A 115343-nucleotide genomic window follows, 5' to 3' on the forward strand; every position below is an offset into this window, starting at 1 on the left:
CACCCACCCACCCGGATCCGGTCATGCCTGAGCTGCCTGAGGTCGAGGTGGTACGGCGAGGGCTGGAACGCTTCGTCGTCGGCCGCCGGATCGCTTCGGTGGAGGTTCGCCATCCCCGGCCGGTGCGCCGGCATCTGGCGGGGCCGCGCGACTTCGGTGACCGGCTGGTGGGACGGCGTGTCGTCGCGGCCCGTCGTCGGGGGAAGTACCTCTGGCTCCCACTCGATTCCGGTGACGCCGTTCTGGCCCACCTGGGAATGAGTGGGCAATTCGTCCTCCAAACCCTTGATGCCGGTGATGAACCGCATCTTCGGATACGGTTTCGCTTCGACGATGTTGCCGGCCAAGAACCCATTGAACTTCGTTTTGTCGATCAGCGGATGTTCGGCGGTATGTCGCTCAGTGTCGGGGGCGCGGAACTGCCCGAAGAGATCATTCACATCGCCCGTGATCCGATCGATCCGGAATTCGACGACAAGTCATTCTCGACGGCGGTCAGAAAGCGTCGTACCGGTGTCAAGCGTGCCTTGCTCGACCAGAAATTGATCTCGGGCGTGGGCAACATCTACGCCGATGAGGCGTTGTGGCGGGCTCGTCTTCACTACGCGCGGGCGTCCGAACATCTGCGGCAGGCCGAGATCTCGCGCCTGCTCACGGCGGTCCGCGAGGTGATGTGTTCCGCACTGGAGGCCGGCGGAACCTCCTTTGACCGCTTGTATGTCAACGTCAACGGAGAAAGCGGTTATTTTGAACGCTCGCTCGCGGTCTATGGTCGTGAGGGTGAGCCGTGTGGACGGTGTGGCACACCGGTTCGACGCGAGGCGTTCATGAACCGTTCGTCCTTTACCTGCCGGCGGTGCCAGCCGCGGCCACGGCGCGGACGGTGGTGAGTGGGCAGGTGGGTGTGGACTCCCGGACGTTTCGCGCGAAGGCAGGCAAGCCGTGCTTGACGACGTGCGGTACGTCGCTGTGGTGAACCGTGACGATGACGGGCAGTGTTGATGGTGTGGCGCGATGAGGATGACGTCACGATTCATCAGAGGAATGCCGATGCGGACCTGCTAGTAAGCGATTGGGTGGGTAGCGCGACCATGGAGCTACTTTGCGTGGCCACCCCGTCACCTTGACGGCATGGCCGTCTGATGAGACGCTAGAGAAGCCGCCAGCACTCCCTGCCAAACTTGAGTGCTGTGCCGATTTCTGGCCCATCCTTTCGGTCTCTCAGCGTGGAGGACCCCATATGGCGAAAGCGCTCCTCGGCCACGTCGGTGGCCCTGACCCCCGTCTGGTCTCCGAGGTGCGACGTCTGCAGCAACGAGTTTCGGAGTTGGAGGCGCACGTGATGCGTCTCCAGGCCGAGAACGACTCCCTGAACGCGGCTGTCCACGAAGGACAGCTGCTCACCATCGAAGCGCAGCACGAGCCTGCGCTGACCTGAGGGAGCCGGAGTTCGATCCGCAGACCTGCCTCGACTACCAACGACTGACGGGACGCCTCCAGGAGGCGTCCCGTTTGGTATGTCCGGACCGCTGCACTTGTCGCGGCCGTCACGAAGGTGTGACCTGTCCGACGCCGTTGCGTGCGCGGGTGCGCGTCGGTTTCGGCCAGCGGGCTCGGCGCGAGTATCGTCGGGACGGCCGCCCTCGGCTTCGTGGTCCGCGCGCAACCAAGGAGAGTCGCCCCGTTGTACCTCAAGAGCCTGACGCTCCGCGGGTTCAAGTCGTTCGCGTCCTCGACGACCCTGCACTTCGAGCCAGGCATCACCTGCGTGGTCGGACCCAACGGGTCCGGCAAGAGCAACGTCGTCGACGCCATCGCCTGGGTGATGGGCGAGCAGGGCGCGAAGAGCCTGCGTGGCGGCAAGATGGAAGATGTCATCTTCGCCGGCACGTCGGGGCGGGCTCCGCTCGGGCGTGCCGAGGTCGTCCTCACGATCGACAACACCGATGGCGCTCTGCCGATCGACTACTCCGAGGTCACGATCAGCCGGATCATGTTCCGCAACGGCGGGTCGGAGTACTCCATCAACGGTCAGACCTGCCGGCTGCTCGACATCCAGGAGCTGCTGTCGGACTCCGGCATCGGCCGGGAGATGCACGTCATCGTCGGACAGGGCCAGCTCGACACGATCCTGCACGCGACTCCTGAAGACAGGCGCGGCTTCATCGAGGAGGCCGCCGGCGTCCTCAAGCACCGCAAGCGCAAGGAGAAGGCCCTCCGCAAGCTCGATGCGACCGAGGGCAACCTCACCCGGCTGCAGGACCTGCTCACCGAGATCCGCCGGGCGCTACGCCCGCTCGGCAAGCAGGCCGAGGCGGCGCGCAAGGCGGCGGTCATCCAGGCCGACGCCCGTGATGCTCGCGCCCGGCTCCTTGCCGACGATCTCGTCCAGCTCTCTACCACGCTCGCCCAGGAAGTGGCGGACGAGAACGCGCTCCGCGAGCGCAGGGCGGCCGTCGAGGCCGAGCTGACCGGGTTGCAGCGCGAGGAGGCCGAGCTCGAGGAGGCTCTGCGCGAGGACGCGCCACGGGTGGCACGGGCGCAGGAGACGTGGTACCGCCTGTCCAGCCTGAAGGAGCGGCTCGGCGGCAGCGCCAGCCTGGCGAACGAACGCAGCCGGCACCTGGCCGAGGCCCGCGAGGAGGAGCGCAGCGGCCGCGATCCCGACCAGCTCGAGGCCGACGCCGCTCGTGTCCGTGTGGAGGAGCAGCAGATCGCGGCCGAGGTCGAGGGCCACCAGGTCGCGCTCGACGAGGCGATCGGCTACCGCCAGGCGCAGGAGCGGGCCCACGCCGAGGAGGAACGCCGGATCGCGGCCCTGCTGCGGGCCGCCGCCGACCGCCGGGAGGGACTCGCCAGGCTCGCCGGCCAGGTCGACACCGTACGTAGCCGGCTGGAGACCCGCGAGAACGAGATCGCCCGCCTGACTGCCGCCAGGGTCGAGGCCGAGGCACGTGCCGAGACCGCCGGGGGAGAGTTCACTGCCCTGGAGTCGCAGGTGATGAGCCTCGACGCGGGCGAGAGTGGTCTGGACGCCCAGCATGAGGAGGCCCGTGGCGTCCTCGACGCGCTCAAGGAGCGCCTCGACGCGCTCCGGCAGGCCGAGCAGGAGGCCGAGCGGGAGCGGGCCGCACAGGCGGCGCGCAAGGAGGCTCTCGAGCTCGGCCTGTCCCGCAAGGACGGAGCCGCGGAGCTGCTGGCGGCGACAGACCGGGTTTCAGGACTGCTCGGCTCGGTCGCGGCCCTGCTCTCGGTCGAGCCGGGCTACGAGGCGGCGGTGGCCGGAGCGCTCGGTCGGGCCGCCGACGCCGTCGCGGTCGAGTCGGTCGACGCTGCGGTGGGTGCCCTGCTGCATCTGCGTTCGGAGGATCTCGGCCGGTCCGGGCTTGTCCTCGGTGGCACCAACCCCGTCGCCCAGGACGACCCCCATGCTTGGCCGGCGCTGCCGGTCGGCGCCCGGTACGCCGTGGACGTCGTCTCTGCCCCTGCGGAGATCCTGCCCGCTCTGGTCCGCCTGCTGGCGAAGGTCGCGGTCGTCGACGACCTGGCGGCTGCACGCTCGCTCGTGGCGGACCGGCCCGAGGTCGTCGCGGTGACGCGCGAGGGTGACCTGCTCGGCGTCCACGTAGGTCATGGCGGGTCCGCGGCCCAGCCCAGCCTGCTCGAGGTCCAGGCCGCGGTCGACGATGCCGAGGAGCGGTTGCGGCAGGCTCGTGACCGGGCCGAGCGACTGGGGGCGGAACGCACGGAAGTCGAGCAGGAGCGCGCGGTCGCCAGCAAGCGGGTCGAGGAGACGCTGGCCCGACTTCACGAGTCCGACGCCGAGCTGGCCGCGGTCAGCGAGCGGCTGGGTGAGCTCGGCTCGACCGCCCGGTCCGCCCGGGCGGAGGCCGACCGCCTGGGCACCACGATCGACGAGGCGCGTGCGGCGATGGCGCGCGACCAGGCCGGCCTGGGTGAGCTCGAGGAACGTCTCACCAACGCCGAGGACGCGAGCGACGAAGAGCCCTCCACCGACGAGCGCGACCGGCTCGCCGAGGTCTGCCGCGAGTGCCGGCAGCGCGAGATGGAGGCCCGCCTCGCCCTTCGTACGGCAGAAGAACGCGGCCGGGCACTCTCCGGGCGGGCCGACTCGCTCGAACGCGCCGCCCGCGAGGAGCGGGCCGCGCGTGAGCGCGCCAGGGCGCGCCGCGAGCGCCGGGCCCGCGAGGCCCAGGTGGCGGCCGCGGTCCTGGCTGCTGTGGAGCAGGTACTCGCCCGCCTCGACGTGTCTCTCGCTGCCGCCGGGCGTGAACGCCAGGAGGCCGAGCAGGCGCGCGCCGCCCGAGAGGCGGAGGTCCAGGCGGCCCGGCAGCGAGTGCGCGCCCTCAACGCCGAGCTCGACACGCTCACCGACTCCGTCCACAAGGACGAGATGGCCCGCGCGGAGCAGCGGCTGCGGATCGAGCAGCTGGAGCAGCGCGCCGTCGAGGAGCTGGGCATCGAGCCTGCGACGCTGATGGCGGAGTACGGCCCCGAGGTCCCTGTGCCCCCCTCGATTCCCGTGCCGGGGGAGGAGCAGGAGCAACTGGAGGAGGAGCCGAAGCCGTACGACCGGGCCGAACAGGAGAAGCGGCTCAAGCGGGCCGAACGCGAACTGCGCATCCTGGGCAAGGTCAACCCGCTCGCGCTCGAGGAGTTCGCCGCGATGGAGGAACGCCACAAGTTCCTCACCGAGCAGCTCGAGGATCTCAAGGCGACCCGGAAGGACCTGCTCGAGATCGTCCGCGAGGTCGACGATCGGGTGGAGCAGGTCTTCACGTCGGCCTACCACGACACCGAAAAGCAGTTCGCGGAGATCTTCGGCCGGCTGTTCCCGGGGGGCGAGGGTCGCCTCGTGCTCACCGACCCGGACAACATGCTCACGACCGGCGTCGAGGTCGAGGCCCGCCCGCCGGGCAAGAAGGTCAAGCGCCTGTCCCTGCTCTCCGGCGGGGAGCGGTCGCTCGTGGCGGTGACGTTCCTGGTCGCGCTGTTCAAGGCCCGGCCGAGCCCGTTCTACCTCCTCGACGAGGTCGAGGCCGCGCTCGACGACACCAACCTCGGGCGGTTGCTCGAGCTGTACGAAGAGCTCCGCGAGACCAGTCAGCTCCTGGTCGTCACCCACCAGAAGCGGACGATGGAGGTCGCCGACGCGCTCTACGGCATGTCGATGCGCGGCGACGGTGTCTCGGTCGTGATCAGTCAGCGAATCCGCGAGGCCGAGTCCGCCTGACGTCTGGGTTGTCCGGCGTACGACGGATGGCGGCCGGTCGCGGCCCCCAGTTTGCCTACCTTGGTTAGGCTTCCCTAAGCTGTGCCGGTGTCGAGCGGCGGGTATGCACTCATCGACGCGGGATCCCAGCCCACGCTCATGGCCATCACCGGGAGGCGAGTGACGTGAGCGGACAGCCGGTGCTCACGCCGCCGCGAGTGACCTCCCTGAGGGCAAGCGAGCTGGTCGATCCTGGCCGTCAGGAGCTCGCCGGGCACCTGCGGGAGATCCAGTACGCCTGGTCCTGCACTCCCGCTGTGGCCGCCGCGCTCTTCTGGAAGCAGTACAGCTGGTTTGTCGTGCAGGTCGCGCTGGGGGACCCGCGAGCCGATCTGAGCCTGGCTGCGGTCCAGCTGCAGCTGGCCATGGATCCTCCGTACATCGCCGTGGAGACGACGCCGACCGAGGCGGCGCCCGATGATGATCTCGCCGCCCGTCTGGCCACCCACCTCATCGCCGGCCACCTCAGACCGTTCGTCGAACGGCTGAACGCCATGACCCGTGCGGGGCAGCGGTTGCTGTGGGGTTCGGTCGCGCACGCCCTCGCCTATCCCTTGGCCGAACGCACGACAGACCCGGCGCGGGAGGTCCCGGCGTTCCTCGCAGCGGTCGGTCCCGAGGTTGCCGGCCTGGTCGATGTCGACGCCAGCGGTGAGATCGGACGTCGGACCTGCTGCCTGGCCTTCCGGTGCGGGACGCCGAGCGTGTGCGACTACTGCCCGATCCAGCGGCTCGATCGGCCCGGCCGGCGTGCTGTGGGGTTTGGCGCCGACACCTAGCCGGGGATCGTCCATGTGTGACTGCAGTGGTAGGTGGCTTGTTACTGATCGTGGCTGTTGCCCTGGTCGTCCTGGCGTTGGTCGCGACCATCATCGGCGGCGTTGACCTGCGCAAGGAGCTGGTCCGGCTGGCCAAGCAGGTACGACCAAAGCAGAAGCAGCAACAGGACGACGAGGGTCTGGACAAGGCCGCCTAGCGACGTTCGGCGGTCGAGGAGTTCCGGATGCCGGGACGCAGCGTTCAGTCGAGCAGGGCCGCGACCCGGAGTAGCCATGGCACGGCGACGGTCACGGTCGGTACGGCGACGACGGCCGCGGCTGCGAGATAGCAGAACATCGCGAGCACCCGGTGATCCGCGTGGGGCTCGGCCATTCGGCGTACCCGTTGGAGCGTCCCGGTGCCGCTGGCGGCGAGGCCACCGGCCGGTGCGGCGGTGGCGGAGAGGGCGACGAGTGCCCGCGCCACCGGCTGGGCGCCCACCCGGTCCCGAGCCGCGTCGTCGGCGAGCATCTCGACGAGGAGCTGGTTCTGCCGCAGTGTCGTACGGCCGCGGAAGAAGCGGGGGAACGCCTCGCGGAGAGCGGTGAACGCCTCCAGGACCAGGTCGTGGCGGGCTCGCAGGTGGGCGCGTTCGTGGGCAAGGACGGCGGCGACCTCGGCGCGGCTGAGGCGTTCGAGGGCGCCCGAGGACATGACGACCCTGGGGCGGCGGACGCCGGGCACGCAGTAGGCGAACGGCGTCTCCTCGGCGAGAATCCGCATGCCGGGTACGCCAAGCCCACGAGGGCCGTCAGGTTCCGCCGGGGCGGCGGCTACGAGGTCGAGCAGGTCGCGGTGGCGCCGGCGTCGGGCACGGGTACGAATGGCGACCCGCGCGGTCGTCCAGGCCAGGCGGGCGGCGACGACGCAGGTGAGGGTCGTCACCAGGGTATGGGCCGCGATCTCGGCGGGCCCGGGGAACGGCTGGAACACGATGTCGAGGCCGAGGCTGAGACCCGCGCCGAGCGCGGCGAGGACCGCCGCGAGTGCGAGTGCCTGCCACAGGACGATCGCCGCGCGCGGCACCCGGGAGGGCCAGCTGGCGCGGGCCAGGAGCAACGGCGCCGGTCCGGCGAGCAGGAGGGCGAGGATGCCGAGGATCACCGGTGTCGTCGGCGCGGCGACAGTCATGGCGCGTCGTCGCGCCGCTCGAGGCCGGCGAGGGCGTCGCGCAGGGCGGCGGCCTCCTCCGGAGATGCCTGGTCGACGAAGCGCACGAGGGCGGCGGCCCGGTTGGCGCGGTTGCCGGCGTCGTCGAGCGCTTCGCGCATGAGGCCGGCGATCAGCTGGTCCTTGCCCGCGGCGGCCTCGTAGCGGTAGGCCCGCCCGTCGCGGACCCTGCGTACGACGGACTTCTTGGCGAGCCGGTCGAGCACCGTCATGACCGTGGTGTAGGCGATGTCGCGGTCACGGGCGAGGGTCTCGTGCACTTCGCGGACGGTCACGGGGTCGGGGGCGGACCAGACGAGTTCCATGACGTCGCGTTCGAGGTTGCCCAGCCGTGCCATGGCGCCCATCCTACGACGCCGTGTCGTAGGAGTTCGGCCATGGGAATGTGGGGTCGGCCACGCGGACAAGGAAGGTGATCTGACAACACGAAGATGACCCAGCCGCGCCGGGTGTGACCAAGCTTACGACATAACGTCGTACTACATGCCGTAGTATTTGTGGCATGGACGTCGTGGACCTCGCGCGGTGGCAGTTCGGCCTCACGACGATCTACCACTTCTGGTTCGTCCCGCTCTCGATCGGGCTGTCCGCGATCGTGGCCGGGCTGCAGACCGCCTGGGTGATCACCAAGGCCGAACGGTACCTCGCCCTCACGAGGTTCTTCGGCAAGCTGTTCGTCATCAACTTCGCGGTGGGCATCGTCACCGGGCTCGTTCAGGAGTTCCAGTTCGGCATGAACTGGAGTGCCTACTCCCTTTTCGTGGGTGAGGTCTTCGGCGTGCCGCTCGCGATTGAGGGCCTGCTGGCGTTCTTTCTCGAATCGACGTTCCTGGGGCTGTGGGTCTTCGGGTGGGAACGTCTGCCGAAGCTCGTCCACCTCGGGTGCATCTGGCTGGTCGCGATCGGTACGCAGATCTCGGCGTACGTCATCCTCATGGTCAACGCCTGGATGCAGCACCCGGTCGGCTACCGGCTCGACCCCGCGACCGGACGCGTCCAGCTCACCGACTTCGGTGCGCTGCTCACCAACCCGATGGCGGTGGAGGCGGGTCTGCACACGGCTGCCGCCTGCTTCCTGACCGGCGGCGCCTTCGTGGCGGGATTGGGCTTTTGGCACCTTGCGCGGCGCTGGCGACCGGCGGGGGAGCTCGTGGCGTTCCGGACGGCGGCGAAGCTCGGCGCGGTCGTGACGCTCGTCGCGGGCGCGGCGCTCGCGGTGACGGGCGACTCGATGATGAAGCTCCTGACCCGGCTGCAGCCGATGAAGGTGGCCGCGGCCGAAGGGCTCTTCGCGACCGAACAACCCGCTGGCTTCTCGCTTCTGACGATCGGCACCGCAGACGGTCGACGGGAGCTGTGGAGTATTCGCCTGCCCGAACTGCTGTCTTTCCTCGCGACGGGTGACGTCGGCGGCCGGGTGCACGGGGTCAATGACCTGCAGGAGCGGTACGCGGCGGCCTTCGGCCCCGGCAACTACGTTCCGAACGTCCCGGTGACCTACTGGAGCTTCCGGCTGATGATCGGGCTGGGGGTGCTCGCTGTCGTCCTCGCGCTGGTGGGTCTGCTGCTCTTGCGCCGGCCGAGTCTGCTTGCCCACAAGGTGGTCGGCCCTGCCGCACTCGTCGTCCCGGTCCTGCCGCTGCTGGCGAGCAGCGCCGGTTGGCTCTTCACCGAGGGTGGACGTCAACCATGGCTTGCGTTCGGGTTGTTCCAGACGGCCGACGGGGTGTCGCCGGGCCGGACGGCCGGTGAGGTCGCGTTCTCACTCGCCGTCTTCACGGTGATGTACGGCGCGTTGACCGTGGTCGAGGTCGGGCTGCTCCGCCGAGCGGCGAGCCGGCTTCCTTCCGCACATCCGGCAGAGGAGTCGTATGCAGGGGATGGCACGCAGGAGGACGACGAGGTGCCGGCATGGAGCTGACGACCCTGTGGTTCGGGTTGACCGCGTTCTTCTGGACGAGCTACTTCGTTCTGGAGGGCTTCGACTTCGGCGTCGGCATGCTCGCACGGGTGCTGGGTCGCGACGAGGCGGAGCGCGGTGTCCTGCTCTCGACGATCGGGCCGTTCTGGGACGGCAACGAGGTGTGGCTCGTCGTCGCGGGCGGCACGATGTTCGCGGCATTTCCCGCGTGGTACGCGGGCTTCACCAGCATCTACTACGTGCCGCTGGTCGCGATCCTGGCGGCGCTCATCGTGCGTGGAGTCGCGCTGGAGTATCGCGGCAAGCACGACAACCCGGTGTGGCGGCGCCGCTGCGACCTCGGCGTCGCGCTCGGCTCCCTCGTACCACCACTGGCCTGGGGGGTCGCGCTGGCAGGGGCGGCGCGCGGGCTGCCGCTCGACGCGTCCGGGGAGTACGCCGGTGGCGTGCGGGAGCTCCTTTCTCCATACGCACTGCTGGGTGGCATCGCCTTGCTGGGCTTGTGTCTGGCACATGGCGCGACGTTCCTGCGACTTCGTACGACCGGGGACCTACGTCGCCGGGCCGAGATCGCGCGCCGGCGGATGGGCCCACCCGTGGTCGCGGTGTGCGGCGGATTCCTGGCGTGGACGGCGATCTCGGGCGGCCCGGGTGCCTGGCTCGCAGTCGTGGCGGGCGGCTGCTTGATGATCGGTCTGCTGGTGCGTCACGACCCCCTTGCGTTCGCGGGGACGACCGTCGCAGTGGGCTGCACGATCACGGCGGTGCTGGTGTCGGCGTACCCGGCACTGATTCCGTCGACGCTTGACTCCGGTACCGGCGTGACCGTCACGAGTGCGGCGTCGTCCGGTTACGCGCTGTCGGTCCTTGGTTGGGTGGCGCTCTTCTTCGTTCCGCTCGTGCTGGGTTACCAGGGGTGGAGCTACTGGGTGTTCCGGCGACGGGTCGCAGGATGAGGCCGTTGGACCCGCGCCTGTTGCGGCAGGCGAGAGCGACGGGGCTGTACGTAGGGTTCTGCGTGGCGCTCGGAGCGGCAGCTGCCGGTCTCGTCATCACGCAGGCGAGCTTGTTGGCCGACGGGATCGCGGACGGGTCGCCTGTCCTGGTCCCTCTCGGCGCGGTCGTCGTCGCCCGGGCAGTGCTGATGTGGCTCCAGGAGGTGGCCGCGGGACGTGCCTCGGCCGCTGTCAAGTCGACCTTGCGTCAACGCCTGCTGGCCCATGCTCTTGCCCTTGGCCCGTCCTGGCTCGCGGGCGAACGCAAGGCAGCGTTGACCACACTGGCCACCACCGGCCTGGATGCGCTCGACGGCTACTTCGCCCGGTACCTTCCCCAACTCGTGCTGGCCGTGATCGTGCCGGTTTCGTTGGTGGCGTACATGTTCGGCGTCGATGCGATCGCCGCCGTGACCGTCGGCGCGACGTTGCCGCTGATCCCGGTGTTCATGGCGCTCGTGGGGCTCGCGACGCAGAGCCGGACCAGGCGCCGGTGGCGCGCCCTCGCCGTCCTCGCGCACCACTTCGCCGACACGGTGGCGGGGCTCGCGACCCTCAAGGCGTTCGGTCGGGCGCGGCAACAGGCCCAGCTCCTCCGCCGTAGCTCCGAGCGGCATCGCACGGAATCCCTTGCCACGTTGCGGATCGCCTTCCTGTCCTCGCTGGTGCTCGAACTCCTGTCCACGTTGTCGCTTGCTCTGGTAGCGGTCGGAGTCGGCCTCCGGTTGGTCGACGGGCACCTCGACCTGCACACGGCGGTCCTCGTCCTCGTGCTCGCACCCGAGGCGTACCTCCCACTCCGTCAGGTCGGGACGCACTTCCACGCGAGTGCGGACGGGCTCGCCGCGGCAGACGAGGTGTTCCGGGTGCTGGAGACGCGGGAAGGATCCGACGGGCGGGGGCGCAGCCGCCGACAGAAGACCGTGAGGGACCTGGGCAAGGCGAGCTTGACGGTCGCCGACCTCGAGGTCAGGTATCCCGATCGGGCCGAACCCGCCGTCTCCGGTCTGTCGTTCACGCTGCGTCCGGGTGAACTGCTCGCACTACGCGGGCCGAGCGGTGCGGGGAAGTCCACGGTTCTTGGCGTGCTGCTGGGCTTCGTCGCTCCGACCGCAGGACACGTACGCCTCGGACCGGTCGACGTGGCCGAACTCGACGTCGACGACTGGCGGGCCGGGCTCGCCTGGGTGCCGCAACGTCCTTGCCTGCAAGCCGGAACGGTGGGCTCCAACGTCCGGTTGGGCGCTCCGGATGCGACCGACGCGCAGGTCGGGGCGGCCTTGTCCATTGCGGGCGCCGCCGCGCTCGATCCCGAGCGGCCGGTGGGGGAGCGCGGTTCCGGGCTCTCGGCAGGGCAGGTACGCCGAGTCGCGCTGGCCCGAGCTTTCCTGCGGGCGCAGACGCGTCGGGCAGCGGGCCGCGAGTGCCTACTGCTGCTCGACGAACCCACCGCAGGCATCGATCTCGTCACCGAGCAACGCATCGCCCGCACTCTGCGCGACTCAGGGCACACGACCCTGCTCGTCACCCACCGCCCCGCCCTGCTCACCCTGGCTGACCGGGTCGTGGAGGTCCCTCTGCACAAGGCCCCGACCTCCCGACCCGGCCTGGTGGCGCCCGATCCCATGTGCACGGTGTCGTGATCGCCCTCCGGCTCGCCCTCGCGACCGTCGCCGGTGTCGCCGCGGCGGCGTGTGCGATCGCGTTGCTGGCCACGTCCGCGTGGCTGATCGCGAAAGCGGCCGAACAGCCACCTGTCCTTGCGCTGATGGTGGCCATTGTCCTCGTACGTGCGTTCGCCCTCGGACGTGGCGTCCTTCGTTATGCCGAACGACTGCTCGCCCACGACGCCGCGTACCGGCTCCTGGGTGAGGTGCGGCATCGGACGTACACCCGGTTGGAACGCCTGGCCCCCCACGGGCCCCCGGCCTTCCGCTCCGGCGACCTGATGGCGCGTCTGGTCAACGATGTCGATGCGGTCCTGGATCTCGTCCTGCGGGTCGCTCTCCCTGTCATCGTCGCGGCACTCGCCGGTACCGCCACCGTGACGCTGCTCGCTCTCATCCTTCCGTCCGCAGGCGGAGTGGCGGCGGTCGCTTTGGGGCTCTGCCTGATCGGCGTTCCATGGCTCGTGTCACGGACCGGCCGCCGCGCCGAGCGCGCACGCGCACCTGGGCGGGGCACGCTTGCGGCCAAGACGACCGAGCTGCTCGACGCCGCTCCGGATCTGCTCGCCTACGGCGCGACGGGACCGGCACTGGCGGAACTTCGGGCGACGGACCATGCGCTGCGCCGCGCGGAAGCACGGTCGGCGTGGAGCTCCGGTCTCGGGGGTGCGCTCGTTCTGCTGCTCGTGGGCGCGATCACGTGGTCTGGTCTCGCCCTCGGCGCCCGGGCTGTCGACTCGGGTGAGCTGACCCCGGTCCTCCTGGCCGTCCTCGTCCTGACCCCGCTCGCGCTGGCCGACGTGTGGACAGGACTGCCGCTCGCGGCCGCGGCCGCCGGACGCTCCGCCCCCGCGCTCGCCCGCGTCCGCGCGATCGGACAGGCGGCACCGGTGGTGCGCGAGCCAGCGGTGCCCCGCGCGCTGCCGGAGCCTCCGTACCACCTCCGCGTCACCGACCTCGCCGTGCGCTGGACGCCAACCGCGCCGTGGGTTTTCACCGGTGTCAACCTCGACCTGCCACCGGGACGCAGGGTCGCGCTCGTGGGTCCGACCGGGTGCGGCAAGAGCACGCTCGCGCAGGCGCTGGTGCGGTTCGTCGAACCTGGCCGCGGCAGCATCACGGTCAACGGCGTCGACCTGCGTGAGCTGTCGGGGGACGACGTTCGCCGGATCGTCTGCCTGAGTTCGCAGGAGGCGTACGTCTTCGACACCACGGTCGCGGAGAACCTCCGCCTCGCCCGCCCGGACGCCAGCGAGGACGAGCTTCGCGACGCCCTGCGCAGGGCGAGGTTGCTCACCTTCGTGGAATCGCTTCCAGCCGGCCTCGCCACCCGCCTCGGCGAGCATGGCGTACGTATGTCCGGCGGACAACGCCAGCGCCTCGCCCTCGCCCGCGCCCTGCTCAGCCGGGCACCGGTCCTGATCCTGGACGAGCCGACCGAGCACCTCGACGCCGCGATGGCCGGTGAGCTGACCGTCGACCTGTTGAGCGCCCAACCTCCCGGCCGCACAGTCGTCCTCGTCACGCACCGCCCGGTCCCGCCGGAGTGGGTCGACGAGGTGAAGCGTCTCGAAACCTTTCGACCGATACCGGCCTCTCCTGCCGATGGCAACGTGCGCGAAACCCTGACGTTTGCCGGCTATCGGTAGGGTCCAACGGCAGTGACACTCCTACCCCCCGATGGCTTCGCCATCGGAACCCGCCCCCACCTCAGCATCCGGTGGGCGGGTGCGACGAAGGGACAACAGAACGCATGACTGCGCGGTTTGGTGTATTCGTACCCCAGGGTTGGCGGATGGATCTCACCGAGATCGCCGATCCGGTCGAGCAGTACGAAGCGATGACCGCGGTCGCCAAGGCCGCGGACGCAGGTCCTTGGGACTCGATCTGGGTCTTCGACCATTTCCACACGGTGCCCGAGCCAACTCAGAACACCACGTTCGAATGCTGGACGATCACGTCGACGCTCGTGCGTGACACCCAGCGGATCAACGTCGGTCAGATGGTCGGCTGCAACGGCTACCGCCACCCGGCGCTCTACGCGAAGATCGCTTCCACCGTTGACGTCGCGGCGGGCGGCCGGCTGTACGCGGGCTTCGGCGCGGGTTGGTACGAGCACGAGTGGAAGGCCTACGGCTACGAGTGGACCTCGCTGAAGGACCGGATGGGCGCCTTCCGTGAGGCGACCGAGATCATCTACAAGATGTGGACCGAGGACGCGCCGGTCTTCAACGGCAAGTACTACTCGATCGACAAGCCCTACAACGAGCCCAAGGGCGCCCGCAAGCCCCACCCGTCGTTCTGGATCGGCGGCGGTGGCGAGAAGGTCACGCTGCGGCTCGTCGCGAAGTTCGGCGACGCGGCCAACATCGGTGGCGGGAACCCGGAGACCTTCAAGCACAAGGCGGACATCCTTCGCCAGCACTGCGACAGGGAAGGCCGCAACTACGACGACATCATCAAGTCGACGAGCATCACCGTCTTCCCGGTCGAGAAGGGCGCCGACCTCGAGAAGGTGACGGCGAAGGCGCGCGGGCGGACCAGCCTCGAGGAGTTCAACAAGAACAACGTGATCGGCACGGCGGACGAGATCTCCGCCCAGATCGAGGAGCTCCTGGAAGCCGGCGCTGACTATCTGATCACGTACATCCCTGGTGTGGCCTACGACCACGAACCCCTGCACCGGTTCGCATCCGACGTCATTCCTCGCTTCAGCTAACTGGCATTTCGCGTGGTGCGGGGGTGGGTGCGGCCGTGGTCCGGCGGCCGCGCCCGCCCTCCCACGTGCGCGTTTCGGCGCGGCGGGGGGAACCGGCTAGCGGCCGACCCTTAGCCTGGTGGCTTCCGTAGGCGGCGTAGCCCGCCTGATCCGCCCCCACCGCCTCTCGAGAGTTCCGCGAAATGCCGGCTTCTGCCTCAAAGAAATCATCCGTACCGTTTGTCGCCCTCGTTGCCGTTGTCGCGCTCTGCTTCGCCGCTCTGGCGGCGTGCGCGGGTCAGGACGACGACGCCGGGGGCGCAGCCCCTCGCAAGCCGACGGCCATGAAGACGCCCAGCCGGTCACCGTCGGCGACTCCCAGCCCGACCCCGACCCGCACGGCAGCGACATCCCCGTTGACCGGTCTGTCCGGCAAGTGGCGTAGGCCGGTCCTCGCGGTGAAGATCGACAACGTCGGCCAGGCCCGCCCGCAGACCGGGCTCGCCAGTGCGGACCTCATCTATGTCGAGCAGGTCGAGGCGGGGCTCGCCCGGCTCATGGCGGTCTTCTCGTCCCGGCTGCCCTCCACCGTCGGCCCGGTCCGGAGCGCGCGGGAGTCCGATCTCGAAGTACTCCGCCAGTTCGGCCAGCCCGCGTTCGCGTATTCGGGCGCCAACAGCCGGCTGCTGCCGGTGATCGCGCGGGCGCCCCTCCACGACGTGTCGCCGGCCCATGCGGGTTCGCCGTATTTCCGCGGTGACTCGCGCCCGGCGCCCCACAACCTCTACGCCTCGCCGAAGGGCCTGCTCGCGGACGCGCCCAAGGCGAGCACCGCCCGCGACATCGGATTCCGGTTCGGCGACGCGCCTGAGGGCGGTCGGAAGGTGAGCAGCGAGACCGTGCGGTACCCCGCGTTCCGCGTCGGGTTCCGCTGGTCGGCGAGCGAACGCCGGTGGCTGGTCTCGATGGACGGTGATCCGGTCCGCATGACCGGAGGTGCACCGCCGAAGCCGGCGACCGTCGTGGTGCAGAACGTCGCCCGCAAGCCGTCCAAGCTCGGCGACAAGTGGGGCAACATCACGCCCAACTTCGCGTCGGTGGGCAAGGGCAAGGCGCTCGTCCTCCGGGACGGCCGGGCGTACGACGCCCGCTGGTCGCGGCCACGTGCCACGGGCGGCACGACATTCACGACACCGGCGGGGAAGCCGATGACCTTCGCACCGGGCCAGGTCTGGGTGGTCTTCAAGCTGCCGTCGTAGCCACCACGGGCCCTACGTAGTTGCGCGCACTACTACTCCTCGCCTAGGGTCTGCGTATGTGATCGAACGACTGATGCAGGTCGGGTTCTCCTCCCAGGAGGCGCGCGTCTATGTCGCCCTCCTACGCCAGCCCTCGGCGACCGGTTACGAGATCGCCAAGGTGGCCGGCCTGCAGCGGGCGAACGTCTACCAGGTCCTCGCCGGGCTCAGCGACCGCGGCGTCGTCGAGCAGGTCAGCGACTCGCCGGCCCGCTTCGTCGCCCTGCCACCCGCGGAGGTCCTCGGCCGCGTCAAGCGCGAGACCGCCTCGCGCTGCGAGGCGTTGATCGTCGACCTGGCCGCCATGGCCACGCCCTCCGAGCCGGCCGCCTTCTGGACCCTGCGGGGTCGCGACGCCGTCCTTGAACGCGCCGGAGCGCTCGTTGCCGACGCCCGCGAACGGGTGGCCGTCTGTGTCATGGCCGACGACCTGGCCTGGCTCGGGCCGGCCCTGCGTTCGGCCGCGCAGACCGGTTGTCAGGTCGTCGTCAACGTCTTCGGCGACGTACCCGTCGACTTCGGCGACGTCTACCGGCACGAGCCGCAGGACATGACGGTCAGCGGGCACGTCCTGACCCTCGCCGTCGACTCGACCACGGCGCTGATCGCCTCGCTCGACGAACCCGCGGGTGCGGTCTACACCGCGCATCCCGCCCTTTTGCGGGTCGTCGAGAAACTCATCCGCGACGAGGCGTACCTCGCCGCCATCTACGAACGCCTACGCCCGGAACTGGAAGGCGCCTTCGGCCGGCACCTGGTCGAGCTGCGGGCACGCCTGCTCCCACCCGACCAGGCCAGCCGGCTGATGTCCGTCGTCGGCTTCGGCGCTGACCCCGCCACCGTCAACGAGCTCCTACCCGACTGACCTGGCGCTTTTGCCGTACCTGCCGACGAATTCCTCCGTACGAACGAAGGGACTGCCATGGGTGCCGTCATCATCGTGGATGCCATGTGGGGCGACTCCGGCAAGGGCAAGGTGTGCGCACACCTTGCCAGGCGCGACAACGTGCCGTTGACGGTACGTGCGGGGGTGGGAACGAACGCGGGCGCGAGCGTGACCCTCGACGACGGGACCCTGGTCAAGGCCAGGCAGCTGCCGACCGGATGGCTCAACCCGTCGACCACGGTGGCCGTGGGGTCGGGCGTCCTCGTCGACCCGGAGGTCTTCCTCGCCGAGGTTTCGCGGTTCGACCTGGCCGGGCGGGCGCTGGTCGACGGGCGCTGTGCCCTCATCACCCCCGACCACATCGCCGCCGAGCGCAAGGACGCCCATCTCGCCGGCGTGGTCGGCTCCACGTGTACGGGCAACGGTGCTGCACGAGCAGACTTCATCCTGCGCCGAGCGAGGCAGGCGCGGGAGCTCCCGGACCTGGCGCCCTATGTGACCGATGTCGCCAAGGCCGTCAACGCGGCGGCGCGGGACGGTGACGTGCTCGTCGAGGGTTCTCAGGGAACCCTGCTGTCATTGGCGTTCAGCTCGGAGTATCCGTACACGACCTCCGACAACTGCACCGCCGCGGCTGCGATGGATGACGTCGGACTCAACTGGCAGCTCGTCTCGGACGTGGTGATGGTGGTCAAGGCACTGCCGACACGAGCGGGTGAAGGCCCGTTGCCGTTCGAGCTGTGCGAGCAGGAGATTCTGCGTCGCGGTGTGGCGGAGTACGGCGTCGTGACGGGGCGTCCGCGACGCAAGGCTGCGCGCCTCGACTGGGGTCTGTTGGAGTACGCCACGATGCTGAACGGGCCGACCAAGATCGCCCTGACGTTCTGCGACCACGCTGATCCGCACATGCGCGGCGCCCGCTCGGCAGCCGACGTCACGGCACCCGTGCGGGCGTTGATCGATCGGGTGGAGGACGTGACCGGTGCTCCGGTGACGCTCCTCGACACGGGACCGCGACTGTCCGACATGATCGATCTCGCGAGTGGTGTGACCTGACCTGATCAGGCGTGGCGCACGACGGGTCTGCGCCCCATCGGGAACATCGCGCGGGGGCGGGGCGGCGCCGTCGAAGCTTGCCGGTCGACGCTGGGTTGCCTGCCGGCTCAGTGTTCGTCGGCGCTGGGTGGTCGTTCGGGGTCGACGGTGTAGGTGTGGCCGAGGGGGCTTTGGGTGGTGAGGTGGCCTGGCTGGTTTTGCGTCCACCACCAGCCGGCTTCGTGTTTGGCGCGGTGGTGTCGTCGGCACAGTGGGGCCAAGTTGCACAGGCAGCTGGGTCCGTCGAGGCGGTGTTCGATGGTGTGGTCGAGGTCGCAGGCGGTTGCGGGTCTGGAGCAGCCGGGTTGGGCGCAGGTGCGGTGGGTGGCCTGGATGAGGCGGCGTTGGGCCGGGGTGGGTTTGTAGCGGCGGCTGGAAGCCTGGTGGTAGACGACCTTGTCGTTGATGGTGACGGTGCGGCAGTATTCGAACCCGCCTGCTGCGGCGTTCTTGATGTCGTCGATCACGGCGGGGGTGATGGCGCCGAGGCCGGCGAGTTCGCCTGCCTTTTCGCCGAGGCGGAGCCAGGTTTCGAGGTCGGCGATGAGTTCGACCTTGGCCACCAGGTGCTCGTCGCCTGTCTCGACACACTTTCCGCCATCACCGGGGTCATCCAGGTCAATCCCGGTGTCGAGACCTGACCATGCCTTGCCGGCGGTGACGTCTGCGCGGCCGTCGAGGTCGATGTCCGCACCCGCGGCAGGTCTCTGCGAGGCTGCGTCATCGGAGGGTCCTGCGTGATCAGGGGGTTCTGCGTGATCAGAGGGTTCTGCGGTTCCGTTGGGGGCAGTCGTCTCGGCACCGGAAGCAGATCCGTCGGTGGATCCGGGCGTAGCGGGGTTGGGGTGGCGGCCGCGGAGGAGGTCGAGGAACACGTCGGCCTCGATCTGGGCCAACGTCCTGCCATCACCATCGCTCTTGATGCGTTTGGCGAGGGTCTTGACGAACACCCTGGCCGCCGCGGTGCCAGCCATCGGCAGGTCCTGTCCCGTGATGCTGCCGGTGCCGTCCACTCCCGCACCGAACCGGATCCGTCTGCCCTGCTGCGCCTCCCGCCGACGCTGCTCGGCACCGTCCGGGTCGAGCTCCAGCACTTTCCGCCGCAGCCGCCGCACCAACTGCGCCCGAGTCAAACCCATCCCGACCGCAGCGTCAGCAGCAAGGATGAACTCCTCCGCCACCCGCGCCAGTTCCGGTGACAGACAGCACGTCTCCTCGGCGATCGCCCGCGCCTTGCCCAGATTGATGGTCCCCTCCGCGAGTGCGGCCCGAGTGCCTGGGAGTCGTTCGGTCAACTCGAACGCGAACGACAAATCCCGATCAGCCGACCACGGCGACATGCACAACGCCGCCCCCACCTCCGCAGACGCGAACTCACCAAACGTCTCCAACAACTCAGGTGGCGAATCCGGCTCACACGCAGGCGACCGCGCCACAAACGCCATCGCCCCATACAGCTGCGCGTTCGACCACGACACCTGCCGCTCCCAGGCGGCCATCACCACCACACGCGCATGACCATTGATCGCCGCCATGTCGATCCCCGCCAACACAGCGGCAAGCTCAGGACCCGGCGCGGCCGACGCCAGCACCGAGAAGTCCACACCCCCGTGGTCGAACATATCAGCGATTCTACCGAATCGTGACCACAAGATCAACTGTCTGCCGAGACGCGATCACTGCCGGAACTCCTCGATGCACAAGGGGATCTGCCCGCTCGCGCGGCGGGGCGATCGTGGTAGCGGGCCCCATGTGTCCGCTCGAGGTGGGTGGATCGGCAAAGGTGCTGAGCGCCCGGCCGCTCGAGGTGGGCGGATCCGCAAGGTGCTGGACGCCCAGCCCACTCGCGGATCCGCCTCCCCCCTTGCCGGGTGGCCACGATCGACCTGCGGCAGGACCCACCCCCTGGCCCCGACCCGGGATCGCACCACCCACGAGGCAGGTCGGTGCCGGCGTCATCCGGTTACACCGCCGCCCTTGTTCAGAGGCCGCCGTGGTACGCCTCCAGCCGCCCGACAGAACCTCGCGTAACCAAAAGGGGTTACTGCGCGACAATGTTGGTATCGACGCCGACGCTGCCGCCCGCCTCGTCCAGAAGCTTCGCGAATTCACGCGTACGCAGCTGGATGGGGAGGAGCGTGCCCTGCTGGCGATCCTTCTCGCGCCAGGTGTCGCACAGGCGTACGCAGAAGAAGATCTCGGTGAGGACATTCCGGCAACCCACTGGGATCCGCAGCGGCTGCCCGAGAGCCTCACTCAGGCATTGCGACGCTCGGACCTGCGAGTCACCGGTCTCTGCGGCGATCCTGGTATCAGCGAGAATGCGGGCGAACCACGAGATCGCCACGAACCTCGCCATCAACCGTAGATCGCCCGGCGCGCCGTTTCCTCGCACAACGGACAGCGTTCGGCATGTCGCGCGCCCGCGGTGGTGCCACCTTCGTTGACGATCGGCCCGAGTTCAGGGCACCGGATGCCGGCGCCCGCGGCCAGCAGGCGTAGGACCAACGCGGCCCGCAACCGGCGCCGGGCGCGATGCAGGACCACCTTGGCCGCGCCGTGTTTGACCCGCAGGGCAGCGGCGACGTCGGCAACCTCGAATCCGAGGGTCACCAGGCTCAGGGCGAGGGCGTCCCGTTGGGAGAGTCCGATGACGAGCCCGTTGACCAACGCCGCCATGTCCCGTAGGGCTGCGAGCTCGGCCGGGTCAGTTGTGTCGGACGTGACGACATCATCGTCGTTGAGTTCCTCGAGCCCGACGCGGTTCTGGTGTCTGCGGATGTCGACCGCGGTGTGTCGGGCAATTGCCAACAGCCACGGCCGGAATCGTTCGGGGTCGCGGAGTTTGTCCAACGAGGCAAGGGCGCGCGCGAATGTCTCCTGCACGGCGTCCGCGATCCGCTCCGGATCGCGGAGCTGGTCGCGGACGGCGAGGTGCACGGCACGGACGTTCTCGCGGTACAGGGGGGTGAACGCCTCCCGGTCGCCTGACCGAACCGCCTCGACAAGCGAGGCGACATCGGTGTCGGTCACGGCGCCTCCCCCCTGGCCCGATCGCGTCGCACCCTTATGGAACCCCAAGCCGGCGGCGAGCCGTGTGGACATGGGACAAAGTTCTGCGACTGATATCAGCTCGGGCCGTGAGACTGTGGGCCCCCGACTGTGGGCGGTGCCTGCGGGCAGGCGTGCGGTCTGGGAGTATGAACGACCGTGGAGTACGTCGTCGTCGCCATCGTCGTTGTCATCGTTCTCGCTGGTGTGATCGTCGGCCTGTTGGCCCGCGGTCGCCGCCGCAAGGGCGCCGCCACCCGGCCACCGGAGCAGCAGGGCCCCCCGCCGCGGGGTGGGCACGGTGTCGGCCTCGCGGACGAACGCGAGGACTCCCACCCACCCGCCGCCACGGACCGGCCGCACCCCCCGCAGGGCGGTGCCGTCAGCGCAGATGAGCTCGCGCTCGAGGAGCCCGTCGCGCCGGTCGTCGAACGCCCCGCCCCGGTGCAGGGCCGGCTGGTCCGGCTCCGGTCGCGACTCGCCCAGTCGCAGTCGACGCTCGGCCAGGGACTGCTCGCCCTGCTCTCGCGGGACCGCATCGACGACGCCACCTGGGAGGAGATCGAGGACACCCTGCTCGCCGCCGACGTCGGCGTCGGTCCCACCCAGGAGCTGGTCGAGCACCTCCGCACCCGCGTCCGGGTCGAGGGCGTTGCGAGCCCGCAGGAGGCCAAGGCGATCCTGCGCGCGGAGCTGGTCGCGCTGGTGGGCGCTGACCTCGACCGTTCCCTTCATGTCGTACGCACCGAAGCGATGCCGGCGGTCGTTCTCGTCGTCGGCGTCAACGGAACCGGCAAGACGACCACTGTGGGCAAGTTGGCGCGGGTGTTCGTCGCCGAGGACAAGGACGTCATCCTCGGTGCGGCCGACACGTTCCGCGCGGCGGCGGTCGACCAGCTGGCCACGTGGGGCGACCGGGTGGGCGTACCCACCGTGCGGGGATCCGAGGGCGGTGACCCCGCCAGCGTGGCGTTCGAGGCGGTGAAGGCCGGAATCGAGCAGGAGGTCGACGTGGTGATCGTCGACACCGCCGGCCGCCTGCACACCAAAACCGGATTGATGGACGAACTCGGCAAGATCAAGCGGGTGGTCGAGAAGCAGACTCCGGTCTCGGAGGTGTTGCTCGTCATCGACGCGACGACCGGCCAGAACGGTCTGACACAGGCGCGGGTCTTCGCCGAGGTCGTGGATGTCACCGGGATCGTCCTCACCAAGCTCGACACCACGGCCAAGGGCGGAATCATCGTTGCTGTGCAACGCGAGCTCGGCGTACCCGTCAAGCTGGTGACGTTGGGCGAAGGTGCCGACGACCTGGCCCCGTTCGAACCGGAAGCCTTCGTCGACGCGCTGCTCGGCGACTGAAGCCAGACCGAGCCCGAGACCGAGACTGAACGCGAGACTGGGAGCGAGGAGAAGACCCGACATGGGCGACGAGAAGGACCTGCTCACCCGCCACCGCGAGGTTATGCCCGCGTGGATGGCGCTCTACTACGACGAGCCGTTGGAGATCGTCGGCGGTGAGGGACGCCGGCTGACCGGCGGCGACGGCAAGGTCTACCTCGACTTCTTCGCCGGCATCCTGACCAACTCCCTCGGCTACGGCGTACCCGAGATCAACGCCGCGGTCCAACGCCAGCTCGCGAGCGGTGTGTTGCACACGTCGACCGCCTATCTCGGCAGGGCCCAGGTGGAATACGCCGAGCGGATCGCCCAACTGTCCGGCATCCCCGACGCGAAGGTTTTCTTCACCAACTCGGGCACCGAGGCCAACGAAGCGGCCCTGCTCCTTGCCACCCATCACCGGCGCAGCAACCAGGTCATTGCCCTGCGAAACTCCTACCACGGCAGGGCGTTCGCGACGGTCGCCATCACCGGCAACCGGAGCTGGGGCACCTCGTCGCTCTCCCCGGTGCACGTCAGCTGGGTCCACGGCGGCTACCGCTACCGCAGCCCGTTCCGGGACCTGAACGACACCGACTACATCCAGGCGTGTGTCGAGGACCTGCGTGACGTGCTCCTGACCACGACCGCGGGCGATGTCGCCTGCATGATCGTCGAGCCGATCCAGGGTGTGGGTGGGTTCACGGTCCCGCCCGACGGGATGTACGCGGCCATGAAGGAGGTCCTCGACGACTACGGCATCCTTCTGGTCGCCGACGAGGTCCAGACCGGCTGGGGGCGTACCGGCGACTCCTTCTGGGGTTACCAGGCGCACGATGTCGTGCCCGACCTCATGACGTTCGCGAAGGGCGCCGCGGGCGGGCTCGCGATCGGTGGCGTGGTGGCGCGCGGCGACATCATGGACGGGCTGGCCGCCAACTCGCTGTCGACGTTCGGCGGCAACCCGCTCGCGATGGCCGTCGGCAACGCCGTGCTCGACTACATCCTCGACCACGATCTGCAGTCCCACGCCGCCAAGGTGGGCGGCAAGCTGCTGAGCGGCCTGCGTACCTGCGCCGACGAGCTTCGGGTGGTCGGCGATGTGCGCGGCAAGGGGCTGATGATCGGGATCGAGCTCGTCGAGCCGGGTGGTACGACGCCGAGCCCTCGGGTGGCCGGTCTCGTCATGGAGGAGTGCCGCCGCGGCGGTCTGCTGGTGGGCAAGGGCGGCTTGCACGGCAACGTGATCCGGCTCGGCCCACCGCTGACGCTCACCGAGGACGAGGCCGACGAAGGGCTAGGAATCCTGGCCGATGCGCTCGCCACTGTGAACAGCGCGGCTATCCCCGCCTAGCGCCTCGCTCACCCTTTGCCCGCCGCCGCGACGGGTGGGACGACCGGGCGGCGGGTGGGACGACCGGGCGGCGGGTGGGACGACCGGGCGGCGGGGACGCGCTGCCCCCTCGTGGTCGATTGAGCTCTGTGATCATGATCGTGATCATGAAGGTTGTGTGGACACCTGGCCCCTTTTGCCTTCACAGTCCGGTCTGGCTTCATGATCATGGGAGGTCTGGCGTCGGCCACACCGCGTCGCCTTGGCGGCCGGCGCTGGCGTCGCGTTCCGGCGAAGCTCGCTTCCAGTGGCAGCGGAATAGCCGCGGCTTGCGTGATCATGAAGGCGTTCGGGCACATGAAGGCGTTCGGGCACATGGCCCCGTTGCGCTTCATGGTCTCTGTCATGATCACCGTCGCGTCGTGGTCGGCGTAGTCAGCGCCATGGCTCAGCGGCACTGGTCACCGTCTGGTTCAGCGGCGTTGATCAGCGTCATGATCACTGGATGGAGTCACTTGCGGGTTAACCCCGGCACACGCTGGAAAAGCCTTGTGCACAAAGGGAAGCCGGCGCTGTCCGATGCTGGCCTAACCTGCTCGTAAGCTTTCGATATCGGGCGTGGAGCGACACAATCGGGCGCCATGACCTCATCACAACCGCGGTCTGAGACCCGCATCTCCCGGCGGCACGCCCTTCAACTCGCCGGAGCCGGCGGGACGGCCTGGCTTCTCATGTCCTGCCAACGAGGTGGCGGTGGCGGTTCCGGCGCCGGTGCGCAGGTCGCCGAGTTCCACGGCGGCACGGCGTTCCAGGTGCCGCCGAAGGGTCACTTCAACCTCATGGACGGCGTCACCGACTCGATTCTCGGCGACCATTTCTACATCGACCTCATCCTCGCTCCCGGCGCGATGTTCCGGTGGAAGGAACAGACCTGGGAGCCGATGCTCGCCGAGAAGTGGAACACCGACGAGGCGGCGAGCACGTTCACCATGACGCTCCGCAAGGGACTCACGTGGAGCGACGGCAAGCCGATCACGAGCCGGGACGCGCTCACGACGTACTGGTGCCTGCGGATCATGCGCAACTCCCTCTGGGAGTACATCGACAAGGTGGAGGCACCCGACGACCACACGGTCGTGCTCACCATGCGCAAGCCCTCGACCGTCGTCGAACGTTACGTCCTGCGTCAGCGTCTCCACTCCGACGCGACCTACGGCGAGTGGGCGCGCAAGGCCGAGCAGCTCTTCGCCGACGGCAAGGACCTCGACACGCCCGAGGGCAAGAAGCTCAACGAGGAGTTCCAGGCGTACCGGCCGAAGGAGGCGATCGCCTCCGGCCCGTTCACCTACGACTACGACAGCATCACCAACGCGCAGCTGAGTCTGGTCAAGAACCCCAAGGGGTACGCGGCGGACAAGGTGGCCTTCGACAAGGTGGTCGTCTTCAACGGCGAGACACCGACGATCACGCCGATCGTGCTGGCCCGCAATCTCGACTACGCCACCCACGGCTTCCCGGTCGCCACCGAGAAGCAGATGATCAAGACGGGGTTCCGGATCATCCGCCCGCCGGTGTACTCCGGCCCGGCGCTGCTCATGAACCTCGACAAGCTGAAGGAGTTCGGCGACGTCCGGGCACGGCAGGCGCTCGCCCACGCGGTCGACCGGAACCAGAACGGCCAGGTCTCCCTCGCCGACTCCGGCGTAGGTGTCGAGTACATGGCCGGATTCTCCGACAACCTCGTCCCCGAGTGGCTCTCGACGCAGGACCAGGACCGGTTGGAGAAGTACTCCTACGACCAGGACAAGGCCGCCGACCTGCTGGCCCAGGCGGGCTGGACGAAGGACGGCAAGCAGTGGTTGACACCGGACGGTGAGCCGGCGCGCTACGAGCTCAGCTTCCCGGCGGAGTACGCCGACTGGTCCGCCGCCGGGCAGAACGCCGCCAAGCAGCTCTCGGCGTTCGGCATCGCCGTCACCGCGCGCGGCGTCACCGAGGCGCAGCAGCCGATCGACGTCGACAAGGGCGCCTTCGACCTCGCGATCCAGGCGTGGGGGACGTCGGCCCACCCGCACCCCCACTTCGCGTTCGTCCAGGACCTGTTCACGCACAACATCCCGGTCGCGGCCAACCAGGGCGGTCGGGGCATGGGGTTCGAGCTGGAGCAGACCACGAAGGCGCTCGGCGAGGTCGACCTCGAAAGGCTTGTGATCGAGGCGGGCGAAGGCTTGGACGAGGCCGCGCAGAAGAAGAGCGTGACCAACATCGCTCTTGCCTTCAACGAGTTGCTGCCGATGATCCCGCTGTTCGAGAGGTACGGAAACAATCCGTGCCTGGAGGGTGAGCGCGCCGGGAAGTGGCCGCCGGACAGCGATCCGATCCTGCAGAACTCACCGTACGCCGACAACTTCACGATCATGCTGATGTACGCAGGACGGCTGACCCCGGCGAAAGGCGCCAAGTGATCGGGTTTCCACGGACCGACGGACAACCCTTCGACTGGCCCCGCCGCCGGATCGCACCTGCCTTCGCGCGCCACGGCATGGTCGCCTCGTCGCATCCACTGGTGACGAGCACGGGGTTGCGCACGCTCGCGGCAGGGGGCAACGCCGTTGACGCCGCGGTCGCCTCCGGACTGGTGGCGGCGGTCGTCATGCCGGAGATGTGCGGGCTCGGCGGCGACCTCTTCGCCCTGGTCCACGACCCCGCGGCGAACGGTGGGGCGGGCCGGGTGAGCTCGGTCCAGGGGAGCGGCATAGCCCCGCGTGGCGCCTCCCTCGAGGCGATGCGGCAGGCGCACGACGGTGTACGCATGCCATCCAACGGCCCGCTCTCGGTGACGGTGCCGGGCATGGTCCATGCGTACTTCACGCTGCTCGAGCAGTGGGGGAGCCGGCCGTTCGCCGAACTCGTCGAGCCGGCGATCGACTACGCGCGAGGGCACGCGATCTCCCCGGTGCTCGTGTCGTTCATCGCGAAGTTCGCCGACCTGCTCGGGCGACTGCCGGCGTCGGCGAGGGTGTTCCTGCCCGGCGGCCATCCGCCCGAGCCTGGCAGCGTCTTCCGGCAGGAGGACCTCGCGCGGACGCTGGAGACTGTCGCGGCGGGAGGTGCGGACGTCTTCTACCAGGGAGAGATCGCCGAACGCATCTCGGCGTACCTCGCCGAGGTCGGCGGTGCTCTGCGTACGACCGATTTCGCCGACCATCGCACGACCGTGTCGGCGCCGCTCTCGACGACCTATCGCGACCACACCGTGTTCCAGACGGCCCTGCCCAGCCAGGGAATCATCCTGCTGGAGGCGCTCAACATCGCCGAGTGCTTCGACCTGCCGGCGCTCGGCGTGGGGACGGCAGCCGCCACGCACCTGCTGGTCGAAGCGATCCGGCTGGCGTTCGCCGACCGGCATGCGTACCTGAAGGATCCGGCGGCAGGCGAGTCGCCCGTCGACCAGCTGCTGTCGAAGGACTGGGCCGCGCGGCGGGCGGCGCGGATCGGCGACCGGGCCCAGACGGACATCTCGGCGGGCAGGTTCGACGAGGGGCACACGACCTATCTGAACGTCGTCGACGGCGACGGGATGATGGTGTCGCTGATCCAGTCCGTCGCCGCCAACTTCGGCAGTGGCGTGGTAGCCGGCGACACCGGGGTCGTGCTCAACAACCGCGCGTCGGCCTTCTCCCTCGACGACCGTCATCCCAACGTCTACGCGCCCGGCAAGAAGCCCATGCACACGCTCAACTGCTACCTCATCGCCGATCCGGCCGGCCAGCTGGTCGTCACGGGCGGTACGCCGGGCGGCGACCGGCAGCCGCAGTGGAACCTCCAGACCGTGGTCGGTCTCGTCGACGGTGGCTGGGACGCCCAGCAGACCGTCGAGCAGCCGCTGTGGTTCAGCTCGACGGGCTTCGGCTCTGGGCCGGCGACCGGATTCGAGCTGACCCTCGAGGGACGGGTGGGTGAGGAGTACGCACAGTCGCTTCGCGACCGCGGTCACACGATCGTCGTCGACGGGGACTGGAGCTGTCTGAGCGGCGCGCAGATCATCGCCCGTGATCCGGACACTGGCGTGCTCGCCGGTGGATCCGACCCCCGCCAGGAGGGCCTCGTCCTGGGGTTCTGAGGGCCCCGCCATTCGCGCGGGAATACCGCTCGCCACGACTGGCCTTGACGTCGGCGTCAAGGTCTACGGTCGCTGGTGAGGAGGTCAGATGCGGATCGGAGAGCTTGCCGAGCGGACCGGCACGACCACCCGTGCGCTGCGTTACTACGAGGCTCAGGGCCTGCTCGCGGCGCGCCGGAGCTCGAACGGCTACCGCGACTACGGCAGCGCGGACGAACGGATCGTCACCGAGATCAGATCGCTCCTCGCCATCGGGTTCTCGCTGGAGGACACCCGACCCTTCGTGGAGTGCCTGCGCGCCGGCAACGACGCGGGGGACGTGTGCCCCAACTCCGTCGCGGTCTACCGCCGCAAGCTCGCCGAGCTCGACGGGTGCATCGACCGGCTTCGGGCCACCCGGGCCCGGGTCGAGGCGCAGCTCGCCAGCGCCCTTCGTCGTACGACAGGAGACCAGCCATGCCGCACCGTCCCGTCGCCAGCGCCGACACCGTCACCGACACCGTCACCGTCACCGACGCCGACTTCGCCGAACGGGTTCTCGCCAGTGATCGGCCCGTGCTCGTCGAGTTCTGGGCAGCCTGGTGCCCTCCCTGCCGGATGATCGCGCCCGTACTGGAGGAGATCGCGACCGAGCATGCCGACCGGATCACGGTGGCGAAGGTCAACACGGACGAGAACCCGCAGACGGTCGCCGCCTGCCAGGTCAGGGCCAACCCGACGCTGCAGGTCTACCGGCACGGCGAGCTCGTGCACATGATCGTCGGTGCCAGGTCGAAGGCGCGGCTGATCGCTGAGTTCAGGGAGCCGCTGGGCCTTTGAGCCGCCGCGGAACGCGAGGCTCCCGAGGACGCGGTGGTGACCGGCGGGACTAGGCTGTGTCTCGGCGCCGTCCTGCGCCAGACCTCCTGACCGCGCGCCCACGCCGCCCGGCTTTCGCGGAGGCGAAGGGGACACGTGTCCTCGGGACGGCGGTCTGGTCACCGGTGTTCGATGTCACCGTCCATGGTGGAACCCTGTCCGGCGGCCCGGGTGAGGCGTGGGGTGCGCGCGGGTTGTCAGGAGAGGTCGAACCATGACCGTACGCCGGTCCTTCAAGCGACTGGTCCGGGCTCGGATGGCCCGCACCAACGAGTCCTACACCACCGCGCGGCGACACGTTCTCGCCCAAGCGTCCCTCAACACCGTCACGTCGGCGACCTACCCGGGTCTGCTTCCCGGTTACCGCGGGTTCGGTGGCGGCCAGCATCACGCGTCGGCGGCGCTGGCTCATGCCCTCGACGCCGTGGGCGTCCGGGCCCCACACACGAATGAGCCGTACACCGAGGCCATGCTCGCCGGGCTCACCGGTGGTATCGGCTTCATGTACGCCGTCTTCTCCTACGCCGGCGAGCTGCCGACGATGACGATCGTCGCCAGACACCACCCCGAGCCGTTCGTCCCGGCGGCGCTCCGCCGGATCGGCACGCCGGCGGAAAGCCTCCGGACGTCCAGCGCACGGACCGCCGAGCAGAACCTCCGCGCCGCTTTGGCCGCCGGAAAGCCGGCGCTCTGCACCGTCGACCGTGCCGGCCTGCCCTGGCACGGACTCGCCTGTGGCGAGGGCTACGCGGACCCGTACGACGTTCTCGTCTGTGGTCTCGACGACGAGGGTGGGGAAAAGCGGGTGCTGCTCGACGACGAGAGCGTGCGGCCCTGGTCGCTGCCGCTGCCGGAGTTCCTCGCCGCGTGGGCTGCCCACCGCAGGGGGCGGCACGCGATGCTGGCCGTGGTCGCGCCGGAGCGGCCGGTCGACCTCGCGGCGGCCGTGCGGGATGCGGTCGCCACCACCTGCGCGCACCTCACGGGGCCGGTCCTGGGTAACACCTTCGACGTCAACTTCGGCTTTTCCGGGATGCGGAGGCTGGCAGAACAGCTCGCCGATCCCCGCGGAAAGACCGGGTGGGCGGTGAGGTTCGCCGACCCCCGGGCCTTGTTCGCCGGTGTCCGCCGGCTGCACGACTGCCTGGAGGTGGAGTACACCGGGCCGGGCGCGACGCGGCCGTTGTACGCCGACTTCCTGGCCGAGGCCGCCGGGGTCGTCGACGATCCGGCCTACCTCGAGGCTGCGGATCTCTTCCGGCGTTCGGGCGACGTGTGGTCGGCGCTCGCGGCGGCGGCGCTGCCCGCGGAGCTGCCGGCACTCGCCGCGTACGACGCGATGGTCGAGGAACGGCTCGGACTGCTGCTCGACGGTGGGGCGGCCGAGGAGATCCGGGCGGTGACCTCGCGGGTCGACGAGCTCACCGACGCCTACGCCGCGGCGCCGCCGGGCGAGGCGGTCCTGCGCGAGCTGCTCGACCGGCTGGCGGGACTTGTCGAGCAGGCGACCGACCTCGAACGCCGGGCGGTCGACGTCCTTACCGGTTGAGTCAGCGGCGTCGACGTGGTGCACGCCGAGGTGCGCACCGGGGCCGCCCGCGGGACTCCGTAGCCTGGTGCGGTGACGAGCTGGGTCCTCCACTGCCGGGAGCTGGCCGGCGAGGTGGACGCCGAGCAGGCGTTCGAGGCCCTGTTCGGGGCCAGCCGGTGGGCCTTCTGGCTGGACAGCAGCCTCGTGGCCGGCCCCGCCCGTTACTCCCTGCTCGGAGACGCGGGCGGTCCGCACGGCGACGTCCTGCACGCCAGGGTCACCGACCGGGGCGCCGACACGGTGTTCGACGCCCTCGAACGCCGGCTCGCCGCCCGGACCGTCCGTGTGCCCGACGGTCTGCCGCCCGCTCTCGCCTGCGGTTACGTGGGTTACCTCGGCTATGAGCTGAAGGCGTACGAGGGCGTCGCCAGTTCCCACCGGGCCCCGCTGCCCGATGCGACCTGGATGTCGGCGACGAGGTTCGTCGTCGTCGACCATCGCGACGCGCGGACCTGGGTGTGCGAGCTGGCGACCACGGGCGAGCCGCCGCTGTGGATCGACGGCGCTCTCGCCCGGTTGCGGGACCTGTCCCGCGCGGCGACACCACAGGGGGACTGGTCGGAACCCGCCGCCGGGGTGGACCCCGAACCATGGCTCGTCCGTCCGCGGGACCGTTACGTCGCCGACATCGAAACCTGTCTTGACCGGTTGCGGGCCGGTGAGAGTTACGAAATCTGTCTCACCAATTCCGTGGAGCTGCCCTGCGACGCGGATCCATGGTTGCTCTACCGGCGGTTACGGCGGATCAACCCCGCGCCCTACGCCACCTACCTACGGCTCGGAGACGCCCACGTCCTCTCGGCCTCGCCCGAACGGTTCCTCACCGTCGACGCGGAGCGTCACGCCGAGTCGCGACCGATCAAGGGGACGGCGCCCCGCGCCGCCGACCCCGGTATCGACGCACTGCTGTGCAAGGAACTCGCGACGAGCTCGAAGACGCAGGCCGAGAACCTCATGATCGTCGACCTCCTGCGTAACGACCTCGGCCGCGTGTGCGAGCCCGGCACGATCAGCGTTCCGGCATTCCTCTCCGTCGAGTCCTACGCCACCGTGCACCAGCTGGTTTCCACGGTCCGCGGCCGCCTGCGCGCCGACGTGAGCGCGGTCCAGGCGGTCCGCGCGTGCTTTCCCCCGGGGTCGATGACCGGTGCTCCGAAGCTACGGACGATGCGGATCCTCGACGAGCTGGAGGACCGCCCGCGGGGCGTCTACTCCGGCGCGGTCGGACACTTCGGACTCGCCGGCACCGCCGACCTCAGCGTGGTCATCCGTACCGCCGTCGTCCATGCCGGTCTGCTCACGGTGGGTGCAGGTGGGGCGATCGTGCTCGACTCCGACCCGGGGGAGGAGTACGACGAAATGTTGCTCAAGGCGGCGGTCCCGCTGCGGGCGCTCGCGGGCCGGGTCTGACACTCCGCGATCGTCCCTTTCGGGCCCTCGCACCCGGTTGGTGGCGGAGCGTAGTTCACACGGAATTCACATCGGACCGGCCTTCCGTCATCGGTCCGCAACATACGGCGGCAGCCTGCGAAACACGGCCAGACCACGCTTGCCAGATCCATCCGCGGGTGGCCCCGGTACCTGGAGGAACAGGGCCGGCGCCCCGTGGCCGCGGTGGGCCCACCGTCGGGTTCCACCACGAGAGCATCACCCGAAGGTTCGGACGAACTCGCGAGGAGAAGCGATGCCCGAGCTCAGCGCAGGCGACACCGCCTGGGTGTTGGCCAGTTCCGCCCTCGTCCTACTGATGACACCTGGACTCGCCTTGTTCTACGGCGGCATGGTCCGGGCCAAGGGCGTACTCAACATGCTCATGATGAACTTCGCCGCGATTGCCGTCGTCAGCATCCTGTGGGTGTTGTACGGCTACTCGCTGGCGTTCGGGACCGATATCGGAGGTGGCCTCCTCGGCAACCTCGAAGCTGTCGGCCTGAGGGGTCTGCTGGGCGAGGACTCACTGTCCGGCACATTGCCCTCAACGGTGTTCGTCGCCTTCCAGGCGATGTTCGCCATCATCACCGTTGCGTTGATCTCGGGCGCGATCGCCGACCGGGCGAAGTTCAGCGCCTGGATCGTCTTCGTCGTGGCCTGGGCGACGATCGTCTACTTCCCGGTCGCGCACTGGGTCTTCTTCTTCAACGACGGCGACGGCGGCTGGATCGCCGACCGGCTCCAGGCCCTCGACTTCGCGGGTGGTACCGCCGTCCACATCAACGCCGGCGCGGCGGGTCTCGCGGCCGCCCTGGTCCTGGGCAAGCGCATCGGTTGGCGCAAGGAGCCGATGCGTCCACACAACCTGCCGCTGGTTCTGCTCGGCGCCGGCCTGCTGTGGTTCGGCTGGTTCGGGTTCAACGCCGGTTCGGCAGTGGCCGCGAACGGTGCCGCAGGGGTCGCGTTCATCAACACGCAGGTGGCAACGGCCGCCGCGGTCCTCGGCTGGTTGCTCGTGGAGAAGATCCGGGACGGCAAACCGACGACACTCGGTGCCGCGTCCGGTGCGGTGGCGGGACTCGTGGCGATCACACCGGCCTGCGCCGCGGTCACACCGATCGGCGCGATCCTTGTCGGTGTCGCGGCCGGCGTGCTGTGTGCACTAGCGGTCTCGCTCAAGTCGAAGTTCGGCTACGACGACTCGCTCGACGTGGTGGGCGTCCACCTCGTCGGCGGCCTGGTCGGAACCCTGCTCATCGGGTTCCTCGCCGCGGCGGTGGCGCCGGCGGGCGTCGACGGTCTGCTCTACGGTGGCGGCTTCACCCAGCTGTGGAAGCAGGTCATCGCGGCGGGCGCGGTTCTGGTCTACTCGTTCGTCCTGACCTATGTCATCTGCAAGGTCATCGACAAGACGATGGGCTTCCGGGTCAGCACCGACGACGAGGTCAGCGGCATCGACCTCGCCGAGCACGCGGAGACGGCGTACGACTTCTCGACGATCAGCGGCGGCTCCCGCGCTCACGTCCTCACCAAAGAAGGCTCCGACGGCGCCGTACCGGCTACCGCCGACGCGGCTGGGAACAAGGAAGGGAGCGTGGCCCGATGAAGCTGGTGACAGCGGTCATCAAGCCACACCGGCTCGACGAGGTACGCGCGGCTCTCGAGGCCTTCGGCGTCTCGGGTATGACCATCACGGAGGCCAGCGGCTACGGCCGGCAGAAGGGCCACACCGAGGTCTACCGTGGCGCGGAGTACGAAGTGGACCTGGTGCCCAAGGTGCGGGTCGAGATCGTCGTCGACGACTCCGACGTCGAGGACATCGTCGATGTGGTCACCAAGAGCGCCCACACCGGCAAGATCGGCGACGGCAAGGTCTGGGTCGTCCCGGTCGAGACCGTCATCCGGGTACGTACCGGCGAGAGCGGGCAGGAGGCGCTGTAGGGCCTTGACGTCGACGGCGGCATCGGCTGACGCACCACCGCAGCGCGAGCGACTGACCTCGGTCAGCCGCTCGCGGGCGGAGCGCACCGATGCCGCCGACGCGCGTCTGCGGGACCTGCTCGCCGCTGCACTGCCCGACGAGACCGCCGGCGGCGGTGTCGCGGTGGTCGCCCTGGGCGGCTACGGCCGGGGCGAGCTCTCGGCCGCGAGCGACCTCGACGTCCTTCTGCTCTACGACGACGAACGCTGCACCGACGTCTCCACCGTGGCCGAGGGCCTGTGGTATCCGCTCTGGGACGCCAGAGTGCCCCTCGACCACAGTGTCCGGACGCTCGAGGAGGCAACGGAAGCCGCCGACTCCGACCTACGCTCGGCCCTGTCGTTGCTGGACGCGCGGCACGTCGCCGGTGATGCCGCGCTGACGATCAAGCTGCGGACGACCCTGCTCACCGGATGGCGGCGGAGCGCGCGGCAGCGGCTGCCCGAGCTCGAGGAGAGCTGCCGGCGGCGGGCCGATCGGTTCGGCGAGCTGGCGTTCCTGCTCGAACCTGACCTGAAGGAGGCCCGCGGCGGACTTCGCGATGGCGTTGTCCTCCGGGCGCTGGCAGCGACGTGGCTGGTGGAGATCCCGCACGCGGCGCTGGCGCGGATGCGCGCCGACCTGCTGGACGTCCGCGACGTGCTCCACCAGGTTGCCGGCCGCAAGCCCACCGACCGCTTGCTGGCCGACCTGCAGGCCGACGTCGCCCAGGGCTGCGGCCTTGCCGACCGGGACGCGCTCCTGCGCCACGTCTACCAGCTCGGGCGCACCATGAGCCACACCGCCGACATCGCCTGGCGGCGGGCCGGGCGCGGGCTGGCGGCACGGTCGGGTCGCCGGGTCGGCAGGACGCGGCCTCGGCCTGGTCCGCAGCTCACGCCGCTCGCCCCCGGCGTCGCGGCCGTCGACGGCGAGGTCGTCCTCGCTCCCGACTCCGCCACCCGGTGGGGTTCGGATCCCTTGCTGCCCCTGCGGGCCGCGTACGCTGCCGCCGACCGGGGGCTGTTGCTCGCGCCGCACACGGCCGAGCGACTCGCGGCCAGCCGGGCGAGGCTCCCGGTCCCCTGGCCGGCCGAGGCGCGCCGGCTGTTCACCGCGCTGCTCGGCGCGGGACATGACCTGCTGCCGGTCTGGGAGACGCTCGACCAGGCGGGCCTGATCGGACGCGTCCTGCCGGAGTGGGAGCGGGTGCGCTGTGCACCGCAATACTCCCCGGTGCATCGCCACACCGTCGACCGGCACCTGCTGGAGACCTGCGTACACGCGGCGACCTTGGTCCGCCGGGTGAACCGGCCCGACCTCCTTCTCGTGGCCGCGCTGCTGCACGACATCGGCAAGGGGGAGGGTGAGGGTCACAGCGAGCGGGGTGCCGTGCTCGCCGGCAAGATCGCCGCCGAGTGGGGCTTCACACCGGCCGACGTCGACACGCTCGTCGGGCTCGTCCGCCAGCACCTCCTGCTGATCGAGACCGCCACCCGGCGCGACCTCGACGATCCCGCCACGATCGCGCGGGTCGCCGCCGCCGTGGGAGACGCCGACTTCCTCGACCTGCTGGCCGCGCTCACCGAGGCCGACGCGAAGGCGACCGGCCCCGCCGCCTGGACGCCGTGGCGGGCCGGACTGCTGGCGAGGCTCGTCGTCCGCGTCCGCAGCCAGCTCGAACGCGGCCACCTGCCCGTTCCCGAGCCGCTCCAGCACTGGCAGCGCGCCCTCGCCGAGCGGGGCCGGCTCGACGTGGTTGTCGAGCCCAGCTCTCCCGTACGGTCGGACACGACCTGCCTGACCGCCGTGGCGCCCGACCGGGTGGGCCTGCTCGCCACAGTGGCCGGCGTACTCGCTCTCGCCCGCTTGTCCGTGCAGTCCGCCTCGGTCGAGACCGTGGACGGCGTGGGCGTGTCCATCTGGGCCGTCGTCGGCGACCCGCCCGACGCGGCGATCCTGCGCGAACGCCTGGCCGCCGCGCTGTCCAGCTCGGCGGGAGCCAGCGACCTTGCCGAGCGGCTGTCCAGGCTGGACGCGAACCACCGCAGCCCTCTGGCGCCCGCGGATGTCCGCGTGGTGCCGGACGCGTCGGCTACCGCCACGGTGGTGGAGATCCGCGCCCACGACCGACCCGGACTCTTCCACCAGATCTGTACGGCGGTGGCGGCTGCGGACGCCTCGGTGCGCTCGGCGCACGTCAGCACCTGGGCCGGTGAGGCCGTCGACGTGATCTATCTGACGGGACCCGACGGTGGACCGCTCGGCCACACCGCCCTCGCCCAACTCCTCGACTCGTTCGCGACGACACTCACCTGAGAGAGGTTTCGTCGGGTCGCTGGTGGTGGTCGCTCCATCGAACCCGGACAAGACGGCTACCCTGGCCAGGACCCCACCCGCCGAGCAAGGACCGGGACTGTCACCGTGTTCGCCACACTTTCTGATCGCCTCGAGGCAACTTTCAAGCGGCTTCGCGGCAAGGGCCGGCTCTCCGATGCCGACATCGACACGACATGTCGTGAGATACGCATCGCACTGCTGGAGGCCGACGTCGCGCTGCCGGCCGTCCGTGACTTCATCGGACGGGTCAGGGAGCGCGCCCGGGGCGCCGAGGTGCACCAGGCCCTCAACCCGGCCGAGCAGGTCATCAAGATCGTCAACGAGGAGCTCATCGAGATCCTCGGCGGCGACACGCGACGGCTGCGGTTTGCCAAGACGCCGCCGACGGTGATCCTGCTCTGCGGTCTGCAGGGTGCCGGTAAGACCACGCTGGCGGGCAAGCTGGGCCGATGGCTGAAGGGCCAGGGTCACCAGCCCGTGCTGGTTGCCGCCGACCTGCAACGCCCGAACGCCGTCCAGCAGCTGCAGGTCGTCGGCGAGCAGGCGGGCGTCGCGGTGTTCGCGCCGGAGCCGGGCAGCGGCGTCGGCGACCCGGTGGAGGTGGCCCGGCAGAGCGTCGACCACGCCCGGAGCAAGCTCTATGACGTCGTGATCATCGACACCGCGGGTCGGACCGGCGTCGACGCGGAGATGATGGCGCAGGCCGCCGACATCCGCGATGCCGTCAAGCCCGACGAGATCCTGTTCGTCGTCGACGCGATGATCGGCCAGGACGCCGTGACGACCGCCGAGGCGTTCCGCGACGGCGTCGGCTTCGACGGTGTGGTGCTGGCCAAGCTCGACGGTGACGCTCGCGGTGGTGCTGCCCTGTCCGTACGCCACGTCACCGGCCGGCCGGTGATGTTCGCGTCCAACGGCGAGAAGCTCGACGACTTCGACGTCTTCCACCCCGACCGGATGGCCTCGCGCATCCTCGGCATGGGCGACGTCCTCACCCTCATCGAGCAGGCCGAGCAGGCGTTCGACGAGGACCAGGCCAACCGGGTCGCCGAGAAGCTCAAGACCGAGCGTGGCTTCACCCTCGAGGACTTCCTCGCCCAGATGCAGGCCGTTCGCAAGATGGGCTCGCTGTCGAAGATCCTCGGCATGCTCCCCGGCCTCGGCGAGATCCGCAACCAGGTCGACCAGCTCGACGACCGCGAGCTCGACCGGGTGGAGGCGATCATCCGGTCGATGACACCGGCCGAGCGGGAGGATCCGAAGCTCATCAACGGCTCCCGCCGGCTGCGCATCGCCAACGGCTCGGGCACCAAGGTCAACGACGTCAACCTGCTGGTCGAGCGGTTCCTCGAGGCGCGCAAGATGATGAGCCAGCTCAGCCAGGGCAAGGGGATCCCCGGAATGCCCGGGATCCCCGGCATGGGCGGTGGCGGTGGCGGAAACCGCAAGGCCAAGAAGGCCAAGGCCGGCAAGAAGCAGCGCTCCGGGCGTTCCGGTAACCCCGCCAAGCGGGCCCGGCAGGGTGCGATCGCTGCCCAGGAGGCGGTCGAGCCCGAGCCCACCATGCCCGCGCTCGGCGGCGACATCGCCGACCTGATGCGGGCACAGGGTCAGGGCCGGGCGGAGGTGCCGGACGGCTTCGAGCTCCCCGAGGAGCTTCGCGACATGCTGGGGAAAGACGGCAAGTGAGCGCGGCACGGATGAGTACCCAACCGTTCCGGGTACGCGGGGTCGTGCTCCCCGAAGGCGACTACCGCGATCTCTACGTCGTCGGAGGCAGGATCACCTCCACCCGGGTGGCGGGTGCCGAGACGGTGGCCGAGGGTTTCGTCGTACCCGGTCTCGTCGACGCCCACTGCCACGTCGGCCTCGATGCCCACGGCGCCGTCCCCGCCGACGAGCAGGAGCGGCAGGCCCTGGCCGACCGCGACGCTGGAACCCTGCTGCTGCGCGACGCCGGCAGTGCCGCGGACACCAGGTGGATCGACAAGCGCGACGACCTGCCGCACATCATTCGGGCCGGCCGCCACATCGCGCGTACGAAGCGCTACATCCGCAACTACGGCGTGGAGATCGAGCCGCACGAGCTGGTCGACACCGTGGCCGAGCAGGCGCGCCGGAGCGACGGCTGGGTCAAGCTGGTCGGCGACTGGATCGACCGCGACGCCGGCGACCTCGCACCCTGCTGGCCGGGTGACGCGCTCTCGGCCGCGATCGCCAAGGCGCACGAGATGGGCGCCCGGGTGACCGCGCACGTCTTCGGCGAGGACGCCCTGCCCGACCTGCTCGCGGCCGGCATCGACTGCCTCGAACACGGCACCGGACTCTCAGCCGACCTGATCAGCACCATGGCCGAGCGCGGAGTCGCGCTGGTACCCACCCGGCGCCAGCTCGACAACTTCGGTGAGTACGCGAACCAGGGCGAGGCGAAGTTCCCGGCCTACGCGTCCCACATGCGTGCCCTCTACGACCGGGTCGACGACACGCTCCGGGCGGCTGCCGAGGCCGGCGTCGCGATCTACGCGGGGACCGACGCGGGCGGGGTGCTGCCGCACGGGCTCATCGCCACCGAGATCCGCCTGCTGCACGAGCGGGTGGGGCTCACGCGGCGCGACGCCCTCGCCGCCGGCTCCTGGCGGGCCCGGGAATGGCTCGGTGCCAATCCCGGTCTGACCGAGGGCGCGCCGGCCGATTTCGTGGTCTACGACGCCGATCCGCTCGACGATCTCCGGGCGCTCGCCGCGCCCACCCGGATCGTCCTGCGTGGCGCCGTCGTCGCCTGAGCGGATCTGTCCTGCGCCGTCCCTATCATGAGGGTCGATTCATGACGGTCGGTACACGAGGGTCGAACATGAGGGATCGGTCAGACGGCGACGGACGGTGGGGCGCGGTGTCCTTCGACGAAATCGAGACGCTTCGCCGACACAGCTCGGCGTGGAAGCTGCTGCGTGCCGATCACGCCCCGCTCATCCTCAGCTTCCTGGCCAAGGTGTTCGTGGAGGACAACATCCGATCCATCTCGAGTTCGGCCCTTGCCAGCCGGCTCGACGACGAGCTCTACGCCCTCAACGAACGCCTGGGCCCTGCGACCTTCCCCCGCCGCGCGACGGCCTATCTCGACGACTGGGCGGCGCCGGAGGCCGGGTGGCTCCGCAAGTACTACCCGGCCGGGTCCGACGAACCACACTTCGACGCCACCCCCGCGGTCGAGAAGGCGCTGTCATGGGTGGCGACGCTGCGGTCCAGGGCGTTCGTCGGCACCGAGTCGCGCCTCAACACGCTGTTCGACCTGCTCCGGCAGATGGTCTATGGCGCCGAGGACGATCCCGAGGTCCGCCTCGCCGAGCTGCGCCGGCGCCGGCACGCCATCGACGTCGAGATCGCCGAGGTGGAGAAGGGCAACGTGGACGTGCTCGAACCGGCCGCCCAGCGCGACCGCTACCAGCAGTTCGCGACCACCGCGCGCGAGTTGCTCGCCGACTTCCGCGAGGTCGAGGCCAACTTCCGTTCGCTCGACCGGGCGCTGCGGGAGCGGGTCGCGGGCTGGAGCGGAGCCAAGGGGGAACTGCTCGACGAGGTGCTCGGCAACCGTCACGCGATCGCCGAGTCCGATCAGGGCAAGAGCTTCCAGGCGTTCTACGACTTCCTCCTCTCCCCGCGGCGGCAGGCCGAGCTCACCGACCTCCTCGAACGCGTCCAGCAGCTCGAGGCGATCGACGACCGCGACCCCCGGATGCGCCACATCCACTACGACTGGCTCGACGCCTGCGAACGCACCCAGGCGACAGTCCGCCTGCTGTCCGACCAGCTCCGCCGATTCCTCGACGATCAGGCGTGGCTGGAGAACCGCCGGGTGATGGACCTCCTGCACAGCATCGAGTCCAGCGCGATGCGGCTGCGCGCACACGGCGTCCCGCCGTTGACGTTCGACATCGACGGCACGGCCCCCACGGTCAACCTGCCGATGGAACGCCCGCTTTACACACCGACGGCGAAGGCCCCGATCGACAGCAGGGTCGAAGGCGGCGAGGGCGACTTCGACCCGTCGGCGCTCTTCAACCAGGTCTTCGTGGATCCGAGCCGGCTCTCGCTCGGTGTCCGGCGCTGCCTGCAGCAGCGTGCCCAGGTCGGGCTCTGCGACGTCATCGGTGAGCACCCACTCGAGCAGGGACTTGCCGAACTCGTCACCTACCTGTCGCTCGCCGACGACTCCTTCGCGGTCGTGTTCGACGAGGAGGTCAGGGAGCAAGTCGACTGGATCGACGCCGACGGCCAGCAACGGGTCGCGAGCCTCCCGCGCGTGACGTTCGTGCGGACAACCGACGCGACGGAACGGGCCCTTCGATGAGCGTGAGCCCTGCTCGGCGACCCGGGACGGCCGAACCCAGTCTCTCGTTGGCGGTGACGCATCTGATGAAGGGCGTCGTCTACCGCGACACCCACGAGATCCCGTGGCGACACCTGCTCCAGCTCCAGCCGCAGGTACGCGACTACGTAGGCGTCCTGGGGCTCACCGTCGTCATCGACGAAGCCGAGGGCTACGCGTTCCTGCGTTCGAAGCCCGACCTCGACGACGACAACGCCCAGAACGCGCAGAACGGCCAGGCGATCCCGCGGCTGATCGCCCGGCGCTCGTTGTCGTTCCACGTCAGCCTGCTACTGGCGCTTCTCCGGAAGAAGCTCACCGAGTTCGATGCCCGCAACGCAGACTCCAAACTCGTGTTGAGCCGCGATCAGATCGTTGACATGGTGCGTGTCTTCCTGCCGGACGGGAGCAACGAGGCTCGGCTCGTCGACCAGATCGACGCGCACATCGCGCGGGTGACCGACCTCGGCTTCCTGCGCCGCACCAAGGACCAGGAGCCGCACTACGAGGTACGCCGAATACTGAAGGCATTCGTCGACGGTCAGTGGCTCGCCGACTTCGACGAACGCATCGCGGCCTATGCGGCACAGCTTGGCGGTGGAGCCGGTACCACCGACGGCGACGCCGATGGCGAGAGTGGCGCCGAGGGTGGCGGTAACGGCAGGGGCGGAGGATAGGGATGACGGGGCTGTTCAGCGCGGTCGAGTTGGAGAACGCCGGCACGGGCACCCCGCGGACAGGTCATCGGCTGGAACGGCTCGAGATCTTCAACTGGGGCACGTTCGACGCCCGTGTGTGGGTGCTTGACCTGCGCGGCGACAACGCCCTGCTCACCGGCGACATCGGTTCCGGCAAGTCAACCCTCGTCGATGCCGTCACGACACTGCTGCTCCCCGCCAACCGGATCTCCTACAACAAGGCCGCCGGTGCCGAAACCAGGGAACGCAGCCTCCGGTCGTACGTTCTCGGCTACTACAAGTCCGAACGCAGTGAGACGACCGGAAGCTCCCGCCCGGTGAGCCTGCGGAAACCAGGCGACTTCTCGGTCATCCTCGGGGTCTTCGGCAACGAGGGCTACGACTCGACGGTCACGCTCGCACAGGTCTTCTGGATGACCGACCAGAACCATGGCCAGCCACAGAGGTTCTTCGCCATTGCCGACCGGGCACTGTCGGTCGAGGCCGACTTCAGCGACTTCGGCAGCGATATCGCCAGCCTTCGAAAGCGCCTGCGGGGGAGTGGAGTCAGACTTTTCGACCACTTCCCCGACTACGGCAAGCACTTTCGCCGCCAGCTGGGTATCGAGTCCGAGCAGGCGATGGAGCTCTTCCACCAGACCGTCTCGATGAAGTCGGTCGGCAACCTGAACGAGTTCGTCCGCACCCACATGCTCGAGCCGTTCGACGCGAAGGACTGGATCGAGCGTCTGGTCGCGCATTTCGACGATCTCACCAAGGCCCACGACGCTGTCGTCAAGGCCCGAAACCAGCTGAAAGAGCTCGAGCCGTTGCTCGCCGACTGCGACGCCTACGACGCGCTCGGTGCCGAAATCGGTTCCCTGGAAGGCGAACGCGCAGCAGTTCCGTACTTTTTCGCCACTCGCAAGGCCGCCTTGCTCGAGGAGCAGATCGCGATGCTCGAGCAGGAGACCGCGCGTCGACGGGCCGACCTCGAGCAGGTGAGCGGAGACCTCGCGGGGCTGTACGACAAACACCAGAGCCTGCTGCTCGAGCGTGCCGGGCACGGAGGTGACCGGTTGGGCGAGCTGGAACGCCAGATCGCCGAGGCGGACCAGGCCCGTGCGGCCCGCTATGCCAAGTGGCAGCGGTTCAACGAACTTCTGGGTGAGGCCGGGCTGACGGGCGTCGAGCATGCCGAGCAGTTCCCGGCGAGACGGCAGCAGATCCTGGCCGAGTCCGCCAGCACCGGCGGCTCACTCGCCGACACCCAGAACCGGATCACCGAGGTCGCCGTCGACCAGAAGGCGCTGGAGGAGGAGGCCGCCGAGCTGAACGCGGAGCTCCGGAGCCTGCAGTCGCGGCGCAGTAACCTCCCGGCACACAGCCTCGAGCTGCGGAACCGGCTCTGCCGAGAGGTCCGGGTGGACGAGGCCACACTGCCCTTCGCCGGTGAGCTGATCCAGGTGCGCCCGCAATGGTCGGAGTGGGAGGGCGCCGCCGAGCGGCTGCTCCGGCCGTTCGGGTTGTCGATGCTCGTGCCGGACGAGCACTACCGACTGGTGTCGGACTGGATCAACGACCACCATCTCAACGCCCGGCTGATCTACTACCGGGTCCCGCGGGCGGTCGTGCCCTATTCCCCGCCGGAGCCGGGTGCGGCGGAGCAGCAGCTGTTCGCCAAGCTCGAGATCAAGGACTCGGACTTCTATCCCTGGCTGGAGAAGGAGCTCGCTCACCGCGCGGGCTACGCCTGTGTGGAGACCATGGAGGAGTTCCGGCGGGCGCAGCGGGCGATCACCAGGACCGGCCAGATCAAGGGCGCGGGCGGGCGTCACGAGAAGGACGACCGAAGCAGGATCGACGACCGGAGTTCCTACGTCCTCGGCTGGACCAACGAGCAGAAGGTCGACACGCTCCTCCAGCGGGCCGCCAAGGTCCAACGCCGCCTTCATGAGCTGAGTGCCGAGCGCACGCGGCTCGACAGGAGCCTCGACACCGTGATCGAACGCCGGACGGTGCTGGGCAAGCTCGCCGAGTTCGCCGACTACTCAGAGCTCGACTGGAATGACCTGGTACGACGGGTCGACGGTCTCTCGGCGGAGAAGCGCCGCATCGAGCAGGCGTCGGGAGAGCTGGAGCGAATCGGGCAGGAGATCGAGACCCTCAAGGCAGAGATTCGTACCGCTGAGGAGGGGCGTAGGGCGCTCGAGCACACGATCGGTGGCCTCGACCGCGAAGTCGAGATCGCCTATGAGTCCCTCGGCCGAAACGACAAGGTCCTGCAGGCGGCTGACCTGGAGACCTCGAGGGAATTCTTCGACCGGCTCGAGAAGCGGATCGACGCGACGATGTTGGTCGCACCGGCTGACTGCGACCGCGCCGTCGCCGACACCACGCGCGCCCTCACCGACCAGGTCGAGTCACGGCGGACCCGGCAGAGCCAGGCGGCCAACCGGGCGGTGACGAAGATGAGCGTGTTCCGCCAGAACCACCCGCTGGAGACCGCCGACTTCGACAGTTCCGTCCTCGCCGCGGACGAGTACCGCGACCTCCACCGGAGGTTGGACGACGACGACCTCCCGCGGTTCGAGGCCGAGTTCAAGCGGTACCTCAACACCAACACGATCCGCGACATCGCGAGCTTCCAGGCCCAGCTCAACAAGCAGGTCGAGCTGATCAAGGAACGCATCGACACGATCAACGAGTCCCTGGTCGGGATCGACTACAACCCGGGTCGGTTCATCCGGCTCGAGCACCACCCGACGCCCAACACCGAGATCCGCGACTTCCGGAGCGAGTTGCGGGCGTGCACCGACAGCACGGTGGCAGGCGACGAGTCCGACCAGTACTCCGAGCAGAAGTTCCTCCAGGTCAAACGGATCATCGAGCGGTTCCAGGGTCGGGAGGGGCAGACGGAGGCGGACCGTGCCTGGTCGAGGCAGGTGACCGACGTCCGCAACTGGTTCGTCTTCACCGCCTCCGAACGTTGGCGGGAGGACGACACCGAGCACGAGAACTACACCGACTCCGGCGGCAAGTCCGGTGGGCAGAAGGAGAAGCTCGCCTACACGATCCTGGCGGCGTCGCTTGCCTACCAGTTCAAGCTCGAGTGGGGTGCGGTCCGATCCAAGGCGTTCCGGTTCGTCGTGATCGACGAGGCGTTCGGCCGTGGTTCGGACGAGTCGACCCGGTTCGCTCTGGCCCTCTTCCGGCGGCTCGGGCTGCAGCTCCTGATCGTGACGCCCTTGCAGAAGATCCACGTGATCGAGCCGTACGTCGCCGCCGTCGGTTTCGTCGACAACACCCGGGAAGGCGATCACTCGCGCCTGCAGTGCCTGACGATCGAGGAGTACCACGAACGCCGGCGTGCCCATGCGTTGACCGGCCTGGACCGGCCGGCGTGAGCGCCTGGACGACTCCGGCGGACGTCGAGCGCAAACTCCGACGCCGTTGGGACGCCGGGACGTTCCTGTCGGCGTACGGCGAGGGACGCCCGTGGGAGCCCTTCGGGCTGTCCGTGCGCGGACCCGCGGTCAGCGAGCTGGGGGCAGACCTCGCCAAGGTTCAGGACTGGGCCCGTTCGTGGCGGCGCGCCGGCCGGCGGTTCCGGATCGAGCATCGGCGGGTCGGTGGTCGGCTGATCGGCGCCAACGAGCTGCCGGCGAAGGCGTGGATCGATTCCTACGACCAACTCTGGGCGGTGCTCGGCGTCGAACGGGAGGCAGCCGCGTTCGCCGATCTCGTGGCCGATGCGCGGTCGAGGGCACCGCGTCTCGTCGCCTGGATGATCGCGCACCCGCTGAAAGTGCTCCCGCTGGAGAGCGACTGGCCCGCGATCGTCGAGACGGTCCGCTGGATCGACGCCCACCCGAGCGGCGAGATGTACGTACGACAGATCGACGTTCCCGGGGTCGACACGAAGTTCGTGGAGCGGCACCGCGCGGTGCTGGCCGAGCTGCTCGACCACCAGCTCGCCGAGGATCGCGTCGACCGTGCACGGTCACCGTCGGACTTTGCCCGGCGCTACGGATTCCGCCGGCGACCGGACTATCTCCGGATCCGCGCCCTCGGTGGCGAGCGGTTGCGCGGTGGGTTCAGCGAGATCACGGTCCGGGCCGAGGAACTCGCGTCGGCGCCGCTGGAGTGCACCGCGTGCTACGTGATCGAGAACGAGATCACCTATCTCGCCTTCCCGGACGTCGCGGACGCGATCGCGGTGTTCGGTGGGGGCTACGCGGTATCGCTGCTCGAAGGTCAGGAATGGCTCGCCGACCGCGAGTTGATCTACTGGGGAGACATCGACACGCATGGCCTGGCAATCCTCGACCGGCTGCGGCGCCGGTTCCCCCACACCAGGTCGATGCTGATGGATCGGGCCACGCTCCTCGCCCACGAGGGGCAGTGGGCGAGTGAGGCGAAGCAGGTGGTCACCAGCCTCGACGCCCTGACCCAGGCGGAGAGCGCGCTCTACCGCGATCTCGTCGAGGAGACCTTCGGCACGGGCGTCCGACTGGAACAGGAGCGGATTTCCTACGCCGCGATCACCCGGGCGCTTGCCAGCATCTCGCGGCGGGTGGCGTAGGGAGAACCGCCCTCGAGCCACCCTGGTGTGGGCCCCGGGCGGGCACCGCTGCCCACACCCTGGTGTGGGCCCCGGGCGGGCACCGCTGCCCATCTGGCACAATGGGCGGCCGAGTCCGGCGTTCGCGAGCCCTCTCAACCCGCGATCGTCCGGCTCCCCTCGAGCCGTCGGCGTGCCGACCCCCACACGGTCACCGCTGGCTCACCTCCATCCACACAGGGAGACACCACACTCGTGGCCGTCAAGATCAGGCTGAAGCGCATGGGCAAGATCCGTGCGCCCTACTACCGGATCGTCGTCGCCGACTCGCGCACCAAGCGGGACGGCAAGACGATCGAGCAGATCGGCAAGTACCACCCCAAGACCAACCCGAGCTTCATCGAGGTCGACTCCGAGCGCGCGCAGTACTGGCTGTCGGTGGGGGCTCAGCCGAGTGAGCCGGTGGTCGCGATCCTCAAGCGCACCGGCGACTGGCAGAAGTTCAAGGGCGAGCCGCCTCCGGCCGAGCCGCTGCAGGTGCCCCCGACGAAGGCCGACAAGCGGACGCTGTTCGACGAGGCCCTCCGCGACGCCCACTCCGAGCCGGCGACCGAAGCGGTGAGCCAGAAGAAGGCCCGCAGCAAGTCGAAGGACTCCGCCGACGAGGCCGGCAAGGCCGAGAAGAAGCCTGCCAAGAAGACAGCGAAGGCTGCGGACACAGCTGAGGCGAAGCCTGAGGACAAGGCTGACGCGAAGGCCGAGGACAAAGCCGAGGCGGCCCAGGGCGAGAGCGGGGCCTGATCCGTGCTCGCCGAAGCGCTCGAGCACGTGGTTCGCGGCATCGTCGCTCACCCGGACGAGGTCCGGGTGTCGACTCGTGAGCTCCGGCGTGGCCGCACCTACGAAGTGCGGGTGCACCCCGACGACTTCGGTCGGGTGATCGGTCGCCGGGGCCGCACCGCCCTTGCCATCCGTACCGTCATCGGCGCCCTCGACAAGGGACGCGCTCCGCGCATCGACTTCGTCGAGGTCGGCGAGCGCTCCGGCCGCTAGGGCGGCGGAGCGGGGGAGCGCAAGGCGGCATCGATGGAGATCGTCGTCGGCCGGGTAGGTCGTGCTCACGGGATCCGTGGTGAGGTCGCCGTCGATGTCCGCAGCGACCAACCGGAGCTGCGGTTCACCGTCGGGGCGGAGTTCGCGACCGATCGTGGTGTCGTGCGGATCGAGTCCCTGCGATGGCACGGCGCCCGTTTGCTGGTGGCGTTCGAGGGTGTCGAGGACCGGACGGCGGCCGAGCAGTTGCGCGGTGTCCTGCTCGTCGTCGACGTACCCGACGACGAACAGCTGGACGACCCGGACGAGTTCTACGACCACCAGCTGGTGGGGCTCCGAGTCGCCACGGTGGGTGGAGAACACGTGGGCGAGGTGGCCGAGGTGCTCCACCTGCAGATGCAGGACGTTCTCGCGGTGCGTACGGACGACGGCCGCGAGATCCTGGTGCCGTTCGTGGCGGCGATCGTCCCCGAGGTCGACGTCGACGCCGGGACCGTCACCATCGACCCGCCGGAAGGGCTGATCGGCCCCGAGCCGGAATGAACGGGAGCCGGAATGGACGGGAGGTCCCGGATGCGGCTCGACATCGTCTCGATCTTCCCGGACTATCTCGCCCCGCTGCGGCTCTCGCTCGTCGGCAAGGCGGTTGAGGCGGGCCTCATCGACCTGCGCGTGCACGACCTGCGGGACTGGACGCACGACCGCCACCGCACCGTCGACGACACCCCCACCGGCGGTGGCGCCGGCATGGTGATGCGGCCCGAGCCGTGGGGCGAGGCGCTCGACTCGCTTGCTCCGGCCGATGCCCCGCAGCCAAGGCTGGTGGTGCCGACCCCGGGTGGTCGGCCGTTCACGCAGGCGCTCGCCGCGGAGTTCGCCACCGAGCCCTGGTTGCTCTTCGCCTGCGGACGGTACGAAGGAATCGACCAGCGGGTCCTCGACCACGCCGCCACCAGGATGGGTGTCGAGGAGGTCTCGCTCGGCGACTACGTGCTGGCCGGCGGCGAGGTCGCCGTCCTGGTGATCGTCGAGGCCGTGGCGCGGTTGGTGCCCGGGGTGATCGGCAACCCGGAGTCCCTGGTCGAGGAGTCTCACGCGAGCGGGGCGTGGGCCGGGTTGCTGGAATACCCCGTCTACACCAAACCGGCACGTTGGGAGGGCCGCGAGGTCCCGGAGGTGCTGCTGTCCGGTCACCACGGTCGGATCGCGCGCTGGCGGCGCGACCAGTCCCTGCGGCGTACTCTCCGCCGCCGGCCCGACCTGATCGACAGGCTTGTGGCCGGCGATGCTCTCGACGACCGTGATCGCGAAGTCCTTGCCGCCGAAGGCTGGTCGCCAGGGTGATTCGGCACCGCCGAGGCTCATATGCCAGACTTGGCCGTTGGCGCCGCGCGGATCTTGCCGCGGCGGCCGGTTGCGCTTCTGCCGCAGGGGAGGCGCTTCGGGACTTTTCTGTCCCCCGTTCGATGAGTTGCCCACCGCCACCGGTGGTGACCTGTGGCACCACAAGGAGAAGATCATGACTTCGCTCGAGGCCGTCGACGCCCCATCCCTGCGTACCGACGTACCAGCATTCCAGGCCGGCGACACGCTCAAGGTTCACGTGCGGGTCGTCGAGGGCAACCGTTCCCGGATCCAGGTGTTCCAGGGCGTCTGCATCAGGCGCAGTGGCGCCGGCATCAAGGCGACCTTCACCGTCCGCAAGGTCAGCTTCGGCGTCGGCGTCGAGCGGACCTTCCCGGTGCACACACCGGTCATCGACAAGATCGAGGTCGCGACGCGGGGTGACGTCCGGCGGGCCAAGCTCTACTACGTCCGCGGCCTTCGCGGCAAGGCGGCCAAGATCAAGGAGAAGCGCGAGTCAGCGCCCGGCCGCTGATCCTCGTCGTCTAGGCTCGACGCGGTGAACACGGGAGATCGCGACTGGTCGCGAGTCGATCTCGGGGAGGGCGCGGACGGTGCGGTCCAAGGATGAGTCCGACCGGCGCGAGGTTGCCGAACGCACGGCCGACGGCAGTCGCGACGGCGGCGGCAGGACCGGCGGCCAGCGCGGCGAGCAGGGCCGGCGCGCACAGGAACGGTCGTTCTGGCGCGAGTTGCCCGTGCTCGTCATCCTCGCCCTCGGCCTCGCTCTCCTGATCAAGACGTTCCTCATCCAGGCGTTCTACATCCCCTCGGAGTCGATGGAGGAGACGCTGGTCCCCGGGGACCGCGTGCTCGTCAACAAGCTCGCCTACCGGCTGGGCGAGATCCAGCGCGGCGACGTGATCGTCTTCAACGGCGCCGACTCGTGGGAGAGCGAGATCGTCATCGCCCCGCCGAGCGGACCGGTGGACGGGTTTCTCCGCAAGGTGGGCGAACTGTTCGGGTTCGCCACGGTGGGGGAGAAGGACTTCATCAAGCGGGTCATCGGCCTTCCAGGGGACCGGGTGCAGTGCTGTGACGCACAGAAGCGCCTCACGGTCAACGGCAAGCCTCTCGAGGAGTCCGGCTATCTCTTCCGCGGTGACACGCCGTCGGCGACGCCCTTCGACATCCAGGTGCCGCCCAACCGGGTCTGGGTGATGGGTGACCACCGGTCCGCGTCCGCCGACTCCCGTTCCCACCTCAGCGACCCGGGCAACGGGACGATCCCGACCGACCATGTGCTCGGCCGGGCGTTCGTGGTCGTCTGGCCCATCGACCGGCTCGCCGGCCTGACCCGGCCACCCGCCTACGCCGAGGCCGGTCTCGCCGCCGGCGTCGCGGCCGGCGCGGCGCCCCTGGTCGCCGCGGCGGGTGTCGTGTTCCCGCTGGCCGGCCTACGACGACTGGTCCGGCGCCGCCGTCAGGGCACCTCCTGACCGGTGGCCCCCACAGGTCACAATGGCCCTATGGCCCCTTCCCGTCGCGTCGTGGTCCGCCGGGACTCGGGCCTGTACGCATATGAGCGGGCGCTGGGGCGTGCCGACATGGCTCCCGTCGCGGGAGTCGACGAGGCGGGGCGTGGCGCCTGTGCGGGGCCGCTGGTGGCCGCAGCGGCGATCCTTCCGGCGGGTCGGCGAGGCGAGGTACCCGGCCTTGCCGATTCCAAGCTGCTGACGGAGCGTGCCCGGGAGCGGTGCTACGCCCAGGTCACCCGCCGCGCACTGGCGTGGTCCGTGGTCGTCGTACCCCCTGGCGAATGTGACCGACTTGGGATGCATCGGGTGAATATCGAGGCATTGCGCCGGGCGTTGTTCCAGCTCGACACGCGGCCGGCGTACGTGCTGACCGACGGTTTTCCGGTGGACGGGCTGGGTGCGCCGGGCCTCGCGGTGTGGAAAGGTGACCGGGTGGTCGCGTGTATCGCAGCCGCCTCGGTGATCGCCAAGGTCACCCGGGACCGGCTCATGCGGAAGCTGCACAACCGCTATCCGGCATACGGTTTCGCCACCCACAAGGGTTACTGCACGACCGATCACCAGGAAGCACTTGAGCGCTACGGAGCGTGTCCGGAGCACCGGATGCGCTGGGTGAATGTGATGCGGGCGGCCGTCGCCGCCGGGGAGGCACCGGACACCGCTGTTGTCGGCGAGATGGGTGAGAATGGCCCGGGGGTCAGCGACGACCCCGGCAGCGGATCCCGCGGAGGGATCGCGGAGCCGCCTACACACGACGAGGACCTGGTGACTGTGACCGCGGGGAGCCTGCATCGGGGAGGGGAGCGCGAGCGATGAGCGCTGAGGACCTCGAGAAGTACGAAACCGAGATGGAGCTGCAGCTCTACCGCGAATACCGCGACGTCGTGAGCATCTTCAAGTACGTCGTCGAGACCGACCGGCGGTTCTATCTCGCCAACCATGTCGATCTCAAGGTGCGCAGCGAGGGCGGCGAGACCTACTTCGAGGTCACCATGTCCGACGCCTGGGTGTGGGACATGTACCGTCCCGCCCGGTTCGTGAAGAACGTCAAGGTCGTGACGTTCAAGGACGTCAACGTCGAGGAGCTCGCCAAGAGCGACCTGGAGCTCCCGAAGGACGACAGCGGCCCGTTCGGAAGCCGCTGATGCGGACCATGAATGGGTGACCGAGCCGTGGCCGACGAGCCGCTCCCCGCCGACATCATCGCCGGGTTGCGGGCGGTCTCGACCGCGACGTTGACCACCCAGCTGATGGCCCGCGGGCTGCGCAACACGTTCCTGCCGGGCCTGCGTCCCCTCAACGCGTCGGCGCCACGGATGGTCGGCACCGCGTTCACGCTGCGGTACATCCCGGCGCGGGAGGACATCGACGTGCTGAGCGTGTTCCAGGATCCGGAGCACCCCCAGCGCCAGGCGGTCGAGTCGGTGAGTCCCGGCCAGGTCCTCGTCATGGACTGTCGGGGGCAGAGTCGGGCCGCGTCGATGGGCGGCATTCTCGGCACGCGTCTCCTTCGCCGGGGCGCCGCCGGTGTGGTCACCGACGGGTCCGTACGCGACTCGCCAAGCTTCGCCGACCTGGGACTTCCCGCCTATGCCGCCGGCGTCTCCGCGACCGCCAACCTCGCGCTGCACCATGCCGTCGACTTCCAGGTGCCGATCGGCTGCGCGGAGGTGCCGGTCTATCCGGGAGATGTCATGGTGGGCGACGCGGAGGGCGTCGTGTGCGTTCCACGGGACCTGGCCGCCGAGGTGGCTCGGGACGCGGTGGCGCAGGAACACCTCGAGGAGTTCATCGAGGCCGAGATCGCCGCGGGGGCTGCCCTGCCTGGCGTCTATCCGCCCAACACCGAAACCCGCGCCCGCTACGCCGCCTGGGCCGAACGGAATCCCCCGCCCGTCCAGCTGTGACGACGGGTGCGGGTCCTCAGCGGCTCTCCGGCTCGGCTACCGTGCCCTCCCGGGCGAGAAAGTCGAAGTCGCAGCCCTCCTCGGCCTGGGTGATGTGGTCGAGGTAGAGCGCGCCGTAGCCCCGGCCGTACGCCTCGACCGGCGGGGTCCACTCCGCCCTCCGCCGGGCCAACTCCTCCTCTGACAGGTCGACGGAGAGCTGCCGGGCGGCCACGTCCAGCGTCACGAGGTCACCGTCCCGGATCAGTGCGAGCGGCCCGCCCACATGGGACTCGGGCGACACGTGCAGGACACACGCGCCGTAGCTCGTGCCGCTCATCCGGGCGTCGGAGATCCGCAGCATGTCGCGGACGCCCTGTTTCAGCAGCCGGTCGGGGATGGGGAGCATGCCGTACTCCGGCATGCCCGGCCCGCCCTTGGGTCCGGTACCGCGCAGGACCAGCACGGTGTCGGGCGTGATCGGCAGCGACTCGTCGTTGATGCGTTGCTGCAGGTCCTGGTAGTTCTCGAAGACCACCGCCGGCCCCGTGTGCCGGTGGAAGCGCGGGTCGGCGGCCGCGTGCTTGATGACCGCACCACCCGGCGCGAGGTTGCCGCGGAGTACCGCCAGCCCGCCCTCGGCCCACACCGGCTTGTCCAACGGGCGGATCACGTCGGCGTCGTGAACTTCCGCGCCCGAGATCACCTCGCCGAACGTATGACCGGTCACGGTGAGCCGGTCCAGGTGCAGGTTGTCACGCACCTGGGCGAGGAGCGCGCGCAGCCCGCCGGCGTAGTAGAAGTCCTCCATGAGGTACGCACCGGTCGGGCGGATGTTCGCCAGCACCGGGATCTTCCGCGACAGTGCGTCGAAGTCGTCCAGTGTCAGCTTCACCTTGCTCCGACCCGCCATCGCGACCAGGTGGATGGCGGCGTTGGTCGACCCTCCGAGCGCGAGGACGGCGGTGATCGCGTCGAGGTAGGCGCGCCGGTCGAGGATGTGGGACGGCCGCCGGTCGTTCCACACCATCTCCACGATCTGCCGGCCGGTGGCGGCGGCCATGCGCGAGTGCGCCGAGTCGGCCGCGGGGATCGACGCCGCGCCCGGCAGCGTCATGCCGAGCGCCTCGGCCGCCGAGGTCATCGTCGACGCCGTACCCATCGTCATGCAGTGGCCGGGCGAGCGTGCGATGCCCTCCTCGATCTCGGCCCAGTCCTCGTCGGTGATGGTGCCGGCCCGCTTCTCCGCCCAGTACTTCCACACGTCGCTGCCGCTGCCCAGCACACTCCCGCGCCAGTTGCCGCGCAGCATCGGTCCGGCGGGGACGTAGATCGCGGGGACGTCCATGCTGACCGCACCCATGAGCAGGGCGGGCGTCGTCTTGTCACAGCCACCCAGCAGGACCGCGCCGTCGATGGGGTACGAACGCAGCAGCTCCTCGGTCTCCATCGCCAGCAGGTTGCGGTAGAGCATCGTGCTCGGCTTCTGGAACGGCTCAGACAGGGAGATCGCCGGCAGCTCGACCGGGTAACCGCCCGCCTGCCACACGCCGCGCTTGACCTCCTCGGCGCGTTGGCGTAGGTGGATGTGGCACGGGTTGATCTCGCTCCACGTGTTGACGACGCCGATGACGGGCTTGCCGAGATGCTCCTCGGCGGCGATGCCCATCTGCCGGGTGCGGGACCGGTGGCCGAAGGCGCGCAGGCCCGGGTCGCCGTACCACGCATGGCTGCGGAGCTCGTCGGGACGCTTACGGGGCCCAGGTCGATCGCTGGACTCGGGTCGATCGCTGGACAAGGGGGGATCTCCTTACGTACGGGTCTCAGGCCCGGCCCTGGCCGGGGTCGAGCAGGTGGGAGAGGAGGCGTTCGGGCGCGATGACGTCAGGGTCGGTGCGAATGTCGACCACACACGGCCGGCCGCTCGCCAGCGCCGCGCGGAGGGTGTCCTCGATCGCAGTGGGATCGTCGAGGACGAATCCTTGTGCGCCGAGGCCCTCGGCCCAACGGGCAAGGTCGAGAGCGCCGATCTCGATTCCGGCAAGGCGGCCCTGCGCCCGGGCCTGGTGCATGGCGATCGTGCCGTACATCCGGTTGGAGAACGCAAGCACCACGATCGGCGCGCCATGGCGTACGGCGGTCTCGATCTCCTGCCCCGTCATCAGGATCCCGCCGTCGCCGACGAGCGCCACGACAGTACGGTCCGGTGCCGCCAGCTTGGCAGCCACGGCAGCGGGGACGGCGTAGCCCATCGCGCCGTTGCACGGGCCGAGCAGCCGGTGGCTGGTCTGGAAACGCCAGTAACGGTGGAAGAAGCCGGAGAAGTTGCCGGCGTCGTTCGTCAGGATCACATCGGGCGGAGCGATCCGGCGCAGCGTGGTGATCACGTCGGCGGGATGGATGCCTCCGGCGCCGGCGTCGGCGTCGGGTCGGGTGGCGGTGACGGCCTCGGGTCGGCTGCCGACCCTCGCGGCGTGGTGGGAGAAGTCCAGCGCCGACTGGTGCGGGCCGTGCCAGTCCGTGCCGCCTGGCTCGTGTCCGGCGTCGCCGGCCAGAGCGTCAAGGACAGCTTGCGGGTCGGCGTCGAGGCGTACGGTCCCGGACGCGGGCTGGTGTTCGGGGAGGCCGCGACCGAGTATCACCAGCCGCTGGCCGGGCAGGGGATAGCGGAACTCCTGCGAGGTGATCGCGTCGAGCCGGGTGCCGAGGACCATCACCAGGTCGGCAGCGTCCAGCGCTTCCAGAACGGCCGGCGTGGTCCCCAGGCCGAGGTGGCCGAGGAAGTGCGGGTGGTCCTCACTGAACGCGTCCTGCCGGCGGAACGCGACGTAGACGCCGAAACCGAAGCGTTCCGAGGCCCGGCGGAGCGACTCTCGGCCCACGCGGTCTCCTGGGCCGGCGATCGCGACCGGGCGCTTCGCCGTGGCGATCATCGCGGCGAGATCCTGGGTGGCGGCCGCGAGCGCCTCAGGCGTCGAGGGCGCGGGAGCGGTGGGCTTCGAGGGGTCGCCGTCGTACGCCTCGGCCCAGAAGTCGGCCGGAACGCTGAGCGCCACCGGGCCGACGCGAGGTGCGTACATGCGGGTGAGGGCCTCGGCGGTCGCCCGCGGGACGTCGGCGGGCCGGGAGGGCTCGTGCGACCAGACGGTGAGGGGCGCGTAGAGAGCCGCGAGGTCGACCTCCTGGAAACCCTCGCGGCCTTCGCTCGCCCGGACGTCCGACTCGACCTGGCCGAGGATCGCGATCACCGGCGTCTGGTCCTGGTGGGCGGTGTGGATGCCGATCGCGAGGTTCGTGGCGCCAGGTCCCCGGCTTGCCAGGGCGAGGGTGGGCCGCCCGGTCAGCTTGCCCTCGGCCTCCGCCATGAACGCCGCACCGCTCTCGTGCCGGGTGGAGACCAGCCTGATGCGGGGTTCGGCGTCGAGTTCGTCGAGCAGGGAGAGGAAGGACTCGCCTGGGACGGTGTAGGCGGTGCGTACGCCGGCGTCGGCGAGAAGCCGTACCACGGTCCTCGCGACGTTCTGTGACATTTCGGCGTGGACTCCCGGAGGGTTCGCTCGACTGGCGTGGATGCCTGGCCTCCTTCGTACCTCACCGGTGCCCGACGACGCCATCGCTGCCACGTTTTGTCCACAGTCGGCAGATCGGCGTGCTTTTCCACAGCGGTCGCCGCCCGCGCCGGCCGCTCCCACCTCCGGCGCCAGGGTGTTCCCAGGAGGTGAACGCCGGTGCACGCGAAGAATGTGATCGGGCGCGAGGGAGAGGACCTGGCCGTCCAGCATCTGGAGGAGGCCGGATTCGTCGTCCTGGAGCGCAACTGGCGCTGCGATCTGGGAGAGATCGACATCGTGGCCCTCGACGGCGCGGTCCTGGTCGTCTGCGAGGTCAAGACCCGCTCCGGGCTAGGTTTCGGGACACCGCTGGAAGGCGTCACCTGGGAGAAGGCGGCGAGGCTCCGCCGGCTTGCCGGGCGATGGCTGGCCAGTCACCCGCAGGCCCGCAGCGGCGGCGTCCGCATCGACGTCGTGGGTGTGCTGCGGAGCGACGCTAGCCCGGCCGTCATCGAGCACGTACGCGGAGTGGACTGAGATGGCCCTCGCGCGTACGCGTTCGGTGGCGCTGACCGGCGTGGAAGGGCACGTCGTCGAGGTGGAGGCGCACATCGGCAACGGCCTGCCGGGCTTCGGGCTGGTCGGCCTGCCCGACACGGCCCTGGCCGAGGCGCGCTCACGCGTCCGGGCCGCGGTCACCAACTCCGATCAGGACTGGCCGCAGCGGAAACTGACCGTGGCGTTGTCACCGGCCACTCTCCCCAAGGCCGGCGCCCACTTCGACATGGCTATCGCCTTGGCGGTGCTCGGTGCCGCGGACGTCATCCCTCAGACGGCGTTGGATCCGGTGATCATCCTGGGTGAGCTCGGGCTCGACGGGCGGGTCAAGCCGGTCCGCGGCACCCTGCCGTCCGTGATCGCCGCCTCGGCGGTGGGCTGGCGGCGGTTCGTCGTCCCGGAACCCAACGTCGGCGAAGCGAAACTGGTCCAGGACGCCGAGGTCTTCGGGGTCCGGTCGCTGCGTCAGGTCGTGGCCCTGCTCCGCGGCGACGAGATTCCGGACGAGCCTGCCGACGTTTCTGCCGCCGAAGCCGCGGCCGTGGACGAACACGGCGGGCTCCGCCGCCCGGACCGCCTCGACGGGCTCGATCTTGCCGAGGTGCTGGGCCAGGCCGCCGCACGGCGCGCGGTCGAGGTGGCCGCGGCGGGTGGTCATCATCTGTTCATGTCGGGCCCACCCGGTGCGGGCAAGACCATGCTCGCCGAACGCATGCCCGCCCTGCTCCCGGATCTGCCGCTGGTCGCCGCGCTCGAGGTGACGGCGATCCATTCGGTCGCGGGACTCCTACCCGCCGACGCGCCGCTGATCGTCCGGCCGCCCTTCTGCGATCCGCACCACTCCGCTTCGCTGCCGGCGATCGTGGGTGGCGGTGCGCGAGTCGCCCGACCAGGCGCCGTCTCGCTCGCTCATCGCGGCATCCTCTTCCTCGACGAGGCACCGGAGTTCCGGCCCAGCGTGCTCGATTCGCTCCGCCAGCCACTGGAGCACGGCGAGGTGGTGATCGCCCGCTCGGCGGGAACGGCGCGGCTACCGGCACGGTTCCAGCTGGTGCTCGCGGCGAACCCGTGCCCCTGCGGTCGTGCGTACGGCCAGGGGGTCTACTGCACGTGCAGTTCCCAGGCCCGCACCCGCTACCAGCATCGACTGTCGGGCCCGATCCGGGACCGGATCGACCTCCTCCAACTGGTGGAGCCAGTCTCGCGGGCGGAGATGCGGGCCGACCAGCAGCTGGTCGAGTCGACCGAGGTCGTCGCCGCCAGGGTCCGGTCGGCGCGGGAACGCCAGGCCGACCGCTATGCCGGACTGCCGTGGTCACTCAATGCCCACGTCCCCGGCTATGAGCTACGCAGACGCTGGCCGCCCGAGCCGTCGGCGCTGCCCGCGCTGGAGCGCCACCTGTCCGCCGGCTGGTTGACCGCCCGCGGTGCAGACCGGGTCCTTCGGATCGCGTGGACACTTGCCGACCTTGCGAGTCGTGACCGACCGTCCCGGCACGACACGTTCGCGGCCCTGACGATGCGGCTCGGCCACGAACCCATCCAGACGCGGAGGCGGGCAGGATGAGCGAGGAGCTGATGGACGCGGTGGCAGGTGCTCAGCCGAGTCGCGCCGTCTCCGATGCCGAGCGGCTCGCGTGCGCTGCTCTGACGACGATGGGCGAGCCGGGTGATCTCGTCCTTGCCCGGTTCGTCGGTGAGCACGGCGCCGAAGCGACCGTCCAGGCGATTGAGTCCGGGCAGTTTCCCGGGCGGGCGCTCGGTGACTACCAGACGAGGCTCGCGACGAGTTCCCCGGCGCGCGACCTCGACCAGGCTGCTCGCATCGGCGCGCGCCTGGTGTGTCCCGGAGAGGACGAGTGGACCGAAGCGCTCGACGTGCTGGCGTCGGCCGGGGCGATCGAGCGTCGCGGTGGGGTACCACTGGCCCTCTGGGTGCGAGGGCAGGCGGATCTGAGACTGGTGACCGCACGGTCGTGTGCTGTGGTGGGTGCGCGCGCTGCCAGCGAATACGGCCAGTACATCGCGGGCGAGCTGGGGGCTGGCCTCGCCGATCGCGGCATCACGGTCGTCTCGGGTGCGGCCTTCGGCATCGATGCCGCCGCCCACCGGGGCGCGTTGGCGGGCGGAGGGGTGACAGTGGCTGTCCTGGCGTCGGGAGTCGACGTCGCCTACCCACGAGCCCACCAACAGCTCCTTGGTTGGATCGCCGAAGAGGGCCTCATCGTCAGCGAGGTACCACCGGGGTCCACTCCGCGCAGGCCGCGGTTCCTGATCCGCAACCGGCTGATTGCCGCGCTTACGCAGGGCACGCTGGTCGTGGAGGCTGCCCTGCGCAGCGGTGCTCTCAACACCGCAGCCTGGGCCGAGCGGTGCCATCGAGAGGTCATGGGCGTACCCGGACCGGTGACGTCGATGACCTCGGCTGGCGTACACCGGCTGCTCCGCGACGGCATCGCGACCCTCGTCACCGATACCGACGAGGTCGTTGAGCAGATCAGCCGGATAGGGGAGAACCTCGCCCCTGCCAAGCTCGGGGAACGACGCCCCCGCGACGACCTCGACGCCCGCGCACGGCAGGTTCTCGAGGCGGTGCCGGTCATCCGCGCGGGCGGCGTTGCGGGAATCTCGTCCGCGGCGGGGATCCCGCCCGACGAGGTGCTCGGCACGCTGGGGGAGCTCCTCCTGGTCGGATACGTCGAGCGACAGGGCAACGGCTGGCGGCTTTCGGCACGTGAGCGTGCCAATCGCCGCCATCCGTCGACTGCGGGTCGGGACAGCCTCTGATGGACCGGGTGCGGGCATCCGTCGAAAGGGTGGCGGCTTGCGTTCACGGAGACGATGGGCCACCGTCGGGATGTGGCCGGCGCGAACCTCGAATCCGACAACCTCGAATCCCACAACCTCGAATCCCACAACCTCGAATCCGACAACCTCGAATCCGGCAAGGTGGGATCCGGCAAGGTGGGATCCGGCGACGTGGGATCCGGCACTGCGGATGGCGGTGCGCTCTCCGCTGCCGGGCGCGCACTCCTCGTGGAGTTCGAGCGCCACCTGTCCGTGGAGCGCGGGGCATCCCGGCACACGATTCGTGCCTACCTCGGCGACGTCCAGAGCCTGCTGGAGCACCTTGCGACGCCCGAGGACGCACCTGCGGGTCACACGGCGGCCGACGCGGCCGAGGCCCGGCCGGATGGTCCGCCGGACCCGGCACCGTCTGAGCTCGAAGGGTTGGACATTCGGGACCTGCGCGGCTGGCTAGCAGAGATGCAGGCGTCCGGGCGTGCTCGCACGACCCTCGCCCGCCGAGCGGCGGCGATCCGCACCTTCACGGCGTGGGCACACCGGCGTGGGACCATCTCCACGGATCCCGGCGTACTTCTGGGTACTCCGAAGCCGCACAGGAAGCTGCCGGGCGTTCTTCGCCGGGAGGAGGCGACCCGGCTGCTCGAACTCGCCGCCGTGGCCAGCGACGACGGCAGCCCGGTCGGTTGTCGAGATCGCGCCATCCTGGAACTGCTGTACGCCACCGGCGTGAGAGTGGGAGAGCTCGTGGGCCTGGACGTCGACGACGTCGACGACGAGAGGCGGGTTGTTCGCGTCCTGGGCAAGGGCAACAAGCAGCGGTCCGTACCGTTCGGTGTGCCCGCGGCAACGGCCCTTGCCGACTACCTCGGTCGGGCCCGGCCGGCGCTGGCTCGACCGGCAAGTGGTGCCGCGCTGTTCCTGGGAGCCCGAGGAGGCCGGATGGATCAGCGCGCGGTGCGCAGGCTCGTCCATCAACGGCTCGCCGACGTCCCCGACGCCCCCGACCTCGGGCCGCACGGCCTCCGGCACACGGCCGCCACGCACGTGCTCGAAGGCGGCGCGGACCTCAGGAGCGTCCAGGAGCTGCTCGGGCACGCGTCGCTCGCCACCACACAGATCTACACCCACGTCTCCGCCGAACGACTGCGCCAGGTCTACGCCCAAGCACATCCACGGGCATGACCTGACGCCCAACGCGTGCTGCCCCGCGGCGAGTTCGGTCGGGCGGTGGCTCGGCGGGGCGGCGAGGGCTGGCAGAATCGACGTGCGTGACAGCCGATGTGGCAGCAGAAGGTTCGAACGAGCTGTGGGGCCCCGACTGGCCAGGCGTGCGGGAATCCTGGAGTCTCGACCCGCACCGAGCTCACCTCAACCACGGTTCGTTCGGCGCGGTGCCGGGGCCCGTGCGCGAGGCGCAGGACCGGTGGCGCGATCTCATGGACGCCAACCCCATGCGGTACTTCCGGACGATTCGGACGCCGTCGATCGTCGCCGCGCGGCAGGCGGGCGCGAGCCTTCTCCAGACCTCGCCCGAGGCTGTGGCGCTTGTCGCCAACGCGACGGCCGGGGTGAGTACGGTCCTCGCCGGGCTCGGCCTGCGCGCCGGCGACGAGATCGTCCTGACCGATCATGGCTATGGTGCCGTCGCACTTGCCGCCAAGAGGTTCGCGCGAGCGGCGGGCGCTCGGGTCGTATCTGTCAAGATCGCCTTGACGGCATCCGACGAGGAGGTCGTGCAACGGCTGGCGGAGGCCGTGGGTCCACGGACTCGGCTCGTACTCGTTGATCAGGTGACCTCGCCCACGGCACGCGCCTTTCCGGTCGGGGGCATCGCCGAGATGGCGCGGTCGCATGACGTCCCGACGCTTGTCGACGGCGCTCATGCGCCCGGCATGCTGGATGTCCGGCTGGACTCGCTCGGTGTCGACTTCTGGGTGGGCAACTTTCACAAGTGGGCGTTCGCGGCCCGTAGCGTCGCCGCGCTCTGGGTCGCCCCACGCTGGCGCGAGTCGATCCGCCCGCTCGTCATCTCATGGAACGACGAGCAGGGTTATCCCACCTCCTTCGACCAGCAGGGCACCACCGACGACTCGGCCTGGCTGTCGCTCCCCGACGCCGTACGGTTCTTCGAGGACCTCGGAGTGGACCGCGTACGACGGCACAACAGCACCCTGGTTGCCTACGCTCAGGAAACCCTGGCCACCGCGCTCGGCGTGTCCCTGGCGGACGTGTCCAGCGATCCGCGGATGTCCATGCGACTGGTTCCGTTGCCCCGCGGCGTGGCCGCGACCGAAGAGCAGGCCGCGCGGTTGTACGCCAGCATCGCCGACAAGATCGGCGCCGAGGTGGCGGTGGTCAGCTGGTCGGGTCGGGGGTGGATCCGGCTGTCCGCGCAGGTGTACAACGCGCCCGCCGAGTACGACCGGCTGGCGGTCGGGTTGTCCGATCTCATCCGCTGAGTCCCTGAGGTCGCTGAGTCCCTGAGGTCGCGCAGGTCCCGATCGCCTTTCAGGATCGACGAGTGGAGGCTAGGCCGCGCCGCGCAGTCGTTGTCGCACGGTGGCGAGGTCGATCACGCCTCCGCCTCCGGGATCGCGGCGGGACGCGGATGTGGGAGGCCAGTACGGCGGTGGGACGGGCGGTGACGGGCCACCGCCGCGGGACTGTCGACTCAGGCGGACCACCACCCCGGCGGCGATGGCGCCAGCCAAGGCTCCCGCGGCCGGTGGCGCGAAAGTGCTGACAGCGGCGGAGAGCTTGCGCATTGCCGGATCGACGGACGTGTCACTGTCTCCGTGGCCCTCACCGCCTGTGCCTGGCACGGCCGCGACATCGGCCTGAGCACTCCTCCAGACGGGCACCGCCGTGGCCGGTGCGGACGTCCGAGGGCCGGCATCCCGGCCAGGGTCGCTGGGCGACGGGGCGGGCCCTCTCAGGGTGACCGGGGCCCCGGCATCACCGAGCGGTAGCAGTCGAGGCGTGGACGGCGTGACCAGGCTGAGCGGGTTCACGTACGCCCCGGCCCGGATGGCACCCCAGTGCAGGCAGACGCGGGGCGCGCAGTGGCTCTGGTTTCCGGTCAAGGTGCCGAGCACGGTCCCGGTGGACACGCGCGCACCGACGTCGACCGCCGCGGCGACGGGTTCGTACGTGGTCCGCAGGACACCGTGCGAGACGGCCACCACACCTCGTCCGGCGAGAAGCCCGGCGTAGGTGACCACGCCCGCACCCGCCGCGCGAACCTGCTGGTCCTCCGCTCCCAGCAGATCCACGCCGCGGTGCCCGGCACCCCACCTCGAGTCGGGTCGGTCGAATGCACCCACGACCTCCGGCCGCGGTGACAGAGGCCATCCCCAGCGATCCGGTGCGGCGTGTGCCGTGACCAGAGGGAGGGAGGTCCCCACAAGGATGACGAGAAGAACGAGAACGGTCCGAAGGGGCCATCGGTGCCGCGTCCAGAACCGCCCAGGGTGCTCAGACCGTGCACAGGACTCGGCTGGCGCGCGCCCGTCAGGCGGTCGAGCCGTGAGCGGTGGGCCGGGTGAGGCGAGCAGAGAGCGGCGGGTTCGCGTCGGCGGGTACGAATTGGTCATGCACTGATCGTCGACGACGGGGGCGTGGGCGGGAGGCGGGCAGGGAATGCCTGTGGATGACGATGCCGATTCGACTGCTGTGGACAAAATGTGCTGACCATGAGGGTGGCAGGAAGCGGCCGGACCATCGAGTACACTTCACCGGGCATTTCCGTCGGGTCTCGCACCTCGTCTCTGCCACGATGTGACATCGGGCAGGCACACACGGTGTGGGATCTGAGGGAGCAACATCCCACAGCACAATCAGCATCACATTACGCACGCTCGCTCTCCGCTTCCCCAGCGAAGCGGGCACACCTCTCGGTCCCCGCGGGTCGACAGCATCCAACGGGCTTGGTGTGCGCGAGCGTCAGGGGCCCGGACCACTCGGTCACGGGCCAAGGGAACCGAGAGCGCGTCCCGTCGAGGACGCGGAGGAGGCACGCGGCCATGGCCGTCGTCACGATGAGGCAGCTGCTCGAGAGCGGCGTACATTTCGGACACCAGACCCGGCGCTGGAACCCGAAGATGAAGCGCTACATCTTCACTGAGCGCAACGGCATCTACATCATCGACCTGCAGCAGTCGCTGTCCTACATCGACCGGGCGTACCAGTTCGTCAAGGACACCGTGGCGCGCGGCGGGTCGGTCCTCTTCGTCGGTACGAAGAAGCAGGCGCAGGAAGCGATCGCCGAGCAGGCGATGCGGGTCGGCATGCCGTATGTCAACCAGCGCTGGCTCGGTGGCATGCTCACCAACTTCCAGACGACCTACAAGCGGACCCAGCGGTTGAAGGATCTCGAGGAGATCGACTTCGACGACGTAGCCGGCTCCGGCATGACCAAGAAGGAGCTGCTCGGCCTGCGGCGTGAGCGCGACAAGCTCGACCGCACCCGAGGCGGCATCCGCCGGATGCAGCGCCTTCCGAGCGCGGTGTGGATCGTCGACACCAAGAAGGAGCACCTCGCCGTTGACGAGGCGAAGAAGCTCGGCATCCCGGTGATCGCGATCCTCGACACCAACTGCGATCCCGACGAGGTGACCTTCCCGATCCCCGGCAACGACGACGCGATCCGCTCCGTCGCCCTGCTCACCCGGATCGTCTCCGACGCGGTGGCCGACGGGCTCATGGCTCGGGCAGGCGCCGGTGAAGAGGCGCAGGTCGGTGCGGAGCTCGGCGTCGAGGAGCCCCTGCCCGAGTGGGAGCGCGAGCTGCTCGCCCGGTCAGAGGCGGACGCGGGAGCGGGAGCAGCCGAGGCCGGTACGCCGGCGGAGCCGTCCGCGACCAGTGCGGAGCAGCCGGCCGCTGCGAGTCCGGACAGCGCTGCGGCGCAGCCGGGCGAGGCGGCACCCGAGGCGGCGGCCGACGCGACAGAGGCGACCAGCACTGACGTCGGCGCGGCCGCACCCACCGGTGACAACCAGGCGTGAGTCCCTGGCCCGCCCGGGCCGCGAGCTTCCCACGGCGCCGGACCGGGCGCCCGCCCTCGGCGCCATGCGTACGAGGAACTGACACCGACACTGACCAAGAGAGCGATCACCAGAGCAGATGAGCACCTTCACCACGGCCGACGTCAAGCGGCTCCGCGACGCAACCGGGGCCGGAATGATGGACTGCAAGAATGCCCTCACCGAGGCCGAGGGCGACTTCGACAAGGCGGTCGAGGTACTCCGCGTCAAGGGGGCCGCTAAGGCGGCCAAGCGGGGTGCCGAACGCACCGCCAGCAACGGCATCGTCGTCGCCAAGGACGGCGCCCTCCTCGAGATCAACTGCGAAACCGACTTCGTGGCGAAGAACGAGCAGTTCCAGGCGCTCGGAAACGATCTTGTCGCACTGGCGAGTGCGGCGAAGGTCTCCAGCTCCGACGAGCTCCTCGCCGCGAAGAGCTCAGACGGCAAGACCGCGGCCGAGGCGATCGACGCGCTCGCCGCCGTCATCGGCGAGAAGCTCGCCATCGGGCGGGTTGTGGCATTCGAGGGGAACACCGCGGTCTACCTCCATCGGCGGGCGACCGACCTGCCGCCGCAGGTCGGCGTGCTGGTGGCGTACGAAGGCACCGGTGAGGACGCCGCCAAGGCAGCTGCCATGCAGATCGCGGCGATGCGTCCGGACTATGTCACCCGCGATGACGTACCCGCTGATGTTGTCGAGAGCGAACGCCGGATCGCTGAGGAAACCGCTCGGAACGAAGGCAAGCCGGAGCAGGCACTGCCCCGGATCGTCGAGGGCCGGGTGAACGGTTTCTTCAAGGACGCGGTGCTCGTCGAGCAGCCGTCGGTCCACGACCAGCAGAAGACCGTGGGACAGGCGCTGGCAGAGGCGGGCGTCACCGTGACCCGCTTCGCACGCTTCGAGGTGGGCCAGTAGCACGGAAAGACCACATCGCGCGGATCACCACAATTTCCGCGCGGGACACCACCACAATGCCGACACTCGGGCGGCCGGTACGCACCGTGCGGCCGATGGCCACGTAACGTCGGTGGAGGAGGAGGCGGGGTCGTGGAGGCTGATGTCGTGGGAGTAGCGCTATGACGACCGAAACGGTCCCGGCCTCGCCGGCCCCTGGCACGACTCCGATGCCGTATCGCCGGGTTGTCCTCAAGTTGTCCGGCGAGGTGTTCGGTGGCGGGAAGCTCGGCGTGGATCCTGACGTCGTGGCGAGCATCGCCGCCCAGGTGGCGGAGGTGGTCCGGGACGGGGTGCAGGTGGCGGTCGTCGTCGGAGGCGGCAACTACTTCCGGGGCGCAGAGCTCGAGCAGGGCGGCATGGATCGTGCCCGGGCCGACTACATGGGCATGCTGGGCACCGTCATGAACTGCCTCGCCCTCCAGGACTTCCTGGAGAAGCAGGGCGTGGACACCCGCGTACAGACGGCGATCACGATGGGCCAGATCGCCGAGCCCTACATTCCCCGGCGGGCGATCAGGCACGTCGAGAAGGGCCGGGTGGTCATATTCGGTGCCGGGTCGGGCATGCCGTACTTCTCGACCGATACGGTGGCCGCCCAGCGCGCCCTCGAAGTGGATGCCGAAGTGCTGCTGAAGGCGACGTCGGTCGATGGTGTCTACGACGCCGACCCGAAGGAGGTGCCAGAGGCGCGCAAGTTCGAGCAGGTCAGCTTCGCCGAATGTCTGCGGCGCCGGCTGCGGGTCGCCGACGCGACGGCGTTCAGCTTGTGCATGGAACACAAGTTGCCGATCATCGTCTTCAACCTCCTCCAGGACGGCAATATCGCCCGCGTCGTTCGAGGTGAGAGGATCGGGACGCTCGTCTCGGTTGACCCCTGACCGGGCGGTTCGAATACGGACGGCCCCACGGAGCACCATCGGCTCGTACGCGCGGCGGGTCGGTCCGGCCGGCCGGCGGCCGAACAACGCAAGGACAAGGAGATCGCGACCGTGACCATCGACCAGACTCTCCGCGACGCGGAACAGAAGATGGGCAAGGCCGTCGACTTTGCCAAGGAGGAGTTCGCCGCGATCCGTACGGGCCGTGCGCACCCGGCGATGTTCGCGAAGCTCCAGGCGGACTACTACGGCACGCCGACGCCCATCCAGCAGCTGGCGTCGTTCCACATCCCCGAGGCGCGACTCGTCGTCATCACGCCGTATGACAAGAACGCCCTTGCCGGGATCGAGAAGACGATCCGCGACTCTGACCTGGGCGTGAATCCGGCCAATGACGGTGCCGTGATCCGCATCGCCCTGCCGGAGCTCACCGCCGAACGCCGCAAGGAGTACGCCAAGCTCGCCCGGACCAAGGCCGAGGAGGCCCGGGTGGCGGTGCGCAACATCCGCCGGCACGCGAAGGAGACGCTCGACCGACTGTCCCGCGACGGCGAGGCCGGCGAGGACGACGTCGCCCGAGGCGAGAAGCACCTCGACTCCTCGACGCGCAAGTACGTCAGCCAGATCGATGACCTGCTCAAGCACAAGGAAGAAGAGATCCTCGAGGTCTAGATGGCTAACTCCAAGGGGGCGCCGGCGAAGCGAGCGGCCCACGTGGCGCCCGCCACAGGTGCGGCAGAGCCGCCGGCGGGCACCGTACGCACCCTCCGCGTGAGCCGCCCGTGCGTGACATCGTGACCGCACCGCCTGAGGGAGAAGGCACCGAGAGGCGGCGGTCGTGGCGTACCGGCCGACTCGGCCGCAACCTCACGGCGGCGATCGGTGTGGGTGCGCTGCTTGGAGCGCTTTTCCTCGGGTCGCTGTTCATCGTCAAGGCCGTCTTCGTGGCCTTCGTGGTGGTTGCCGTCGGAGTTGCCGTCATCGAGCTTTCCCTTGCTCTGCGCCCGGCTGGGGTGCAGCTCCCGCGTGTGCCGCTGTTGGCCGGCGTTGTCGGCATGCTGGTCGGTGCGTACGTCGGCCAGACGCCAGCGCTGGCGGGTGCCCTGGGGCTCACGACGCTCGCGATCTGCTTCGGACGGTTGCCTGCCGGGCGGGAGGGATTCGTCCGCGACGTGACGGCCGGGGTGTTCGTCGCGCTCTACGTCCCGTTCCTGGCCGGGTTCGCCCTGCTGCTTCTGCGACCGGACGACGGGCCGTTCCGCGTGTTGATCTTCGTGGCGGTGGCGGTGGCGAGCGATGTCGGCGGCTACGTGGCCGGGGTGTTGTTCGGGCGGCACAAGCTGGCGCCGGAGATCAGCCCCGGCAAGACCGTGGAAGGGCTGATCGGATCGGCGCTGTTCTGCCTGGCCGTCGGCGTGGCAGGGGTGGTGATCCTGCTCGGCGGTTCATGGTGGGCAGGGCTGGTGCTGGGTGTGGCCGCGACCGTCACGGCGACGCTCGGCGACCTGGTGGAGTCGATGCTCAAGCGCGATCTCGGGATCAAGGACATGGGCAGTCTGTTGCCCGGACACGGCGGTGTGATGGACCGGTTGGACTCGCTGCTGCCGACCGCGTTGGTGAGTTGGCTGGTGCTGACCCTGCTCGTCCCTCCGGGCTGAGCATGGTCACCCTCCATCTCGTACGCCATGGAGACGTGGTGCCCGATGCCGGTCCGGCGTCGGGCTGGGTGCTGCATCCGGACGCGGCGACCGGGATCGCCGACCTGCGCGGTTCGGCTGCTCTTCCGGTGTCGGCGAAGTGGTTCTCCTCGCCGGAGCCCAAGGCGTTCCAGACCGCGCGGGCGCTCACCGACGTGACCATCGGCCTGGTGGATGGTCTTCGCGAGATGTCCCGCCCGGCCGAGCGGTGGCGTGGCGCGGATGAGTGGCGCCAGATCGTCCGCCGGTCGATGGAGCAACTGGACCGGCCCGCACTGCCAGACTGGGAGACCGGCCGGGCAACGACGGACCGGGTGGTCGGCGCCGTGGGTCGGATCCGGGAGAGCTGCCCTGACGACGATGTGGTCCTGGTCGGGCACGGAACCGCATGGACGCTCCTCGTTTCGGCACTGACCGGACGACCGCCGGACTTCGAGGCCTGGACCCGACTCCGGATGCCGGACCACTGCGTACTCACACTCGACGATCGCACCACTGGCACCGGCACTCTCGTTGCTGAGTGGGGCCAGTGGGCGCTGGGCAGCGGGTGAAGGTCGGTCGGAAGCATTCGGATGGCCGACGTCGCCCTCCGCAAGCGCCGGTCACGCCTGGACGACGGGGACGAATCCGGTGCCAGGGCGGTAGTGCGGAGACTGGTGCCGGAAGTAGGTGTTGTAGACCTCGCAATACTGGCCGCCGCGCCGCATGAGCGTGGGGTGGTCGCCTTCCTCGACGATCCGCCCGCCGGAGAGGACGACGATCCGGTCGGCGTGCTGGATGGTCGAGAGCCGGTGCGCGATGACGATGGACGTACGCCCGTGCAGGACGACGTCCAGGCCTTCCTGGATCTGGGCCTCGGTGAGCGGATCGACGCTCGCCGTCGCCTCGTCGAGGATGATGATCGCTGGATCCTGGACGAGCAGGCGGGCAAGGGCGACCAGCTGGCGTTGCCCCATCGACAGGGCCTGGCCGTGCTCGCCGACCTCCGTCTCCAGCCCGTTCGGGAGGGCCGCGAGCCAGTCGCCGTTGCCTACCTGGTCGGCGGCCAACCGCACCTCGTCGTCGGTCGCCTCCGGACGTGGATAGCGGATGTTGTCGGCCACCGTGCCGGAGAAGAGGAACGGCACCTGCGGCACGACACCCAGCTGTCGGCGGTAGTCCTGGAGGTCGAAGGACCGGATGTCGCGCCCGTCGAGGTAGATGTGCCCGCCCTGGAACTCGTAGAACCGGGTGATCAGCTTGCCCAGGGTGGACTTGCCGGCGCCGGTGTGGCCGACGAGCGCGACCATCTCGCCCGCCTGGATCGTCATGGTGAAGTCGGACAGGACCGGCTGAGTGGGGTGGTAACCGAAGGTCACGTCGCGGAACTCGATCTGTCCGGTCAGCCGACCGGCCGGCTGGGAGTCGTTCTGCAGGACTCTCGGTGTCGCGTCGACCAGGGCGAAGACCCGTTCGGCGGCCGACAGCCCCTGCTGGAACTGTGACCAGAACGAAGCGATGCTCGTCAGCGGGAACCAGAACAGCGCGACCGCCTGCAGGAAGAGGTACCAGTCGCCGGGTGACACCGAACCGCCCAGCACGCCGCGCCCGCCGACCAGCACCAGGAGCACGGTGCCGAACCCGGCGACGAGGAACAGCAGCGGGAAGATCGCTCCGAAGACCATGCCCTGCCGGACCGTGACCTGGTAGTTCTGCTCGTTGATCGGGAGGAACTCGTCATAGATCGTCTGTTCCTGGCGGAAGTTCTTGGCGACCGCGATTCCGCCCATCGTCTCCTGCACGGTGGAGTTGACCCTGGCGAGAGAGCGCTGGGCGCGGCGGGTGGTGTCGCGGGCGATCCGCCGAAACGCCAGGGCCATGGCGATGACGATCGGGGTGATCGCCAGCGTCAGCAGGGCGAGTCCCACATCGCGGACGAAGAGCAGCGCCGTGACGAAGCCGACCAGGAGCACCTGGCTCAGGAGGTTCATCGTGAGCGTCACGGTGTTGGCGAAGTCGTCGGTGTCGGAGGTGACCCGGCTGACGATCTTGCCGGACGGATTCTCGTCGTAGAAGGACAGGTCGCGCTTGAGGACCGCGGCGAAGGCGTCCTGGCGGATGGTGAGCACGACGTCGCCGGTGACGCGGGCGCTGAGCGCCTGCCGGACATAGTTGGTCGCCCACGCCAGTACGCCGGAGAGGAGGATGAGTGCCACGAGAATGGCCAGGAACGAGTTGGACTGGTCGCCCACGAGCTGGTCGATGCCCCAGCTGATCACCAGCGGCAGCACGGCCTGCAGCGCCGACGTGGCGACGATCATCACCGCGACCACCGTCATGGCCGGGAGCTTGGGCCGGAAGTAGCGCAGGATCCGCCGGACCAGGTCGCGGTCGGCGTAGCGCCGGTCGTAGTCCTCGGCGTCGAGGCCCTCCATGATGAAGCCCATCAGACCTCCTCACCGTCGTAGGCCGGAACGGCCGTCACCACGCGCTCGTCGCCTGCGGCCGGCAGCTGTCCCCACTCCTCGTCCGCGTGGCCGTCCGGGCTGGGGTGTGTGACCTCGTCGTAGTGGGCGAAGATCCGGCGGTAGAGGGGGCAGCGTTCGAGGAGTTCGTCGTGGGTGCCCTGGTCGATGAGCTCGCCCCGCTGGATCAACAACACCTTGTCGGCCCAGCGGATCTGGGAGAGCCGGTGGGTGATGAGCAGGGTGGTACGCCCCTGCAGGATGCGCCGGATCGCGCGCTGGATCTCGTCCTCGGTGGCGCTGTCGATCGCGCTGGTGGAGTCGTCGAGCACCAGGATGCTCGGGTCGGTGAGCAGGGCGCGGGCGATCGCCAGGCGCTGCCGCTGCCCGCCGGACAGGGTGACCCCGCGCTCGCCGATGACCGTGTCGTAGCCCTCGTCGAGCTCTTCGATGAAGCTGTGCGCCTGCGCGTCCTTCGCGGCGCGGATCACCTCGTCCCGGTCCGCGCGCTGGCCGAGACTGAACGCGATGTTCTCGGCGACGGGCCGGGAGAACAGCACGATGTCCTGTTCGATGGTGGAGATCTGCGAACGCAGGGAGTCGAGGGTCCAGTCGCGGACGTCGGTCCCGTCGATCAGGATCCGGCCCTTGTCGGGGTCGTAGATCCGGTTGACGAGCTTGGTCAGGGTGCTCTTGCCCGACCCGGTCTCGCCGACGATCGCGACGGTCTGCCCCGGCTCGGCCCGGAACGACAGGTTGCGCAGCACCGGGTCGTCGCCGTAGCCGAACGACACGTCCTCGAAGACGATTTCGCCGCGCATCCGGCCCTGGTGGCCCTGTGGGTTCTGGTCGAGCTCTGCTTCGTCGTCCATCAGCGTGATGATCCGGCGGGCGCTCACGATCCCGAGCTGGACGAGGGAGAACGTGAAGATCGAGATCATCGTGGGGAACTGCAGCAACCCCATCAGCCCGAGATAGGCCACGAGGTCCCCGAGCGTCAGTTCGCCGCCGCGGTAGAGGACGAGGCCGTGGAGAAGCGCGCCCGCGGTGCCGACCGCGAGCAGGAGCGGCGGAAGGTAGCGGGCCTGCACGAGCCCCTGCTCGACGAAGGAGTCGCGGTAGGCCCGGGCGTTGGTCTCGAACTGGCGGCGCTCCTGTGCCTCCTGCGCGGTCACCTTGACGACCTCGATGCCGCGGACGGCTTCGTTGAGACCGGCGTTGAGGGTGCCGAACTGCTCGCGCATGCGGATGGAGACCGGGTTGAGTCGGCGCATGTAGTGCCGCAGCGACAGCCCGAACGCCACGCCGAACAGCAGGGGCGACAGCAGCAGCCGTGGATCGATCAGCGCGATGAAGACCAGGGGGACGAGTCCCTGCAGCATCGAGTCGACGATCAGGTCGAGACCGGGGGAGACCATCGCGGAGAGCTGGCGGACGTCGTTTGCCGCGCGGGCCATCAGGTCGCCCACCCGCTGACGGGTGTGGAAGGTCTGGCTCTTGCCGAGCAGGCTGGTGTAGAGCTCCTCGCGGGCGTTGCGTTCGAGCCGCTTGGCCAGGATCTCGGTGCACATGCGGGCGGCCAGGTCGAAGACGCCACGCAACAGGACGATGGCGATCAGCGCGACCACGATCAGGACCAGCCGGGACCGCCCGGACTCGCCCCCGGCGAGGACGGCGTCGAAGGCGGCCCCGGTGAGGCCGGGGATCGCGGAGTTGAGAACGACCATGACGAGTGATCCGCCCAGCAGGCCCACGAGGTAGCGCCGGTAACGCCACTGGTGGGACAGGATCCAGCGAATCGGGCTGCGACGGTCGGTGCGGTGCTGGTCGACGACGGTGAACTCTGAGGTGAGGGTGGCCACGAGACGCTGCCTCCGGAAGGGACACGAGGTGGTGGTCGCACGTCGCTTCCGGTGCCGGCGCAGCAAGCGTGAGACGAAGACTGTTCTAGCACGAAGACGGCCGGAATTTCCAACCGAATTTCGCCGAGATCAGGTTGTCGGTGGCCGGTGATAAAGTCTCGGCCGAGCAATGTGCGTAGGCGAATTTACGGCCGAAGAATGTGCCGGCGGACGCCATCCGCCGGCCTCCCGCTAAGGGCCCCGTCGCGCGGTGCCGCTCCCCGGAGCGCGGTCGGTCAGTCGCGTGCCCTCACCCGGTGTACGCCCATCCCGACCACCGTGCGACCTCGATCCGGATGACCGGTCCGGCCGGCGGTTCGGCGGCGTACTGAGCGTACTTCGCGACCAGCCACGACCGCGGTTCGGCAGACTCCTCGGGGGTGTCGAGGATGTGGGCGACACCGTCGCCACGCACCCACCACAGCCGTGTCCAGTCGGCGTCGTCGTACTGATCGACGAGGATGCTCACCTGCGGATTCGCGGCGATCAGTCGCAGTCGGTGGAGCCGTGGCGTCGTCTTCGGCTTGCTGTCGACTGCGGTGACGACGACCGACCCGACGGCGGCGAACGTCACCACCACGACGTGGGGTCGGGCACTCTCGTCGGCCATCGCCAGGTGGGCCGTACGGCCGCCGGCGAAGCGTTCGCGGGCGTCGGCTTCAGCGAGTCGCATCGTGGCGAACCTGCCGCGGGTGTCGGCGTACCGCGCGGGAGATTCCGGCGTGTAGGCGAACGGCTCCGATGAGCATGCAGCGAGCCTATAGCGCCCTCACGCGGACCTTTTCAGGCCTCGCGGAATTCCCGCTCGCGGCGTCGCTCGCAATTCATCGGCGAAACCAATTTCGGCGCGTCAATTGTCCGTACTGGACGCCGCAGGACGTGGGTATTCCGCCATCGAATTTCAGGCCGGCAATTTCGGCGATCGCGCCAACTGCGAGCCGTCCCGGTCCGACCCGATCCGGTATCGGCGACCCTGACATGGCGCGGACGGATTACCGGAGGCGTACGCATGCGAGGATGGCCGACGCCATGTCTGCGCATCCAGATCTCGTCTTCGCGGCGCCCCGGAGGGCGAAGCCGCCACGTCACCTCGCCGACCTCGACCTCGCCGCACGCAAGGATCTCCTGGTGGAGCTGGGTGAGCCGGCCTATCGCGCCCGCCAGCTCTCGACCCACTATTTCGGTCGATTCACCGACAACCCGGGCGAGATGACCGATCTGCCGGCCGGGCGGCGTGAGAAGATCGCCGCCGCCGCGTTGCCGGTCCTGTTGACTCCCGTCCGCACGCTGGCCTGCGACGGCGGCAGCACCGTCAAGTCGGTGTGGCGGCTGTTCGACGGCGCACTGGTCGAGAGCGTGCTGATGCGCTATCCCGGTTCGGGGGCGCAGGCGGCCAGGGTAACGATGTGCGTGTCCAGCCAGGCCGGCTGTGGCATGGCCTGCCCGTTCTGCGCGACCGGCCAGGCGGGACTCACCCGCAACCTGTCGGCGGCGGAGATCGTCGCGCAGGTGGTGGCCGGGGCGAGGATGCTCGCTGGCGGTGAGGTTCCTGGCGGTCCCGCCAGGGTCTCGAACGTCGTCTTCATGGGCATGGGCGAGCCGCTCGCGAGCTACGCGACCGTGCTTTCGGCCGTGCGCCGGCTCACCGACCCGGTTCCTGCCGGGCTCGGCCTGTCCCAGCGGGGCATCACGGTCTCCACCGTCGGCCTCGTGCCGCGGATCCGGCAGCTCACGCAGGAAGGTCTCGCCGTCACCCTGGCCGTGTCACTGCACGCGCCGGACGACGAGCTCCGCGACGAGCTCGTACCGATCAACACCCGCTGGCCGGTTGCCGAGGTCCTGGACGCCGCCTGGGAGTACGCCGCGCAGACCGGCCGCCGCGTGTCGATCGAGTACGCCATGATCCGCGACATCAACGACCAGGCGTGGCGGGCGGATCTGCTTGGCCGCCTGCTGCGCGGCCGGCTGGCGCACGTCAACCTCATCCCGCTCAATCCCACGCCCGGTTCGAAATGGACCGCCTCCGAACCCGAGGACGAGCGGGAGTTCGTACGGCGGCTGGAGGCGCACGGCGTGCCGGTGACCATTCGCGACACCCGCGGCCGGGAGATCGACGGCGCCTGTGGGCAGCTCGCGGCCAAGGAGGCGTGAGCCGGTGGTGCGGCCCGCGTTCCGGCGCTGATGCTCGACTATGACGTCGAGGCGGCCCGCTACGACGACACGAGGGGCGGGGTGGCGCGGGCGGAGGCCGCGGCCGATGCCATCGCCTCCCTCCTTCGGGCCGTGCGGGCTCGGACCGTGCTCGATGTGGCGGGCGGTACCGGTCTCGTCGCTTCCAGGCTGGCCCGCCGCGGCTACGACGCCGTCGTGTGTGACCGGTCGGCCGGAATGCTGGCGCTCGCGGCCGGACGGTGGCCCGGTCGTACGCTCCGGGGCGACGCGACCCGGCTTCCGTTCGCGACCGGTCGAGTCGACGCGGTTGTCGTGGTGTGGTTGTTGCACCTGTTGGCATCGCCGGTCGAGGTGGCCGCGGTGGTGTCCGAGGCGGCCCGGGTGCTCCGGCCGGGCGGGATGCTCGTGTCGACCGTGGACAAGGACGCGGGCCATCCGCCCGACACCGACGTGGAACGGTTGCTCGTGTCGTACGGACGTACGCAGGGCGGCGCCGCGCCCACGGACGCCCGCGGGCAGGTGGAGGTCCTCGCCCGCAAGGCGGGGTTGACACTCCAGGCGGAGGGCGGGTTCGTCGGTCATGGACAGGGCCGGGTCCCAGCCGCCCTGGCCGACGTCCTCGAGTCGTCGTCGCGGTCGTACCAGCACGTCGAACCGCGCCGGAAGGAAGCGCTGATCCGCGACCTCCGCGCACTTCCTGACCCCGACCTGGCCCGGACGCCGCCGACCTACCGGCTGCTGGCCTGGCAGAAGGCCGCGTAGGCCCGCGGGTAGAGTCGCCGCCCGTGTCTGTCGACGACCCCGCTCTCGCACCGGTCCGGCGGCTCGAACCCGACCGGCTCGTCGCGCTCGTCAACGCGCACACCGACGCCCGGCTGACGCTGGTCGGACCCGCGCCGGGCGGCCAGGTGGGCGCGGCGTACGTCCGATGGTCCGACGGGCGCGAGGGAGTCCTGACCTGGCTGCCGGACGGACCGACGGCCCATGTCCGCCGCACCGCGGAGATCCTCGCCCTGGCGAGGGAGCGGGGCCTGCCGGTTCCGGCGTACGACCTGATCGCGGAGGTGCCAGGAGCGCTCGCGATCGTGCAGGAACGCCTGCCCGGCGCACCGCCCTCGCACCCCGACCGCGCTCTGGTCGAGCAGCTGGTGGAGCTCGTGGAAGGGTTCGCCGGGCTGCTCGCCGAGCGACCTGACGTCGAGCGGCCGGACATGTGGCTGCGGGGGAGCGGTCCGGGGTTCTGCCTGCACCGGCCGTTGGAGCTGCACAACGTCCGGACCCGCCGACTCCTGGAGTGGGTACGTACGGTTGGGGCGTCCGAGCCGACGACGATGACCGGTGACGATCTCGTCCACCTCGACTACCACCCGGGCAACGTTCTCGTCGCCGGGTCGATGCCGGCCGGTGGCGGCGCGATCACCGGCATCGTCGACTGGGACGGCATCGGGAGGGGCGACCGGCGGTTCTGCCTGGTGACGCTCCGGTTCGCGATGATGTCGGACCCGACCCTCGGGCGCTGGCTCGACGGGTTGCTGGACGACCTCCTCGACCCGGCGACGCTCCGCCTTTACTGGGCGCACATGAGCCTGCGCCAGGTCGACTGGGCGATCCGGCACTTCTCACCGGGCGACGTGGAGGACTGGCTCGACCTCGCCGAGACCCGGATGGACTCCTGACGGGCACCGCGGCCGCGGCTACCCGGGGAGGGTGAGCCCGCGGACCAGGCCGTCCTGGTCAGCGGTGACGAGAAGGTTGTCGACCAGTGCGGGCGTACTGAAGGTGTTGCTCGGACCCAGCTGGCGCCGGTGTCGGACCTCACCGGACGCCAGGTCGATCCCGACCAGCAGTCCGGTCGCGGCAACGAGCCACGCGAGACCGCCGCTGATCATCGGTCCGGCGTTGAACGCCCGGACGCCGAGCTCGCGTACCCATCGCGCGACACCGGTGGCCGGATCGACGAGGTGGACCTTGCCGCGTTCGTCGACCAGCAGCAGGGAGTCGTCGACGAGGCGAGCCGGCGTGTACATGTGGCTGCCGGCGACCGTCCACGCGGCCGCACCGGTCGCTGCGTCGAGCGCCGTCGCGCTGCTCACTGTCGAGACGAGCACGAGGCCGCCGGGCAGCAGCTCGACCGTGTCGTCCCACGGTCCGTAGAGCAGCCGCCCGTAGACGTCGGACCGAGTGGTCATCGATACCGACCAGAGCTGCTCGCCGGTGGCGGCGTCGAGGGCGTACGCACGGCCGTCGCCGCTGCCGGCATACACCCGGGTCCCGTCACAGGCGACCCGCCCCGCGAAGAACCCGTGCAGGTCGGCCGACCAGCGGGCGCGACCGGTCCGCGTGTCGACCGCGTGGAGCCTGCGTCCCGCCGCGAAGAGGACGAACTCGCCGCCACCGATCGACGCGACGAGCGGACTGCTCAGCACAGGGTCGTCGGGGCTGAACCGCCATCGGACGCGGCCCGATCCCGCGTCGAGCGCGGAGAGGCGATGGTCGGCCGACCCGACGATGACGGTCTCGCCGCCGGAGGCGAACGCCGGACCGCGGTAGGCCGCCCCCACCCTGGCTCGCCACACCACGGCCCGCTTCGTCGCGCGCGGCCGGAACGCCTCGATCTGGCCGGTCGTGCTGGCGGCGACGACCAGGCCGTCGCGTTCGGCGAGGGCGCCCTGCACACTGCCCGGTATCCGGGCCTGCCAGCGGTCGACCGGTGCCCCCGCGGCCGCTGGTACGGAGAGCGTCGCGGTCGCATCGTGGCTCGCCCCTGAGGTCCCGCCCACCCGGACCTGGATCCGGTGGATGCCGGCGGCGAGTCCCGCCACACTGAGCGAGCCCGACCAGGCGCCATCTGTGGGTGCGAGGTCGACCCACGTGCCTGCGCTCCCGCCGCCGAAGACCGCCTGGGGATAGACCTGTGCCCGTACGCCGGCGGCGGGCGCGGACGTGTCGAGCCCGACGGTGACCTGCAGCGCGTCGCCCGTCGGCCCGCCCAGGTCGATCCGCACCGGGCGCAGGCCGCGGTCCGCGCCGTCGCCGCCGAGCGGGATCGTGACCAGCTCACGTCGCGTGTCCGACCCGTCGGCAGCCACCGCCACGGCCCAGACCTGCAGGACCGGATGGCTCGCGTCGCTCGTCCGCTCCACCCAGTAGTAGAACGCGCCATCCTTCACCGCCTCGGCCGCCACCTGGGTGAACCCGTTCGTGCGTACGACCTGTTCGCGGTGGATGTGGCCGGCGAACACGGCCCGCACCGGCAGGTCGGCGACCGTCTCGAAGAACGCGTCCTGGTCATTGACGAAGTAGTGCTCGGCACCGAACGGGTAGTGCAGGAACAGCACGCTCGGCCAGGCACCCCGCAGGTCGTTCGCGATCCACCGCAGGTGCTCCCGCCCGAAGTGGCCTGGCTCCTGCAGCAACTGCGTCGGGTCGAGGCCGGCGACGTGCAGGCCGGCGACGTCGAAGGAGTACGGCGTCGGCCCGAACAGCCGGTGGTAGAGCTCGGCGCCATGCACGTCCCAGCGCATCTCGTGGTTGCCCGGGACGTGCCGCAGCTTCGGCCGAAGGGCGTCCGGAACGGTGGAGAGGTAGGCGTCGTACTCGTCGTCGCCGCCGTAGTCGGTGATGTCGCCGGCGTTGAGGACGAATGCCGGGTTGCCCGCCGCGATCGAGGCGAAGGCGAGGCGCAGCCAACCCAGCCGGGTCCCCTCCACCGGGTTCGCGTGGGTGTCGGTGACGACCGCGAAGGACAGTGGAGCCGCTGCCGGCTCCCGCAGGGTTTCAGCATGTGCCGGGCGATGCCGTGGCAGCGCCTGCGTCCCGAGGACGGTGGCGGCTCCGACCGCTCCCGTGCCGGCCATCCGCAGCACCTTTCGCCGGTCCAGGTGGGGGTTGGCCATGGTTCCTCCGTACGGATGGGCTGATCGCGATCGGCGTCCGGAGGCTAGTCGGTACCGGGAACCCCTTGAATCCGAAAACGGTGAACAGGCCCGAACCGGTCGGTGAAACTACGTTTCGGTGCGCTGCGGAGCCAGTTCGGCCGCCTGGCGGAGGGCTTCGAGCATGCTGCGCTCGTCGGCGGTGCCGGTGCCGGCGATGTCGAACGCGGTGCCATGGTCGACCGACGTACGCACGACCGGCAGCCCCACCGTGATGTTGACACCGGATTCCAGGCCGAGGACCTTCACCGGGCAGTGGCCCTGGTCGTGGTACATCGCGACGACGAGGTCGAAGTCGCCGCGGACCGCCCGGAAGAACACGGTGTCCGCGGGCAGTGGCCCGGTCGCGTCGATGCCGTCGGCCCGGGCGGCGGCGACGCCCGGAGCGACCTTCGCCTCCTCCTCGCCCCGGCCGAAGAGGCCGTTCTCGCCGGCATGCGGGTTGATGCCGCACACCGCGATGCGCGGGCTCGCGATCCCTGACCGGACGAGCGTCTCGTGGCCGCGCCGGATCGTGCGTTCGACCAGGGCGGGATCGATCCGCTCGACCGCGTCGACCAGACCGATGTGCGTCGTGCAGTGCACCACCCGCAGGGTGGGCGCGCTGAGCATCATCGAGACCTCCGGGGTGCCGGTGAGGTCGGCGAGGATCTCGGTGTGGCCCGGAAAGCGGTGGCCGGCGGCGTGGAGCGCCTCCTTGTTGAGCGGTGCCGTGCAGATCGCGTCGACCTCGCCGGCGGTCGCCAGTGCGACGGCGCGTTCGATGCAGCGGTAGGCCGCCTCACCGGCCACGGGTGACAGTTCTCCGAACGGCAGGTCGGCGGGTATCAGCGCGAGGTCGATGCAGTCGATGGTGCCGGGGGTGTACGCGGCGTCCGACGGTTGGGCGACCGGGCGGACGGCGACGTCGAGGCCGCAGATATCGGCCGCTCTGGTGAGCCGGGCCACGTCGCCGATGACGAGGGGGCGAAGCAGGTCGTGGACGTCTGCCCTGGCCAGGGCCTTGACGATGACCTCGGGACCCACCCCGGCGGCGTCGCCCATGGTGATGGCGATGACAGGACGGTTCATCGTTCTCCTTCGGCTCGGGTGAGGACTGCTTCGAGCCTCGCACGGGCGGCGGCCAGAGTGCCCGTGCGCCCGAACGCGCCGGCCTTCGTCACGACCGGGATCGGCCGCGGCCCGATGCTGCGGGACAGGGGGACACCGGGTTCGACCTCGCCGACGAGGTGGAGCGCGGTCGTGCCCCAGGCGCGGAGGACGCCGGTCGCGGTGTCGCCGCCGGTTGCCACCAGGCCGCCCACCAGTGGCGCGCAGGGACGGAGGAGCTGGCCTAGACCGGTGGTGAGATTCGCATCGTCGGTGGCGTCCGGTCGTCCCGCGTCGGCGCCGAGGGTGACGATGACATCGTGTCCCGCGTGCAGGCACGCCATCACCTCCGCGACAGGTGACCCGTCCGGAACGCCTTGCCCTCCGTTCGGTTCGTGCGTACTCCCCAGCGCGGCGACCGGAATCGTGACGTGTGCGACGCCTGCCGCGGCGAGGTGGCCGACCTGTGCGCGGGCGATGACCGCCGTGCTACCGACGACGAGGAGGACCGGGCCGCTGGCCGCGGGTGTGACGTGCCCGCCCCAAGCGGCGGGTAGGACCGGTTTGGTGGTCGCGAGGGCGCTCCCGGTGAGGTCGGCGAGAGCGGTCCCGTCGGTGGTGCCGGTGGAGAGGCCAGTGGAGAGGCCAGTGGAGAGGCCAGTGGAGAGGCCAGTGGAGAGGGTGGCGGCGAGGGTGGCGGCGAGGCCGCCGGAACCCACCCACACCACGCAGGAGTCCAGGTCCGCACCGGCTGCGGCGATCGAGCGCAGGTCCGCGTCGGTCTCGGCGTCGCACACGATCGCCTGGCTCCCGGCGCCGCGATGGGCAGAGAACGCGGCGGCCAGCGCACCGCTGCGTACGTCCGCCAGGTCTGCACGCGCCACGGCGAGGCCGGCGTCGGTGAGCAGGCGGCTGATCGACGGACGCTCCAGTGGTACGCCGTCGACGAGGACCTGCGCGCGGACTGTCGTACGCCCGGTCGCAGGGAAGGCGGGTGTGACGATCGCCACCGCGTCCGGCTCCCACGCTGTCAATGCGGCCTTGACCTCGACCCCGACATGTCCGCGTAGTAGGGAATCGACCTTCTTGTAGAGGGTTCGCACTCTCGACGCGCGGAGTTGGCCGACGATCCGCCGGGTGGTCGCCTCAGCGCGCGGAGGACCGAGCGCCCGGGTGCCGGAGTCGATCGCCAGGACGTCGACCTCCATGGGCGTGCCGGCGTGCTCCTGGTCTGCCCAGGTGACGAGCGCCGAGAGTCCCGAACGTACGAACCCCACCGCCGTGTCAGCGGCTCCGGTCAGATCATCGGCGACGACACCGATCCGGGCCTTCGGGTGAGGCACGGGGGTCACATCCGCCCGTACTGGCGGAGCCGGCGCAGCGGAAGGAGATACCAGAGCAGAGCGAACAGCACGCCGACGCAGCTGGCGAGCACGATCGCGAGCGTGAGACCGAGGACGAGATCGATGACCAGCAGGACCGCGCTGGCGATCGCGAGGAGCAGCGTGGTCATGCCGCAGCGGGCGAACCGGTCGGAGGCGCGGACCACCTCGGGTTTGAGACCCTTGGCGAACAGCATGCGGTGGTAGGCGACCGGGGCCATCAGCAGTGCGGTCGCGGCACAGCAGAGGATCAGCGTGACGATGTAGGTCACCCGCGAGAACGCCGAGGCCTCGGCGAACCGCGGCTGGACCGCCAGGATGAGCAGGAAGCCGAACAGGATCTGCACACCCGTCTGGAGCACCCTTAGCTCGGCGATCAGCTCCTGGAAGTTGCGGTCCGCCCGCTCCAGAGGTGTCTCCCGCCGGTCCGCGCTGGTCGGGTGCTCGTCGCTCGCCACTCCTGCATGATGCCCGCCATGGTGGGGGGAGCCAAGGACCTGCAGGCTCAGGTCACGCAGAACTCGTTGTCCTCGGGATCGCGCGGCGACCAGGCCGCGCCGCTGGGAAACTCCTCGGCAGGCGCGGCAGCGACGGGGAGCGCCGATGACGACCCTCACCCTCGTTCAGGGTGAGTTTCACACTCACCACCGATGGACAGACACTCACCGTGACCGGAGCATGGGACGGCGGACCACATGTGCCTTGTCCAGATGGTCAAGCACATGACCCCCAGCGGTGCGGCACCACTCGCCGGGCTGCGCTTTGCACAGCGGACACGGCCGTGCCAGGATGCGCGCCGTGGTCCCCAAGTCGCCTTCGCTGTAACCGCGTTCGGTGAGTCTGCCGTCCCAGATCCAGTCCAGGACGCCGGTGTCGATTACCCGCTCGTAGCAATCCATGACTTCCCCAGTCCCATCGCGACCAACCCGAAGCCGAGCCCAGCCCAAAACAGAAACCACACGACCTCCCACCTGAGCGACCGCACGTGCTCGCCTCCCGTGTCTTGTCCGCGGCACGGTGAAACCGCCTCCCCCGCGAGACGGATGGGAGAGAACACCACGCACCCGGTTTGGTGTCGCGTAGCGGGCCGGGACCGTCTCGCGACCCAGGGCTGTTCGAGCGGGTCGACCAACCGCCGCGCCACGCCAGCAGACGCTACGGGCAGGTTCGGGCAAGCTTGAAGCAAGTTGCGAGAAGTTGCGATGATTGATCGCAGCGTCGCGAGACGTGGGTCGCTGACCTGCGAGAACATCAATCTGGTAAGGCATACATGGGCGCTCCCTAAGAAACGTCAGCCAGAAGCGTTGACGCGCGAGTGCCCGCGGTCGATGATGAGTCCGCAACTTCCCGCAACCAGAGAGTGGGGTAGAGCCATGCGCCTGACGTTCGTCGCTAAGGATCCCGAGTCGAACCCCACGGGATCACCTACGCTCTACCGCACCGATCGGGGATCTTGGGTAGTGCAAGGATGGGTCGTCAACGACGCTGATGCGCTGGCGCAGGTGGACCTACCCGAGGGTGAGACGTGCGTGGAGATTCCGGACAGGATGATCCGGTTTTTCGGGCAGGGAGACCGTGGCATCGATAACGGATGAAGACTTTGACCGGCTCCTACTGGACTTCGAGCGGGAATCGATTCATCTAGAAACCCGTGACGCCTACGGTACGGCGGTTGAGCTTCCACATATGGCGCAATGGGCCGCAGGTGAGCATGACGACCTGGAATGGCTCCAGGATTGGTGCGCTACCTTGCGCGAGCATGTGAAGGCTGGAAGGTCCATCCGCCGTGCGCGTATTGTGTCAGAGCCACTCAGTGATTACCAGCGCTGGTCGTATGCCATCGCCCATCCCATGGTGGACGCGGGCGAGGACATCCGGTGGGTTCCGCGTAGGCTCGCGTCTTCGATCGCACTGCCCGGCAACGACTTCTACCTATTAGATGATCGGCTGGTTGTGTTCCTGCATTATGCGGGAAATGGCCTTGGCGTCGATAAGGTAACGTCCACAGACCCGCACGATATCAAACTCTGCCGCGATTCGTTCGAGGCAGTTTGGAAGCTAGCAGTACCTCACCGTGAATACGAACCCCTCTAGCTCCCCTAAACGGGCGCGGCAAGCGCTGGGGATTCGCCTTCGGGACTTGCGTAAGGAGGCAGGTTTAACGGGGCGGCAACTGGCGATGGTGACCGGCCAGCACTACACGCGAATCAGCAAGATTGAGAATGGCGTACAGACGCCAACTGACCAGGACATACAGGAATGGTGCCGCGCATGCTCTGCGGACGATCTAGTTCCTGACCTGGTCGCCAGCCTCCGCGCGGTCGAATCCGCCTATCTTGAGTATCGCCGGCAGTCCCGCGCCGGGATGAAACGTGTTCTCGGCGCGCACACGCTACAACGCTATGACCAGACAAGTTTTTTCCGTATCTACGAGCACAACGTTATACCGGGACTGTTCCAAACGGCTGAGTATTCGGCCGCAATGCTATCGTTCTGGATAAAATTCTTGGGAACACCTAACGACGTGGAAGAGGCTGTCGGCGTCCGCATGGAGCGGCAGAAGGTTCTTTATCGGAGCGGAAAACGGTTCGCTGTCCTCCTCGAAGAACAAGCCCTGCGAACATGGTTTGGGACCGCTGAGATACAGGCCGGGCAGCTTGGCCGGCTCCTTGAGCTCATGTCCCTGACGAACGTCTACCTCGGGATTATCCCGCTGATGACTCACCGCGTAGGCGTCCCGTCCGCCGGTTTCTGGATCTTAGATGATGCCCTTGTCGCACTGGAGACGCCAACGGCGAGCATCGAGGTCACGCAGCCATCAGAGATCCAGCTTTACGCGAGAATGTTCGAGGTGCTCAAAGGTTCGGCCCTGCACGGCCGCGAGGCGCGAGCCCTCATCGTCAAGGCCCTTGGTGAGCTGAACGACTGACCAGACATCCCGCGGTGCTCCGGCCGGACGGGTGGGGCGGTGACTTGCAACTCGGGAGTCGGTTTGTCCAGTTTCACCCGCTATGCCAGGCCGTCTGATTGCGGTCGGGATCGGCCGTCCGTACTTCCCCCGCCGGAGGCCGTCGATGCGTCTGTCGGGTTCAGGGTTCGCCGGGCTTGTCTACAGCATTTGCGCAGATGTACGCCAAACACCCCGCCTACCGCGGGGATGATCATGCCTGCCTGATCCTTCTCGGCGCCGCAGGGGGCCAGGGGCCCACGGGAGGGTACGAGAAGTGCGGGGCGGGGCGCGCGAGACAATGGCGCGGCCCGGGACCCCACTGCCTGCCGAGTCCCGATGCGACCCAGAACGACGAGGTTTTCATGAGCACCACCGATTCAGCAGCGGACAGGGCTCCGGCGAGCGCCCCGGGGCTCAGCCCGGTCGGCCCGCTCGGCCCACCGGTCGCAGCCGGCGTCGGCGAGGCCAGGGGGACCGGCGACACCGCCACTCCTCGCGAGTACGTCCTCACCCTCTCCTGCGCCGACCGGCTCGGGATCGTCCACGCGGTGTCCGGCTTCCTCGCCGAACACTCCTGCAACATCGTCGACAGCCAGCAGTTCAGCGACCGGCAGGGTGGCTGCTTCTTCATGCGCGTCCACGTCCAGGCCGAGTCGCCCGAGGTGACCCTCGACGATCTCCAGGTGGGGTTCGCTCCGGTGGGTGCCGAGTTCGGCATGGACTGGCAGGTGCGCGACCTCGCGGTGCGGCAACGCCTGCTGGTTCTCGTCTCCAAGCAGGACCACTGCCTCAACGACCTGCTCTACCGCTGCCGGGTGGGCGCGATCCCGGCCGACATCGCGGCGGTCGTCTCCAACCATCCCGACGCGGGTCCGATGGTGGAGTCGGTCGGCCTGCCGTTCCATCACCTCCCCGTCACCCCGGAGACGAAGCGGGAACAGGAGGAACGCATCCTCGACCTGGTGACCGAACACCAGGTCGACCTGGTGGTCCTGGCCCGCTACATGCAGGTCCTCTCCCACGAACTCTGCGAGAAGCTGGTCGGGCGGGCGATCAACATCCACCACTCGTTCCTGCCGAGCTTCGCCGGTGCCAAGCCCTATCACCAGGCGTACGAACGCGGCGTCAAACTGATCGGCGCCACCGCCCACTACGTGACGGAGGTCCTGGACGAGGGACCGATCATCGAGCAGGAGGTGGCGCGGGTGGACCACTCGCTCACCCCGGCGAAGCTCGCGGCGGTGGGTCGCGACCTGGAGAGTCTCGCGCTCGCCAGGGCAGTGACCTGGCACCTGGAGCACCGGGTCATTCTCAACGACGGGCGGACCGTGGTCTTTCGTTGAGTGGAGTTCAGTCGAGTGGGCTTGCATGACAGACCTTGCGATGACAAGCACCGGACAAGGAGCGGCATGACGGCACGGATTCTGGACGGCAAGGCGACGGCGGCGGCGATTCGTACCACCCTGACCGCTCGGGTCGAAGCACTGCGGGCGCGCGGTGTCACGCCGGGCCTGGGAACCGTGCTGGTCGGTGACGACCCGGGCAGCCATGCGTACGTCCGCGGCAAGCACCGCGACTGCGCCCAGGTCGGGCTCGCGAGCATGCGGGTGGAGCTGCCGGCCACGGCGACCCAGGAGGAGGTGGAGGCGGAGGTGGAGCGGCTCAACGCCGACCCGGCGTGCACGGGCTTCATCGTTCAGCTGCCGCTGCCGAAGGGGCTCGACGCCAACCGCGTGCTGGCCCGGATGGATCCTGCCAAGGACGCCGACGGCCTGCACCCGGTCAACCTCGGCTGGCTGGTGCACGGCAAGCCGGCGCCCCTTCCGTGTACGCCGCGGGGGATCGTCGAGCTGCTCAGGACGTACGACGTCGAGCTCGCCGGCGCGGAGGTCTGCGTCATCGGGCGCGGCATCACCGTCGGCCGCCCGCTCGGTCTGATCCTCACCCGCCGGTCCGAGAACTCCACGGTGACGCTCTGCCACACCCGGACGAAGGACCTCAGCGCTCACGTCAAAGCTGCCGACATCGTGGTGGCGGCCGCAGGGGTGCCGGGGCTCGTCACTGCGGACATGGTGCGTCCGGGCGCGGCGGTCCTCGACGTCGGCATCACCCGGACCGACGCCGGCCTCGTGGGCGACGTCGACCCGGGTGTGCGCGAGGTGGCCGGCTGGCTGGCGCCGATGCCGGGCGGTGTGGGTCCGATGACGCGGGCGATGCTCCTCACCAACGTCGTCGACGCGGCCGAAGCCGCATCGGCAAGCGGTCAGCCGACCTAGGACGGGTCACCACAGCCGCACGGCTCTCCCGGTGCCGCGGCCGTGGAGGCGTCCCGCTAGCCGACGAGCGCGGGGGCGAGTTCGCGGAGTTGACCGAGGTCGAGTCCGCCGTCGGGGGCGAGCGGCTGGAGAAGTACGTGGTCGGCACCGGCGTCGAGGTGCTCCTTCACCCGATCGCGTACGGCGTCGACCGATCCCCACGCGACGACCGCGTCGACCAGCCGGTCACTCCCACCATTCGCGACGTCCTCCTCGGTGAACCCGAGTGCGCGCAGGCTGTTCACGTAGTTCGGCAGCCGCAGGTAGAACGCCGTGTGCTCGCGGCCGACCTCCCTCGCCCGGCCCGGATCGGTCTCGACCAAAACGGCCTGTTCGGGGATGAGCAGCGGTCCTTCGCCGAGAATCTCCCGGGCCCTCGCCGTGTGGGTGGTGGGGACGAAGTACGGATGAGCGCCGTCGGTACGGTCCCGCGACAGCTCCAACATCTTCGGGCGTAGGGCCGCCAGGACGCAGGGCACCGGCTCGGGCGGTTCCGCCGCCACGTACGCCGCCGCCGCCATCTCGTCCAGATAGCCGCGCATCTTGGCGAGCGGGCGTTCGTAGGTGTGGCCACGTGCGGCGACGGGCGGCTGGTGGCTCACGCCCAGGCCGAGCAGGAACCTGCCCGGGAACGCCTCGCCGAGAGTCTTCGCCCCGCTGTTCATCGCGGCGGCGTCGCGGCCCCACACGTTCGCGATCCCGGTGCCGAGCGAAAGGCGGTTCGTTGCGGCGAGCAGGATCGCGGCGTTGCTGAACGGCTCCTTCGTCGCCGGTGTGTCCGCAAGCCACAGCGAGCCGTACCCGAGTTCCTCGATCTCCGCCGCGGCCTCGCGAACCTGCCCTGCGGGTAGTCCGTTGAGGGCGGCGATCCAGGTGCCGACCTGGCCGAGGCGCTGCTTCCAGGCTGCGGTGTCGATCCTGCTTGTCATCGATGACCTCTCGGGTGTGGGTTGTCCTGTCGAGGGCGGCAGTGCGGTCGTCCGGCGTCGTCAGTGGAGAACTTCTGCTGGGCGCGACGTATGCCCGAACCGCGTCGTCGACCGCGCACCAGGCTCAGATCCGATGCCGCAGAGAGCTCACGTTTCTCTGGGCGATCATCTAGAAGGTCAATGAGTCTCTGGAGGTATCTCCATCGACTCTCGTGATTCAGCCATGGTGAAGTGATCCGCATGGAGGAGATCTTGCCCACCCACCCGCCACGTCAGCACACCGTTGTCCCTGCCGGTGGGGCGCGTGCTCTCGCCCTGGCGGCCGGTCAGACGCTGCGCGTGGTGGATCTCGAGGGCCAGCAGGTGGGCGACGTCTTCGCGTTCGTCCGTGACGACCCCCTCGAATACCACAGCGCCCCGCACACGCGTGCAGCCGTGGGACGGCTGTTCCCTGCCGTCGGCGAGGCGTTCTTCACCAATCGCCGGCGCCCGATGCTGAGGTTGCTGGACGACACGTCACGCGGCTCGCACGACATGTTGATCGCCGCGTGCGACCCCGCCCGCTACGCCGGGCTCGGCGCCTCGGCTGGGCATCCCTCGTGCGCGGAGAACCTCCACCGCGCCCTCGCCGACCTGAACACGCCGATCACCCACACCCCGCAGCCCATCAACGTGTTCATGCGGATCACCGTCGACGCGGACGGTGGGCTGCGGTGGCTTCTGGCAGCGAGCCGAGCGGGCGACAGCGTCAGCTTCGAGGCGCTTCTCGACTGTGTTGTCGTCGTGTCCGCCTGTCCTCAGGACATCGTCGGCATCAACGGCCCCGGTCCGACCGCGCTCGGCCTCGAGCTGACGTCCGTACGAAAGAGAGAAGGAAGAGCGTGAGCCATTCGAACGCAGTCCGGCTGGAGCACCCTGCCCTGGCGCCTACCCGCCTGGCTGGTCAGACGCTGGCCAACAGGTTGGCCGTGGCACCGATGACCAGGGTCTCCGCGTCGCCTGCCGGAGTACCGACGCCGGCGATGGTCGACTACTACGCCCGCTTCGCGCGTGGCGGTTTCGGGCTGGTGATCACGGAGGGAACCTACACCGACGAGACGTTCAGCCAGGGCTATCTCCATCAGCCTGGTCTCGCGTCACCGGCTCAGGTGTCCGCATGGACGGAGGTCACCGCCAAGGTTCACGCGGAGGGGGCCCGTATCGTCGCCCAACTCATGCACGCGGGGGCTCTGTCGCAGGGCAATCCGCATCGTGACGGGACAGTCGGCCCGTCGGCGATCCGCCCACGCGGGGAGATGATGCCGGAGTACCGCGGGAGCGGGCTCTGGCCGGTGCCCGCGGCGATGACGGCGTACGACATCGACGAGGCGGTGGAGGGATTCGTCGACGCGGCCGCGCACGCCTGTGCTGCTGGCTTCGACGGGATCGAGGTGCACGCGGCGAACGGCTACCTGCTCGACCAGTTCCTGACGACCTACACCAACCATCGCGACGACGAGTACGGCGGGTCGGTCGCCAACCGGGTGCGGCTCACGGCGCGGATCGTGACCGCGATCAGGGTGGCGCTCGGTCCCGACTTCTGGGTCGGCGTTCGGCTGTCGCAAACGAAGGTGAACGACTTCGAGTACCGCTGGCCGGGAGGAAGTGCCGACGCCCGGGTGATCTTCGCCGCTCTGGGCGAGGCGGGTGCGACCTACCTGCATGTCGCCAGCGAAGGGCGCAACTGGATCGAAACCGCCCGACTGGACAGTGACGGGGACGGGGACGGCAACGGCGCGGGACCCGGCGGCACCATCACCGCACTTGCCCGCGAGGTGAGCGGGCTTCCGGTGATCGCCAACGGTGGCATGCACGATGTCGAACAGGCGGCACAGGTCTTGGCCGGTGGTCACGCGGACCTGCTCGCGCTCGCCCGCGGCGCCCTCGCCAACCCGGACTTCCCGCAGCGGTTGGCCGCCGGCGAGCGTCTGCGTGCGTTCGACCACTCCATGCTGACGCCGATGGCGACCCTGGAGAACGCCGAACGGTGGCGGAGGGCCGTCGATCTCCCCTCGTCGTCTGCGGCCGCAGCCGGATCCGAAGAGGCGCGGACGTGAGCAGGCGGACGTGAGCAGGCGGACGTGAGCAGGCGGACGTGAGCAGGCGGATGCGGGAAGGGACGGGCGCCGGGTGACAGACTCCCGTATGCCCACGAACGCACGCTCCTGGCTCGGCGGTGCGGCTGCCGTGGCCACGTTGACCTTCGACGTGGACGCCGAAGCGGCCATCCTCGCCCAGGGCCGCCGCTACGCCCGGCACGCGTCGACCATGACCCACCAGGCGTACGGCCCGGATGTGGGGGTACCCCGGCTGCTGGACCTGCTCGACGAACTCGGCGTACCCGCGACGTTCTTCGTACCCGGCTGGGTCGCCGAGCAGCGACCCGGCCTCGCGGCGAAGATCGCGGGCCGCGGTCACGAGGTGGCCCACCATTCCTACAGCCACCGGCCGCCGACCCAGCTGACTCCGGCACAGGAGCGGGCGGACTTCGAGCGTGCCCTGCGGGTCTTCGCCGACCAGGGCATCGAGGTGACAGGGCACCGGGCGGCCGGTTGGGAGGCGACCTGGCAGACCGCGGAACTGGTCGCCGAACACGGCCTGCGCTACGACTCGTCCTTGATGGGCGATGACCGGCCCTACCAGGTCAGGACCGGTGCCGGCGACGTTGTCGAGCTTCCCGTGCACTGGTCGCTCGACGACTGGGAGCAGTACGCCTTCCTGCCCGATCCGCCCATCGGCCAGGTGATCGAGTCACCGCGCAAGGTGCTCGCCATGTGGCAGGACGAGCTGGATGCCATGCGCCACTACCACTGCCTGTTCAACCTCACCTGCCACCCGTTCCTTTCCGGTCGGCCCGGGCGGGCGTTGGCGTTGCGGCGGCTGATCGAGTACGCGAAGGAGTGCGGCGACGTGCGGTTCGCACGGTGTCGGGAGGTGGCTGCCGCGACGCTCGATGATCCGACTGTCCGAACCGTCGAACTGCGTCCGGTCATCGCCGACCCGGAGGTGTACCCCGAGGTGGGCCCAGGAATGAGCCCAGGAATGAGCCCAGGAATGAGCCCAGGAATGAGCCCAGGAATGAGCCCAGGAATGAGCCCAGGGGTGGGCCCAGCGGTGGGCCCAGCGGTGGGCATGGGGAGGACGTAACGCAGTAGCGCCGCGGATCGGGGGCGTCCCGGCGGGACTCAGCGGTGGGTGATCGCCGCGTCGGACTCGAGGGCGAGGAAGAGGTCCACCCGGTCCGCGGTGTGGTTGACGTCCTTGCCGGTGAGTTCGGTGATCTTGGTCAGCCGGTTCCGCAGGGTGTTGACGTGGATGAAGAGCGCCGCCGCGGTCGCCGCCCACTGGCAGTCGTGGGCGAGGAAGCTGCGGAGGGTGGCTTCCAGGCCCGCTCCGCGGCGGTCGTCGTAGGTTCGCAGTGGACCGAGGACCCCTTCGGCGAACCTGCGGACGACCTCTGGATCCTGTAGTCCGAGCAGGATCCGGTGGGTGCCGAGTTCAGAAAGGCTGCCGACCTGCGGGCCGCCGGAACGCTGGCGCAGCAACCGGCAGGCGTCCCGTGACTCCACCAACGGACGCCGTAGCCCGGAAGCGTCCGGAACGACGTCGCCGATGCCGATCACCGGGCGCAGCTGCGCGTGGCGATCCTCGACGGCCGCCACGAGCGTGTGCGCGAACGCGGGCAGCTCTCGCCCGGGACCGCGCCAGGACAGCACGGCGATCACGTCGTCGCTGCCGGTGATCACCACGGCGGGAACGCCTTCGCCGACGAAGAACTCACCGACCGTCTCCGCGAGGGTGGGTGGCGCGGCCGCTCCACCGCCAGAGAACGCCAGTGCGCAGACCGCGAGCGGCCCGCCGGCGTCGATGCCGAAGGCGTGCAGCCGCTCGGCCACCGCGGCGGCCCGGCTACCGCCGGAGAGAATCATGTCGATCAGCTCGCCGGCGAAACGCATCTCGATGGCCTGCACCGCCTGTTGCTTGGCCAACTCGAGGCTCAGGAACGTGGCCGCCTGCTCAAGGGCTTGGCCGACCCGACCGCGGAGTGCGGAGGCTGGACGCAGGCAGAGCAGGGCGGCGTCGACGTCGGTGAGCGCCCCCACCAGGAACACGGTCGCAGGGCCTGACGGGCCGAGGTCGAGTTCGAGCGGAGGCGGGTGCCGGTTCAGTGCTTCCACCACCATGTCCAGGGCCGCTGCATCGAGGTGGAAGTCCGCGGCCGCGAGCAGCCGTCCGGAACGATCGACGACCGCGAGTGGAAGCTCATGGTCGCGGCGCAGGATGCCGAGCACGCCCGAAGCCCCGAACCCGCGCGAGATCGTCTCGGCCAGCGCGTTGCCCCGGCGGACGGCACCCAGGATCGCGCTCTGGCGTTCGTCGGCGTACATGTCCGCTGCGGCCTGGGTGAGCGCGGTGAACGGCACCTCGGTGGAGATCTCCGCGAGGGGGAGCTGCGCCCCTCGGCATGCGTCGACGAGATCCTCGGGCGTGCGCGGCGTCGAATCACGAAGGCCGAACACGATCCCTGCGGCGCCCGCTCGCACGACGTTGGCGACGAAGGTCGCGGACATGGCCGCGTCAGTACGCCACAGTCCGTTGGTGAGGACGAGTTCGCGGTTGCGGAGGTACGGGGACGGGTCGGGGAGCTCGGTGTTGTGCACCCAGAGCACTTCGCTGTCCAGGGCGCCTGGCGCGCCTTCGGCGAGCACCCGCAGCTCGAGTGCGGGGTTGTCGACGAGGCCACGCAACGTCAGCACGCTGTGAGCTTATCCATGCTGCAAGGCGGCCCAGAGGACGTTCGTCTACCGCCGCCCGGCCCCGTCTGAGGGGTCCGGGTGCGATCAGGAGCCGGCAGTTGATCTTCTCGAGTACCTGACCTGGTGAAGGCCACCCCATGCGGGACACCGGTCCATGGTCATGAGGGAGACTGGTCCACATGCGTGAGGTCATGATCCTCGGCTCGACCGGCTCGATCGGTACCCAGGCGATCGATGTCGTACGCCGCAATCCGGACAGGTTCCGGGTCGTCGGCCTGGCCGCGGGCGGCAGCCAGGTGGAGGTCCTCGCGCGGCAGGCGCTCGAGTTGGGCGTCGATGTCGTCGCCGTCGCGAAGGCCAGCGCCGTCCAGGACCTCCAGCTGGCGATCTACGCGGCGGCGCAGAAGCACGGATACAGCGCGGGGGAGTTCGCGATCCCCAAGATCCTCGCCGGGCCGGACGCCGCCAGCGAGGCGGCCCGGTGGCCCTGTGACGTCGTACTCAACGGCATGACGGGTTCGGTCGGGCTCGCTCCCACGCTCGCGGCACTCGAGGCAGGCCGCACCCTCGCCCTCGCCAACAAGGAGTCGCTCATCGCCGGCGCACCGCTGGTCAAGGCGGCCGCGAAGCCGGGTCAGATCGTCCCGGTCGACTCCGAGCACACCGCCCTCGCGCAGTGTCTGCGTGGCGGCCGGCGGGAGGAGGTACGCCGGCTCGTCGTCACCGCCAGTGGCGGCCCGTTCCGTGGTTGCAAGCGGGCCGACCTCACCGACGTGACACCTGAGCAGGCGCTCGCGCACCCCACGTGGAACATGGGCCCGGTCATCACGATCAACTCCGCCACTCTGGTCAACAAGGGTCTCGAGGTCATCGAGGCGCACGAGCTCTTCGACATCCCGTACGACCGGATCGAGGTCGTGGTCCACCCGCAGTCGATCGTGCACTCGATGGTGGAGTTCCACGACGGCTCGACCCTCGCCCAGGCCAGCCCGCCGGACATGCGGCTACCGATCGCCCTCGCGCTCGGTTGGCCCGACCGTGTGCCCGACTCCGCCCCGGCCTGTGACTGGTCTCAGACGTCCACCTGGGAGTTCCAGCCTCTCGACGACGAGGCGTTTCCCGCGATCCGCCTGGCCCGTGCGGCCGGTGAGCGGGGCGGTGCGGCGCCCGCGGTCTACAACGCTGCCAACGAGGAGTGCGTCTCCGCGTTCGTCGACGGCCGGCTGTCCTTCCTCGGCATCGTCGACACCGTGGCTCACATCCTCGACGAATACACTCGCGGCGACACTCCGGTATCCCCGGGCGGCGTCTCGACTCTTGCCGACGTGCTCGCCGGCGAGACGTGGGCCCGGTCCCGCGCCACCCAGCTCATCGCGTCACCTGCCGCAACCCCCGACGAAAAGGATCTGTCCGCATGGACCTGATCGCGATCTTCGGCGCCGTCGTCTTCTTCGCCGGCGTCCTCGCGTCCATCGCGCTCCACGAGGTGGGGCACATGGTGCCCGCGAAGCTGTTCGACGTGCGGGTGACGCAGTACATGGTCGGATTCGGCAAGACGCTCTGGTCGCGCAAGCGGGGCGAGACGGAGTACGGCATCAAGTGGATCCCGTTCGGCGGCTACGTACGCATGATCGGGATGTTCCCGCCCGCCCGCGACGGTCGACTCCGGCGGTCGAGCACGGGTCCTTTCCAGACGCTGGTCGAGGAGGCGCGGAGCGCATCGGCCGAGGAGACCGCGCCCGGCCAGGAGCACCGGCTCTTCTACACCAAGAAGTGGTGGCAGAAGCTGATCATCATGAGCGGTGGTCCGCTCATGAACGTCTTCCTGGCGATCATCCTCTTCGGCGTCGTCCTCATGGGCTTCGGCACCTTCGTCCCGAACCCGGTCGTCAGCATGGTGCCGGACTGTGTGATCCCCGCGAGCGAGGGCCAGCGCAAGTGCACCGACCGGGATCCGGTCTCACCCGCCAAGCAGGCCGGCTTCGAGCAGGGCGACGAGATCGTGGCGTTCAACGGCAGCCCCGTGGCGTCGTGGGCCGCGATCTCCGCGCACATCCGTGACTCCGACGCCGGTGCCGTGACCATCACGGTCGAGCGTGACGGTACGCGGCGCGACCTGCGGGCCGACCTGATCGCCACGGACCGGCCGAACCCCGACAACCCCACCCGGACCGAGCGGGTCGGGTACCTCGGCATCTCACCGAAGATGGTGCACGAACGCCAGGGCCCGATAGCGGTCTTCGGTGAGATGGGTCGCATCACGGCCCTGACCGTTCAGGCGATGGCGCACATCCCGGACCGCATGGTCGGCGTGGCACAGGCCGCGTTCGGTGGAGAGCGCGCGCAGGACAGTCCGATGAGCATCATCGGCGCCAGCCGGGTGGCCGGCGAGATCGCGACGCTCGAGATCCCCGTGTCCAACCGGATCGCCGGCTTCATCCAGTGGTTGGCCGCCCTCAACCTGTTCGTCGCGCTGTTCAACTTCATCCCGCTGCTCCCGCTGGACGGCGGTCACATCGCCGGTGCCCTGTACGAAGGCCTCCGCCGGGCGATCGCCCGGCTGCTCAAGCGCCCCGATCCCGGTTATGTCGACGTGGCGCGGGCGCTGCCGATCGCCTACGCCGTGGCGAGCGTTCTCGTCGTGATGGGCGTCCTGCTGATCTACGCCGACATCGTCAATCCCGTGCGATTGCCGGGCTGAGGCGGGGTTGGCAGAGCGTGTGACGGAGAATTGAGAGACGGTAGAGGGGCACCAGACGCCGGAAGCAACGAAGGACTGCCGCGAAGCAACGAAGGACTGCCGCGAAGCAACGAAGGACTGCCGCGAAGCAACGAAGGACTGCCGCGAAGCAACGAAGGACTGCCGCGAAGCAACGAAGGACTGATGGTGACAAGCGTTGATCTAGGCATGCCAGCCGCTCCGCCGCCCACCCTTGCCGAGCGCCGCAAGACCCGCCAGATCCGGGTCGGCAAGGTGCTTGTCGGTGGCGACGCGCCGGTGTCGGTGCAGTCGATGACGACGACCCCCACGACCGACATCAACGCCACGCTGCAGCAGATCGCGGAACTCACCGCGAGTGGTTGTGACATCGTGCGGGTCGCCGTGCCAAGCCAGGACGACGCCGAGGCGTTGCCGGCCATCGCGCGGAAGTCGCAGATCCCGGTGATCGCCGACATCCACTTCCAGCCGAAGTACGTCTTCGCCGCGATCGACGCAGGATGCGCCGCGGTTCGCGTCAACCCCGGCAACATCAGGAAGTTCGACGACAAGGTGGCCGAGATCGCCAGGGCGGCCACCGACGCGGGCGTGTCGATCCGGATCGGTGTCAACGCCGGTTCGCTCGACCCGCGCCTGTTGGAGAAGTACGGCAAGCCGAGTGCGGAGGCGCTGGTCGAGTCGGCGCTGTGGGAGGCGAGCCTGTTCGAGGAGCACGGTTACGGCGACTTCAAGATCTCCGTCAAGCACCACGACCCGGTGGTCATGGTCAAGGCGTACGAACTGCTGTCCGAGCAGTGCGACTACCCCCTGCACCTCGGCGTGACAGAAGCCGGTCCGGCGTTCCAGGGGACGATCAAGTCGGCGGTGGCGTTCGGCGCCCTGCTGGCCAAGGGGATCGGCGACACCATCCGGGTGTCCCTGTCCGCGCCACCGGTCGAAGAGGTCAAGGTCGGCATCAAGATCCTCGAGTCGCTCAACCTGCGTCCGCGCAAGCTCGAGATCGTGTCCTGCCCGTCGTGCGGTCGTGCCCAGGTCGACGTCTACAAACTCGCCGAGGAGGTGACGGCCGGCCTGGAGGGTATGGAGGTTCCCCTGCGGGTGGCCGTCATGGGCTGTGTCGTCAACGGGCCGGGGGAGGCGCGCGAAGCCGATCTCGGTGTCGCCTCGGGCAATGGCAAGGGCCAGATCTTCGTCAGGGGCGAGGTCGTGAAGACTGTGCCGGAGAGCGAGATCGTCGAGACGTTGATCGACGAGGCGATGCGGATCTCGGAGGAGATGACCCGATCCGGGGTACCGTCGGGATCACCTGAGGTCGAAGTGCGCTGAGGCCCGGTGCCGCGGAAGGAGGGCGGATGCTCGAGACCACCGAGCGGGTCCGACTTCTGCATGCGGGGGACCTGCGTGCCGTCCGCCGGGTGCTCGACGCCGACCCGGTGACGAATGTCTTCGTCGACGCGCGGGTCGAGGCCGCGGGATCCGATCTTCGCCGGATGGGTGGCCAGTTGTGGGGATTCGCCCACCGCGGCCGGCTCGTGTCGTTGTGCTACTCCGGTGCCAACCTCGTCCCTGTGGCGGCCACGTCGGCCGCCGCTTCCGCCTTCGCCGAACGCGCGCTGCGCGTCGGGCGCCACTGCTCGTCGGTGTGGGGCCCCCGTGACGCCGTCGCGGCCCTGTGGGAGGTGCTGGAACCCTCCTGGGGTGCCGCCCGCGGCGTCCGCGCCGACCAGCCGTTCCTCACGTTGCGGCGGGAGCCTGCCGTCCGCCCGGATCCGTTGGTACGCCGGGTCACGATCGCAGACCTGGGGCTCGTCTACGACGCGAGCGTGGCGTTCTTCCGTGAGGAGTTGGGGGTTTCTCCCGAGGCGAGGGACGGTGGGGCCTACTACCGGTCCCGGGTCGCCGAGTTGGTGCGGCAGGGCCGGGCCTACGCCCGGATCGAGGACGGAGAGGTCGTCTTCAAGGCCGAGATCGGGGTCGCCACTCGGCGTACGTTCCAGGTCCAGGGGGTGTGGGTGCGGCCCGAGCGGCGCGGGGAAGGGCTGGCGGCACCGGGAGTCGCCGCGGTGGTCGCGGCGGGGCTGCGCGATGTCGCGCCGGTGGCGACGTTGTACGTCAACGACTTCAACCTCGCGGCCCGCCGCGCCTACGCGCGGGTCGGCTTCACCCAGGCCAGCACCTTCATGACCGTGCTGTTCTGATAGTCGCAGACTGATCCCCGGTTCCCGGTCCCCGGTTCGAGGTGGTCGCCGAGGCCGTCGCGACCGGCCGGGTGGCGATCCGGACCGCCGTCAGGCGCCGGGATGCGCGATGGGGAGTCCGATGGACTTGGCCGCGGCGAGCAGCCGCTTGTCGTAGGTGACGAAAGCTGTCAGCTCGTCGCCGAAGACGGCGGAGGCGGTCGCCAGATGGATGGCGTCGAGTGACCGGAGGGTGGAGTCCTGGTACGCCGCCGCGGTGGCGCGTACGAGGTCGTCGAGGTCGTACAGCGCGATGCGCGAAAGCACGGCCGGTGCCGCGCTGAGGAGCTCCGGCTCGCTCCGGCGTAAGGCTCTCGGCACCTCGACCTCGACAAGAGCCGATGCCACGAGAGGTTCAGGTCGCCGTTGTTCCAGCCAGTCCACCAGGGCATCGCTTTCCTGCTCTGGCCTGATGAGTTTGATCAGCGCCGCGGTGTCGAGGTAGATCATCAGTAACGTTCGTCGTCGCGTAGCTCGCTGACCAGCCGGCCACCCTCATGATCGGTCCTGACTGGTCCTCGCGGGCGGGGTATCGGCCCGGTCGCGGTCGGCAACCGGAGCTTCCCGGTTGCGGCGAGTCGGCGCAGTGGTTCGGCGGCGGCCGGCACCACGCGGGCAATGACCACGCCCCGCTCGGTGATGTCGATCTCCTCGCCACGTTTGACCCTGGCCAGGACGCTGGCAGTGTCCTGGTTGAGGGCTCGCACCGGCACCTCGCTCATGAGCCAAGTGTAGTACGAACATGTACTACATAGCGGCCCACGGCGGCGGATGCGTCGGCGGTCAGGTGTAGCGGTAGGCGGTGTCGGGAATGTCGGTCACGAACATGTGGCCCGGTGCATGGGTGATCGCGAACGGCGGACACGAGGACATGACTGCCGCCTGGGGTGTCGTTCCGCAGGCCCAGAACACCGGCACCTCGTCCTCCCGGATCGTCACGGCGTCACCGAAGTCCGGCCGTCCGAGGTCGGCGATGCCGAGTGCCTCCGGATTGCCGACCGCGACCGGCGCGCCGTGAGCATCCGGCATCGCGGCCGTGACCCGCACCGCGGTGGCGACCAGATCCGACGGGATCGGCCGCATGGTCACGACAAGCGGCCCACGCAGCCGACCGGCCGGCCGGCAGGGGTGAGTCGTGACGTACATCGGGACGTTGCGACCCTCCTCGACGTGGCGCAGGGGCAGTCCTGCCGTGCGTAGCGCCGCCTCGAAGGTGAAGCTCGAGCCGATGAGGAAGGCCACGAGATCCGGTCGCCAGTAGCGCCCCACCTCGCCTGGTTCGTCGACGAGGGAGCCGTCACGCCAGATGCGGTACGCCGGAAGGTCGGTACGCAGGTCCGCGCCAGGCGCCAGCTCGGTCCGGGCCAACCCCGGATCGGTGACGTCGAGCACGGGGCATGCTCGCTCGTTGCGCTGCGCGAAGAGGAGGACGTCGTACGCCCAGTCCGACGGCACCGCGATCAGGTTGGCCTGGGCGAAGCCGGCCGACCATCCTGCGGTCGGCGCGACGGTCCCCTTCCGGAACAGCGCTCTCGCCCGGGCCGGCGGGATGTAGGCCATCCCCGTCGTGTCGGGGCTGAGCTCGGCGAGGGCGGCGCCCGCGACAGGGGCGTTTCGGGCGCTCGCCGGTGTGGAAGCCATGGTGGACATGGCGGTCCCTTTCCGATCTGTTGGAGAAGGTGGGCCTGTCAGAGGAGGTTGGCCTGTCAGCTGACCCCGGCCCGTCAGGTGAGTTCGCGGCCACGGGTTTCGGGCAGCCCGAGCAGCGCGAGCACGGCGATGGCGTACGCCGCCGCCCCGAAGGTCATCGCGCCTCCGAGGCCGACGCTCGCCGCCAGGAACCCGACCGCCGCCGGGAAGAACGCGCCCATCGCGCGGCCGAAGTTGTAGGTGAAGCCCTGTCCGGTGCCGCGGAGTTGCGTGGGGTAGAGCTCTGCGAGGAACGCACCGAACCCGCTGAAGATGGCTGACGCACTGAACCCCAACGGGAATCCGAGGACCAGCACGAGAGTGTTCGCGCCAGTCGGGATCTGGGTGTAGGCCAGCAGCAGCACACCGGACAGCGCCGCGAACAACGTGAACGTGCGCTTCCGGCCGAGCCGGTCGGTGAGGTATCCGCCGGTGAGATAACCGGCGAACGCGCCGGAGATGAGGAACGCCATGTAGCCGCCGGTGCCGACCACCGTGAGCTCCCGCTCGTTCTTCAGGTAGGTCGGCAGCCAGGTGGCGAGCGTGTAGTAGCCGCCCTGCACACCGGTGGCGAGGAGAGCTGCGAAGAACGTCGTGGAGGCCAACCTGCCGCGGAAGATCGCGGAGAACGAACCGGCGGTCGTGCCGCGCCGCCGCTCTGTGGCGACAGGTGCGTCGGTGACGCTGCGCCGGAGATAGAGGATCAGCAGCGCCGGCATCGCGCCGGTCCAGAAGAGCACCCGCCAGGCGAGGTCTTCTGACACCAGGGAGAACACCACGGTGTAGGCGATGACGGCGAGGCCCCAGCCGACCGCCCAGGCACTCTGGATCCAGCCCAGGACCTGGCCGCGGTGAGGGGACCGGGCGTACTCCGCGACCAGGATGGCACCGGTCGCCCATTCACCCCCGAAGCCGAACCCCTGCAGGGCGCGGAACACCAACAGGGTCTCGTAGTTCGGTGCGAACCCGCACGCGACGGTGAAGAAGGCGTACGTCGCGACGGTGATGACGAGCATGCGGGTGCGCCCGATGCGGTCGGCGAGAACGCCGGCCACCGCGCCGCCCACGGCCGACACGACGAGGGTGACCGTGGCGAGCAGACCCGCCTGTCCGGTGGTCAGTCCCAGCGCGGCGGTCATGGCGGCGAGCGCGAGCGGGAGGATCTGGAAGTCGTAGGAGTCGAGTCCCCAGCCGCCGAACGCGCCGACGAACGCGCGCCGTCCGCGCGGGCCGAGTGTGCGGAACCACGCGAAGGCGCGGTCGTCTTCGGGAACGAGAGTCTGTGCTGATGGCGACGTCATGGGTGACCTCACAATGAGGATGAGGTGAGCAGGAGTCCCCGCGTCGGTGGGCCACGTTGCGACGCCGGCGCGAGGTGGATTGCTGCGTGACGTATCGCTCGATGCTATGGTTCACCGTAAGGATTGTTGAACGATTCCACAAGATCCATGGCGGAGGATGTTCATGGCGGCGAGGGTCGCGGTCGGGTCCGGACTCGAAGGCGATCGGGCTCTGCTGGGACGGACCAGCACCGCGGGCCGGGTTGCCGACATCCTCCGCGACCGGATTGCGGAGGGCTTCTTCCCGCCCGGCGACCGTCTGCCCGAAGACGAGATCGGCCGCGCGCTCGGCGTCTCCCGCAACACCCTGCGCGAGGCGTTCAGGCTGCTGACGCACGAACGCCTGCTGGTGCACGAGATGAACCGAGGCGTGTTCGTCCGTCAGCTGTCGGTCGAGGACGTGGTCGACCTGTTCCAGCTACGCCGGCTGTTGGAGTGCGCGGCGGTCCGCACGGTCGGCTCGCCATCGCCGGACCTCGGCGCGTTGCGGGACGCGGTCAAGGCGGGACGTGCGGCCGCGCGCCGTCGCGGATGGCAGGACCTCGGGACGGCGAACATCCGCTTCCACCAGGCGGTCGGCGCTCTTGCCGGCAGCGCCCGCATCGACGAGATCATGCGCGGCCTCCTTGCCGAGCTTCGTCTCGTCTTCCACGCGATGGCCGACCCGCGCCGGTTCCACGAGCCGTACCTCGCCCGCAACGTCGAGATCCTCGGCGCTCTGGAAGCCGGCAAGGGCAAGGTGGCCGAACGGCTGCTCGGGCGCTATCTCGACGACGCGCTGGCCCAGCTGCTCGACGCTTACTCCGAACGCACGAAGGGGGCCTGACATGGAGCGCGGCGCCTGGCAGTTCTGGATCGACCGGGGCGGCACGTTCACCGACGTGGTCGCACGCCGTCCGGACGGTTCGTTGCGTACCCACAAACTCCTTTCGGACAACCCGGCGCGCTATGCCGACGCCGCGGTGGAGGGGGTTCGCCGGCTGCTGGACCTGGGCCCGGGCGAACAGGTGCCCGCGGAGCTGGTCGAGTCGGTCCGGATGGGGACGACGGTCGCGACGAACTCCCTGCTCGAGCGCACCGGAGAGCGCACCGTTCTCGTCATCACCAAGGGATTCGCCGACGCGCTGCGGATCGGCTACCAGAACCGCCCGCGCATCTTCGACCGGCACATCGAGCTGCCCGACCTGCTCTACGAACGCGTGATCGAGGTCGACGAGCGGATCGCCGCCGACGGAGCCGTCCTGCGTCAACCTGACCTTGACGATCTCGCTGGACCGCTGCGACAGGCGTACGACGATGGCATCGGCGCCGTCGCGATCGTCTGCCTGCACAGCCATCTCTACCCGCAGCACGAGCAGGAGATCGCCAAGCTGGCCGAGCGGATCGGCTTCGGTCAGGTGTCGTCGTCGGCCGAGGTGAGCCCGCTGATGCGGGTGGTGCCGCGCGGTGACACGACTGTGGTCGACGCGTACCTCTCGCCAGGGCTGCGGACCTACGTCGACGAGACCGCACGCCAGCTCGCGGGCGTACGCCTGATGTTCATGCAGTCCAACGGCGGCCTGGCAGAGGCGGGGCATTTCCGCGGCAAGGACGCGATCCTGTCCGGCCCGGCAGGCGGCATCGTCGGCATGGTGCGGATGTCGCGGCTCGCCGGCTACGAGAAGGTGATCGGCTTCGACATGGGCGGCACGTCGACCGACGTGTCGCACTACGCCGGCACCTACGAACGCGTCTCCACCACGATGATCGCCGGTGTCCGGCTGCGTTCGCCGATGCTCGACATCCACACCGTCGCGGCCGGCGGTGGGTCGATCCTGCACTTCGACGGCGCCCGTTACCGGGTGGGGCCCGACTCTGCCGGCGCCGATCCCGGTCCGGCGTCCTACCGCGCCGGTGGCCCGCTCACCGTCACCGACGCCAACGTCATGCTCGGCCGGATCCAGCCGGCGTACTTCCCCCAGGTCTTCGGCCCGAACGGCGACCAGGCGCTCGACGTGGCCGTCGTGCAGCAGCGGTTCGCCGAACTCGCCAAGCAGATCTCGACCCAGACCGGCGACGACCGCAGCCCCGAGCAGGTCGCCGAGGGCTACCTGCGGATCGCCGTCGCCAACATGGCCAACGCGGTCAAGAAGATCTCGGTCCAGAAGGGCCACGACGTCACCGAGTACGTGCTGACGACGTTCGGCGGGGCGGGCGCGCAGCACGCGTGCGCGGTAGCGGACTCACTCGGCATCCACACGGTGCTCGTACCTCCGATGGCGGGAGTCCTGTCGGCGTTGGGGATCGGCCTTGCCGACACGACGACGATGCGGGAACAGTCGGTCGAGTCCCGGCTCGACCACGCCGTGCTGCCGCGCCTTGCGGAAGTCGCCGACAGTTTGGCCGACGCCGCCAGCGACGAACTGCTGGACGAAGGCGTACGACCGGACCGGCTGCGGCTCCTCCGCCGGGCCCACCTGCGCTACGAGGGCACCGACACCGCACTACCGGTGACGCTCGCCAACGTGGACGAGATGGTGGCGGAGTTCGAAGCCAGCTACCGGCGTACCTACACCTATCTCATGGACCAACCGCTCACCGTGGAGGCGGTGTCGGTCGAGGCCGTCGGTCTCACCGAGCAGCCCGATCTCTCGCACGTGCGCGACGACGACTCCGGGCCCGTGCAAGACCAGGTTGACACCATCCGGATGTACGCAGGCGACCGCTGGCTCGACGCTCCGCTGCACCGCAGGGAGCATCTTCGTACGACCGACACGGTGACCGGGCCCGCGATCATCGCCGAGGCCAACGCGACCACGGTGGTCGACGAAGGCTGGGCCGCCACCGTCACCGACCACGGCCATCTGAAGGTGGAACGCGTCCGGGCGCCGGTCGAGGACGGGGAACTCGACACCGCCGTCGACCCGGTGCTGCTGGAGATCTTCAACAACCTCTTCATGAACATCGCCGAACAGATGGGCGCCCGCCTGGAGTCGACCGCGCAGTCGGTCAACATCAAGGAACGCCTGGACTTCTCCTGCGCACTCTTCGACCCCGACGGCAACCTCATCGCCAACGCGCCGCACATGCCGGTCCACCTGGGCTCGATGGGCGCGAGCGTGCAGGAGGTCATCGCCCGTCGTGGCGAGAAGATGAAGCCGGGCGACATCTACGCCGTCAACGATCCGTACCACGGCGGCACGCACCTGCCCGACGTCACGGTCGTGACGCCGGTCTACGACACGGCGGCCTCTCCTGGGGGCAGTCGCGTGCTGTTCTACGTCGCCTCACGCGGCCACCACGCCGAGATCGGTGGGCTGACTCCAGGTTCGATGCCCGCATTGAGCCGGACGGTCGACGAGGAGGGTGTGCTCTTCGACAACTGGCTGCTGGTCGACGGTGAGGGTGACAACGGACGGCCGCGGTTCCGTGAGGAGGAGACGCGCCGGCTGCTCACCGAGGCGCCCTATCCCTCGCGTAGTCCCGACACCAACATCGCCGACCTCCGTGCCCAGATCGCCGCCAGCGAGAAGGGTGTCCAGGAGGTGCGCGCGATGATCGACCACGTGGGACTGGACGTCGTACAGGCGTACATGCGACACGTGCAGGACAACGCGGAGGAGTCGGTCCGGAAGGTCATCGACACCCTCGACGGCGGCGAGTACGCCTACGAGATGGACTCGGGCGCTCTGATCAGGGTGAAGGTCTCCGTCGACCGGGCGAACCGGGAGGCGACCATCGACTTCACCGGGACGACGGCCCAACTCGACACGAACTTCAACGCGCCCGCGTCGGTGGCAAAGGCGGCGGTCCTCTACGTCTTCCGTACTCTCGTCGACGACGACATCCCGCTCAACGACGGCTGCCTGCGGCCGCTGCGCATCGTCGTGCCGGACGGTTCGATGCTCGCTCCGGAGTTCCCGGCCGCGGTCGTCGCCGGCAATGTCGAGACGTCCCAGGCGGTCACCGGCGCGCTCTACGCAGCGCTCGGCATCCAGGCGGAGGGCTCGGGAACGATGAACAACGTGACCTTCGGCAACGAGCGGCACCAGTACTACGAGACGGTCGCGTCCGGGTCGGGCGCGGGCGACGGCTTCGACGGGGCGCCGGTCGTGCAGACGCACATGACCAATTCGCGCCTGACCGATCCCGAGGTGCTCGAGTGGCGGTTCCCCGTGCTGGTGGAGAGCTTCGCGATCCGCCGGGGAAGCGGCGGTGCCGGTCGCTGGCGCGGCGGCGACGGGGCGGTCAGGCGACTGCGGTTCACCGAGGCGGTCACGGTGAGCACCTTGTCGAGCCACCGTCGGGTTGCTCCGTACGGTCTGAAGGGCGGAGAGCCAGGCGCCCTCGGACGCAACCGGCTCGAGCGGGCGGACGGGACCGTGGTGGAGATGGCCGGAGCGGACTCCGTCGACGCGGGCCCAGGCGACGTTCTCGTCGTCGAGACCCCCGCCGGTGGGGGCTACGGGCCGCCGATCGGTAATTAGCTTGCTGGGCTGGCATCCTCTGGCATCCTCGGCACCGGACGGCGGCAAGGCGGCCCGCTGAGGTTGGGATCGTCGCCCTACGATGGCCCGCGTGCTACATCTGCGGGTGACGTCGCCGCCGGCGCTCACCACTGAGGTCGTGGGGTTGCTGGACAGCTGCGCCGGTGTCGCGAGCCTGTCCGTGGTTCCCGCGGCCTCGCTGCGGCCGGAGGGCGACCTGATCGCCGCCGACCTGGCGCGTGAGTCGGTCGAGGAGGTCCTCCAGGCGCTTCGGGGCATCGGCATCGACGTCTCCGGCGCGATCGCCCTCGAACCCATCGACACCATCGTGTCCGTTGCCGCCGACCGTGCCGAACGGGCCGCACCCGGCGAAGGCGCCGACGCGGTGATCTGGGAGGAGGTGGTCGAACGCACCGAGTCCGATGCCGCTCTGTCGAAGACCTTCGTGTGGTTCCTCTCCATCGCGGCGACCCTCGCGGCGATCGCGGTCATCCTCGACTCGGCCATCCTCGTCGTGGGCGCGATGGTCGTCGGGCCGGAGTTCGGGCCGCTCGCCGGTATTGCCGTGGGCATCGTCCATCGGCGGTTCGCGCTGATCCGTACGTCCCTGGTCACGCTCGTCGTTGGCCTCGTCACGGCCGTCCTCGTCACGGCTTCTGCCTGTCTGATCGCGGCGTGGTTCGGGTGGATCGACAGCTCGGTCCTCGCCCAGCCACGCCCGTTCACCGGGTTCATCTGGACGCCTGACCGGTGGTCGTTCGTCGTGGCGTTCATCGCCGGCACCGCGGGCATCCTGTCGCTCACGTCGGCGAAGTCCGGTGCGCTGGTCGGCGTCTTCATCTCGGTCACGACGGTGCCCGCGGTCGGCAACTTCGCGCTGGCGCTGGCGTTCGCCGACGGCGCGGAGATGGCCGGCTCGGCGAGCCAGCTGGCGATCAACATGAGCGCCATCGTGCTGGCCGGTGTTCTCACCCTGCTTGTGCAGAAGCACGGAGGGCGGAGGGTGCGCCGGCTGGTCGCTGCTCGCCGCCCGACCAGCTGACCGGACTCAGCCGATGACCTGCCAGATCGCCGACTCGAGCAAGGTCTCGATGATCGTCTTGGTGATCTGGCGGAAGATCGGGATCTGCACAAGTGAGGCGCCGAATGTCGCCACGGCGGTGGCGATCGCCTGGGCGATCGCGATGGCGAGGATCACCAGCTGGATCATGGCGTTGATCTTCAGCACCAGCACGATCGCTGCGTAGAGGAAGAGCCCGAGACCGAACCCCATGCCGGCGTTCGACGCGATGTCGAGATTCCTGGTGCCACCGTGCTCGTCCCACATCTGCTTGAACGCTTCGACCGCTGGACCCTCGTGACCCGTCCACACCTGGAGCGCGGCCTTCTCGGCGTCGGTGGAGATGCCCCCGAGGTTGCCGGAGAAGTCGAGCCAGGTCTGGCCCATCTTGAACAGCTTCTCCTCATCGGCCTCGGGCCAGTTGATGCCGATCATGCCCAGCACGCCGACCAGCTCACCCGGAAGCTGGAGTCCCACTTGTGCCTACCCCCTTGTCAAATCGCCGGGCGCCCGATCAGACGGCGTCCAGGCCGTTGCCCACCTGGTTGAACATCTCCTGCCCGGCCGTCTCGTTGTCGCGGTAGGTGGCCGCCACACCGTCGAGCGCCTCGGCGTGCGAGACGAGGTCCTCCTGGAGCTCGCCGAGCTTCTCGAACGCGAGCTCCGACACCGCGTCGTGCGTCGCACCGATCAGCATGCCGAGCTCGTCGCCGCCCCAGGGTTGGCCGTAGCCGGCGATCTCATCCTGGGTTGCCCGTAGTTCGCGGCCGAGTCGCTGTGCCACCTCGTCGACGTCGCCAGCCGCACGGTTGAGTTGCGTCCAGCCGACGTCGACCTTTTCTCCTGCCATGGCTAGCCCCTGTCATCCCGGTCGAGCCGGTCCTGCACGTCGGCGATGGCGGTCAGGTAACGCTGCATCTGGGCCACTGACTGGTTCTGGAACTCCTGCAGGCGTTCCATCAGCTGTTGCTGGTCGGGTACGTCAGGCAGTGCGGCGGAAAGGCGCTGTTGGAGATCTTCCAGCGCGGCGTTCGCGGCGGTCAGGAATGCCTCGGCAAGCGATGCGGAGTCCGAGCGCAGCGCCCGCGGGTTCAGCTCGACCGACTCGAGCCGCCCGCCGGGCTTCGCGGTGACCCGGACGTGGCCGTCGAGCGCTTCACCGACTCCGCGGACCTGTTCTGTACGTTCGTCACTCTCGTCGTCCTGCTCGACAATCGGTCGCAGGGCGGCGAGTGACTCGCTGAAGAGCCGGTCGAAATCGCTCGCGCTGACGTCCGCCATCGCAGTACCCCCGATCGTGTGCGACACCAGCCATGCCGGCCTCGTCATGGCTTCTACGAGGGTAACCAAGGCGTGATCGTTTCGGTACCGCAACCCTGTGAACAAGTTTCACGTGATCGCCTTCTTAGCATAAATTGTCCGCAGACCCGATGACGGGAGGGCCTGTTGTGGCACGGGTGCGAGGCGGGGCGCGCGGATCTACCAAGATCGCACGCGCGATCGTGCGGAAGCTGGAGAAGATGTCTGGGCATCGGCCCAGAGTGCATGTGGAGGGCGCGGGGCGCTCCCGCAACTGGAATCCGAACATCATGCGCTACCGGCAGCACAGGAGAATCCACAACCGGTGGAAGCCCAACGAGATCCATCACGTCTACAACCCGCGTGCGGGCAGCAACTACGTCTACATGACCGACGGGCGCGGGCGAGTCAGCCGTGCCGAAGGGCGGTTGGTCTTGAACAAGGGCTCGCGGCACCGGCGCCAGCAGCAGATGGCGGGAACCGGCGTGGGGCGCCCTGGTGACCACGGTGGTCACCTGTTCGGAACCCGGTTCGGTGGCGCCGGTGAAGGCATCAACATGGTCCCGATGACCGGACGACTCAACAGTGGCGGTCGCTGGCAGGCTATGGAGGACCAATGGGAACGCGAGCTGCTCGCCGGCAACCAGGTGGACGTTAAGATCGTCCCGAAGTACCAGGGCGACGGGGAACGGCCTGATTGGTTCAAAGTGACCCATACCGTCACCGAGCCAAACGGAGGTTCGCGTACGGTGACGCAAGTGTTCGCGAACCGCTGAGAGGATGAGGGTTGGTGGCGGACCACAACGGTCACGGCGAGCTCTTTCAGGCAATCGGCCAGGCGCTCGTCGATGAACTCCCGGACGAGTGGGAGTCTGTGGACGTCGAGTGCGAGATGATCGACTTCTCGTCCCGCTTCGCCTGCGCCTACACGGCAGCGGGTGGGGACTTGGTTGCCTTCGAGGTGCCCGACGAGCTCTATCCCCTCTTCACGGAGCTTCGCGGCGAGATGTACGAACCCGGCAAGGGAGCTTGGTACAAGGCCCGGTTCCAGATGGACAGCAGCGGGAAGTTCGGCGTCGACTTCGACTACGACTCCAAGCCCAACCTCACCGGTGTCCTCGATGAGGACTATCTGGAGGATCTCGAGAAGTACCCCCGTGATCGGGAGCTCATCCCAGCCTGGATGCCGAGACCCGCCGACACGCCCTAACCCGGTGTCAGCGAGCTCCCAGCGCAGTCCTCTGGGTGCGGCACGAGGGAAACCCGTGGCGTGCTGCCGCCATGGTGTCGGTATCCTCGGCAGGATCTGTCACATGGCGATGACGCCATGAGCCCACTGAGGGGAAAATGCCGTGATCCTGCGGATGTCGACGCTGTTCCTTCGCACGCTACGCGAGGATCCGGCGGACGCCGAGGTACCGAGCCACCGACTGCTGGTGCGCGCAGGCTACATCCGCCGGACCGCGCCGGGCATCTACTCCTGGCTGCCGCTCGGCTGGCGTACCTACCTCAACGTCGAGCGGATCGTGCGGGAGGAGATGGACGCCGCTGGCTTTCAGGAGATCCACCTGCCGGCGCTGCTGCCACGGGAGCCGTACGAACGGACCGGCCGCTGGACCGAGTACGGCGACCTCCTCTTTCGGCTGCGCGACCGCAAGGGCAACGACATGCTGCTCGGCCCGACCCATGAGGAGATCTTCACCCTGCTGGTGAAGGACCTCTACTCGTCCTACAAAGACCTTCCGCTGTCGATCTACCAGATCCAGTGGAAGTTCCGCGACGAGGCGCGGCCCCGGGCCGGGATCCTGCGCGGGCGGGAGTTCTCGATGAAGGACTCCTATTCGTTCGACATCGACGACGCGGGGCTGCAGACGTCGTACGACAAGCATCGTGTGGCCTACCAGCAGACCTTCGACCGGCTCGGCCTCGACTACGTCATCGTCTCGGCCATGTCGGGGGCGATGGGTGGCTCGCTCAGCGAGGAGTTCCTGTCGCCGTGCGAGGTGGGCGAGGACACCTACGTCCGGTGCACCTCGTGCGACTACGCGAGCAACACAGAGGCCGTCGGCGTCCCGGTGCCTGAGGCCCTCGCCTACGCCGACGCGCCCGTCGCCCACGTCGAGGACACTCCCGACACGCCGACGATCGACTCGCTCGTCGACTACCTCAACTCCCAGCCGGACCTGAGGCGGGAGGACCGGCCGTGGCAGGCTTCCGACACGTTGAAGAACGTCATCGTCAAGGTCGTCCACCCCGGCGGTGACTTCGAGCTGCTCGCGGTCGGCGTCCCGGGCGACCGCGACGTCGACGAGAAGCGGCTCGGCGCCCAGGTCTATCCCTCCGCCCTCGCCGCCGCGACGGACGAGGACTTCGCCGCCTACCCTGGGCTGGTCCGGGGCTACATCGGACCGGAGGCGCTGGGCGAGACCAAGACCGCCAAGGTGCGTTACCTGCTCGACCCACGCGTGGTCCCGGGCACCCGCTGGGTCACCGGCGCCAACGAACCCGACAAGCACGTGGTCGATCTCGTTGCCGGTCGCGACTTCGACGGCGACGGCACCGTCCTCGCCGCCGAGGTCCGCGCGGGCGATCCGTGTCCACGGTGCGGCAGGCCGCTGGCGATGGCCCGCGGGATCGAGATCGGGCACATCTTCGCGCTCGGGACCAAGTACGCCGAGGCGCTCGACCTCAAAGTCCTCGACGAGCACGGCAAGCAGGTCGTCGTCACGATGGGGTGCTACGGCCTCGGCGTCAGCCGGGCGCTCGCGGCGATCGCGGAGAACAACCACGATGCCAAGGGGCTCATCTGGCCGCGCGAGATCAGCCCGGCCGACGTGCACATCGTGGCGACCGGCAAGACCGACGCACCGTTCGAGGTGGCCGAACGACTTGCCGCCGACCTGGATGCGAAGGGCATCCGGGTGCTGCTCGACGACCGGCACGCGGCCAGCCCGGGAGAGAAGTTCAACGACGCCGACCTGATCGGCATACCCACGATCGTGACCTGCGGTCGCAGGATCGTCGACGGCAAGGTCGAGATCAAGGACCGGCGAACCAGCGAGCGGATCGACCTGCCGATCGACGATGTGGTCGACCACCTGGTCGAGGTCTGCGCAGAGTCCTGATCCTCTGCAACCGGACGGAAAATCCATCGGCGATCGGTGCGATCCCGGTTAGCGTCGGGCCGATGGGACCCAACTCCGAGGAAGTCGTCGAAGCCGGCTATGACGAGATCGCTGCGCGGTATCTGGACTGGATCAACCAGGTCGAGGACGACCCGCGCCTGCGTTACCTCAACGATGTCCTGACGCTCTTTCCCACTCGGCCTGCCGCTCTCGATCTCGGTTGCGGAGCCGGTGTGCCCTGCACGGCCTTGCTCGCCGAACGCGGTGACGCAGTAGGAGTCGACATATCCGCCGCCCAGCTCGAACTGGCCCGCCGCAACGTTCCCAAGGCCCGGTTCATCAAGTCCAGCATGTCCACGGTCACATTCGCGCCCGCCAGCTTCGACCTGGTGACCGCCTTCTACTCGATTCCCCACGTCCCGCGTACCCAGCACGCAGACCTGCTCCAGCGCATCGCGGAGTGGCTGCGACCCGGCGGCCACCTCCTCGCCAGCCTCGGCCACCGAGACCATGACGTCATCCATGACATGCTTGGTGCACCGATGGTCAGCAGCAGCTACGGGGCCGCAACCAACCGTCGCATGCTCCTCGACACCGGACTCACCCTCCTGACCGACGAGATCGTCACCTGGCATGGCGGCCATGTGACCTACCAGTGGGTGATCGCCAGCAAACCCCACCCCTGAACGCCACGCGGAGCCCTGCTTATGTACCCAGAGCTCGACGCCGATGAGCGCACGACGCTCGGCCAGTTCCTCGATCAGTATCGTCGCCGGGCACTCTCGCGACTCGAACGGCTCTCGGACGCGCAGGCGCGAACGAAGAGTTTGCCGGCTACAGACCTGACGCCCGGTGGGGTCGTGAAGCATCTCGCGCACATGGAGGATCACTGGTTCATTGCACGGATCGGAGGAGGCGAACTTCCTGAGCCGTGGGCGTCTGCGCCGATCGACACCCAGCCGCGGTGGGCCTTCGAGTCGGCGGAAAGCGACACAGTCGAGGAGCTTTCCGCGCTGTACCGGGCGGCCTGCGCCCGTAGTCGTCAGGTCGCCAGCCGACTTCCCACACTCGACACCACCGCGCCCCGCCCCTCGTTCGGTAAGGGCCCCGTGACACTTCGCTGGGTCATGGTGCACATGCTCGAGGAGACGGCGTGCCACACGGGCCATCTCGACCTGCTCACCGATGCCATCACCGCGCAGGATCCGTGACTATCCGCACTCTGTTGACTATGCAACGTGACTTTCGAAGCATTCTCCTACAGTCTGTCGAATCCACGTCAGTCGTCCGACGTAGAGGCGTACGGACCAAGCGCACCTGCTGGAAGGAGAGCCGCCATGGCTCAGTACGCGGTTCTGATCTACGCGAACGACTCCGCCCACGCTCCGGAGGCCACGCCTGCTGACACCGGGTCCTGTGACCAGCACGCACAGGAGTTGGTGGCTGCGAACTCGATGGTGGTGGCCTACGCCTTGACCCCTCGGGACATGGCGACCTCGATTCGTGCCGACTCGATCACCGATGGCCCCTTCATCGATTCCAAGGAAATCGTTGCCGGCTTCTACATCATCGAGGCGCCGGATCTGGACGCGGCCCTGGCAATCGCCGGCACCAACCCAGCGATTCGCGAGGGTGGCGGGGTGGAGGTGCGGCCCGTTCACAGTGGTGGCGTCGTGGAGCGTACGACCGAATGACGGACCGTGCAGCGGTCGAATCGGCGATCGTCGACGCGCACCGTCGTGAGTGGGCCCTTGTGGTCGCCGCGACGGTGCGCGTTGCACGAGAGTTGGACCTCGCCGAGGAGTGCGTGCAGGAGGCGTACGCAACCGCGCTGGAGAGCTGGACTCGCGAGGGCATTCCGAACAACCCGGCGGCCTGGCTCACGACTGCGGCGAAACGGCGTGCGATGGACGCCCTCCGGCGGGATCAGACGTTCCGCTCGAAGTTGCCGTTGCTGGTCGAACCCGACGTCTCGGTCGAGGACACTGCCATGGACGAGCTGCAAAGGGAAAGCGAAGATCCAGAAGACGTCGTTCCGGATGAACGGCTGCGCCTGATCTTCACGTGTTGCCATCCGGCACTTGCGCAGGAGGCACAGGTTGCCCTCACCCTGCGATTGGTGTGCGGGGTGACGACGCCGGAAATCGCGCGCGCATTTCTCGTTTCCGAGCCGACGATGGCCGCTCGAATCACCCGGGCCAAGAAGAAGATCAGTGGAGCCCGAATTCCTTATCGCGTGCCGCGGTCAGCCGAGCTGCCTGACAGGTTGGGGGCGGTGCTCGGCGTGATCCATCTGCTGTTCACGACCGGGCACACCGCGCCGTCCGGAGCGGCGTTGGTGAAGGCCGATCTGGTTGACCTCGCGCTGCACCTGACCCGGATGCTGCGCGAGCTGATGCCCGACGAGCCGGAGGTGCGAGGACTGCTCGCGCTGTTGTTGGTCATCGATGCACGACGCTTCACCCGGGTTTCCGGGAACGGACGGCTGTTGCGGTTGGAGGAGCAGGACCGATCGCTGTGGGATCGAGCGGCTATCGCCGAAGCCCACGATCTGATCGTCGGTGCACTACGTAGCGGCCAGCCGGGGCGCTATGTCCTGCAGGCCGCGATTGCCTCCCTCTACGCCGAGGCGCCGTCGTACGACGAAACCGACTGGTCGCAGATCGTTGCCCTCTACGACAAGCTGCTCGACGTGTGGCCGTCACCCGTTGTCGGGTTGAATCGGGCCGTCCCCCTGTCCAAGGTCTCCGGTCCGGAGGCTGCGCTGGCAGAGGTGGAAGCGTTGGAGAGCGCCGGGCAACTCGCCGGATACCAGTACCTACCAGCGGTCAAGGCAGACCTGCTCGTACGACTCGGTCGTCTCCCACAGGCCGCTGAGGCATACCAACGGGCGCTGGAACTGACCGAGAACAACGCCGAGCGCGAGTTTCTGTCGGAGCGACTGAGGTCTGTCCAGTGACGTGATCGACCCGTTTCGAGTGGCCGATGGAGCAGCGCGCCATCCTCGAGTCAAGGCTGGGCCAGGATGATCTCCCGGCGTTCGTCGTAGCGCCAGGCGGTCTCGGCGTCGGTCAGGTGGACGCCACCGATCCAGCGGTCGATGCCGTTGTACGCAAGCTGGTCGGCACGCCCGGCGAGGACCTCGTGCCCGGCGTCGGTCAACTCGACCGTACGCCTGGCAAAGTCCGCACCCTCACCAAGCGCAAGGAGAGGTTGACGCCCCGATGCGAGGCCGCGCATGATCGCGAAACAGGGCCAGTCGCCGAGGTACGGTCGGCGTTCCCGGCGCCCCACCTCGGCGAATGCGGCGCCGGCGTTCTCGGCGCCGTCCTCGACGGCGAGCAGGATCCGCCGCTGCGTAAGGGAAAGCCCATCCGTAAGAGCCGGGTACTCCTGCATGAGTCGGCCGAACGCCTCACCCAGGTAGCGCAGGACCGGCGACTCGATGCGCGCGACGCGCGCAAGCCCTGACGGATTCGGTGAGGTGAACGCATCCCACGCCGTGGCGGCGATGTCCAGCGCCTCCTGCGTGACGGTGATCTCGTCCTCGCGGAGCCGAAGAAGATCGGCGGCCTGAAGCTGCCCGAGACCCCCGAAATGCGCGATTCCGGGAAACTCGCCCGCTGATACGAGTGAGATCCGCTCAGGTGCGACGCCGAGCCGGCGCAGCCGGGCGAGGACCTCGATGAGCTGCAGCTGGTCGTACAGATCGGCCTCGAACCACAACACCAGCTGATCGTTTGCATGGTCGGCGAGCTGCTGGTCGCGGTCCTCGAAGCCACGGAGGATGTCCGGGAGGTCGCCCCAGTCCTCGCCGGCGATGAACTCCGCCCGTACCCTGCGCAGTTCGGCGTCGGCGAGCCCGCTCGGCACCGGGCCTTCGTGGAGGACGTCGCGCCACGGCAGGATCGGTTCCACGATCCCGGCAGCGCGCAGGGGCGCCACCGTGGCGTCGCCGTTGGTGACGTGCAGGACGCCCGAGCGGTTGTCAACCTGGGCTTGCGCTTGGTGAGTGTGGAGGTGGGCCCGGGCGGTGGCGTAACTCTCGCCGGTCTTCGCCATGCGGGCGCGAACGCGTTGTTTGAAGGCAGATTCTCTGGTCATGTCGCCTGTCTCCTCCGATGACCCTGCACCGAGCTTCCCCCAGCGAAGTCGGGCATGGTCGCGGTGACAGGTGATCATGATCCACACCGAGGTCGGTTCCCCTTTGCCCCCTGAGGCGATCCCGCTGGGGAGGATCTGAGGAGGTTCGGCGTGGGTGGCTCGCCAGAGGTCAGCATAGACGAAGTCGCGCGAGGGATCCTCGGGCGTACGACCTCATTCGTCCGTCACTCGTCCGCCGGGCGATGTCGAGGGTCGGGCCGCGGAACCGACCTCTTGGTGAAGGACCACCTGGTCCGCACCGAGCGAGCCTGGGTTCACCACACCGGGTTTGCCGCTCGTTGATTCACCGCACACTGGTTCACCGCACAGAGGAGGAGACGATGACCACAGTCACCGCGGACCTGGCGATGTCGCTGGACGGGTTCATCGCCGGACCGAACGCCGGGGTGGGCAACCCGGCGGGCGACAGCGGCGAATGGCTGCACGCGTGGTTCGCCGGACTGGCGAGCTGGCGGGAGCGGCAGGGTCTCGCCGGCGGCGCCCACAATCGAGACTCGGAGATCATCGGCGAGTGGTTCGACGCGACGGGCGCGGTGGTCATGGGCCGGACGATGTTCGACACGGGTGAGGTGCCGTGGGGTGAGGACCCGCCGTTCAAGGCACCGGTGTTCGTCCTCACGCACCGGCCACGCCCCGTCCTCGTCAGACAAGGGGGTACGACCTTCACCTTCGTCACGGACGGCATCGAGAGTGCCCTCGATCAGGCCCGTGCCGCTGCCGGTAACCGGAACGTGGACATCGCCGGTGGCGCCGCCACCGTGCAGCAGTTCCTCGAGGCCGGCCTGCTCGACGAGCTGCAGGTGCACGTGGTGCCGGTGCTGTTCGGCCAGGGTGTCCGACTGTTCGACCGGCTGCAACCCAGCCTGGTGGAGCTCGAGAAAGTACGAGTCGTCGACACCGCCGACGTCACCCACCTGAAGTACCGCCTCCGCAGGTGAACCGGCAACTGGCGCCGGCAACTGGCGCCGGCAACTGGCGCCGGTGGTGCGGGCGGGGCGTCAGCGGCCGACGGCGTAGTTCTGCATCGACCGCGGGTTGGCGCCTGCCGCCACCACACCCGTGTCCGGGTCGCGCGTCACCGCGCACAGCCTGCCGAGACTCCACGGGCCGGAGCGGGTGACCACGTGGCCGCGGCGTTCGAGTCCGGCGATCACGGAGTCGCCGAGCCGGTCTTCGACCACGAGGCTCCGCGGTTCCATCGTGCGCGGGTAGAACGAACCGAGGAAGCTCGCCGTATGCCACGCCGGCGCGTCGATCGCCTCCTGCAACGACATCCCGCCCGCGAGGTGGCGCAGCAGGAACAGCAGTTGCCACTGGTCCTGCTGGTCACCGCCGGGTGAGCCGCAGGCGAGGACCGGACGACCTTCCCGCATGACCAGCGTGGGGGAGAGCGTGGTCCGCGGGCGCTTGCCGGGCGCCAGCGACGATGGCAGCCCCTCTTCCAGCCAGAACATCTGCGCGCGCGTACCAAGGCAGAAGCCGAGCTCGGGAATCGTCGGCGAGCTCTGCAGCCAGCCACCGCTCGGCGTCGCCGAGATCATGTTGCCCCACCGGTCGACGACATCGACGTGGCAGGTGTCACCGCGGGTACGTCCGGTCGCACCGACGGTCGGTTCGCCAATGGTGCCGCTGAGGTCCTGGCCAGAACCACGTCGCCCCGCGTACGCCTGCGGCAGGCGAGGCGTGCGGCCCTGCGGCGTGCCGGGGCGGAGCTCGTCGGAGGCGAGGGCCCCGACCAGGCTCGCCCGCTGCCGGGCGTACGGCTTCGTCAGCAGGGCAGGAAGCGCGGAGTCGAGCACGTCGCCGTACCACGCCTCCCGGTCGGCCATCGCGAGCTTCATCACCTCGGTGACGAAGTGGACGCCGCGTTCGGTACCGAGGTCGAGCTCGCCGGGTTCACCCAGCGCATCGAGAATCGCCAACGCCTGAAGGAGAACCGGCCCCTGGCCCCAGGCCGGCGTCTTCGCGACGGTCAGGTCATTCCACTCCATGGTGGTGGCGAGCTCCCAGTTGGCCGACCACGTGGCGAGGTCGTGGCCGGTCACGAGGCCGCTGTGGTCACGTCCGCTGGAGTCCCGGAACGGCCGCTGTGAGAACACGTCGATCGCCTCCGCCACGAAGCCATGCCGCCACGCGTCGCGGGCGCCCTCGATCTGCGCCTCCCGGTTCGTACCCGCCGCCTCCGCTTCGTCGACCAGGCGTTCGAGAGTGGAGGCGTACGCCGGATTGGCGAACAACGCATGCGCCTGCGGCAGCTTGCCGCCCTGGAGCCACAGCTCCGCCGACGTGTGCCAGTGCTCGCGGAACAGTTCCTCGACGGACCCGACCGTCGCGGCGGCCCCGGCGGCGAGCGGATGTCCAGCCTTCGCGTAGCCGATCGCCGGCTCCAGGACGTCGCGCAGCGGCCAGGTGCCGTGGTCGCGCAGGAGTAGCAGCCACGCGTCGACAGCGCCCGGGATCGTCGCCGCCAGCGGCCCGGAACCCGGCACCAGGTCGAGCCCGAGGTCGTGGAAGTGCGCA

At 69.2% G+C, this 115343-nt stretch carries 101 protein-coding genes and 1 pseudogene (1 of these 102 running past the window's edge); 75 read left to right on the forward strand and 27 right to left on the reverse strand.

The genetic code is table 11. The annotated features are described in order from the left end of the window. Positions 1-23 precede the first annotated feature (23 nt). The 5 genes from mutM to ABN028_RS02445 all read left to right on the forward strand — a co-directional run bounded on the left by mutM (position 24) and on the right by ABN028_RS02445 (position 6269). Positions 24-890 carry a bifunctional DNA-formamidopyrimidine glycosylase/DNA-(apurinic or apyrimidinic site) lyase gene (mutM, locus tag ABN028_RS02425; RefSeq protein WP_349695693.1) on the forward strand — a complete coding sequence of 289 codons (867 nt, stop codon included), beginning with the start codon at positions 24-26 and terminating at the stop codon, positions 888-890. A 350-nt stretch (positions 891-1240) separates the two neighbouring features. Beyond that, positions 1241-1438, forward strand: coding sequence for a hypothetical protein (locus ABN028_RS02430; protein WP_349326254.1), 198 nt, complete (start codon positions 1241-1243; stop codon positions 1436-1438). A gap of 246 nt (positions 1439-1684) precedes the next feature. Further along, positions 1685-5254, forward strand: coding sequence for a chromosome segregation protein SMC (gene smc / locus ABN028_RS02435; protein WP_349695471.1), 3570 nt, complete (start codon positions 1685-1687; stop codon positions 5252-5254). 164 nt (positions 5255-5418) lie between these two features. Continuing rightward, positions 5419-6072 (forward strand): IucA/IucC family C-terminal-domain containing protein, encoded by a 654-nt coding sequence (locus tag ABN028_RS02440; RefSeq protein WP_349695472.1) that lies wholly within the window; start codon positions 5419-5421, stop codon positions 6070-6072. 17 nt (positions 6073-6089) lie between these two features. After that, positions 6090-6269: a hypothetical protein gene (locus tag ABN028_RS02445; RefSeq protein ID WP_349690646.1), complete on the forward strand. Its 180-nt coding sequence runs from the start codon at positions 6090-6092 to the stop codon at positions 6267-6269. A gap of 44 nt (positions 6270-6313) precedes the next feature. On the opposite strand, the gene ABN028_RS02450 is transcribed toward ABN028_RS02445, so the two are convergent. Both ABN028_RS02450 and ABN028_RS02455 read right to left on the reverse strand, forming a co-directional pair. Next, positions 6314-7243 carry a M56 family metallopeptidase gene (locus ABN028_RS02450; RefSeq protein ID WP_349695473.1) on the reverse strand — a complete coding sequence of 310 codons (930 nt, stop codon included), beginning with the start codon at positions 7241-7243 and terminating at the stop codon, positions 6314-6316. Next, positions 7240-7620, reverse strand: coding sequence for a BlaI/MecI/CopY family transcriptional regulator (locus tag ABN028_RS02455; protein WP_349326259.1), 381 nt, complete (start codon positions 7618-7620; stop codon positions 7240-7242). The genes ABN028_RS02450 and ABN028_RS02455 overlap by 4 nt, the downstream gene beginning before the upstream one ends. A gap of 164 nt (positions 7621-7784) precedes the next feature. Here ABN028_RS02455 and ABN028_RS02460 point away from each other — a divergent pair, with 164 nt between their 5' ends. The 8 genes from ABN028_RS02460 (at position 7785) to ABN028_RS02495 (ending at position 17803) form a co-directional block, all read left to right on the forward strand. Further along, the gene (locus tag ABN028_RS02460; RefSeq protein WP_349695474.1) at positions 7785-9203 is read left to right on the forward strand and encodes a cytochrome ubiquinol oxidase subunit I; all 1419 of its coding nucleotides are present in this window, start codon (positions 7785-7787) and stop codon (positions 9201-9203) included. Further along, the gene (gene cydB / locus ABN028_RS02465; protein ID WP_349695475.1) at positions 9194-10159 is read left to right on the forward strand and encodes a cytochrome d ubiquinol oxidase subunit II; all 966 of its coding nucleotides are present in this window, start codon (positions 9194-9196) and stop codon (positions 10157-10159) included. The genes ABN028_RS02460 and cydB overlap by 10 nt, the downstream gene beginning before the upstream one ends. Continuing rightward, the gene (gene cydD / locus ABN028_RS02470; protein ID WP_349695476.1) at positions 10156-11841 is read left to right on the forward strand and encodes a thiol reductant ABC exporter subunit CydD; all 1686 of its coding nucleotides are present in this window, start codon (positions 10156-10158) and stop codon (positions 11839-11841) included. Before cydB ends, cydD begins: the two co-directional genes overlap by 4 nt. Next, on the forward strand, positions 11838-13514 hold the full coding sequence (gene cydC / locus ABN028_RS02475) for a thiol reductant ABC exporter subunit CydC (protein WP_349695477.1): 1677 nt from the start codon (positions 11838-11840) through the stop codon (positions 13512-13514). The genes cydD and cydC overlap by 4 nt, the downstream gene beginning before the upstream one ends. A gap of 104 nt (positions 13515-13618) precedes the next feature. Then, a complete protein-coding gene (locus ABN028_RS02480) occupies positions 13619-14584 on the forward strand; it encodes an LLM class F420-dependent oxidoreductase (protein WP_349695478.1) in 966 nt (321 codons plus the stop codon). Between the two features lie 323 nt (positions 14585-14907). Then, positions 14908-15822: a DUF3048 domain-containing protein gene (locus ABN028_RS02485; RefSeq protein WP_349695479.1), complete on the forward strand. Its 915-nt coding sequence runs from the start codon at positions 14908-14910 to the stop codon at positions 15820-15822. 58 nt (positions 15823-15880) lie between these two features. After that, a complete protein-coding gene (locus ABN028_RS02490; protein ID WP_349695480.1) occupies positions 15881-16726 on the forward strand; it encodes a TrmB family transcriptional regulator in 846 nt (281 codons plus the stop codon). Between the two features lie 57 nt (positions 16727-16783). Next, positions 16784-17803 (forward strand): adenylosuccinate synthetase, encoded by a 1020-nt coding sequence (locus ABN028_RS02495; RefSeq protein ID WP_349326267.1) that lies wholly within the window; start codon positions 16784-16786, stop codon positions 17801-17803. Positions 17804-17910: 107 nt separating this feature from the next. On the opposite strand, the gene ABN028_RS02500 is transcribed toward ABN028_RS02495, so the two are convergent. From ABN028_RS02500 to ABN028_RS02510, 3 genes are all read right to left on the reverse strand, one after another. After that, the gene (locus tag ABN028_RS02500) at positions 17911-19464 is read right to left on the reverse strand and encodes an HNH endonuclease signature motif containing protein (protein ID WP_349695481.1); all 1554 of its coding nucleotides are present in this window, start codon (positions 19462-19464) and stop codon (positions 17911-17913) included. A 419-nt stretch (positions 19465-19883) separates the two neighbouring features. Next, positions 19884-20201 carry a hypothetical protein gene (locus ABN028_RS02505; protein WP_349326269.1) on the reverse strand — a complete coding sequence of 106 codons (318 nt, stop codon included), beginning with the start codon at positions 20199-20201 and terminating at the stop codon, positions 19884-19886. Beyond that, on the reverse strand, positions 20201-20875 hold the full coding sequence (locus ABN028_RS02510; protein ID WP_349326270.1) for an RNA polymerase sigma factor: 675 nt from the start codon (positions 20873-20875) through the stop codon (positions 20201-20203). Before ABN028_RS02510 ends, ABN028_RS02505 begins: the two co-directional genes overlap by 1 nt. A gap of 177 nt (positions 20876-21052) precedes the next feature. Here ABN028_RS02510 and ftsY point away from each other — a divergent pair, with 177 nt between their 5' ends. The 26 genes and pseudogenes from ftsY (at position 21053) to ABN028_RS02640 (ending at position 51358) form a co-directional block, all read left to right on the forward strand. Then, on the forward strand, positions 21053-22255 hold the full coding sequence (gene ftsY / locus ABN028_RS02515; RefSeq protein WP_349326271.1) for a signal recognition particle-docking protein FtsY: 1203 nt from the start codon (positions 21053-21055) through the stop codon (positions 22253-22255). Between the two features lie 61 nt (positions 22256-22316). After that, on the forward strand, positions 22317-23627 hold the full coding sequence (locus ABN028_RS02520) for an aspartate aminotransferase family protein (RefSeq protein WP_349326272.1): 1311 nt from the start codon (positions 22317-22319) through the stop codon (positions 23625-23627). A 620-nt stretch (positions 23628-24247) separates the two neighbouring features. Then, complete coding sequence (locus ABN028_RS02525; RefSeq protein ID WP_349695482.1) at positions 24248-26071, forward strand: ABC transporter substrate-binding protein; 1824 nt, start codon at positions 24248-24250, stop codon at positions 26069-26071. A gap of 77 nt (positions 26072-26148) precedes the next feature. Beyond that, positions 26149-27729 (forward strand): gamma-glutamyltransferase, encoded by a 1581-nt coding sequence (gene ggt, locus ABN028_RS02530; protein WP_349695694.1) that lies wholly within the window; start codon positions 26149-26151, stop codon positions 27727-27729. 88 nt (positions 27730-27817) lie between these two features. After that, the gene (locus ABN028_RS02535) at positions 27818-28330 is read left to right on the forward strand and encodes a MerR family transcriptional regulator (RefSeq protein WP_349695483.1); all 513 of its coding nucleotides are present in this window, start codon (positions 27818-27820) and stop codon (positions 28328-28330) included. Further along, positions 28285-28548, forward strand: coding sequence for a thioredoxin family protein (locus tag ABN028_RS02540; RefSeq protein WP_349326276.1), 264 nt, complete (start codon positions 28285-28287; stop codon positions 28546-28548). The genes ABN028_RS02535 and ABN028_RS02540 overlap by 46 nt, the downstream gene beginning before the upstream one ends. 253 nt (positions 28549-28801) lie before the next feature. Beyond that, positions 28802-30136, forward strand: coding sequence for a BtrH N-terminal domain-containing protein (locus ABN028_RS02545; RefSeq protein WP_349695484.1), 1335 nt, complete (start codon positions 28802-28804; stop codon positions 30134-30136). Between the two features lie 72 nt (positions 30137-30208). Further along, the gene (gene pabB / locus ABN028_RS02550; protein WP_349695485.1) at positions 30209-31588 is read left to right on the forward strand and encodes an aminodeoxychorismate synthase component I; all 1380 of its coding nucleotides are present in this window, start codon (positions 30209-30211) and stop codon (positions 31586-31588) included. Between the two features lie 274 nt (positions 31589-31862). Next, on the forward strand, positions 31863-33215 hold the full coding sequence (locus ABN028_RS02555) for an ammonium transporter (protein WP_349326279.1): 1353 nt from the start codon (positions 31863-31865) through the stop codon (positions 33213-33215). Beyond that, positions 33212-33550, forward strand: coding sequence for a P-II family nitrogen regulator (locus tag ABN028_RS02560; protein ID WP_349326280.1), 339 nt, complete (start codon positions 33212-33214; stop codon positions 33548-33550). Before ABN028_RS02555 ends, ABN028_RS02560 begins: the two co-directional genes overlap by 4 nt. A 4-nt stretch (positions 33551-33554) precedes the next feature. Continuing rightward, positions 33555-35888: a [protein-PII] uridylyltransferase gene (locus ABN028_RS02565; RefSeq protein WP_349695486.1), complete on the forward strand. Its 2334-nt coding sequence runs from the start codon at positions 33555-33557 to the stop codon at positions 35886-35888. A gap of 105 nt (positions 35889-35993) precedes the next feature. Continuing rightward, the gene (ffh, locus tag ABN028_RS02570) at positions 35994-37598 is read left to right on the forward strand and encodes a signal recognition particle protein (RefSeq protein WP_349695487.1); all 1605 of its coding nucleotides are present in this window, start codon (positions 35994-35996) and stop codon (positions 37596-37598) included. 11 nt (positions 37599-37609) lie between these two features. Next, entirely contained in the window at positions 37610-38692 is a 1083-nt protein-coding gene (locus tag ABN028_RS02575) for an amidohydrolase family protein (protein WP_349326283.1), read from the forward strand. Between the two features lie 68 nt (positions 38693-38760). Next, entirely contained in the window at positions 38761-40257 is a 1497-nt protein-coding gene (locus tag ABN028_RS02580; RefSeq protein WP_349695488.1) for a DUF3375 domain-containing protein, read from the forward strand. Positions 40258-40310: 53 nt separating this feature from the next. Further along, a complete protein-coding gene (locus ABN028_RS02585; RefSeq protein WP_349695489.1) occupies positions 40311-40952 on the forward strand; it encodes a DUF4194 domain-containing protein in 642 nt (213 codons plus the stop codon). Between the two features lie 2 nt (positions 40953-40954). Next, positions 40955-44359, forward strand: a complete 3405-nt coding sequence (locus ABN028_RS02590; protein ID WP_349695490.1) for an ATP-binding protein — start codon at positions 40955-40957, stop codon at positions 44357-44359. Next, positions 44356-45537, forward strand: a complete 1182-nt coding sequence (locus tag ABN028_RS02595) for a Wadjet anti-phage system protein JetD domain-containing protein (RefSeq protein ID WP_349326287.1) — start codon at positions 44356-44358, stop codon at positions 45535-45537. Before ABN028_RS02590 ends, ABN028_RS02595 begins: the two co-directional genes overlap by 4 nt. 234 nt (positions 45538-45771) lie before the next feature. After that, positions 45772-46317 (forward strand): 30S ribosomal protein S16, encoded by a 546-nt coding sequence (gene rpsP, locus ABN028_RS02600; protein ID WP_349326288.1) that lies wholly within the window; start codon positions 45772-45774, stop codon positions 46315-46317. 3 nt (positions 46318-46320) lie between these two features. After that, positions 46321-46569 carry an RNA-binding protein gene (locus tag ABN028_RS02605; RefSeq protein WP_349326289.1) on the forward strand — a complete coding sequence of 83 codons (249 nt, stop codon included), beginning with the start codon at positions 46321-46323 and terminating at the stop codon, positions 46567-46569. A gap of 33 nt (positions 46570-46602) precedes the next feature. Beyond that, the gene (rimM, locus tag ABN028_RS02610) at positions 46603-47112 is read left to right on the forward strand and encodes a ribosome maturation factor RimM (protein WP_349326290.1); all 510 of its coding nucleotides are present in this window, start codon (positions 46603-46605) and stop codon (positions 47110-47112) included. Between the two features lie 12 nt (positions 47113-47124). Then, positions 47125-47913 carry a tRNA (guanosine(37)-N1)-methyltransferase TrmD gene (gene trmD, locus ABN028_RS02615; RefSeq protein ID WP_502877536.1) on the forward strand — a complete coding sequence of 263 codons (789 nt, stop codon included), beginning with the start codon at positions 47125-47127 and terminating at the stop codon, positions 47911-47913. Between the two features lie 175 nt (positions 47914-48088). Beyond that, positions 48089-48448, forward strand: coding sequence for a 50S ribosomal protein L19 (gene rplS, locus ABN028_RS02620; protein WP_349326291.1), 360 nt, complete (start codon positions 48089-48091; stop codon positions 48446-48448). Positions 48449-48527: 79 nt separating this feature from the next. Further along, positions 48528-49412, forward strand: coding sequence for a signal peptidase I (gene lepB / locus ABN028_RS02625; protein ID WP_349326292.1), 885 nt, complete (start codon positions 48528-48530; stop codon positions 49410-49412). Positions 49413-49442: 30 nt separating this feature from the next. Further along, a pseudogene (locus ABN028_RS02630) lies at positions 49443-50084 on the forward strand (ribonuclease HII); the annotation flags it as partial. Between the two features lie 179 nt (positions 50085-50263). Then, complete coding sequence (locus ABN028_RS02635) at positions 50264-50596, forward strand: DUF2469 domain-containing protein (RefSeq protein WP_349326293.1); 333 nt, start codon at positions 50264-50266, stop codon at positions 50594-50596. A gap of 12 nt (positions 50597-50608) precedes the next feature. Next, on the forward strand, positions 50609-51358 hold the full coding sequence (locus ABN028_RS02640) for a ribonuclease activity regulator RraA (protein ID WP_349695491.1): 750 nt from the start codon (positions 50609-50611) through the stop codon (positions 51356-51358). A 16-nt stretch (positions 51359-51374) separates the two neighbouring features. On the opposite strand, the gene araD is transcribed toward ABN028_RS02640, so the two are convergent. Together araD and ABN028_RS02650 are read right to left on the reverse strand one after the other, a co-directional pair. Further along, positions 51375-53135 carry an L-arabinonate dehydratase gene (gene araD, locus ABN028_RS02645; RefSeq protein WP_349695492.1) on the reverse strand — a complete coding sequence of 587 codons (1761 nt, stop codon included), beginning with the start codon at positions 53133-53135 and terminating at the stop codon, positions 51375-51377. Between the two features lie 25 nt (positions 53136-53160). Further along, a complete protein-coding gene (locus ABN028_RS02650; RefSeq protein WP_349695493.1) occupies positions 53161-54867 on the reverse strand; it encodes a thiamine pyrophosphate-dependent enzyme in 1707 nt (568 codons plus the stop codon). A 198-nt stretch (positions 54868-55065) separates the two neighbouring features. On the opposite strand from ABN028_RS02650, the gene ABN028_RS02655 reads away from it, so the two are divergent. From ABN028_RS02655 to ABN028_RS02675, 5 genes are all read left to right on the forward strand, one after another. Further along, complete coding sequence (locus ABN028_RS02655; RefSeq protein ID WP_349695494.1) at positions 55066-55425, forward strand: YraN family protein; 360 nt, start codon at positions 55066-55068, stop codon at positions 55423-55425. 1 nt (position 55426) lies between these two features. Beyond that, positions 55427-57013, forward strand: coding sequence for a YifB family Mg chelatase-like AAA ATPase (locus tag ABN028_RS02660; RefSeq protein ID WP_349695495.1), 1587 nt, complete (start codon positions 55427-55429; stop codon positions 57011-57013). Continuing rightward, on the forward strand, positions 57010-58233 hold the full coding sequence (gene dprA / locus ABN028_RS02665; RefSeq protein WP_349695496.1) for a DNA-processing protein DprA: 1224 nt from the start codon (positions 57010-57012) through the stop codon (positions 58231-58233). The genes ABN028_RS02660 and dprA overlap by 4 nt, the downstream gene beginning before the upstream one ends. Before the next feature lie 192 nt (positions 58234-58425). Then, positions 58426-59436, forward strand: coding sequence for a tyrosine recombinase XerC (locus ABN028_RS02670; RefSeq protein ID WP_349695695.1), 1011 nt, complete (start codon positions 58426-58428; stop codon positions 59434-59436). 86 nt (positions 59437-59522) lie between these two features. Next, on the forward strand, positions 59523-60713 hold the full coding sequence (locus ABN028_RS02675) for an aminotransferase class V-fold PLP-dependent enzyme (RefSeq protein WP_349695497.1): 1191 nt from the start codon (positions 59523-59525) through the stop codon (positions 60711-60713). Positions 60714-60782: 69 nt separating this feature from the next. On the opposite strand, the gene ABN028_RS02680 is transcribed toward ABN028_RS02675, so the two are convergent. Next, positions 60783-61577, reverse strand: a complete 795-nt coding sequence (locus tag ABN028_RS02680) for a M23 family metallopeptidase (RefSeq protein ID WP_349695498.1) — start codon at positions 61575-61577, stop codon at positions 60783-60785. 699 nt (positions 61578-62276) lie between these two features. Here ABN028_RS02680 and rpsB point away from each other — a divergent pair. The 6 genes from rpsB to ABN028_RS02710 all read left to right on the forward strand — a co-directional run bounded on the left by rpsB (position 62277) and on the right by ABN028_RS02710 (position 67362). Then, positions 62277-63257, forward strand: a complete 981-nt coding sequence (rpsB, locus tag ABN028_RS02685) for a 30S ribosomal protein S2 (protein WP_349695499.1) — start codon at positions 62277-62279, stop codon at positions 63255-63257. Positions 63258-63375: 118 nt separating this feature from the next. After that, entirely contained in the window at positions 63376-64194 is an 819-nt protein-coding gene (gene tsf / locus ABN028_RS02690) for a translation elongation factor Ts (protein ID WP_349326303.1), read from the forward strand. Between the two features lie 161 nt (positions 64195-64355). Further along, complete coding sequence (gene pyrH / locus ABN028_RS02695; protein ID WP_349695500.1) at positions 64356-65114, forward strand: UMP kinase; 759 nt, start codon at positions 64356-64358, stop codon at positions 65112-65114. Between the two features lie 117 nt (positions 65115-65231). Further along, a complete protein-coding gene (gene frr / locus ABN028_RS02700; RefSeq protein ID WP_349326640.1) occupies positions 65232-65786 on the forward strand; it encodes a ribosome recycling factor in 555 nt (184 codons plus the stop codon). Positions 65787-65896: 110 nt separating this feature from the next. After that, positions 65897-66772 carry a phosphatidate cytidylyltransferase gene (locus ABN028_RS02705; protein WP_349326305.1) on the forward strand — a complete coding sequence of 292 codons (876 nt, stop codon included), beginning with the start codon at positions 65897-65899 and terminating at the stop codon, positions 66770-66772. Positions 66773-66774: 2 nt separating this feature from the next. Further along, entirely contained in the window at positions 66775-67362 is a 588-nt protein-coding gene (locus tag ABN028_RS02710; RefSeq protein WP_349326306.1) for a histidine phosphatase family protein, read from the forward strand. Between the two features lie 51 nt (positions 67363-67413). Here ABN028_RS02710 and ABN028_RS02715 read toward each other — a convergent pair whose 3' ends face one another. From ABN028_RS02715 to ABN028_RS02725, 3 genes are all read right to left on the reverse strand, one after another. Continuing rightward, a complete protein-coding gene (locus tag ABN028_RS02715; RefSeq protein ID WP_349326307.1) occupies positions 67414-69237 on the reverse strand; it encodes an ABC transporter ATP-binding protein in 1824 nt (607 codons plus the stop codon). Then, the gene (locus ABN028_RS02720) at positions 69237-71117 is read right to left on the reverse strand and encodes an ABC transporter ATP-binding protein (protein WP_349695501.1); all 1881 of its coding nucleotides are present in this window, start codon (positions 71115-71117) and stop codon (positions 69237-69239) included. The genes ABN028_RS02715 and ABN028_RS02720 overlap by 1 nt, the downstream gene beginning before the upstream one ends. A 289-nt stretch (positions 71118-71406) precedes the next feature. Beyond that, positions 71407-71829: a TIGR03668 family PPOX class F420-dependent oxidoreductase gene (locus ABN028_RS02725; protein ID WP_349326309.1), complete on the reverse strand. Its 423-nt coding sequence runs from the start codon at positions 71827-71829 to the stop codon at positions 71407-71409. 356 nt (positions 71830-72185) lie between these two features. Between ABN028_RS02725 and rlmN the strand changes: the two genes are divergently transcribed. The 3 genes from rlmN to ABN028_RS02740 are packed head-to-tail and all read left to right on the forward strand — an operon-like array spanning position 72186 to position 75004. After that, positions 72186-73307 carry a dual-specificity RNA methyltransferase RlmN gene (gene rlmN, locus ABN028_RS02730; RefSeq protein WP_349326310.1) on the forward strand — a complete coding sequence of 374 codons (1122 nt, stop codon included), beginning with the start codon at positions 72186-72188 and terminating at the stop codon, positions 73305-73307. Between the two features lie 30 nt (positions 73308-73337). Beyond that, positions 73338-74090, forward strand: a complete 753-nt coding sequence (locus tag ABN028_RS02735) for a class I SAM-dependent methyltransferase (RefSeq protein ID WP_349695502.1) — start codon at positions 73338-73340, stop codon at positions 74088-74090. A gap of 23 nt (positions 74091-74113) precedes the next feature. Next, the gene (locus ABN028_RS02740; RefSeq protein ID WP_349695503.1) at positions 74114-75004 is read left to right on the forward strand and encodes a phosphotransferase family protein; all 891 of its coding nucleotides are present in this window, start codon (positions 74114-74116) and stop codon (positions 75002-75004) included. An 18-nt stretch (positions 75005-75022) separates the two neighbouring features. On the opposite strand, the gene ABN028_RS02745 is transcribed toward ABN028_RS02740, so the two are convergent. The 5 genes from ABN028_RS02745 to ABN028_RS35245 all read right to left on the reverse strand — a co-directional run bounded on the left by ABN028_RS02745 (position 75023) and on the right by ABN028_RS35245 (position 81002). After that, positions 75023-77224: an outer membrane protein assembly factor BamB family protein gene (locus ABN028_RS02745; protein WP_349695504.1), complete on the reverse strand. Its 2202-nt coding sequence runs from the start codon at positions 77222-77224 to the stop codon at positions 75023-75025. Positions 77225-77332: 108 nt separating this feature from the next. Then, a complete protein-coding gene (gene pdxA, locus ABN028_RS02750) occupies positions 77333-78334 on the reverse strand; it encodes a 4-hydroxythreonine-4-phosphate dehydrogenase PdxA (protein WP_349326314.1) in 1002 nt (333 codons plus the stop codon). Next, on the reverse strand, positions 78331-79695 hold the full coding sequence (locus ABN028_RS02755) for a four-carbon acid sugar kinase family protein (RefSeq protein ID WP_349695505.1): 1365 nt from the start codon (positions 79693-79695) through the stop codon (positions 78331-78333). Before ABN028_RS02755 ends, pdxA begins: the two co-directional genes overlap by 4 nt. Positions 79696-79700: 5 nt before the next feature. After that, positions 79701-80192, reverse strand: a complete 492-nt coding sequence (locus tag ABN028_RS02760) for a DUF6328 family protein (RefSeq protein ID WP_349326316.1) — start codon at positions 80190-80192, stop codon at positions 79701-79703. Positions 80193-80396: 204 nt separating this feature from the next. Beyond that, complete coding sequence (locus tag ABN028_RS35245) at positions 80397-81002, reverse strand: zinc finger domain-containing protein (RefSeq protein WP_502879159.1); 606 nt, start codon at positions 81000-81002, stop codon at positions 80397-80399. Positions 81003-81309: 307 nt separating this feature from the next. Here ABN028_RS35245 and ABN028_RS02765 point away from each other — a divergent pair, with 307 nt between their 5' ends. The 4 genes from ABN028_RS02765 (at position 81310) to ABN028_RS02780 (ending at position 84960) form a co-directional block, all read left to right on the forward strand. Then, positions 81310-81828, forward strand: coding sequence for a DUF6879 family protein (locus tag ABN028_RS02765; protein WP_349326317.1), 519 nt, complete (start codon positions 81310-81312; stop codon positions 81826-81828). After that, positions 81809-82663 carry a helix-turn-helix domain-containing protein gene (locus ABN028_RS02770; protein WP_349695506.1) on the forward strand — a complete coding sequence of 285 codons (855 nt, stop codon included), beginning with the start codon at positions 81809-81811 and terminating at the stop codon, positions 82661-82663. Before ABN028_RS02765 ends, ABN028_RS02770 begins: the two co-directional genes overlap by 20 nt. Before the next feature lie 383 nt (positions 82664-83046). Then, positions 83047-84027: a formyltetrahydrofolate deformylase gene (gene purU / locus ABN028_RS02775; protein WP_349695507.1), complete on the forward strand. Its 981-nt coding sequence runs from the start codon at positions 83047-83049 to the stop codon at positions 84025-84027. Between the two features lie 66 nt (positions 84028-84093). Beyond that, the gene (locus tag ABN028_RS02780) at positions 84094-84960 is read left to right on the forward strand and encodes a bifunctional methylenetetrahydrofolate dehydrogenase/methenyltetrahydrofolate cyclohydrolase (protein ID WP_349695508.1); all 867 of its coding nucleotides are present in this window, start codon (positions 84094-84096) and stop codon (positions 84958-84960) included. Between the two features lie 56 nt (positions 84961-85016). On the opposite strand, the gene ABN028_RS02785 is transcribed toward ABN028_RS02780, so the two are convergent. Beyond that, positions 85017-85928 carry an LLM class F420-dependent oxidoreductase gene (locus tag ABN028_RS02785; RefSeq protein WP_349695509.1) on the reverse strand — a complete coding sequence of 304 codons (912 nt, stop codon included), beginning with the start codon at positions 85926-85928 and terminating at the stop codon, positions 85017-85019. Between the two features lie 240 nt (positions 85929-86168). Between ABN028_RS02785 and ABN028_RS02790 the strand changes: the two genes are divergently transcribed. From ABN028_RS02790 to ABN028_RS02800, 3 genes are all read left to right on the forward strand, one after another. Then, the gene (locus ABN028_RS02790) at positions 86169-86813 is read left to right on the forward strand and encodes a DUF1989 domain-containing protein (protein ID WP_349695510.1); all 645 of its coding nucleotides are present in this window, start codon (positions 86169-86171) and stop codon (positions 86811-86813) included. Further along, entirely contained in the window at positions 86810-88024 is a 1215-nt protein-coding gene (locus ABN028_RS02795) for an oxidoreductase (protein WP_349695511.1), read from the forward strand. The genes ABN028_RS02790 and ABN028_RS02795 overlap by 4 nt, the downstream gene beginning before the upstream one ends. A gap of 88 nt (positions 88025-88112) precedes the next feature. Further along, the gene (locus ABN028_RS02800) at positions 88113-89114 is read left to right on the forward strand and encodes a polysaccharide deacetylase family protein (RefSeq protein ID WP_349695512.1); all 1002 of its coding nucleotides are present in this window, start codon (positions 88113-88115) and stop codon (positions 89112-89114) included. Between the two features lie 38 nt (positions 89115-89152). Here ABN028_RS02800 and ABN028_RS02805 read toward each other — a convergent pair whose 3' ends face one another. Beyond that, positions 89153-90724, reverse strand: a complete 1572-nt coding sequence (locus ABN028_RS02805) for a PucR family transcriptional regulator (RefSeq protein ID WP_349326325.1) — start codon at positions 90722-90724, stop codon at positions 89153-89155. A 179-nt stretch (positions 90725-90903) separates the two neighbouring features. Here ABN028_RS02805 and dxr point away from each other — a divergent pair, with 179 nt between their 5' ends. The 4 genes from dxr to ABN028_RS02825 all read left to right on the forward strand — a co-directional run bounded on the left by dxr (position 90904) and on the right by ABN028_RS02825 (position 95641). Then, complete coding sequence (gene dxr, locus ABN028_RS02810) at positions 90904-92148, forward strand: 1-deoxy-D-xylulose-5-phosphate reductoisomerase (RefSeq protein WP_349695513.1); 1245 nt, start codon at positions 90904-90906, stop codon at positions 92146-92148. Continuing rightward, the gene (locus tag ABN028_RS02815; protein WP_349695514.1) at positions 92139-93425 is read left to right on the forward strand and encodes a M50 family metallopeptidase; all 1287 of its coding nucleotides are present in this window, start codon (positions 92139-92141) and stop codon (positions 93423-93425) included. The genes dxr and ABN028_RS02815 overlap by 10 nt, the downstream gene beginning before the upstream one ends. Before the next feature lie 207 nt (positions 93426-93632). Next, positions 93633-94769 (forward strand): flavodoxin-dependent (E)-4-hydroxy-3-methylbut-2-enyl-diphosphate synthase, encoded by a 1137-nt coding sequence (ispG, locus tag ABN028_RS02820; protein WP_349695515.1) that lies wholly within the window; start codon positions 93633-93635, stop codon positions 94767-94769. A gap of 26 nt (positions 94770-94795) precedes the next feature. Next, on the forward strand, positions 94796-95641 hold the full coding sequence (locus tag ABN028_RS02825) for a GNAT family N-acetyltransferase (RefSeq protein WP_349326329.1): 846 nt from the start codon (positions 94796-94798) through the stop codon (positions 95639-95641). Between the two features lie 90 nt (positions 95642-95731). Here the strand turns inward: ABN028_RS02825 and ABN028_RS02830 are convergent, their stop codons facing one another. From ABN028_RS02830 to ABN028_RS02845, 4 genes are all read right to left on the reverse strand, one after another. Then, positions 95732-96130, reverse strand: a complete 399-nt coding sequence (locus tag ABN028_RS02830) for a type II toxin-antitoxin system VapC family toxin (RefSeq protein WP_349326330.1) — start codon at positions 96128-96130, stop codon at positions 95732-95734. Further along, entirely contained in the window at positions 96130-96402 is a 273-nt protein-coding gene (locus ABN028_RS02835; RefSeq protein ID WP_349326331.1) for a type II toxin-antitoxin system Phd/YefM family antitoxin, read from the reverse strand. The genes ABN028_RS02830 and ABN028_RS02835 overlap by 1 nt, the downstream gene beginning before the upstream one ends. Before the next feature lie 61 nt (positions 96403-96463). Further along, positions 96464-97321 (reverse strand): putative hydro-lyase, encoded by an 858-nt coding sequence (locus ABN028_RS02840; protein ID WP_349695516.1) that lies wholly within the window; start codon positions 97319-97321, stop codon positions 96464-96466. A gap of 83 nt (positions 97322-97404) precedes the next feature. Next, positions 97405-98670, reverse strand: coding sequence for an MFS transporter (locus ABN028_RS02845; RefSeq protein WP_349326333.1), 1266 nt, complete (start codon positions 98668-98670; stop codon positions 97405-97407). Positions 98671-98833: 163 nt separating this feature from the next. On the opposite strand from ABN028_RS02845, the gene ABN028_RS02850 reads away from it, so the two are divergent. The 3 genes from ABN028_RS02850 (at position 98834) to ABN028_RS02860 (ending at position 104217) form a co-directional block, all read left to right on the forward strand. Then, entirely contained in the window at positions 98834-99535 is a 702-nt protein-coding gene (locus ABN028_RS02850; RefSeq protein WP_349326334.1) for a GntR family transcriptional regulator, read from the forward strand. A 1-nt stretch (position 99536) separates the two neighbouring features. Next, on the forward strand, positions 99537-103175 hold the full coding sequence (locus tag ABN028_RS02855) for a hydantoinase B/oxoprolinase family protein (protein ID WP_349695517.1): 3639 nt from the start codon (positions 99537-99539) through the stop codon (positions 103173-103175). 91 nt (positions 103176-103266) lie between these two features. Then, complete coding sequence (locus tag ABN028_RS02860; RefSeq protein ID WP_349695518.1) at positions 103267-104217, forward strand: DUF389 domain-containing protein; 951 nt, start codon at positions 103267-103269, stop codon at positions 104215-104217. A gap of 6 nt (positions 104218-104223) precedes the next feature. Here ABN028_RS02860 and ABN028_RS02865 read toward each other — a convergent pair whose 3' ends face one another. Genes ABN028_RS02865 through ABN028_RS02875 form a run of 3 tightly spaced genes read right to left on the reverse strand, consistent with a single transcriptional unit; the run spans position 104224 to position 105564 of the window. Further along, a complete protein-coding gene (locus tag ABN028_RS02865) occupies positions 104224-104712 on the reverse strand; it encodes a WXG100-like domain-containing protein (protein WP_349695519.1) in 489 nt (162 codons plus the stop codon). A 37-nt stretch (positions 104713-104749) separates the two neighbouring features. Beyond that, the gene (locus ABN028_RS02870; protein WP_349326338.1) at positions 104750-105085 is read right to left on the reverse strand and encodes a WXG100 family type VII secretion target; all 336 of its coding nucleotides are present in this window, start codon (positions 105083-105085) and stop codon (positions 104750-104752) included. 2 nt (positions 105086-105087) lie between these two features. After that, complete coding sequence (locus ABN028_RS02875) at positions 105088-105564, reverse strand: YbaB/EbfC family nucleoid-associated protein (protein ID WP_349326339.1); 477 nt, start codon at positions 105562-105564, stop codon at positions 105088-105090. A 191-nt stretch (positions 105565-105755) separates the two neighbouring features. Here ABN028_RS02875 and ABN028_RS02880 point away from each other — a divergent pair, with 191 nt between their 5' ends. From ABN028_RS02880 to ABN028_RS02910, 7 genes are all read left to right on the forward strand, one after another. Next, positions 105756-106310, forward strand: a complete 555-nt coding sequence (locus ABN028_RS02880) for a DNA/RNA non-specific endonuclease (protein ID WP_349695520.1) — start codon at positions 105756-105758, stop codon at positions 106308-106310. A gap of 14 nt (positions 106311-106324) precedes the next feature. Next, on the forward strand, positions 106325-106744 hold the full coding sequence (locus tag ABN028_RS02885) for an immunity protein YezG family protein (RefSeq protein ID WP_349326341.1): 420 nt from the start codon (positions 106325-106327) through the stop codon (positions 106742-106744). Positions 106745-106886: 142 nt separating this feature from the next. After that, on the forward strand, positions 106887-108659 hold the full coding sequence (locus ABN028_RS02890) for a proline--tRNA ligase (RefSeq protein WP_349695521.1): 1773 nt from the start codon (positions 106887-106889) through the stop codon (positions 108657-108659). A gap of 62 nt (positions 108660-108721) precedes the next feature. Beyond that, entirely contained in the window at positions 108722-109345 is a 624-nt protein-coding gene (locus tag ABN028_RS02895) for a class I SAM-dependent methyltransferase (protein WP_349326343.1), read from the forward strand. A 21-nt stretch (positions 109346-109366) separates the two neighbouring features. Beyond that, positions 109367-109870: a DinB family protein gene (locus ABN028_RS02900; RefSeq protein WP_349695522.1), complete on the forward strand. Its 504-nt coding sequence runs from the start codon at positions 109367-109369 to the stop codon at positions 109868-109870. Positions 109871-109996: 126 nt separating this feature from the next. After that, entirely contained in the window at positions 109997-110353 is a 357-nt protein-coding gene (locus ABN028_RS02905) for a YciI family protein (RefSeq protein WP_349695523.1), read from the forward strand. Continuing rightward, positions 110350-111618 (forward strand): RNA polymerase sigma factor, encoded by a 1269-nt coding sequence (locus tag ABN028_RS02910; RefSeq protein ID WP_349695524.1) that lies wholly within the window; start codon positions 110350-110352, stop codon positions 111616-111618. Before ABN028_RS02905 ends, ABN028_RS02910 begins: the two co-directional genes overlap by 4 nt. 50 nt (positions 111619-111668) lie before the next feature. Here ABN028_RS02910 and ABN028_RS02915 read toward each other — a convergent pair whose 3' ends face one another. Next, entirely contained in the window at positions 111669-112763 is a 1095-nt protein-coding gene (locus tag ABN028_RS02915; RefSeq protein ID WP_349326347.1) for a DUF1835 domain-containing protein, read from the reverse strand. 380 nt (positions 112764-113143) lie between these two features. On the opposite strand from ABN028_RS02915, the gene ABN028_RS02920 reads away from it, so the two are divergent. Beyond that, positions 113144-113761, forward strand: a complete 618-nt coding sequence (locus tag ABN028_RS02920; RefSeq protein WP_349695525.1) for a dihydrofolate reductase family protein — start codon at positions 113144-113146, stop codon at positions 113759-113761. A 60-nt stretch (positions 113762-113821) separates the two neighbouring features. On the opposite strand, the gene ABN028_RS02925 is transcribed toward ABN028_RS02920, so the two are convergent. Continuing rightward, positions 113822-115343 carry the 3' portion of a gamma-glutamyltransferase family protein gene (locus tag ABN028_RS02925; RefSeq protein WP_349695526.1) on the reverse strand. The gene runs 266 nt beyond the window's last position, so the window shows 1522 of its 1788 coding nt (coding positions 267-1788); its start codon lies beyond the right edge, outside the window; it ends in the stop codon at positions 113822-113824.

Source organism: Actinopolymorpha sp. B17G11 (assembly GCF_040196095.1).
Taxonomy (GTDB): domain Bacteria; phylum Actinomycetota; class Actinomycetes; order Propionibacteriales; family Actinopolymorphaceae; genus Thermasporomyces.

Coding starts and splice junctions, on each gene's coding strand:
- dprA (WP_349695496.1), top strand. CDS start 57,010: ATGAGCGAGGAGCTGATGGACGCGGTGGCAGGTGCTCAGCCGAGTCGC.
- ABN028_RS02535 (WP_349695483.1), top strand. CDS start 27,818: ATGCGGATCGGAGAGCTTGCCGAGCGGACCGGCACGACCACCCGTGCG.
- ABN028_RS02575 (WP_349326283.1), top strand. CDS start 37,610: ATGAGTACCCAACCGTTCCGGGTACGCGGGGTCGTGCTCCCCGAAGGC.
- ABN028_RS02850 (WP_349326334.1), top strand. CDS start 98,834: ATGGCGGCGAGGGTCGCGGTCGGGTCCGGACTCGAAGGCGATCGGGCT.
- ABN028_RS02895 (WP_349326343.1), top strand. CDS start 108,722: ATGGGACCCAACTCCGAGGAAGTCGTCGAAGCCGGCTATGACGAGATC.
- ABN028_RS02785 (WP_349695509.1), bottom strand. CDS start 85,928: ATGACAAGCAGGATCGACACCGCAGCCTGGAAGCAGCGCCTCGGCCAG.
- ABN028_RS02545 (WP_349695484.1), top strand. CDS start 28,802: ATGACCGTACGCCGGTCCTTCAAGCGACTGGTCCGGGCTCGGATGGCC.
- ABN028_RS02650 (WP_349695493.1), bottom strand. CDS start 54,867: ATGTCACAGAACGTCGCGAGGACCGTGGTACGGCTTCTCGCCGACGCC.
- ABN028_RS02920 (WP_349695525.1), top strand. CDS start 113,144: ATGACCACAGTCACCGCGGACCTGGCGATGTCGCTGGACGGGTTCATC.
- rpsB (WP_349695499.1), top strand. CDS start 62,277: ATGGCCGTCGTCACGATGAGGCAGCTGCTCGAGAGCGGCGTACATTTC.
- ABN028_RS02875 (WP_349326339.1), bottom strand. CDS start 105,564: ATGACGAGGCCGGCATGGCTGGTGTCGCACACGATCGGGGGTACTGCG.
- ABN028_RS02430 (WP_349326254.1), top strand. CDS start 1,241: ATGGCGAAAGCGCTCCTCGGCCACGTCGGTGGCCCTGACCCCCGTCTG.
- rimM (WP_349326290.1), top strand. CDS start 46,603: ATGGAGATCGTCGTCGGCCGGGTAGGTCGTGCTCACGGGATCCGTGGT.
- ABN028_RS02660 (WP_349695495.1), top strand. CDS start 55,427: ATGGCCCTCGCGCGTACGCGTTCGGTGGCGCTGACCGGCGTGGAAGGG.
- ABN028_RS02880 (WP_349695520.1), top strand. CDS start 105,756: ATGTCTGGGCATCGGCCCAGAGTGCATGTGGAGGGCGCGGGGCGCTCC.
- ABN028_RS02790 (WP_349695510.1), top strand. CDS start 86,169: ATGGAGGAGATCTTGCCCACCCACCCGCCACGTCAGCACACCGTTGTC.
- ABN028_RS02455 (WP_349326259.1), bottom strand. CDS start 7,620: ATGGCACGGCTGGGCAACCTCGAACGCGACGTCATGGAACTCGTCTGG.
- ABN028_RS02640 (WP_349695491.1), top strand. CDS start 50,609: ATGGGTGACCGAGCCGTGGCCGACGAGCCGCTCCCCGCCGACATCATC.
- ABN028_RS02480 (WP_349695478.1), top strand. CDS start 13,619: ATGACTGCGCGGTTTGGTGTATTCGTACCCCAGGGTTGGCGGATGGAT.
- ABN028_RS02835 (WP_349326331.1), bottom strand. CDS start 96,402: ATGAGCGAGGTGCCGGTGCGAGCCCTCAACCAGGACACTGCCAGCGTC.
- ABN028_RS02725 (WP_349326309.1), bottom strand. CDS start 71,829: ATGCGACTCGCTGAAGCCGACGCCCGCGAACGCTTCGCCGGCGGCCGT.
- purU (WP_349695507.1), top strand. CDS start 83,047: ATGAGCACCACCGATTCAGCAGCGGACAGGGCTCCGGCGAGCGCCCCG.
- ABN028_RS02800 (WP_349695512.1), top strand. CDS start 88,113: ATGCCCACGAACGCACGCTCCTGGCTCGGCGGTGCGGCTGCCGTGGCC.
- ABN028_RS02905 (WP_349695523.1), top strand. CDS start 109,997: ATGGCTCAGTACGCGGTTCTGATCTACGCGAACGACTCCGCCCACGCT.
- ABN028_RS02710 (WP_349326306.1), top strand. CDS start 66,775: ATGGTCACCCTCCATCTCGTACGCCATGGAGACGTGGTGCCCGATGCC.
- ABN028_RS02485 (WP_349695479.1), top strand. CDS start 14,908: ATGAAGACGCCCAGCCGGTCACCGTCGGCGACTCCCAGCCCGACCCCG.
- ABN028_RS35245 (WP_502879159.1), bottom strand. CDS start 81,002: ATGCCTTACCAGATTGATGTTCTCGCAGGTCAGCGACCCACGTCTCGC.
- ABN028_RS02580 (WP_349695488.1), top strand. CDS start 38,761: ATGAGGGATCGGTCAGACGGCGACGGACGGTGGGGCGCGGTGTCCTTC.
- ABN028_RS02745 (WP_349695504.1), bottom strand. CDS start 77,224: ATGGCCAACCCCCACCTGGACCGGCGAAAGGTGCTGCGGATGGCCGGC.
- ABN028_RS02715 (WP_349326307.1), bottom strand. CDS start 69,237: ATGGGCTTCATCATGGAGGGCCTCGACGCCGAGGACTACGACCGGCGC.
- rlmN (WP_349326310.1), top strand. CDS start 72,186: ATGTCTGCGCATCCAGATCTCGTCTTCGCGGCGCCCCGGAGGGCGAAG.
- cydD (WP_349695476.1), top strand. CDS start 10,156: ATGAGGCCGTTGGACCCGCGCCTGTTGCGGCAGGCGAGAGCGACGGGG.
- ABN028_RS02500 (WP_349695481.1), bottom strand. CDS start 19,464: ATGTTCGACCACGGGGGTGTGGACTTCTCGGTGCTGGCGTCGGCCGCG.
- cydB (WP_349695475.1), top strand. CDS start 9,194: ATGGAGCTGACGACCCTGTGGTTCGGGTTGACCGCGTTCTTCTGGACG.
- ABN028_RS02900 (WP_349695522.1), top strand. CDS start 109,367: ATGTACCCAGAGCTCGACGCCGATGAGCGCACGACGCTCGGCCAGTTC.
- ABN028_RS02635 (WP_349326293.1), top strand. CDS start 50,264: ATGAGCGCTGAGGACCTCGAGAAGTACGAAACCGAGATGGAGCTGCAG.
- dxr (WP_349695513.1), top strand. CDS start 90,904: ATGCGTGAGGTCATGATCCTCGGCTCGACCGGCTCGATCGGTACCCAG.
- ABN028_RS02525 (WP_349695482.1), top strand. CDS start 24,248: ATGACCTCATCACAACCGCGGTCTGAGACCCGCATCTCCCGGCGGCAC.
- rplS (WP_349326291.1), top strand. CDS start 48,089: ATGACTTCGCTCGAGGCCGTCGACGCCCCATCCCTGCGTACCGACGTA.
- ABN028_RS02735 (WP_349695502.1), top strand. CDS start 73,338: ATGCTCGACTATGACGTCGAGGCGGCCCGCTACGACGACACGAGGGGC.
- pdxA (WP_349326314.1), bottom strand. CDS start 78,334: ATGAACCGTCCTGTCATCGCCATCACCATGGGCGACGCCGCCGGGGTG.
- ABN028_RS02450 (WP_349695473.1), bottom strand. CDS start 7,243: ATGACTGTCGCCGCGCCGACGACACCGGTGATCCTCGGCATCCTCGCC.
- ABN028_RS02855 (WP_349695517.1), top strand. CDS start 99,537: ATGGAGCGCGGCGCCTGGCAGTTCTGGATCGACCGGGGCGGCACGTTC.
- tsf (WP_349326303.1), top strand. CDS start 63,376: ATGAGCACCTTCACCACGGCCGACGTCAAGCGGCTCCGCGACGCAACC.
- ABN028_RS02520 (WP_349326272.1), top strand. CDS start 22,317: ATGGGCGACGAGAAGGACCTGCTCACCCGCCACCGCGAGGTTATGCCC.
- mutM (WP_349695693.1), top strand. CDS start 24: ATGCCTGAGCTGCCTGAGGTCGAGGTGGTACGGCGAGGGCTGGAACGC.
- ABN028_RS02495 (WP_349326267.1), top strand. CDS start 16,784: ATGGGTGCCGTCATCATCGTGGATGCCATGTGGGGCGACTCCGGCAAG.
- ABN028_RS02870 (WP_349326338.1), bottom strand. CDS start 105,085: ATGGCAGGAGAAAAGGTCGACGTCGGCTGGACGCAACTCAACCGTGCG.
- ABN028_RS02830 (WP_349326330.1), bottom strand. CDS start 96,130: ATGATCTACCTCGACACCGCGGCGCTGATCAAACTCATCAGGCCAGAG.
- ispG (WP_349695515.1), top strand. CDS start 93,633: ATGCCAGCCGCTCCGCCGCCCACCCTTGCCGAGCGCCGCAAGACCCGC.
- ABN028_RS02915 (WP_349326347.1), bottom strand. CDS start 112,763: ATGACCAGAGAATCTGCCTTCAAACAACGCGTTCGCGCCCGCATGGCG.
- ABN028_RS02840 (WP_349695516.1), bottom strand. CDS start 97,321: ATGGCTTCCACACCGGCGAGCGCCCGAAACGCCCCTGTCGCGGGCGCC.
- trmD (WP_502877536.1), top strand. CDS start 47,125: ATGGACGGGAGGTCCCGGATGCGGCTCGACATCGTCTCGATCTTCCCG.
- ABN028_RS02460 (WP_349695474.1), top strand. CDS start 7,785: ATGGACGTCGTGGACCTCGCGCGGTGGCAGTTCGGCCTCACGACGATC.
- ABN028_RS02910 (WP_349695524.1), top strand. CDS start 110,350: ATGACGGACCGTGCAGCGGTCGAATCGGCGATCGTCGACGCGCACCGT.
- ABN028_RS02845 (WP_349326333.1), bottom strand. CDS start 98,670: ATGACGTCGCCATCAGCACAGACTCTCGTTCCCGAAGACGACCGCGCC.
- pyrH (WP_349695500.1), top strand. CDS start 64,356: ATGACGACCGAAACGGTCCCGGCCTCGCCGGCCCCTGGCACGACTCCG.
- ggt (WP_349695694.1), top strand. CDS start 26,149: ATGGTCGCCTCGTCGCATCCACTGGTGACGAGCACGGGGTTGCGCACG.
- ABN028_RS02505 (WP_349326269.1), bottom strand. CDS start 20,201: ATGGCGAGGTTCGTGGCGATCTCGTGGTTCGCCCGCATTCTCGCTGAT.
- ABN028_RS02815 (WP_349695514.1), top strand. CDS start 92,139: ATGGACCTGATCGCGATCTTCGGCGCCGTCGTCTTCTTCGCCGGCGTC.
- ABN028_RS02825 (WP_349326329.1), top strand. CDS start 94,796: ATGCTCGAGACCACCGAGCGGGTCCGACTTCTGCATGCGGGGGACCTG.
- ABN028_RS02590 (WP_349695490.1), top strand. CDS start 40,955: ATGACGGGGCTGTTCAGCGCGGTCGAGTTGGAGAACGCCGGCACGGGC.
- ABN028_RS02555 (WP_349326279.1), top strand. CDS start 31,863: ATGCCCGAGCTCAGCGCAGGCGACACCGCCTGGGTGTTGGCCAGTTCC.
- ABN028_RS02560 (WP_349326280.1), top strand. CDS start 33,212: ATGAAGCTGGTGACAGCGGTCATCAAGCCACACCGGCTCGACGAGGTA.
- ABN028_RS02780 (WP_349695508.1), top strand. CDS start 84,094: ATGACGGCACGGATTCTGGACGGCAAGGCGACGGCGGCGGCGATTCGT.